Origin of the sequence: Paenibacillus sp. PvP094 (assembly GCF_040546835.1) — a bacterium.
Taxonomy (GTDB): Bacteria; Bacillota; Bacilli; order Paenibacillales; family Paenibacillaceae; genus Paenibacillus; species Paenibacillus illinoisensis.
Map to the genome: position 1 here is coordinate 5,886,786 of NZ_JBEPOM010000001.1, position 115,343 is coordinate 6,002,128.

The window sequence follows — 115,343 nt, forward strand, 5'->3', positions numbered from 1 at the left end:
GCGTCCGGCGTCCAGTCGATGAACAACGGAACGACTTTGGTATGTACCAGATGATCCGGGCAAGCCGCCCCCACCTGTGACAGCTCTGGTGAATTGGCTCCACCGACAAAAGCAAGTACATCGTCCTGATCGTCATAGGACAAGATCATTTTTTTGCTATCCGATACGGAACCGCGAAGCGTTGGCATGATTTTGGCTACAATCTCACGCCGCACTTCAGCAGCAAGCGCTGGATGTTTAACGCCACCAAACAGACTTCCTTCATCCACACGAGCTTCAATGAACGCTTCAGCCTCATTGATAATCTTGATGGTCTGTGCGTAACATTCCTCGGATGTCTCTCCCCAAGTGACGAGTCCGTGCTTCTCCATCAGAACCAGTTCAGCATTCGGATTCGCGAATACGCTTTCAGCAATCATCTTGGATAACGTAAAACCTGGGCGAACATATGGGACCCACACAAACCGATCTCCATAAATCTCTCGCGCCAACTCTTTGCCGTTATCTGCACAACACAGACTGATTATCGCATCCGGATGCGTGTGGTCCACATGTTTGTAAGGAAGAAAGGCATGCAGCAAGGTCTCGATCGAGGCACGCGGGTGCTTGGAATCGATCATGCAATGACCCAAATATTCAACCATCTCTTCATCCGTCATCGATTCTCGTTCAATCAGGGGACGAATGTCTTCCAGAGCCAGGCCTGTAAAATGCTTCGCTTGCATCGAGCCCAGGTCGGAGCCGCTTCCTTTCACGTACATAACTTCTACATCGCGCCCACGAAAATCCTTCACTGTTGTTTTGGTAGATGTATTTCCACCATAAATGTTGCATACACTGCGGTCTGCGCCAATCAGATTGGATCGGTAAACCAGCTGCTCAAGTCCCGTTGTTTGCTCAGATGCCTGTGAAGAATTCCATAAACTCTGTACCATTCATTTCCCTCCGATAATGTTTGTTTTATTCCTAATCAGAGTTTATCATCTTTGTTTTGTTTTGAAAACAAAAGATTTTAAATATAAACGGAAATAATCAAAAGATCGTTATCCTTTAATGCGTTTAATCAAAAGACACCCTGACGTTGCCGTCAGAGTGTCAAGAATGCAGTGAAAAACCAATAGAGTTTCAACATTCAGTTTAAACTTCAACCATCCTTACCGAACAATATCGATTGAAAATAGGTATAGATTTTAAAAGATTCCCGCTTTTTGGGAAGTGTTTTTAATCCCGTAAGTATCATTGACAACCGTATTACCATAGCTCGTCAAGATGCCGTTAGGTCCTGTTGCCAAATCAAGATAGTTTAGTCCAGAGCTATTACCGTACCAAGACCATGCAAGCCATCCTACCCCTTTTTCCTGACCATATTTCATGATTGCATATTCATCGACATCTCCATTGGTGTGATAACCTCCGAATTCCCCAATGATTAACGCCAGCCCCTTGTTCAGCACATTTTCCATATTGGATTTGACGGTGGCCGCATCCTTGCCTGCATACTCATACATGTGAATGGAAAACACCGTATTTTTCTGTGAATCCGCGGCGAATACGCTTTGTCCGTAATCGACGATCGATTGAGGATACTGACCCCAGCCTGCTGCATCTACAATTAAGGTATTTTTAATACCCGCTTCTCTTAATTTTGGAATAGCCTTTTTGTACCCGTCAGCCCAGGCGCTGCCGTTCCATGTTCCGTACCACTCGTTTGCAATATTTACAATAACCCGATCTTCCTTCCCGATCAGTGCTTCCTTGATGCTGATCCAGTAGTTGACCGCTGCATCCAACGAATTGTAGTCATCTTTTCCTGTGGCATCGTGTACCTCAAGGACAGCAATCATCTTGTTTGCGTTTACGACATTAATGATGTTTTTTACGGAATTCAGATCATCTTTGGTGTATTGTGTACCGTTCGACAGAACAATTCGTACCGTATTGGCACCCGTTTTTGCAATCGCAGGGATAGCCGTGTTCAGATCATTTTTGAACCAGGAGTGCCCATGATTGATACCCCTCATGTAAAATGGTTTACCCGTAGAATCGTACAGTTTGCCTCCATTCACGTAAAAACCTGAAGCTGCTGCGGCTTTGGGAGCCGCGCTCCCCAAAATGACAAACATCAGTGCTGCAATGACTGTTAAGATTGTACCCTTTTGCAACTTGGCCATGGCATATAACCTCCTGAGTTTTTTATATTTCAATTAACCCTGCACAAGACAACAGGTTAACTAAAATCAAATTTATCAACTAATAAAGAAAGTTATAAAAATGAATAATTTTAAATATTCCGTTCACAATTTACCTTATCGTTTAAGTTATGAGATTATAATAAAATGAAAACGCTTACCAGTCAACTCATTCTTAACTCTTTATGGAAAAAAAAAGAAACACCCGTCCAATGATGAAGAAGCGGACAGGCATTTCTATTGATCCATTACAGTTATTTACGCCTTGCAAAATCAACAAACCTGAATTTGTCCGGACGGTGCCGGGATTCCGTAAACTGAAAAGGACTCGCATCCTCCAGGTAGACCTGGCTGCGTACAACGACCACATTGTGGAAGCCTTCCAGATCCATCAGTCTTCGATCTTCTTCGGTAGGCTCTTCCACCAAGATCTCTTTCTTTGCAAAAGAAATGGACAATCCAAGCTGATCCTCAATGTACTCATAAATGGAATCATTACATATCTCTTTGTTTAATCCCGGGACAAGACGTTGACTGATATAGTCCTTGTCCAGAATGACACGTTCTCCATCCACATTTCTTACACGCACGATTTTCCACACTTGTTCGCCCATCCCAAAATGAATGGTTTTAAACAAGGCCTGATCTACCTTCAGTTCCTCTAATTCCTCAACATGCGTTCTGGCCCGCTGTCCCATTTTCTTGGCCAGTTCCTTGAAGCTGACCAGTCCCGAAATGGGAAAATCAATCTTGCGGATATCCAGTACAATGGATCCCTTGCCCTGAATTTTCTGAATGTAACCTTCTTCATACAGCATTTTCAGTGCTTTGCGTATCGTCTCTCTGGACGTCTGATAGCTTTCGGACAAATCAAGCTCCGATGGCAGAAGCGAACCTGCCTCGATCTCTCCCGTCCGAATATGAGCTGCGATATCTTCGTAGATTCGGATAAACTTGTTATTCATCATTCATCACCATAGTTCATTACCCTTTTTAATCATATTAGCAACCTATTATAGCATTATTGGCAGGGTTAATGCACTCGGTGGTTCTACCAGCACGGCTGATAAATAAATGTTTACAAGGAGTGACTCAGAAACCACTTATACAGGTCAGGATTGCTGTATGTCTCATCCCAAGCATTATGGTTCCCTTCCGGATAGACGGTCAGCTTCACGTTTGCCTCCATCGCTTCAAGGGCATCCACAATTCCTTGTGATTCCGAGAGAGGAACAACATCATCCTTGGCACCGTGAAATGCCCAGATCGGCACATCACGCAAGGCTTCTGCTCTGGATGGATCGATTCCCCCGCACACAGGGGCTGTGGCAGCAAATACATGGGGATAGTCGATGGGCAGATGCCACGCCCCGTAACCACCCATGCTTAATCCGGTAAGATATACTCTCTTCGGATCTGCAGGATAGTTCTCCAGCACATGTTCAACAATGGCATGCAGAGCTTCCTTTTCCATTGCCCAGAATTCATCCTCCGGACATTGAGGTGATATGACGATAAACGGAAAGCTCTTGTCCTGATCTACAATGTTCGGAAGTCCGTTCGCTTTCACCTTATTCAAGTCACTGCCGCGTTCGCCTGATCCGTGAAGAAACAGAATAACAGGCCACTTCTGATCTGCTGGTTGGTCTTCCGTATCCGGAATGTGCAGCAAATAGTCCAATGTCAACGTTTTGGTTATTTCTTTGACGATTCGATGCCCCGTCTGGGTCATGACTGTCCCCTCACTTCTATTCTCTAATCTTCTTCAACGCTTCGTCCAGAGCTCCAACCACCTTGTCACACCAAACGTCAAATTCAGGATCTTCGGTTTGCAGCTCTGGATGATCCAGCATATAATGTATCGTTTTCCGTATTCCCTGATCCGCTCTCGTTGTTGCTACAAATTCAGGTACAAGCCTCTTGAGTTTGCTATTGTCGAATACGACCGTGTTGGCCTTATCTCCAAGCAAACCGCCGCGAAGGTCCTGATCACTGCATGCAGCCAAAAATTCCGAAGGGACATGAACCGCATTCAGCTTGACACCAAGTACTCCTGCGATAATTTCATAGATTTGGTTCCACGTCACGGACTCGTCTGAGGTAATATGTACAGACTCACCTATGGCATGGATATTCCCCATAAGACCGATAAAACCTTTGGCAAAATCACTATTATGCGTAATCGTCCATAGCGATGTGCCGTCACCGTGAATGATTACGGGTTTGCCTTCACGAATCCGCTTGAGAACCTGCCAGCTTCCTTTGGCTCCATGCACGCCAAGAGGCACAGACAGGTCACCATACGTATGGCTTGGACGTACAATCGTCACCGGAAAACCATGCTCCCGGTACTGCTTCATCAGATAGTCTTCACAAGCGATCTTATTGCGTGAATACTCCCAGTAGGGATTGGATAATGGTGTACCTTCCGTAATGCGATAGTCGGCAAGTGGTGTCTGATAGGCTGATGCCGAGCTTATAAATATGAACTGTTTGGTTTTGTCTTTAAATAAACGATAATCTCTTTCGAGCTGTGACGGGACAAAAGCGATAAAGTCTGCAACGACATCAAATTCAAGATCCGCAATAAGTTCTGCCACCCGTTCTTCATCATTGATGTCGGCCTGCAGCACATTGACTTCCGCGGGCAGATCATCATTACGATTGCCGCGATTGATCAAGTAAAGCTCACAACCCTGACTGGCGAGCTGATGCGTAATTGCAGTACTGATTGTACCCGTTCCTCCAATAAATAGCGCTTTCATTTTAGGCCACCTCCAGATGAAATGTCTCACAAGTCCATGATAGCACGCATGCAAAAGAGGAGCAAAGCCAGCTTGTCACTGACTCTGCTCCTCTCGTTTAAACGACCTTAATTGTTCCGTATATCATGTACATGCCGCAGTGAATTTCATATTCTCCAGGCTGCAAATTTTCATCAACCGTGTAGTAGTTGTCTCCTTTTTGCATGTACAAATCCATTCCCAGATCTTGTGAACCAACCGATTTCACATGGGTGACTGACCGGGTAAGAATAAAATTAATTTTAGTGGGAACTCCTGCTTTAACCTCAATCACCCCAGGCTCGAATCCGTCATTACTCACATTCACATCAATGACTTCGTATCCTTCCAATTCTTCAGACGTCTTCGCTTGTGCTGTTACCGAACTTCCTGCACCGGGAGACATATCCTTGCCCATGAAATAAACGAGAAATGATCCGAGTAATACAATAACAGCAAGGCCAAGCGTAAGCCACGGCCACATTTTCTTGATCGAGCTATTCATATCAGCATGCCTCTTTTCCTGAATTAAAAGTACAGCCTATATCATACCTTAACCTGCTGCAGATGAAAATGGCTCCTATGGGCCATGTCAGATCATACTTAGCAAGTGAGGGCTCTATATCCAACTGAAAACTTCGTTTCATAAGAAAAAGCCTGATTACTCAGGCTTCTCTACTGTTTATATTTATATCCATGATAACTCTAGCGCATCCCCGGATTACTGGGGTTCGTTAAGAGGAATACTGCGGAGCACTTCGACTCCGTTTCAGCCTCAGCTTATACAACTCTGGTAGAGCAACGCCGATCAGAACGATAATAACGCCAAGCCATTGCAGTCCGCTGACATGCTCATGAAGTACGATGGAAGATAACAACACCGCAACCGGAAGCTCTACTGCACCCAGAATGCCTGCCATATCGCCCCCAATATGAGGAACCCCAATGGCAAACAAAACTGGCGGAATGAAAGCACCGAAGAAACCGAGCAGTAATCCGAACACAAGCAGCTGGCTCCAGATCAGTCCGTTAAACAGGAATGTCGGCGGGAACAGAATGCAGAGCAGAACCAATCCGCCGGTAACCATCCACGCGCTGCGAAAGGCAGGATGTGCTGACGGGACAGCTTTGCCGCTAAACAGCACAAACAGTGAATAACTCACTGCCGCCATCAGTCCGAGTGCAATACCCAGACCGTTAAACTCGCTCAGTCCCTGCTCCAGGAAACCTGCAGCAAGGAGTGTACCTCCGAACAGAATAATCAGAGTTAGGAAGGTTACTTTGTCTGGACGTTGGCGTTTACTTACCGCCTGAATCAACACGCTAATCCAGGTAAACTGGAACAAGAGAATAATCGCGAGGGATGCGGGAATGTAACGTAATGACTGATAGTACACCAAACCTGTTATAACTGTTGGCGTTCCGGCAGCCATTAACAGTAGACGCTGCTTCCATGTCAGTCGCGTAAACACACTGGTCGCTGCTGTTTTGCTAGTCTGTGATCTGCGTTTTGTTTTAAATTTCGTATATAGTGCCAGCAACCAGGACAGGATGAACCCCGTGACCAGCTGTGAACCAACTACCTCTCCGAGTTGATATCCTTCACCGTATGCCAGCACAACTATAGTGGACAAGATGCCATAGCTCATCGCTCCAGCGAGAACGGACAAATAGTACTTCATTATGAATAAACCTCCTGATGATCGATAATACGTCCGCATGTCTAATCCATGCCAAGGTCACAGCCTGCCATCCAAACGCAAAAAATCCTAACTTCGAGCAAGGAATAAATGATATTCCTGGCATCGTAGTTAGGAAGTATAGGCTTCCCGTAGAGACCCTCGCCCTGTGTACACTTTTGGCCTGCGAGGTTATACGAAATGAAGTATGCTTTTGTGATGTTACGTATGTGACGACTTTTCATATATTACATGGCAGGTGAGATGGTGTCAACCCCATCATTCCATTGAAGATGAAATTGGACAGCTAGGGGTATCGAACGATATCATCCAGGGCATTATCTCATTCAGGAGTCTCCCAAGCCAGCGTTTGTTCCAAACCCTCCTGTAAACCTTGCAGATCCAAGCCGTCCACGGCAAAGGCTTCCCTGATCAATGCAGGTGCCACAAATTCATCGTATTTGCCTAGATACGGGGCCTCGTCTTCCGCCAGCAGTCCTGAAGCATCCTCAACGGTTCGGCATTCGCTCATAATCTCTGCCAGAAGTGTTCGTGCATCCACTTTACCAGAGACGACAAAATAATAAGGCTCCATGGGCACGACAGAACGCAGTGCAAATCGATCGGACAGATTATGCTTCATCAATCGTTCCAGTGTTCGAAACGATTTGCTTCCCACCCAAGGGAGAACGTACAGGGAATCACCGCCAGCCGGAATAACCACCTGCTTCAGCAATCCGCTTTCCCGTGCCAACCGGCGTGCACGCTCCAAGCGATTCACCGCTTGTGGAGACAGATAAGGATAGATCATTGAATCCGATAGAACCTCACGCATTTTCTGAATGACCAGCGTATGAATGTCACCCCCCGCTCCAAGCCACAGGGTGTCCACTTTGCCTTTGGCCGCCTTTACATATACGGCTTTGTGTTTATGATCCACTTCTTCCACTTTCCACAGCTTTCCTGCAAGTGAAAAGCAATAGCCAGGCGGTGGAACTGTCGTAATCGAACCGATTTCCTCTGAACCATTCAGCACCTTGTGTTCCTCATCATCTTTGAAAACCGCGTAAAATCGATAATTATTCACCGTTTTTTCGCCAGTGAGTCCAATGATTAATGTCTGTTCTTCCGTCCACTGCAGATGATCGGTTTCAATCAAATAATTTAAGAACGTCTGGTACTGATCTGCCCGGATCTGACTGAACGGCGCAAGAGACAGCACGGCATACGCGAGTTCGCGTGGCTCTGCCTCCCCCATGCTTTTTAGCATGCTCATTGTCTGATGGTAGAGAACACCCATTGGCATTTTGCGAGCCTCAAGCGGTTCGACCCATTTGGTCTTCACATACAGTTCTATGACTGCAATGGCACGCAGCAGCGTCCATGGCATGCGAGCTGGAAGCTGCGCTTCTTCATCCTCTTCTTCCGGACAAACAAATAACATTTCCGAAGCCATGTCATCCCGTCTTCCCGACCTTCCCAGACGCTGGACAAAACTCGAAGCGCTGTAAGGGGCACCGAGCTGCACAACCCGTTCCAATTCCCCGAGGTCAATACCCAGTTCCAATGTTACCGTAGCCGCAGCTACTGCCGGACCCACCCCGGTCCGCAGGGCCGCTTCCGTCTCTTCGCGAAGCATGGCTGATATGCTTCCGTGATGTACATGGAATACATCCCTTTCTTCCCGCCGTGCAGCGACTCTTCTCATTTCAAGGATGGTCACTTCGGCATCCGTTCGGCTGTTGGTGAAGATTAGCGCCTTTTTGCGATGTGTACTCTCATAGATGAAATCGTAATAGGCTTTGCGTGCGTTGTGCAGATGTTCGGCCTGCTCCTCATCCCGGGCATCAGGAAAAGAGAAATGCTCCACCCGCAAGCGCAGCTTGCGGCCGCCTGGAGAAGACACTACATCTACCCCTTCCTGCGTTCCAGCTGCCAGCCATGAAGTTGCTGCCTTATAATCACTCAGCGTCGCAGATAATCCAACTCTGCGGGGTTTGCAGCCAGCCATCCGTTCAATCCGGGCCAATTCACTCAATACCTGAATGCCCCGATCTGCTCCCATGAATGCATGGACCTCGTCAATAATAACGTACCGCAAATCATGAAACAGGGCTGGTATGGCATTGGGACGGTTCATGAGCAAACCCTCCAGCGATTCCGGTGTAATCTGGAGCACGCCGGACGGATTACGCACCAAACGTGTTTTTTCCGCTTGAGGCACATCCCCGTGCCAGTGCCACACCGGTATGTTTCCCTCAGATAGCAGATCCTTCAGACGCTCAAATTGATCATTAATCAGTGCCTTAAGTGGTCCGATGTACAGAATGCCCACCGATTTGGAAGGACGTTCATACAGCTCGGTCAGTGCAGGAAAAAAGGCTGCTTCCGTCTTGCCTGAAGCCGTTCCTGCGGCGATCAGCATATGATGCGGAGTATCGAAGCAGATATGACAAGCCTCAATCTGTGCAGGTCGGAGCGAATCCCATCTTTTTTTATAAATAAATTCCTGGACAAAAGGTGCCAGTTTGTAAAAAGGATTGTCCCTCATAATTCAAATTCCGCCAGAAAATCGTCCATCTCATCCGGAGCAGAAGATGCTGCCGTTCCTTTGCCGCCATCCTGTGGCTCGGCTGCCCGCTCCCCAAGCAATTGGGCATAGGTCACTTCCGGATTCTGGTGGAGCGTATGCAGTACATCCATAAAATCTCGCACTACTTCACGGGTTGTTAACAGCTCATCCGCCCCGAGACGGTTCACCGCCGTTTGCATGAAATCAACCAGATCTTCGTCCGTCAAGCTGGCACCGTAACCAAAATGAAGGGCATGAATCTGACGCAGCTTCTGAAACAGGATGAGAATCTCTTCATGAGATAACATCGCAAGCTTTAGAATGGGTCCTGTGTAATTCGCATATTCTCTCGCTGCATAACGACCATCGATCAGTCTGGAACGAAGCGCCTCATAACTAAACAATCCGCGTCTCTCATCCTCTACAAATTGCGGCGTACCGCCAACAAAGATGCCGAGGTGCTCCGCCTTGCCCTGCATTGTATCATTAAACATGGTCAGCAATTTCTCATAATTGCTCTGCCGAGAGATGCTATTTGTGATTTTGTACAGATTCACCGCTTCATCAATAAAGAGCAGCAATCCTTTATAACCTATACGTGCCGTAAACTCCGACCATAATTTGAAATAATCATACCAGTTGTCATCATCGATGATCACGCCGACAGCAAGTTCCTTTTTGGCTTCTGTCTTGGTGGCATACTCCCCTCTGAGCCAGCGAAGCGCAGCCTGTTTGCGATCATCATCTCCCAGCTTGTATCCGTTCCAGTACGAAGCAAGAACTTTGGCAAAATCAAAGCCGTGCACCAGGTTCTGCATTTCGTTCGTGACCGCGTAAATCTGCTTCTCCACCTCGGACGGCAGAGCAGGATCATCAGGTCGCAAGCCCTGGTTCTGCATCGTTTGCTGCTGCAGGGCAGCAATCCACTTTTGCAGGATCGGTTCAAGTGCTCCGCCATCCGGACGTGTGCGCGTGGACAGACGGGTCATCAGTTCTCGGTACGTTGCGAGTCCTTGACCTTTGGTACCTACCAATCTTCGCTCTGGGGACAGGTCTGCGTCTGCTACAACGAACTCCCGGTCCATCGCATAGTTGCGAATCATTTGTAAAAGAAAGCTTTTCCCGCTGCCGTATCTTCCTGTAATTAGTTTAAATGCTGCTCCGCCTTCGGCAATGTTATCCAAATCACGCAATATCGCGTCTACTTCAGGCTTGCGGCCGACGGCAATCTGCTCCAGTCCAATTCGCGGCACAACACCCGCTGTCAATGAATTCACCAGCGCGGTGGTCAGCCGTTTCGGTATTTTTAGTTCTGTCACTGTCCTCTCACCTCTTCACATGTTCAAATACATTCATATATTCAGAAACAATCCGGTCACTCTCGATCAGCAGGTCACCAATCGTTTCCATAGCCAGATCGTTAATTTCATCAAGCAGAAGTGCAGGCATTGTTCCATATTGTTCAGCCACAAGGTTCAGTTCAGTATCGGGGTCCTCGCTGAGCAGAGCATGAATGGCCAGCACATGCTGAGGAGCAAGCTGGTCCGCCAAGTGGGTCCACTCTTCATCCAATTCCCCGGCAATCGCTTCCTCCCACTGCAAATGGACTGGCTTATGGTTCGTTGAGACGGCTTCGAAACGTTCAGCTAACGCCTCGTCAGCCTCTCGTTCGAAAGAGTGATCCTTATTCTGTTCGGTCATGTATTTCACGGTGTCGTTCGCTTCTCCCTCAACGGCAGCCTGATGTTCAAAGGGAGTCGTTTCCTGTACCTTGTCGACATCTTCTTCAATCGTTAAAGCCTTGCGGACATATTCGCTCTCCTGCTGTAATGACGTCAGTTTCTCCGCATCAATTCGAATTATTGGTTTCTCGGCGGCATCTGCTTGTTTAGCGGCATATACCTTGTCCAAATATCGTTCGATCAAACCTGCGAGTTCAGGTTCCAGAGTCTTTCCACGCAATCGGCCTCTGAATCCGAGCAGTTCCCGGCACTTGTTTTCGGTACATCGAAAGACGCGTGTAACCAATTGAACAAAATCCGAATTCTCTCCAACCGGAACATAGGATAAGGGAACCGTTTTCCCATAAAGGGTATCGTCATATACCGCTTTGCGAAACAGAACCCGCTCCGTTGTTCTCGGCTTATCCTGTATGAACTGGTCCGCGATCCCTGCCTGACGTGTTCGCAGCAGATAGGAATCGACGAGCACCATAACCTTGGGAATAACCTCTTCCAGAACTTCCTGGCCACCATCCCTATAAAATTTGCTGAGCGTGATGTCATAGTCATAATATCGCCGCAGCAGATTCAAGGAAACGTCGGAAATTCGATTCTGCAAAATCCGCTGAATCTCCATATCCTGTATCTCAGCAGGAAGATATCCGGTTGAAATGTTCAGAATCTCGGACAATGGCATATCCAGTTGATGAACCAGCTTGTAATCCACGAGCCATTCCTGCATATAAGCGTCCAGCTGTGGATTCCGGGCACGGTATTGTATCCATAACTGTTTCAGTTGATCAAAACCCGCTTGAGGATCTCTCCACCCTACTCCGTTAATCAATTCATACGTATGAACGAATACGTAGGACAGATCTGTATCCGGGAAACGTCCTTGCCTCACTTCCGACCTCCAGTACAAGTACCACTCGCGCTGGGACTCGTTCATGACACCATAAGTCGGCCAGTAGCTCATAAAGGGAACAAACGGAGCAGGATCTCCCTCCATTTTTTCAAGCTGCCGCGCCTCTTCCACGAATCGCTTCTCCGAAGACAATATGCTGCCACCAGCACGGCTTGAATGAAATTGCCTGTAGGGAATGGTTGAACGTTCAGGCACCGGAACAGCCGAAGCTTCTGGCTCTTCGGTCAGATCGATCTCCATAAATTCCAACTGTCTTGAATGGTCTTTCATTAAAACTGTTTCACCCTCCTCCATAAATCATAATACGAACAAGTGTATCCATATGCCTCATTATAGCACTTGTCCTGTGACAATGGCGATGAGAATGCATTTTTCAAAAAAAGAAAGAATGGCGCTCAAACTGTTCTCCAGTTCAAACGCCACCCTATAATTAATCAACAGCCTTGATAAAATGAATCTGTGTCTATTGTGGGATATTATACCATGGTGATCCGATTTTTCCCTTCACTCTTGGATTGAAGCAGAGCCTGCGTTGCCTTTTCAATTAAATAAGACACGGCCAGACTCTCTTCAGGCACCATGACAGCACCGCCCACACTGACGGTAACGACTTCATCCGGGCTTGACGGGTCCCGCTGAATCTGAAGAGCAAGCACATGTTGCCTGATCTCATCTGCAAGCTGGTCAGCCTGTTCGGACGTTGTGCCCTTGAGTTTCAGCATAAACGTTCCTCCGCGCAGGCGGGAGATCAGCGCTTCATTCTGCTCACTAACGACAGCCAGCACTTCTCCAATCCATTGCAGGCAGAGATCACCGCCCTGAAGACCGTAGGTAGCATTATAGGATCGGAAATCATCGATATCAATAATCAGTAATCCCAAGCTGCATTTTTCCTGCAAACACGCATCCCAATCTTCCTGAAGCTGAGATTTAAATATGGATTGAATAGGCATCTCCGTTAATGGATCTGTATTAAGATAGTTTTGCAGCTGATTGGTTGTCTCCGTATAACCTTCCTGCTCGTGGTTGGATACTCCACTGTTCAGGACCACCATGACCGAAGGTTTGCCTGCGTGCGTCACCGAAGCAAGTGTAACTTCCAGGAGCAGGGAAGCTCCTGCAGCTGTTGTGAAATAGGACTGATTTGTGTACAAACGTGTATCATCCAATTTCAACTCCTCCAGATGCTGCTGTAAGACGGTTCTTGCATTATCGGGTACGAATTGGCTGAATTCCATGCCGTTCAGAAGCTTGGAGTTTTCATACCCCAGCAGTTCTGACGCCCTGTTATTGCAGTATATAATCTTGCCATCGGTCAACGTAAAGAAGGCTACAGGTGAGAATTCCATCAGCTGTAAATAGCGTTGTTCATTTTGTCGCAAAATACGTGCATTTTGCAGTGCCTGTTCTTCGGCCTGAACCAGCTGATTTTCCGTTTGACGACGTACAATGCTTTTGAGCAAAGGTAGCACATTCAGCTCTTTTGTTGTCCATGGATAGGAGGTGGATTGTACAACCTCTCGCCATTTTTCAAACGATTTACGCGGAGATAGACGCACACCGTCATCGGTCTTTATAACTGCTTTGGCCGGGTCCCCAGCCCAATCAACAAGCTGGATCACTTCAGGCCGGAACCAGATCATATAATGATGCTCCCCGGGTGAAATTGCAACATAAATTACGCCAGACACTTTCTCCTTGTAGGCTAACGCAGGACCGTACTCCAAACTCAGCTTGGATGTATGATAACTGTAGTCCTCTGATTTACCCGCAAGCCAAGCGGCAAGCTCACGTACTTGTTCACGTGTCGGTGTATCGCCATATAACATTAATTTGTCCTGATAGCAGATGGCAGCCCCGGAAGCACTCATGAGACCAAGTAACGTTTGCTCTTCACTCTGAAGCTCTTCCAAAATTCTGGCAGGACTGGTATTCCCGATAAATATGCTCGAAATCCGGGAAGCAGCTTCCCGCGACCTGATCTCTGCCTGATATTCATCCAGCTGTTGACGCTGGAACAATTCACTGGAGAAAAACGCACCGAGGAAGTTGCATAAGTTTCGGACACGGTGAGGTACATATCTGGCGGAGTTATGATGGCATGTAATGAGGCCCCACAGTTGATTGTCATGAATCAGAGAAATCGTTACTGTCGCCCCAACGCCCATGTTCTGTAAATATTCAATATGCAGTGGCGATACACTGCGCAGGACCGAAAGACTCAGATTGAGCGGTTTACCCGTCAAGGGCTGCAGTGTAGGGATGATCTCTACAGGTTTGTAATTGACATTAACGATGGTACGCAGCCAGTTCCGCAAATATAATTCACGTGCCTGTTTAGGAATATCCGAAGCCGGATAATGATGCCCGAGAAATGGTTCAAGCTGTTCCTCACGCGCTTCGGCAATGACCTTACCATTCCATTGCTCGTCAAATTCGTAAATCATAACCCGGTCATAACCGAGCATTTCCTTCACTTGCTCCGCTGCAATCTGACTGGCCTCAATTCGGCTGTCCGTGCTTTTAATCCGTCCAAAAAAGCGTGAGATCCACTCAAAATCATTACCTTCCATTGGTCTGCTCTCATTAGAAGGCTCCATCTCCAATATGAGCAAACCTTCGCTCTCATGGATCACCGACGTGAACACCTGATCATGTCCAGTGATGTTAATTGTGAGATCCATATATTGCAGATCTGAGGTTACAGAAGCACTGAAGCTGCGTGCAAGGATCTGGTGAAGACTTTCTCTGCCAATCAGATTTTCGAGAGGCAGACCGAGCACTTTATCGGTTTCAAGGCCGAGAAGCTCTTCTGTATTCTGACTGCATTGCACAATGGTAGGGACATTCTGGGTATTCACAGCCAAAAGCACACCATGAGGCTGAATGAAGCCGGGTATATGAATCGGTTCTTTATCGCAATTGTTTAGATCTATCGGATCATTGGTGTACACACCTTGATGAAGCAGCGTACGGTTCAGCAGATTATTATTATCTTTCCTGGACTTCGATTCGGCCATGGCCTGAAAAAAACCCCTCTCATGATATTCCAATATATAAATTTAAAAGGATTCTTTCATTACAAGTACTCGTTAATTACAAGTTTATATATCTCATTTTGTATTTATCCATTGGTCAAGCAGCCTGAAAGTTTCCGAAGCCGTATGAACCATTTCATTTTGATCTTCCTCGCTGTGAGCGAATTGAACCAGCTGCGCCATGAATTCGGCCCATCTTGTTCTGGTTTCCGAACCATAAGCATTGAAATATTCAAGTCCGCGACCCGCTTCAATCGGCAAAAACTGAGAGAGACGTTTGGTTATGATCTGCCCTCCGTTAGTAGACCCTTCAATGACGTACAGATACCCGAACAATCGTGCAGGCGAAGATATATCTGGCAATTCCTCACATCTTGGCAGCCGCTTGATATCGTCATCACTGGAACCTAAATTACGCAGGTCGTTTTCAAGCAAAATGGCTTTCCCCCGGATTCCGTAATCAAGTCCTGTATTCTCCCAAAAAGGCTGCTGCAGAGCATGTTCTTCCAGTGGTTTTAAGAAACCGTAAAATTTCTCTAGATATTCCTTATACTCTTCTAAGCTCACGGTTTGATTCATAATAGCCTTCGCATAGTCGTTCTGTTCCACTTGTCTGTGATAGTGAGCGGTCTCACTCTTTAGACGTTCCATAATGGTACTGGCTGTCATGTAATCACACCTTTCTCTACTTCCTTCATCAAGATTAAAACCAAACGAAAACCGCTTGTTTAGTGCATGTTAAAAAAGATGCCTTAATTAATCCAGATAAAGATTCTATGTAAGTATACTTTTTCTCGCAGAAGAAAACTACTTGTCCCCCGTACCGTTACCTTTGGAACGTTTTATACAGTTGTTAATGTACGTCCTCCCTCATATCTGTAGTCCATTCTCATTGTATTACGACGTGAAAAGACCCCGAATATCGTATTTGCAGGAAGCCACCATTAATTTATTTCCGCTTTTAATATTGGTCAATCTAGCAGTGCAATACACCACACGTTATTTAGCAGCAAGTTACAATGGTTAATGCTGGAATTTCATCAAAATGATACACTGAGGATATATTCTTTCACTGGAGGTATCGTATTCATGGAGGTACGTGTTCAAGAAATTATCGATCATTTGACTGCTCATGTAGAATTGCGGGATGACACGGTGGATCAGTTAATTAGCGGATCGATGGATCAACTCGTCTCGGGCATCGTTGTTGCATTCATGCCCACTCAGCAGGTCATTGAACGTGCGGTTCAACAGGGAGCCAATCTGATCATCGCCCATGAGCCCCCCTTCTATAACCACCATAGTCATACGGATTGGCTAACCGGAGATCCTGTCTATCAGACGAAGCGTAACCTCATTGATGAAGCCGGAATTGCCATTTACCGCTGTCATGATTCCATTCACCAAGTTCAACCCGACGGCATCACCGAAGGTTTAGTCCAAGCATTGGGATGGACATCCTTCCTTGAGCAGAGGAAGCCGGAAGCAGATATTCTTTCCTTTGATACAGGTATGACAGTTCAACAAATTGCAGAATATATCAAACATACACTACAGATTGAATATGTGCGCGTTGCCGGTAACTTGGAGATGACTTGCCAGCGTGCAGCGGTATTGGTTGGTTTTCGCGGTAATGGGAATCTAACCATCCCCCTGCTGCATAACGAACGATTGAACCTGATTATCGCAGGCGAGGGCTTCGAATGGGAAACACCGGAATACATACGTGATGCTGTACAGCAAGGCAGGCAGCAGGCTCTTATCATGATCGGACACGCCGAAAGCGAGTCTTCCGGGATGAAACTCCTTGCTATGAAGCTAGATCAAGCCTATCCTGAATTGCCTGTGACTTTTGTTGGAGAACAGCCTGTATATAACGTGCTTTAACTGATTTTGGCTTGATCGCTGCCCTCTGACGAAGAGGGCTTCTTTTTATTTTTCTTCAAAAAATCCTTAGTTGCTCTCTGACTGATTAAGTTTAGATTGTACGACCTCCACTTCGCTCACATGTGGATTTTTATGCTCCAATGTTGTACGCTGATGGCTATGGTTTTGGAGTTCAGGACATTTGTCCTTGGCGATCGGGGCACTTCTATCATTTAATAGAAGTCGAAGTAACACAGTGATAAGGAGCGTACAGCATGAAAGGAATTATTTTTGCATTACTCGGCGGTGCCTGCATTACGCTGCAAGGTGTGGCCAACACCCGGATTAGTACGGACATGGGTACATGGCAAGCCGCCACCATTACACAGTTTACCGGCTTTATCTTGGCAGCCATCATTCTGATGTTTGTCCGTGATGTCAATCTTCAGGGATTAAAACAAGTCAAACCTCTATATCTCGCCGGAGGAGCTTTCGGTGCGGTTATTATTTTCAGTGAAGTGTCTGCCATTCAACAAATTGGGGTAACCTTCACGATCTCTGCGCTGCTGATTGCACAGCTGTTCCTGACTTTTCTGGTCGACAGCAACGGGTGGTTTGGTGTTGTGAAGCAGAAGATGAAGCTGCCGCAATTTCTAGGCATAGCGCTCATGATTACGGGTGTTATTATTATGAAACTGTAGTTTCTTTTTAGTTTGCACAAGAACAGGTCGGGGGCGAAGTACTTTATGGAAGAAGTCCATGATGAAAATCAATTGTTAAACTACTTGAAGCAGTACCAGCTCGAAACGGTATTTCCCGAGCCCCTGCGTCCATTGATGACCGTATGTCATTTTGAAAAATGTGAATTGATCTGCCGCCAGGGTGAAGCATCCGAATACTTATATGTGCTGGTAGAAGGCAAAATCAAGATTTTTACGACGTCCGCCCAGGACAAAACACTCGTGCTCTGCTTCAAAACCCCACTTGAAGTTGTTGGAGACGTGGAGTATGTCCGGGAAAGCCCTATCATTAATACCGTGCAGGCTGTCACACCTGTCGTCATGCTGCGTATCCACTACCGGCACCTGGCCGAACATGCAGGCGACTATGCCCCTTTGCTTAAATTTTTGCTAAAGATCATTTCTCATAAGTTCTACATCGATTCAAACTTCTCAAGCTTCAACCTGATGTACCCGGTTGAGGTACGGTTAGCCAGCTACCTGCTGTCCATCTCCACCGAGGAGGCAGGTGCCGTCGTACATGAGGGGCTGGATTCATTCAATCTGACGGACATTGCCAATCTGATCGGCACAAGCTACCGGCATCTAAACCGGGTCATTCAGAAGCTGTGTACAGACGGGTTCATTGAACGCAACCAAGGTTTTATCCAGGTCAAGGATCGAGCCGGTTTGCGTCAAATTGCAGGCCACAACATCTATGAATAAGGAGATTACAGCTAATGATTGTTACGGGTATTTTGCTCGCATTACTTGCAGGTTCACTCGTCAGTCTGCAAACCGTTTTTAATAGTAAAGTCAATGAAAAAACCGGGTCATGGTCCACGACAACCATGGTTCTTTTCACAGGATTTCTTGCCTCATTCCTGATTTCAATACTGGTAGAAGGCAAAAACACGTTCAGCTTTCAGCATATGCAGCCATGGTATTGGGTTAGTGGTGCTATCGGGGTAGGCGTCGTATTCTGTCTCGTTCAGGGAATGAAGCTGCTCGGGCCTACCTTTGCCATATCCATTGTCCTGACCTCCCAGCTGAGTTTTGCTCTCTTGTTTGATTCGATGGGTTGGCTTGGGCTGGAGAAGATCCCCTTCTCCTGGAATCAGCTGCTCGGGGTGCTTGTAATCGTGGGAGGAATTGTACTGTTCAAATTTGGCGGCAGTAAAAACAATACAGCGGAGAAACCTCGCCCTGCTCTGCGGTCCGATTCTTAATTACACATGCAAAAAAAGAGTGTCCTGCCATCATCAAGATGGACTGGACACTCTTTTTCTTATAGGTATAAGCATATGCAAGTAGTCTTATACAAACTCTACGTTGTGGTACACTTGCTGAACATCTTCAAGGTCTTCGAGGGCATCAATCAATTTTTCGAATTGAGCCTGTGCATCCTCAGGAAGTTCAATATGGTTTTGCGCCAGCATGGTCAGCTCGGCTACAGTGAACTCGGTGACACCAGCAGCTTTGAATGCTTCCTGTACGGCATGGAATTGGTCTGGCTCCGCGTATACGATCACGGCTTCATCCTCATCCACGATATCCCGCACATCCACGTCTGCTTCGAGCAGGATTTCCAGCACTTCTTCAGCGTTTTTGCCTTCTACGCCGATGACCGCAGTTGGATCAAACATGTAAGCAACCGAACCGCTGACACCCATGTTCCCGCCGTTTTTGTTAAATGCGGAACGAACTTCAGGCGCTGTCCGGTTCACATTGTTGGTAAGTGCATCCACGATGACCATCGCACCATTCGGTCCAAAGCCTTCATAACGCAGCTCTTCATAGTTCTCGTCCCCGCTGCCTTTGGCCTTTTCCATCGCGCGATCGATAATCGCTTTTGGTACATTATACGTTTTCGCACGTTCCAGCACGACTTTCAGCGCGCGGTTTGCCTCCGGGTCTGGTTCACCCTTCTTGGCAGCTACATAAATCTCAACGCCGAACTTGGCATAAACCCGGCTTGTATTTGCATCTTTTGAAGCTTTTTTTTCCTTAATATTATTCCACTTACGACCCATATCGTTTCCGCTCACTTTCAACATGTAATCTGCATTCTACCTAGTTATTATATCTTGTTGAGACTGCTTCAACAAGTTCAGTATGACGAAATAATGGTAATGTTCATAGCAAACGGTCTTCAGATGCAGCCTAAAACGTCATCCTACCTTTCATTAACCTTTTCGCCGAATACCAGTTCAATCAACGACGAATCTAGCACAAAGAGCATTCCCACAGGAATGCTCTTCTAACGAACGCAATTCAATCAGGCATGAAACTGCTGGCCGTCCAGCACTTCAGGCACATAACCGGCACGAATAACAAAATCACCGAAATGTTCCCCTTCATGACGTTCTCTCGCATACTGATGCACCATTGGAGTCAACGTATCCAGAATCTCTGCTTCACCAATATTTTCTTTGTAAAGCTTGTTTAGACGATGACCCGTAAAACTGCCACCCAGATACATATTGTATTTGCCCGGAGCCTTCCCAATAAACGAAATCTCGGCGAGCATTGGACGCGCACACCCGTTAGGGCATCCTGTCATGCGAATGACGATCTCTTCGTCTCTCAGCCCTGCTTCATCCAGAACTGGTTCCAGCTTGTCGATCAGGGACGGCAGGTAGCGCTCGGACTCTGCCATGGCAAGACCACAGGTAGGCAGTGCCACACACGCCATGGAGCTTCGACGCAGTGCAGAATAATGAGCACCATCCGTAAGATTATACTGCTGAATCATCGCTTCGATTTTTTTCTTCTTCTGACTGCTGATGTCCCCGATAATCAGGTTTTGGTTGGCTGTCAGCCGGAAATCGCCATTATGAATCTTGGCAATTTCGCGCAACCCCGTCATAAGCGGATAGCCGTCGATATCTTTTACCCGTCCGTTTTGGATAAACAACGTATAATGCCATCTGCCATTGCTGCCTTTGACCCAGCCGTAACGATCTCCGTTATGATCAAAATGGTAAGCACGTGCTGCTTCCAAGCTCCAGCCCAGGCGGTTCGTCAATTCCTCCACGAACCAGGCGAGCCCGCGGTCATCGATGGTATATTTGAAGCGTGCATGCTTCCGTACTGCACGATCTCCATAGTCCCGCTGAATCGTGACCGTTTTCTCCGCAACATCAATCATTTGCTCCGGTGTGCAGAAGCCGATGACTTTGGACACTTGTGGATACGTCTTCGGATCACCATGCGACATCCCCATTCCGCCGCCTACCGACACGTTGAATCCCTGCAGCTTGCCGTTCTCGACGATGGCGATAAACCCGAGATCCTGGGAAAACACATCAACATCATTCGATGGAGGAACCGCAATCCCAATCTTGAACTTCCGCGGCAGATATACTTTGCCATAGATAGGTTCCACTTCCTCGTCACTCGCTCCGGTATCGATCACTTTCTCCCCATCCAGCCACAACTCATGATATGCCCGAGTACGCGGATCCAGGTGGTTACTCACCTGACAAGCCCACTCATATACTTCTGCGTGCACATCGGACTGATTCGGGTTCGGATTACACATCACGTTCCGGTTCACATCTCCACACGCCGCAAGGGTGCTCAGCAGGGAATCGTTCACTTCACGAATTGTGTTTTTGAGATCCCATTTCAATACACCATGAAGCTGGAAAGACTGACGTGTAGTCAAGCGAATGGTTCCGTTCGCATATTTATGAGCGACTCGGTCCATCATGAGCCATTGCTCAGGAGTTACAATTCCGCCTGAAGCTCGTACACGCAGCATGAACTGGTAAGCAGGCTCAAGCTTCGACTTGTTTCGTTCGTTGCGCAGATCACGGTCATCCTGCATATAGCTCCCGTGATGCTTCATCAGCCGGTTGTCATCCTCCGGAATCGAACCGCTAATGCGGTCTGCCAGCGTTTCAGTGAGACTGCCGCGCAAGTAATCACTTTTGATCTTTATATCTTCCACATCACTATTGGCGCGCTGTGGATTCAGTAAGTTATTATAAGCCATGCTGCTTTCTCCTCTCGTCTCTGCGGGTGCCTTCATCCGGTATTTCCGAATTAATACACGTCCCGCTGATAACGTTTTTCCTGTTGCAACCTAGTCAGATACTCCGAGGCCTGCTCAGAAGTCAAACCGCCCTCTTGTTTGAGAATGGTAGCAAGTGCGCCATGAACATCATGCGCCATTTTCTTCTCATCACCGCACACATAGATAACTGCGCCTTCCTGAAGCCATTGATACAGCTCTTTGCTATTCTCCAGCATCCGATGCTGAACATATACCTTATGCTCCGTATCCCGAGAGAAGGCCACATCCATCTTGGTGAGCACGCCGTCTTTGAGCCAGCGCTGCCATTCCGTTTGATACAGGAAATCCGTGAGGAAATGTTGATCCCCGTAAAACAACCACGTTTTGCCCTGTGCTCCCGTTTCTTCACGCTCACCCAGGAACGATCTGAATGGGGCTACTCCTGTTCCAGGCCCAATCATGATGATTGGGGCATCCGGGTTCTCCGGCAATTTGAAGTTCGGGTTATGCTGAATGTACACGGGCAGGCTGTCTCCTGCCTCAATCCGCTCTGCCAGATGAACTGAACAAACTCCATAACGCTCTCTTCCGCGCACTTCGTAACGCACCGTACGCACCGTAAGATGTACTTCATCCGGGAATGACTTCGAACTGCTGGCGATGGAATATAAACGTGCAGGGATTTTACGAAGAACGGCAACAAACTCTCCCGCCGGTATGCCCTTCAGGTTATAATCCTGTACCAGATCCAGCAGATCGCAGCTGTTCATAACATTGCGGAACTCGGCATCATTTGCGAGCAAATCGGCAAGTCCACTGTCGGGACTTAGTTTTGCAAGCTCCTGGACCACAGGTTTGGTCACAGCGGTAATTTCGAAATAGCGCAGTAACGCTTCATATACCGATACCTGCTCACCGGATTTGTTCACCGTTACACGTTCATCGGCATTCCATCCCATGGCTGCAATCAGCTCATCTACCAGGTCGAGGATGATTTTCCGGGAATACGCCCAGGCTGTCTCCCGGCTCGTAATCGAGATTGGAACCTTCCAGAGACAATTCGATATGACGAGTCTCCCGATCTGATCCCCTGCCGTTCAGATTAAGATTCTCCAGCACTTCTGCCTTGAATGGATTGGTCCGATTGTATTCAGATTCCCCGCCACTCACCGCAGCGACAACAGCTTCGCTGGATAGGGTGCCCGCAGTCGCTGGCGTGCTGCTAAGGGAGGCCAGAACGTCATTCATCCATTCCGCTGCCGCTTCGTCAAAATCAACGTCACAGTCTACACGAGGAACAATTGGAGTACCACCAAGCTCCTGCAGACGCTGGTCGAAATCCTTGCCAGTTTGGCAGAAGAACTCATACGACGTATCTCCCAGCGCCAGCACGGAATATTTTAATCCATCAAGCTTCGGAGCGCGTTTGCTGTTCAGGAACTCATGAAGCGGAATCGCATTATCCGGCGGCTCGCCTTCACCATGAGTACTGACAACAATGAGCAGATTCTCAATTTTTTTCAGTCCGTTCGGTTTGAAATCTCCCATTGATGATAACGTCACCTGAAGACCTTGCTCTTCCAATTTCTTAGCCAGCTTCTTGGATAATCCGCTGGAATTCCCTGTTTGGGATCCGTAGAGTACCGTTACTTCCCGGGAAGCCGGGGGTACACTGACAGCCGATACCGCTTCCGCTTGTACATTTGATGCTGCACCTGTTCCGGCCGCTACTGCTGCGATCCCCTGAATAGCTGTTAAATATCCGCTAAGCCAAGTCTTTTGTGAATCGTTCAATGTAGGAATAAGACGGTTGAGCAGCTCAACCTGTTCCTGATTAAAAGGGCTGTTTGTCACTTGAAGTTCCACCATTTGCCACCTCGCGCATTGCTTCAATTTTAATTCCTACTAAAATGATCAAATTTATTTCTACTCTCTAGAAACTAACACACCGGGTGTTGGGGGTCAATTTCAATCATTTTATAACATTTATCAGTTTCGCTGATAAAGGAACAATATGTACGAACTCACTCCATCTATGGTCATGCAAAAAAGACTTACTAAGACCTTCAATCCAGGTCTTAGTAAGCCTTTTTCTCCTACTTCGTTATATTGTTTCCGTCAGTTAGGCCACACCAATTTGTCCATCATGGCGTACACAAGCGCAGCCGATTCAGCACGGGTCGCTTCGGCAAGCGGCTTGACCTCGTCGTTGTACCCGCTAACGATACCAAGATCCACTAAAATGGCCACACTGTCCCGGGCATATGAACGGATTGCAGAAGCATCGCGGAAGCGAGCAAGGCTATCCGTGGAAGCCGATTCAAGTTCGACCAGCCCTGCTACCTCCAGAGCTCTTACCGTTAGCGTCATCATTTCCTGACGGGTGATGGTGTCTTCAGGCTTAAAGCGCCCATCTCCCGTGCCGCCAGTAATGCCAAGCGAGCGAGCGGCATTAACTGCTTCGTAGTACGAAGCGTCAGAACTTACATCCGAGAACGGAATGCCAGGCGCGCCATTCAAGCCGAGTGCCATAGTCAGCCACTGCACGTATTGACCGCGCGTCATCTCCTGTTTCGGATGTAATTGACGTTCGCTTCCGTTTTCAGTTGCATCCATGACGCCGCGGACAGCCAGTGCCTCCAATGCATTCTTGGCCCATGGCACCTCGGCAATATCTGCGAATTCCTGCTGTACAGATACGGCTGCATAATTTCCTGCTGCCGACGCTGCGGAGAATGCTACCTCCCTCTTCTCTTGATCGTAACGGCTTTGCGGCAACGGGGCTGCCACATGGTTCGCATTCCACGAGAAGGCAACGATTCTATCTCGCTCTGCACCTTGCAGCGTTTGGTAAGGCAGGTGAAGATTCAGCTCATGTGTTTCTGGCCAAGCATCGCCATCCAAAACGAGTTCAAGGCGTACTCCATGCTTCGTTCCAAGTTGATCGGCGACTGTTTTGGGCAGCTCCATGCGGATGAATCGCACCTTAGCCAGTTCGTGGCCTGCCAAGTCTTCTGTTGACAGCGTCGCAGGAAGTTCTAGTGTTCCCAGTTCCGTAACGATATGGAACACACGCGATTCGCCTTGATCCGCCAATGCCGAGGCTGGCAGTGTCAATTCATAAGTGCTTGCCCCTGAGACTGGCTTCTGCCGAAGTTCGACCTGACGGAGACCTTTACCCGTAGAAGGTGCAGCTTGGAAGGCTTCTTGGATTACAGAAGCATCTACTTTCGTCTGCACGACCCCATCCTTATCTGCCACCCCTTGTAACTCAAGAATGGAACGATCCTTTTGTGGTTCAGGTTTTGGCGAAGAATTCCCTGGTGTTGGAGTACCAGACCCCGGTTGTCCTCCGGAATTGCTCGAGCCTCCGTTAGAATTTCCACCTGAACCATCGGAGCCGGATCCGCCCGGGGAAGGCGTATACGCTGGTACGTACACCGTTAAGGGCTGGGTCAAGGCTTTGCTGTTATCCGAGGTTCGAGTTACCTCCAGTTCCAATGTCACCGCAGTTTCCTTGGATGGCGGCACGATTGTTCCATCGATTTGAATGACGGATGGTAACGAGCTTGCAGCGATCTTTACTATAAAGCCTTGCGGTACGACCGGCAGTTTTAACTGCTTGGCACCTGCAGAAGGCTCCTCCAAGGTTGTAATGCGTGCAGCCACATCAGCAGCGGTCTCTTCAGCGGTACGCACTAGATAAGCAGTAGATAAACCACGAATGGTACGCCCCGACGCGTCAAAGGCCTCCACTTTGTAATAGTAATCGGTGCCAAGACGCAGCCCGCTGTCGATGTATTCCCGCAGACTGCCGCTGTAAACGACATTATACTCCCCCTGCTCCTTGTTCGAACGGTAGAGCTTGTAGCTTGCCGCACCCAACTGAGCATCCCAGCGAAGCGTAGTACTCGTTGCATCCGCTATTTCAGCATTCAGCCCAGCCGTGTTGTCCATCGGTGGAACTGCACCCGGCTTGGCGATCACGATCCAGCTAATCAACGGGTCCTGTGATGCCGTATTACGCACCGTCAGTTCAAGCTTATTCTCCGTAACGGCAATACCTGTATGAGCTCTGACATTAGCAGGCGTATACGTCACCGACCCCATGTTATTGCCGTTAATCAGGAAGTTTGCTCTGCGGGACGTATTGGTCCACGGATCGTTAAATCCTGCGTACACATCATAAGTTCCATTCGGCACTTCAAAGGTGTAGGTGAGATCGCTGCCCTTGGGTGAATTGCTCACATTGCCACCGTTCAAATAGCGCACGGTGGAGTAAATATCCCCGCCAGCTGAGCCGGATGGCAGTGCATCAGCACTAACATAACCCCAATTCCGTCCTTCTGCCGGGGCATACTGCTGGTCAGCCGTTCCCGGATTGGCAAGCGAACCTTTCATATATTCACCCATTAGTTTGTAATCAGCCGTTTCGTAGCCGCCACTGTTCACGAAATAGAGCGCGTTCTCCGGAATGACATATACGCGGACCGCCTGTTTCTTGTTGCCGTACTCCGGTGTCGTTACCTGCAGCGTAATCGGTCCCGGTTTGGCAAAATCCCCTGCAGTCATCGCCCGGTTATCCACCGTCCATACTGCTGATGTTGGCACAAGCGAACCTCCATCCCGCACATTAACCGTTGTTGGCAGAGAAGGCACTTTCCCCAGAGGCACGGCCTCAGGCAGCGGATCAGCGATGTCCACTTTGCCCATTGAATTCAGCAGATCTGGTGTCCAGCTGTCATACCATTTTATTGCGATGTCAGATCCAATGCCGAACTCAATCGGTAAGAACACATATTTTGCACCATCATTCGAGAAGTTGCCCCCGTTCCACGTATCCCCCACGTAAATGAATTTCCCTTTTTCCGGGTCAACCGGAATGACCGATGTAGTCTGCGTGCCGAAGGCCTTGCCTGGATCAGGATCGCTCGGCAGCGTACGTATGAATGGATTCGTCATCGTGGACCATGGACCAAAAATGTTGTCCGCCACAGTTACCTTGTTTTCGTTCGGGGACCATCCTGATGCACCGGAGGTCAAAATGTAATATTTGCCTTGATATTTGAACATGGCGGGTGCCTCGCGTTGTCCACCCGGGAATACTCTGACGTAATCAACGCCGTATTCCGCCTGATACGTAGCATCTCGCACTGGATTGCCTTTCTCATCCGTGAGACCTTGCTTATGCCAGCCTGTAACATCACTGTAATCTTCGTTCAGTTTGGAGATATACAGTGTCAGGTTTTCCTCGCTGGAGTAGATGAGATATCCGGTACCATCCTCGTCCTTGAACAAAGTCATGTCACGCGCCATGCCCCGATCGCTTGGGAAGTAATCTTTCTCCCCTTCCGGGGCTCTATCCATCCGATAGCTCTTCTGGTAAACGAACGGTCCTGTAGGCGAATCGCTAATGGCATAACCCGCCTGCGCCTTTCCGTAATTAGCATTATCGTTGTAGGGATCCTTGTCTCCATCCATATGAGCCCACATGACGTACTTTTTCGTTTTGTCGTTATAGATGACCTTCGGTCGTTCAATGATCCGCCCTCTGCGGATATCCGCCCAGATGTCCACCTTGTCTTCACGTCCCGCGTACAATTCGGAAATTAACGGATCCGTTTCGAAATCATCCATGGATTGAATCATCGTGAGTGCCATGCCTTCATCCGTCCAGTTCAGCAGATCTGTCGATGAATACACACGGATGCCAACGGCTGGCCATCCTCCCGTATGATATTCCCCATACCAGTAGTACTTTTCTGTCTGCTCATCGTAGAAAAAGCCAGCCCCATGTGCATCGATAGGCTTGCCATCCAGATCCGGCCATAACTTGCCCGGTGTAAAGCTCGTGCGAATTGTGGCAGCACTCAGCGGTGCAGATGCAGGAGAAGGAACGCCATCCACAGTTGCCTGAAGAATATAATAATATCCTGTGCCCATCGTCAGGCCGCTATCGTTAAACGTGTTAGCACTGCCGCTATAGACCTCCTGATACGTACCGCCTGCACTGGTGGCCCTGGATACGGAATACGTCACTTCGGAACCGGGCAGTGCATTCCACCCCAGGGTAATCGACGTACTGGTTACGTCCGAAACGGTAAATTCAGCGGGGGAATCCATCAAATACGTCGTCACCTCTGCAGCTGTATATTCGGACTCTCCGGCGGCATTGAAAGCCGTTACCCGATAGCTGTAGCCTTGGCCGGATGCAAGACCTTGATCCGTATAATTGAGTTCCTGGCCTTCGTACACCTGCTCATATTGCTCACTGCCCGCCTCAGAACGGACGATACGGTATCCGGTTGCCTTATCCACAGCTGGCCAAGACAATTTCACACTGGATGTATTCAGGGCCAGAGCCTTCAATTCTCCTGGAGCCTGCGGTGCGGTAGCTGCTGTCCGAACCTCAAGCGGTGCCGACCATAACGACTCCGTCATTCCCCCGTATTCGTAGGCGAGCTTGTAATAATAGACCGTATCGGTGATTAAACCATCGTCTACATAACCCAGTGATTCGGTATCCGCCACCAGGGAATATCCCGCTTCAGGCGAGGTGGAACGATACAGGCGATAGCTGGTCGCACCTGCTGTCTCGGTCCATTGCAGCGAGACCGAGGATGACGTCTGCCTATCGGCTGAGAGCACAGCATCGTTTCCTGGCGGCGGCTCGGCGATGATTACGTCATCTGCATGAACGGATTGCCAGCGATTTCGTATGCCGATGCTGCCTGCACTGTATGTCGTATCGATCAGATCGAATACCAAGCGATTTGCTCCGTTTTCGACGATGTACCCGCGAATGGAAGGTCCTGACAGTACTATTTTCAGGGTATACCATGTGTGTTTGGCAAAAGAATAATCCACTGACTTTAAGGTTGTATCCGCTCCATTCACCCGCTTGGAGAAGACGAGTTTATTGGCTGGAACCTGCATTTGAAAATAATAAAAATTGCTCTTATCCTGAAACCGCGGCAGCATTCCCGGATATCCCTGACCATCTCCTGTGTAAAAGCGCATGGACACCGTCATGTCGGACATGATGTCGCCGGTGGAGATGATGCCTTCCCCGGTATCGCTCTGAAAAAGCGTCTGGTTCGATGCGTCTGTAGGATCTGAGCTTACCTCCCATAGACCTGAGCTTACGTTCCATGCGGGTGATTCCGAGAAATCCCCATCAGAAAAATCGTCCTGCAGCAGCGTCCCAGGCATGTTGTAAGCATCAGCATATGTCTTGCCTGGCAGCATCAAAGGTCCGGAAGATAACACGAGCGTAGCAGATAACATGAATATGAGCGGCTTTCTGATTTTATCCAATATCCATTCTCTCCTTTGCCTCGGAAAATGAAAGCATGGTCCTGATCACACGGTGCTGTTATTCGGCATTACCTGTGTATCCAGCGCGCGGTAAGGCGTTTCACCTCCTCCATTTAATGAAATCGGTTTCATTGGAGGGCAAAAAAAAGACCTGTCTCCCCTGCTAAGTGCAATGATCCCAATACGGATTACCGTGTCTTCTTTGCCCTAAGTAGTGAAACAGGTTGCTTATGTCATGTGAATGTAAGTGCTTTCTCGCATTATATTATCGCCTTATTGACGCTGTCAACCGCATCACCACTCGAACATTTTTCGCAGAACCACGCAAAAAAACACGCATCCTGCCTGCTTCCGCAAGCAAAATACGTGTTCTTTATTAGTGGTTCGAGCTTGTTCGCAATTGTGCTCATTTGGCACCATGTAACCGGGGCCAGAACGGATGTATTCTCTGATTGCGACAAGCCTCACCTTTTTATTTCGACAGACATTAATTTAGAATACTTTGGTTGTCCACGATTCGCAGTTCCATGTTTCCGTCACAACATCACGATAGAATTCCGGTTCGTGCGAAATCAACAGAATGCTGCCTTTGTAGGCTTTGAGCGCGCGTTTCAGCTCATCCTTGGCATCCACGTCCAGATGGTTCGTCGGCTCGTCGAGTACAAGCAGGTTGGTTTCGTTGTTGATCAGTTTGCACAGACGCACTTTAGCCTTTTCTCCACCACTCAGTACAGCAACCTTACTCTCAATGTGTTTCGTGGTCAGTCCACATTTCGCAAGTGCAGCACGAACCTCGAATTGTGTATAGGACGGGAACTCCTGCCAGATCTCTTCGATACAGGTATTGTAGTTCGCATCCTTCATTTCCTGCTGGAAGTACCCGATCTCCAGATGCTCCCCGCGCTGAACTGTTCCTTCCAGGGCCGGAATTTCACCCAAAATGCTGCGCATCAGGGTGGTTTTACCGATTCCGTTTGCACCCACGAGTGCAATCTTCTGACCACGCTCCATACGCAGATCCAGCGGTCTGGACAGTGGCTCGTTGTACCCGATCACCAGCCCTTTGGTTTCAAAAATAAGCTTGCCGGATGTTCTGGCATCACGGAAGTTGAACTGTGGCTTCGGCTTCTCCTTGGCGAGTTCAATCACATCCATTTTGTCGAGCTTCTTCTGTCTGGACATCGCCATGTTGCGTGTCGCCACACTGGCCTTATTACGTGCAACAAAATCCTTCAGATCGGCAATTTCCTGCTGCTGACGCTTGTAAGCCGATTCGAGCTGCTGCTTTTTCATTTCATAAACTTCCTGGAAGTGATCATAATCACCCACGTAACGGGTCAGATCCTGATTTTCCATATGATAGATCAAGTTAATGACACTGTTCAGGAATGGAATATCATGCGAGATCAGAATAAATGCATTCTCATACTCTTGCAAATAACGCTTCAGCCATTCGATATGCTGTTCATCCAGATAGTTCGTCGGCTCGTCGAGGAGCAGAATATCCGGCTTTTCAAGCAACAGCTTGGCGAGCAGCACTTTGGTCCGTTGACCACCGCTCAGATCATTAACGTCCTTATCGAGACCGATATCCGTCAGACCCAGACCGCGTGCAGTCTCGTCCACTTTTGCATCAATCATATAAAAGTCCTGGTTGGTCAGGGTATCCTGGATGGTTCCGACATCCTCAAGCAGCTGCTCCAGTTCCTCGGGAGTAACGTCTCCCATCTTGCCATACATCTCGTTCATTTCCTGCTCCATGTCGAACAGGTATTGGAACGCACTACGCAGGATATCACGAATGGATTGTCCCTTGTTCAGCACGGCATGCTGATCGAGATATCCCACGCGCATGCGCTTGGACCACTCGACTTTGCCCTCATCGGGCTGGAGCTTGCCAGTAATAATGTTCATGAAGGTGGATTTACCTTCACCATTGGCCCCAATCAGTCCAATGTGCTCGCCTTTCAACAGGCGGAAAGATACGTCGTTAAAGATAGCACGGTCACCAAAACCGTGACTTAATTTTTCCACATTTAATATGCTCATTCATGACACCTTTTCTATATAGACTTCATTCCTGTATATTATAATCGTTATAACCTGCACAACTCAACGCCATATTTGCCTTATATGCATGAATCGGTTAAAATTTGGCCTTAAACTACTATAGAACGGAGCTCTCTCAAGCGAGCATCAGGTGAACATTATGATTGAAGTAAAACAATCCAAATTGGGTGATGGCGAATTTAATCGAGGGGTTTTTGCCACAGTAGATATTCCCAAAGGCCAATTGATCCATCAGGCCCCGGTTGTCCCTTATCCCAACGAGGACCACGAACATGTCGAAAAAACGATCCTGGAGGATTATGTATTTGAGTACGGTGCCAACCACACCGCCATTTTGCTGGGATACGGCAGCTTGATCAATCATTCGTACGAGCCCAACGCAACCTATGATATCAACTTTGAAAACCATACATTTGACTTCTATGCTTATACAGATATCAAAGCGGGCGAAGAGATCCTGATCAATTACAATGGTGAAGAAGACAACATGGATCCGTTATGGTTCCTGGACGATTATGAAGAACGGATGCGTGAGCTGAACGAAGCTGAGGAACGTAACGAAGAGAATGGTGAGAACAACGAAACGAAGTAATTTGGGTGTAAAAAGTAATCCAGAGACAAGACAGAATAATCGCAGCGTCACATCTCGCGGAAATCCTGCTGAACATTCTGTCTGCTCCCTTCTCCAGAACGTAAACAAGCAAGCCTTCCACACAGGAAGGACTTGCTTGTTTGGCATAGAAAGAACCGTTCAACGTTTGCTTCCGTTCTCAATCCAGTATCGGAGGATCGGTGTGCAAATCCTCGTCAGGTGTCGTTGTTCTCCACTTCGTAAATGCCACCTCAAACCCTGCACGCTTGGGTGAACACAGAAACGGACCCGCCTGCTTGTCCGCCGGATAGGCAAAACGCGCCACCCGAATGGTTCGCCAAGGATGTTCGTCCGTACGCGCCCGAATGACTACCGCTTCGTTGTGGTAAGAAGCTCGAATGGTAACCTTACGTCCACCCCATTCCGGAACGGGAGATAGCGACCAGTCCGAGAAGTGATCCGTTACCACAGCGCCGACATGAACGACCCCATCGTTCACTTCTACTCCAGCCTTGATCCATTGTTCGCGACTGTGCCAGAGCATTAAACCTGCTTGATCATAAAGTTCAGTAAAAGAGCTTAGATCAAACGTTATCTCGACGGCTTCTTTTCCGTCCCACGGCGACAGAAGGGCATGTCCATTTTGGTGACTGAATCCGTAGAACGTGTTCTCCCAAAAATCACTGCCTTCCTGTGCCTCCACGATGAAACGTTCTCCCTCTGTACGGGTTGCAACCGGTTCAGTGGTCCATTTGGCATCTGGTGTACCCAGAAATTGTGCTGCAGACATGTTTTCAACACCCTCCCATAATCAAAACGTCAAATTAATGAGCCCAAATCCGATGCAGCCGTAGGATATGCAAAATTCATGGTGCTTAAATGATCCGCTGTCAGTTCGAACTGAATGGCCATGGCAAACAGGTTAATCAGCTCTTCGGTCTCGCTGCCGAGTACATGGGCTCCCAAGATGCGTCCTGAGTCGTTGTCGATCACCACTTTGGCCATGGCATACTTCTCATTTGTCCGTTTATAAGTATACCATTGCGACATGTCATTTACCTTCACCTCGTAGCCTTCCTCCTGCGCTTGATCCACGCTAAGACCAACAGAGCCAAGAGATGGTACGGTAAACACGATGGACGGCATAACTTTGTAGTTCGGCTCAGCATGATTGCCCTTCAGCAGATTCATGGCGACAGCCCGTGATTCCTGACCAGCCAGAGGCGTTAGAGGAAGCCCCTTCGTTGCAGCAACGTCACCGGCTGCATATACTTTGGGGTTGCTGGTGCTTTGTAAATACTCATTCACGGTAATACCTCTCTCACTATAACTGACCTTCCCCTTTTCCAGTTCCAACCCATCCACGTTAGGGATACGTCCCGCTCCATGCACGACCCTTCCACCATGCCACTGATGATCGGCTCCGTTCCGGGTACCACTGACCACGAAGGTCTCCCCCTGTTTCCGAATGGACTTCACTTCCGCGTTCAGATGAACGTGAATGCCGATCTCTTCCGATTTTCGAACCAGCAAGTCAACAAGCTCCGGATCAAACTGCTCCAGCGGCCGTTCTCCCCGGTGGATAATGTGTACCTCGCTTCCTGCTCTTGCAGCGATGTGGGCAAATTCAAACGCAATGTAACCTCCGCCCACCAAAACCAGTTGATTCGGAAGCTGATCTAGTTCCAGAAAATCATCGCTGTAAAGAAGATGTTCTGAGCCATCTATTGGGAGCGGTGCAGGCTGCGCGCCTGTTGCAATCAGAATATGTTTTCCATGCAGCACTTCATCTCCCACACGAATGTGATCTTCATCTACAAAAGAAGCCTTGCCATGGAAGGTATCCATGCCGGCCTGTTTGAATTTATCCTCGCTGGCTCTCGGAATGCTCTCCGTAAATGTTCGTTTGAAGGCCATAAGTTCCTGCCAGTTTATGGTCGTTCTTCCCTGAACACCCTTCCCCAGCATTCGTTCATTCCAGTCGATCAGTTCAGCTGCTCCCGCTAATACTTTCTTCGGATCGCAGCCTCGCAGCGCGCAAGTTCCGCCAAATTCACGCTCATCAATCACGGCTATTTTCCAACCAGCTTCAGCACAGCGAGTTACAACTGAATTCGCTGCACTTCCGGTTCCTATTGCGATTAAATCGTATACATGTGTCATGAATTGTCCCTCCTGTTCTCTTTCCCATTGAAAATTATAGTAAACCCGCCTTCTGTAAATAGTCGGACGCTACCTGCTCCGGACGGGCTCCATTCACATTGACCTCATAATTCATCTGACGCATCTCATCATCTGTAATGCGTCCCGCCAGCTGATTCAGTATCTCGATCAGCTGCGGATAGGCATCTGCCGTCTCCTTGCGCAGCAGCGGAGCTCCCTGATATGGCGGAAATAGCTCCTGATCATCTTCAAGCACCACGAGATTATACTGCCTGAGCTCACTGTCCGTGGAATAGGCATCAACCAGATTAATATCACCTCGCTGAAGAGCTGCATATCGAAGTTTGGGTTCCATTGTGGCGACATTAGGAAACTGAATGCCATATTTCTTCTGTATCCCCAGATAACCGTCCTCACGGTCCGAGAATTCCAGTGTGAACCCAGCCTTAATCTGCTTCTGGGCAGACTTGAGGTCTGATATGGTTTTCAGGTTATATTGGTCTGAAACCTCCTGAGGGACCGCCAGCGTATATGTGTTGTTGTAATTCATCGGGTTCAAGAGCACCATACCAAATTGGCTAAGCATTCCGTCTCTTGCCTGTTCATAAACCTGCGTGCGATCCGTATTAACAGCCGTTTCCTTCAAGAATTCTGATATTGCTGTACCAGTAAATTCGGGGTAGATATCAATGTCGCCGGATCGTAGAGCATTGAACAAAAACGGTGTTTTCCCCAAACCAGGTTTCAATTCAACCGTAAGATCTGTATGCTCCTCAATCAGCAGCTTGTACATGTTAATGAGAATCTCAGGCTCTGCACTCAGCTTACCCGCAATGACCAGATCCTTCTGTTCACTGCGGGATAGTAACGGAATGGTAATCACAAGTATAGCGATCAAGGCCAGTGTACCAAGTGTACCCACCGTTTTTCGAAAAGACAGCCGTTGGAACTGCCTAAGCAGGACATCGAACAAAATCGCCAGTAATGCTGCCGGTATCGCTCCTAAAATAATAAGTGATGTATCATTACGATCGATCCCGAGCAAAATCAGATCACCAAGACCACCTGCGCCAATTAATGCTGCTAGAGTTGCGGTACCCACGATAAGAACCATTGCCGTACGAATCCCTGCCATAATGACAGGCGTTGCCAGCGGCAGCTCCACTTTGCTCAAACGCTGACGACTATTCATGCCCATCGCATTGGCGGCTTCAATCATGGAAGGGTCCACTTCGGTTATCCCTGTATAAGTATTGCGGAGTATCGGAAGCAGGGCATACACCACTAGTGCAATAATCGCTGGTACTGTACCGATACCGAACAGCGGAATGAGCAACCCAAGAAGAGCAAGTGATGGAATGGTCTGCAAGATAGCCGTAACACCGATAATCGGTTCAGCAACTTTGGGTTTTCGGGTCAGATAAATGCCGAGTGGAATTGCAATGAGAACGGCGAGAAACAGGGCGATAAATGAAATCTGGACATGCTCCAGAAGAGCAGTTAACAGCTGTCCTTTGCGCTCATTAAATACCTCTGAGAATTTACTCATGGGTCTCACCCCGCTCTTGCAGCTGACCAGACCAGTACCTCAGTACATCCGCCCTGCTCACTTGTCCTACAATCTGATGATTCTTCTCAACCAGCAAGGTATCGTATGCATCCAAGACATCTAATAAATCCATCAATGTCATAGAAATCGGTACCGCTGTCTTGGCAGACTTCGGAACATGGCCTGGTGCAATAGGTGTCATAATCGATTCAAGATTGAATTTTGACTGAGTATGAGAAGACAAGTGCACGCTATGATCTTGAATTACATCTGTGCCAGGACTTCCGACAAAATGACGTACAAATTCATCCGCGGGGTTCTGTAACAGCTCTTCAGGTGTTCCCACCTGCAGTACTTGTCCATCCTTCAAAATACATATGCGATCCCCCAGCTTCATGGCTTCTTGTATGTCATGCGTAACAAACACAATCGTTTTCTTCATCTGACGCTGAATCTCCAGAATATCGTCCTGCAATTTCTCCCTGCTCATCGGGTCGAGCGCACTGAACGGTTCATCCATAAGTACAATCTCCGGATCTGCAGCCAGTGCCCGCAGTACGCCAATCCTTTGCTGCTGTCCTCCCGACAGTTCTGCTGGTTTGCGATCACTGTAGATCTCTCCGTTTAAACCCACCATATCAAGCAAGTTATGTACCCGTTCATGAATCTGGGCAGGCTTCCATTTTCTCAATTCAGGAACAACAGCGATATTTTCGGCAATCGTCATGTGCGGAAACAAGGCGATCTGCTGCAGTACATACCCGATATTCCAGCGTAATTCGTGAATGTTAAATTCATCGATTGGCCGCTCCTGGATACGAATCGTTCCATCCGTTCGTTCAATCAGGCGATTTATCATTTTGAGCATCGTCGTTTTGCCGCAGCCGCTAGGCCCAATCATGACCAATAGTTCGCCTTTATTGATTTTGAGGTTAACCTGATGAAGAGCCTGGGTCCCATCAGGGTATTGCTTGGATACATTTTCGAATTCAATCATCCGTACGCGTCTCTCCTTTATTAACCTTTCATTCTCATCTATTTCCCCAAAAGAACACCCCAATAATCATTACCTTTGACGAAGACCTTCTTCATATCGCATGGGACGTGTAGAAATTTATTTGCTTTGATTTTGGGGCAAAGTGGTATAATGAAAGGAGACCTTAATTTTCTATCATTTACATTTCAGGACCATTTTCAATATATAAGGAGTGAGCATTATGCATATTCAAATTACAGATCTGGCTGCAGCGAGATTAACTGAGAGCTTGAATGACCAACCTGGCTACTTCAAAGTGTTCTATGACACTGAAGGCTGTGGCTGTAACGGAATTCTGGTCCTCTTGATTGTAGATGAACCTGCTGCACTGGATGAGCAGATCGAGACCAACCTGGTTCCATTCTATGTTGATCCGAAACAACAATTAAATCTCGAACAGCATATGAAGCTGGATACGGAGGAAAACTATCCTTCTTTCACGTTGAGCAGTGATTCCGGTGTACTTAGCAGCAACGTTCGGGTTAGGGATACGCGAGCTGTAAATGCGGGAAAATCCAGTGCACCTGATGCATGCATGCTGTAAACAAGAACCGTTCATTTTCTTAAACAATCGTTGAACATTAAATATCCAGATAAGCAAAGGCTCTGCACTGAATGCAGAGTCTTTTTTTGTGTTCCTTTTGGCCAAATGAACGAAACTATGAATCTCGCATGATTTGTTTACAACTCGGAAACAATTGGAGAACCTCTGGATATAATCCTCTAGTATACTCGGTATATAGAAAAGCATGTCTGGAATCTATCGGATGCAGCATGCCAGAGATTCATTAACCCGAGGAGGAACATCATGAAATCATCTACACGCAAATCTATCATATCCACTCTACTCATAGGCTCTGTCGTAGCAGGCGCTGCCTTCACTGCCTTTCCCTTTGTACCATCCATGACGCCAGTCGCATCGGCTGCAAGCTCCAGTTTCACTCAATTTTTGCAGGATAACGCGCCAAGCCGCACTGTTAAAACAAGCAGCAGCGGTCTCGCAACCGTAACGAATCTATCCAGCACCGTGGTACTCGTGAACAAAAAAAGAAATCTGCCTTCAACCTATGCACCAAAAGATTTGGTTGTACCGAATATTCCATTCAGCTTCTCCGGCTCCAGTCCGAAGAAACAAATGCGCAAGGTCGCTGCTACCGCGATTGAAAAGCTGTTTGCAGCAGCCAAAAAAGACGGCATTGATATCAAGGCCGTATCGGGTTACCGCTCCTATTCCACACAAAAATCGATTTTCGAACGCAATGCAAGTATCAAAGGTGAAGCCGTGGCCAATAAGACAAGTGCCCGCCCAGGTCAAAGTGAACATCAAACCGGGCTTGCCATGGATATCTCCAGTGCATCCGTCGGCTATGATCTGCAGCAAAGTTTCGGGAACACCAAAGAAGGCAAATGGCTGAAAGCCAATGCCCACAAGTACGGATTTATTATTCGCTACGGCAAGGATCAGGAGAAACTGACCGGTTATTCCTATGAACCTTGGCATGTGCGTTACGTTGGGGTCTATATCGCTGGGGAAATTACAAGTCAGAAACTTACTCTGGAACAATATCTGGAGCGTGCCAAATAACGAAGAGGTTGCTGTATACTGAGGAAAAAATGAATGAACCAGGAGCCGGAGCCCGGAAGGGGGCATTCTGCTCCTGCATTCTGCACGATAACTACATGGTGCTTATGGTTAAGACATCATACGTTTCTGCAGCAACATTTTTATGATCAAAAACTGACCATTCTTTTGACTGCGAGAGGCAGTCGTTTCAAACCTTCGGTTCCCGCCCAGGAACCTGCTCCTGCCAGAAGTGCATTGTGACACAAATAAAATGCAGCATGGTAGGCAAGCGTGCCAACGATGATTTCCATGACCAAAAATCGCTTCAGTGTGGAGGATTGAATGACATATACCTTGAATTCGTGATAGGAGCTCTCCCTCCTGAATCTGGTGATGAACGTCCTCATGTTTCACCTCTACTGTTTTTATTTAAGGTTATGGCCCTTTAGTCTTGTCTTATTCGAAAATAATACTTACCAAAAGTAACCAAGCGTGTTATAGTCAATTTATACTTTATACATAAGCGAGGTAAACCACCATGAGTGCACTGGAAAACTTGGTCAAAAGCCGTAGATCCGCCGTTATTTTTGAAGAAGGTATCGAAATCCCGGATGCCGATTTGCAGCAGATGTTCGCGTTAAACAAATTTGCCCCATCAGCCTTTAACCTTCAGCATACCCACTACCTGGTCTTGACCGACCCGGCCCAAAAAGAAAAAGCATACGAAGCCTCACAGCAATACAAAGTAAAAACAGCCTCGGCTGTCATCGTTGTTCTGGGTGATATCAAGGCTCACCACCACATCCGCACGATTAACGAAGGTTTACTGCATTTGGGTGTTCTCAATCCGTTTGAATATGAACAGGAGTCCCAAAGTGTGTTTGATTTCTACGAAGCCCGTGGAAGTGTGTTTCAGCGTGAAGACGCCATTCGTAATGCCAGCCTGTCGGCGATGCAGCTGATGCTGATTGCACAGGATATGGGATGGGATACGTGTCCAATGATTGGTTTTGACGCCGATGAACTGCAGAGCAGTCTGGATGTTCCCGAACATTACGTTCCTGTCATGATGATTACGATCGGTAAAAAGTCAGAAGCCAAACAACGCCCACGCGGCTATCGCAAACCCATTAACGAGTACGTCAGCTTTAATAAAATGCATGCAGAGTAAAATCATTCAAATAGATTTACCAAAAAAGCCACGGTTCCGTGGCTTTTTTACATTTCATAGATCAGCTGCTCCGACTCTCCTTTTTCGAAAAGAGTTATGCAAATTTTTTTATACCATGTTAACATCCATCAAGTAAGAGAATTCCTTTGGGAAGGGAAGATAGAATATGGAAATGGAAATGTCTATGGAACATCTGGCGGCATGCCGAATCGCTTATGTAAGGCAGGTTGGTCCTTATGGTTCTGCTAACGTCCAAGCAATGGACCAGTTAAAACAGTGGGCAAACGAGAAACGATTACTCACAGAAGCTGCCGTTTTATATGGCATACCTCAGGATAACCCATTAACGACACCACCGCACCACTGCAGATACGATGCCGCAATCGTGCTCCATGAACTTGAACTCCCTGAAGATGACACCATTGAGATTGGAGAGCTCCAGGGCGGGAACTATCTCATCTGCAAGGTTAGACACACGCCAGAAGGTATTCAGCAAGCATGGAATGAAATAATCCCTTATATGCAAAACAACCATTATATCATTGATCACGAACCGGTTCTGGAGCGATATCGATGGGATCTCCTTGAACAGCATGAGTGTGAACTATGTGTGCCTGTGAAACAGGTCTAATCTAATCTGTTGGACAGCACAAAAAAAGTGACTTCATCATTGAAGTCACTTTTTCACTAGTCTACTCTGTAAAAATATTAGAATGCCCAGTTGCCTTTGCGGAATACTGGCTCAATTGTGCCATCCTGCAGTTCGCCGTCAATGTCCAGTTCAGCCGACCCAATCATGAAGTCGACGTGAGTCAAACTCACATTGCACTCATGCTTAAGCAATTCCTCGTTAGACATCGTTGTGCCGTCCTTCATATTAAACGGATATGCGCTGCCTACAGCCAGATGGCAGGATGCATTCTCATCAATACCGGTATTATAGAAAATACGATTCAGGTTCGAGATAGGTGAATCATGCGGCACAAGTGCCACCTCACCCAGATAACGCGCTCCTTCATCCGTAGCAAACAGGTTTTTCAGGTGTTCTTCACCGGAAGCCGCTGTGAACGCCACAACCTGTCCGTCCTTAAACGTAATTCTCATCTGATCTACCAGCTGTCCGTTCAAGTTCAGAGGCATCGTACTGCTGACATAACCATTAACGCCGCTGCGCTTCGGCATGGTGAATACTTCTTCGGTTGGCATATTCGCAACCGTGTACACGCCCGCTTTGTTCTCACTTCCGCCGCCACCCCAGATGTGGTTGTCTACCAGCTCAATTTTCAAGTCCGTTCCTGGTGCGCGGTAGTGCAGGCTCTTATAATTTTTCTGATTCAGCTGATCACTCTTCGTGTTCAGGGTATCCAGATGCTGTCTCCAGTTCTGGATGGCATCACCGCCATCCACACGATTCATTTTGAAGATGGTGTCCCACATCACATTGATGCGCTCTTCCTCAGGAATGTCGGCAAACACCTTATTCGCCCATGCCTTGGTCGGCGCCTTGATCAGGCACCAGCTGATTTCATGGTTCCGCGTATATTTCGAATAACCGCGGCGTGCCTGGGCAGCCGCCTTGGTAGCACGTGAAACCTTGTCGGAATCAATTCCGTTATACAGTTCCGGGTCCGGTACTTTGATCGTTAAGGTAGCGCCGCCAGCCTCTGCAAATCTCTCCATCATGTCACCTTTCCATGCCGGATAGTAATCGAAGCTGTCGTCAGAACCTTGCTGAAAACGACTGCGTGTAATTTGATCATCTTCAAAATCCACCTGTACATACTTGGCCCCGGCTGCATATGCCTTCGCAACGATCAGGCGAGTAAACTCAAGCGTTTCGATAGGAGCTGTAACAAGCAGATCCTGTCCTTTTTGAATGTTCACGCCTACTTTGACCACCAGTTCTGCATATTGTTCCAACGATTGCTCAAACGTTTGCTCGAAATTACTCATAGGTCCATTCACTCCTGGTTCATATAGAATTAATTCATGTTTTACGCGTTTCTCTTTTCTTGCTCACGCAGTTCAATCCGGCGGATTTTGCCGGAGTTCGTCTTCGGCAGATCGGTTACAAATTCAATCTTACGTGGATATTTGTAAGGTGCGGTCCATTCCTTGACGTGATGTTGCAGTTCGCGCATTAGTTCTGGTGAAGCCAGAGACTCATCCCTTAGTACAACAAAGGCTTTGACCACATTCCCCCGAATTTCATCCGGACTGGCAACAACGGCGCACTCCTTCACACTGGCATGTTTCATAAGCGCTTCTTCCACCTCGAACGGTCCAATCGTATAACCCGAACTGATGATAATATCGTCACTGCGGCCTTCAAACCAGAAATACCCTTCTTCGTCTTTGCGCGCGCGGTCTCCGGTTACAAAATAATCCCCCCGCTGACTCGCTTCCTTCCGTCCCTCATCCTGATAGTACGTGCGGAACAAGGCCGGCATATCCTTATGAACCGCGATATCCCCCACTTCACCTGCTGGTTGAGGCTGCCCTTCTTCATTGATAATCTCGATTAGACCCGGCGTAATCGATTGTCCCATGGAGCCGATCCGAACAGGAGCATCCTTCAAACTGCCGATCAGCAATGTACTTTCGGTCTGACCGTAGCCATCACGGATGGTCAGGTTGAAGTGACGCTGGAAGATCTCAATGACTTCCTGATTAAGTGGTTCGCCTGCAGAAACTGCGCTGCGCAGTTTGGACAGGTCATAATGACCAAGATCGTCCGCTTTCGCCATAAGGCGGTACTCGGTCGGGGTGCAGCACAGGACGTTGATGCCATGCTCCTGCATTAGTTCCAGATAACGTTTAGGCTGGAATGACCCGTTATAAACAAGACCTGTTGCCCCTCTTCCGAGAACGGACAGGAACGGGCTCCAGATCCATTTTTGCCATCCCGGCGCGGCCGTGGCCCATACGATATCTGATGGCTGAATATCCAGCCATAACGTGGAAGCGATACGCAGGTGGGCATATCCCCAGCCGTGGCTATGTACAACGCCTTTTGGATTTCCGGTTGTGCCGGAAGTGTAGGCCAGAATGGCGATATCGTCACGGTGTGTCTCTACGGCATTCATCTCATCCGACTGACCTTCCATCAGCTGATGTACGTTAACCCAGCCATCAGCGGGAACGCTGCTGTCGCCAGATGGTGACGCCACGATGCGATGGGCCAGTGCAGGCAGGTCTGCATCCATTTTCTCCACTTCAGCCGTTGTCTCGGACCATACAATGACCGCTCGCGCCTCAGAATGCCGCAGGCGATACTCCAAGTCCTTGGCACGCAGCATTTCGGAAGAAGGAATCACGGCAATCCCGAGTTTCAGACAAGCAATATAAATGACATAAGCAATGATACGGCGTGGTACCATGACCAGTACCCGATCACCTTTTTCCAAGCCCAAATCACGCAAGCCCCCGGTAAGACGGTTGGCCTGCTTAAACAACTCTCCGTACGTAATCTCTTCCAATTCTTTTTGATCGCTGAGCCATCTAAGTGCAATCCGATCTGACGGGTGGTTCTCCATCTCGGATGTCAGGTTATAGGTTTCAGGCGAAATCCACTGTTCAAAATTCAAATGGAGCCTCTCCTTCATATTTCAAATGTATAGCATCTATATATTATACCCTAAATCCTAGGACCAGGTGCTATGATATGAACACCTTTTTGAAAAAAAATAAACACAGGTCAATTATAATGAACTCTCATTACAACTGATTTGTGTTTATTCTCGCGATTTTATTCGTGATTTCTGAACGATTTCCGTTCCATTTATTTTACCAGGCGTAATTTCCAATCCCGTTCAGAATATCTTCAATTTCATTCAATTCTTCGGTTGTCAGGCCAGGTGCCTTCAATGCGGCAACATTCTCTTCGATCTGTGAAACACGGCTTGCGCCAATCAATGCAGAGGTTACACGGTTGTCACGGAGTATCCAATTCAGCGCCAATTGGGAAATGGTTTGTTCTCTGCGCTCAGCAACGGCCTGAAGGGCTTCAAACTTGGCAATCCGTTCGTCTGTATAGGTTTCTGTTCTCATATTGCCTGTCGGGTTCGCTCTTTCTTCCTTGATCTTGTCCACGTATTTGTTCGTCAGTTGACCTCGCCCCAGAGGACAGAATGCAATGGAGCCTACGCCCTGCTCATCCAGTACATCCTGTAATCCGTCTTCGATCCAGCGGTTAAGCATGGAATAGTTCGGTTGGTGGACGAGGCAAGGCGTTCCCAGATTACGCAGAATGGCGACCGCTTCTCTTGTCTGCTCTGCATCATAGTTGGATAGTCCGACATACAGCGCTTTGCCCTGTCTTACGATATGATCCAGCGCAGCCATCGTTTCTTCCAGCGGTGTATTCGGATCCGGACGGTGATGATAGAAAATGTCCACATACTCAAGCCCCATCCGTCCAAGGCTCTGATCCAGGCTGGCAATCAGGTTTTTGCGGGAGCCCCACTCGCCATAGGGACCTTTCCACATGTAATATCCTGCTTTCGTCGAGATAAGAAGTTCATCCCGGTATGGACGCAGATGTTTTTTGAACAAGACGCCAAAGTTTTCCTCAGCAGATCCTGGAGGTGGTCCGTAGTTGTTCGCCAGATCAAAATGGTTAATTCCCAGATCAAATGAACGCAGAATCATCTCTTCCTGAATATCCAGCGTGCGGTTTCCGCCAAAGTTCTGCCACAGGCCAAGCGCAATCTGCGGCAGTCTGATTCCGGATTTGCCGGAACGTGCATACTTCATCTCATCGTAACGCTGTTCATCAGCAGTATAAGGCATATCATTTTCTCTCATTTCTTGTTAAAGTGGGTGAATACCCTTTCATCTTAGTCAGTTTCGGTCCAAAACGATATGGCATATCGCTATAACCATATGGAATAATACTTGTTGTCTATTCATAAGATCACATCTATAATTCATATCCTCTTACTAAAAATATGTTAAAATGCAAGAATGAACTACACTGGAGTGAATGCCTTGATTACATATATGTTCAAAAACAATCCGTTCCAGGATCTGCAGCTCCTTCATTATGGAACCGAACCCTGCACACCGGGTCACCACTTCGGCCCAGCCATGCGGGATCATTACAAAATCCATTATATTTTGGATGGCAAGGGTACTTTTGAAGTCGGAGGCAAAACTTATGAACTGCATAAAGGGCAGGGCTTTCTCATTGTCCCCCATTCCGTCGTTCACTACAAGGCTGATCTGGAAGATCCGTGGGAATACAGCTGGGTTGCTTTTCAAGGAAATGCCTCCCATTCACTATTACAGCAGGCCTGTCTGTCGGAGCAGCATCCGATCTTCGAACTGGAAAATGACGATGAGATGCGTTCCTGTCTGCATCGCATGATTAGCTCCCGAAATACACACAAAGGTTGGGAGATCAGCATGACCGGATGGTTATACCAATTTTTCTCCATTCTGATCGATCATGCAAACGAAGACATCCTTCCACCCGAGCAAGAGTTCTCCAAGGAAACGTATGTCACCCAGGTCATGGACTTTGTTGAGATGAACTATGCTAACCCGATCACGGTGCAATCCATTGCTTCTCATATCGGCTTGCAGCGCAGCTATCTGTGCTCCTTGTTCAAAGACCGGATGGGCACCAGCATTCAATCCTATTTGGTCAACTACCGGATGCGCAAGGCCGCCGAACTGACTCTGGATACCGGGTTGACCATTGGTGATATCTCCCGCTCTGTCGGGTATTCCGATCAGCTTCTTTTCTCCAAAATGTTCAAAAAGGTGATGGGCGAAGCCCCCACCCATTACCGTAAACACAAAACAGCACCTTCCCGGTTAAGCAGTTAACGGGAAGGTGCTGTTATTTTACTTACATAAAGCTCAGACAGATAACCTGTCCATCGCTAATATTCATTCATTTTCCGGAAGAGACCACCTCAGTCACACTTGCTCCTGCATGGATACACCGACGACATGCACTTTAATTTCATTGACCAGAATGCCTGTCATCTGTTCCACGGCCTGCTGTACATTGTGCTGGAGCTCCTTGCATACTTGATGCATCTTAAACCCGTACTGCACATTAATACGCAGCTGGATGGAGGCCTGATCATCTTTTACATCAACGTCAATGCCTTTCTGCAGGCTTTTGCCGCTGATGCTCTTCGCAATGCCTTCGGTCAATCCAACCGACATGGACGAGATGCCGGAGGTTGCCTGTGCTGCAATCCCCACAATCTTGGATACGACATCATTAGAGATGTGAATAGCACCCATCCGGACGGCTTGAGGTTCGATGTATTCGGGTTCGATATATTCTTTAGGGATGATTTCAGACATGGTTCCCACTCCTTCTATGGTTAATGATAAATAAGATATAAAGTGCGAATAAAATTTTTACACGTTAACGGAGAGTGCAGTACCGATCTGGAGAAGCGAAGCGCTCGCCTTTATCACCAGAGTTTCTCCCTTATAGAGGGAATCAAAGAAACTCGGGGATAACAGCGATCGGAAGATGGTACTGCAATCGGAGTGACTGGGTGTAACAGCCCATCCATTTTATATCCTAAAATCAGGCATTCTGCCATTTCTCCTTGAAGAACAGCTGGTAGACCCTGACCAGAATAATTTTGACGATCATGTAGACAGGGATGATGATCAAGATGGCAATGATCCCGCCGAGATCCCCTGCACCCAGCACCAATATAATGGTGGTCAGCGGATGAATGTCGAGCTTTTTGCCAAACACATACGGAGCGACCAGATTGTCCTGAATTTGCTGGGCCACCAGAATAATAATCAGCGACCAGATCGCCACCGATGGCGACTGAATCAGACCGATAATGACAATGGGGATGGACGACACGATAGCGCCGATAAATGGAACAAAGTTCATAATGACCGCAACGACGGTAAGCAGCAGTGCATACGGCAGACCAATGATCAGGAAACCAATATACATCAGTACGCCAAGTGCCAGGTTAACCAGCACTCTTCCGACAATAAAGCCACTCAGCGCCTGATCGATCTCAAGAACAACCTCACGGCTGTCTTTTTGGAACCGTTTTGGTGCGATATGCACAAGTTTACGGCCGAATTTCTCTCCCTGTTTCAGCATGTAGAACAAGATGATCGGGAACGTAAACAGAATGATCGCAAAGCTGGAAATGAGCGAGAACAATCCACTCACATAGTTGGTCACGAAAGTAAACCCTTTATTAATATAGTCCGTAAGCTGAGAAAACGGCGTGGATCCCTCCGGGAACAGTGCCTTGATCGCTCCGTTCTGCTCCAGTTCTCTCAGCTGTACACTGAGTGAGTTAATTAAATTCGGTGCATTATCCACCAGATTGATCAGCTGTTCACGCAAGGACGGCCATAACCCCACAATGAACAGGACAAGCAGTACACCGAAGACCAGATAGATCAGCAATATGCTGAGTGTTCGGTTCAGCTTCTTCCGTTCCATGTAATTCACGAGCGGCCTTAGCAGATAATAAAAGAATACGGACAGCATCATCGGCACTGTGATAACTGTAATCATGGTCACCAGCGGCTGAAAGATAAAGCTGACACGTGATAGCAGGTAGATATTGACGAGCACCAGAGCCAGCGCGATGCTGAACCGGACAAACGAACTTGCTTTAAACAAAATGTTCCCCTCCACATAACCTTTTCTTTTTGGGATTTTCTACAGGTTTTTTCTGCCCTCTTCGTTACCTGTTTAAATGTACATTCAACTTATCAGTTTGGAATTTGAATCGTAAACACGGTAGTCTCCTTGCCTCGCTGGGACAGGATCAGTCGTCCGCCCATCTTCTCTGTATTTCGCCGAGCAATCGCGAGTCCAAGTCCGGTTCCGCCGGTACCGGTCCGTGCTTCATCTCCTCGTACAAATGGATCAAAAATGGTGCTCCACAGTTCCTGGGGAATACCGACCCCCGTATCTGCAACCTCAATGACTACATGCGTACCCAGCGGAATCAATTCCACCCGCAGCTCCGTTCCCTTCGGATTGTAGGATAGCGCATTGGTAATGAGGTTTTGAATAACCCGTGACAGCAATTCAGGATCGTATCTGGCGTATATCTCCTGATCAGGTACCAGCACATGAAGCACAAATTGTTTCTGCTCAATCTCACCATAGGTATCGGCCATGACTTCACGCACGAATTCCCCGATCTCTCTCTTTTGGATCTGCATGTGATAATCGGGAGAGTCCACCTTGAGCAGTTCGAGCATATTCTGTATCATTCGTGCCACCTGAACGGACTTGTTATAGATATATCCCAGATAACGCTGCTGTCGTTCCCTGTTCTCTCCCCGTCCTTCGACAAGAGCCTGAGCGTATCCCTGAATGGAGGTGATTGGTGTTTTCAGATCATGCGACAGATCCACGATCAGCCGCTGTTTGCTCTCTTCCGCATAGCGCTTTTCTGCTGAGGTATTCTCGATGACATCTGCCATATAATTAAACGTCTCGCCGATCTGGACAAATTCCTTCTCTGCCGAGATGGACAAGCGTGTACTGTAATTTCCCTGAATCATCTGGGTAAGACCCAATGACAAAATACTCAGTGGTTTTTTGATTCGGCGTGCGACCCAATAGCTGTATACGAATATCAGGAGCAGAACGAAGCCAACTCCGATCATGATGTAAAATGACAAAGGATGCTTCAGATTGGTAATCAGCAGATTTTCATTCATGCGGATACTCACCAGATCACGCGGTATTTTCAGCAGTACATACTTCGCATCTCTCTCTGCTGCGTAGGGAGAAATGGAATAATAATACGTACTATCGCTCCGATTCTCCAGTCCGGCATACAACTCCGACTCACGGTAATATGTAACTGCATCCTGCTTGACACCGATCTGGCGAATGACCGAACGATCTGCATCCAGAATCTCGATCCATCCTCCGCTATCCATCAGACGCTGTAATTCCTTGCTTGATGAGTCATCCTCAAGCCTCTTGCTCAATTCAGCTGCATAGACATGCGCCTCGACGTTCAGATCAGGATCAACCACCTGATCCGAAATGCGGAAATCCACGACATCCAGCGAAACCATGAGATAGACAATCAAGACGAGCAGCAGCAAAAAGAAGTTGAACAGCAGGAAGTCCAGTGTCAGGGACGTTTGCAAAAGTCGCTTTTCTCTAGCTTTCCGTTGGCGCTTCAATTTTGTATCCGAGTCCCCTTATCGTTTTTAAATATTCAGGTTGTCTGGAGTCGCGTTCGATCTTCTCACGAATGTTGCTGATGTGCACCATAATGGTGCTGTCTTCATGCGCGTAATAGTCCCCCCATACCGCCTCGTATATTTTCTTGCGTGTAAATACCCGGCCAGGCTGCTCCAGCAGCAGATCCACAATTTTGTATTCCGTGGAGGTTAGGGTTACAGGCTTGCCCGATCGAAAAAGCACACATTTGGAGCGATCCAGCATAAGTTCACCAAGAACAAGATTGGTCTCCTGGGGTGCGGCGGATTCATGGGCGTCAAATTGATTCACACGTCTTAACAAAGCTTCTACACGAGCAACAATCTCCAGCGGATTAAACGGCTTTGAAATATAATCATCCGCACCGAGTCCAAGTCCGAGAATCTTGTCATGATCCTGGCTTTTGGCGGATAGAAACAGGACGGGCATATGATGGGTTGCCCTAATTTGCTTGATTAACTGAAGTCCATCCATTACAGGCATCATAATATCCAAAATGACAAGATCGATCGGTACAGAACGAATGCATTCCAGCGCCTCCGCTCCATTCGCGGCAGTCCTGATGTCATAGTCCTTTTCAAGGTACAGTTGAAGCAGTTCCACGATCTCTGGTTCATCATCTGCAATCAATACGGTGTATCTCATGTTATTCCTCTCATTTCCTCATTCCTCAATCATCGGCAGTGTATTCTTTTACATGTATCTTACTACTATATACCACGTCCCTTAAATCCACCTAAATCAAATCTAAAGATAACCTAAATAAAAGCCCTGGCATGTGCCGGGGCTCGTAATTCTATCCATGATCTCCATGCTGCTGAAGCTTCAATGACTACTTCATATGGAGCCAAGGCTCAACCTTTTTATTCAAACTTTCCTTATCATATTGTATATACTGGCCTGCACGGTTGCGAACCGGATCACCTGCGTAGTAACGCTCATAGAGATCATGCCTCGCCCCAAGTGCACTTCCGGTCAGATCCCAAGCCAGCTGAAACAGACGAATTTTCTCTGGCGCTTGCAGTGTCACACCACCAAGATATTTGGCCATCAATGGTCCTACCGTTTCATCCAGATCGAATCTGCCCGACGGGATCTGAATCAGTCCACCTGCTGCAATGGTTTTTAGAATTTCAACTGCTCTCGGGTAATATCGGCTGCCCAGATTACGAGCTGTCTCAATGTATTTAAATGACGGGAGCCAGTTGCCATGCGCATCTGGCTGTGCCTGAGCCTCAGAAGCAACGATCAAGCCCTCAATGGTCTGCATCTGGCTGATCATCTCTCCGAGTTGTTCCTGCACATTCAGGAATGAATCCACACCGATCTCCTGCGCAATGGCTGCCGTGACGGCGGTGATGAATTCCAGCTTGGAGTGCAGCCGAATGATGCTCTGATGGTAGGCCAGACTGGAAGAGGCTGCGTTACAGCGAACCTGCCACACGGCTTCCGGATTGTTGTGCAGCAGTACACGCTCCCATGGAACCAGTACATCATCAAAAAATAATACAGCGTCCATCTCATCATAACGGGCACTGAGAGGATGAGCAGCATCCAACTGTGGAGCGGCAAATGATTCACGGCAGATCAGATGTAACCCCGGACTTCCCAAAGCAACAATCACCATATGTGCCAGTTCCGGCAGATGCCCCGGAATCCGCTGAATCGGATACGCAATAATATCATCTGCATAAGGAGCTGCGGTCGCCACCATCTTGGCACCCCGAACAATAATCCCTTCCGAGTTGGTTTTCACAATCCGCAGCATGGCATCTTCATCTTCCCCAACAGGCAGGGATCGGTTGATCTGCGGGTCACGCTGGACAATCGTCAGGAATGCATCTTTTCGTTTGGCCTCCTGATAGTAGGCTGCTATTTTATCTGCATACATGGGATCATGTCGTGCCATATCTTGACGTGTGGCATACCATCCGACAAGACGCGAGCGGGCATAATCCGACAGTCTGCTCATGACTCCATAGGTTCGATCCGACCAGAGCCGAAATGCTGCCGCTCTACTACTGACATCTTGAGAAGCGTGAGGCACCCGAAAAGCCTTATGCACATAACTCCCCGTGTGTTCATCCCAATATGCCACTGTTTCTCGTGTATCCGGATCATCCACCAAATCGAACAAGTTCTCAATCGTCTGCAGTGTTCCCTGAAAGGCGGGATGTTCGGTTACCCGGACACGCTTGCCATCCAGCCATACGTTTCGCTCATCATTCAATCGGTGTATGTAAGCTTGTCCGCGAGACATCGTGATGCTCATGATACATCCTCCCTCTCAGGCAAAAAGCCTGCTATGGCTACCAATCTCAAAGTACAACTGTCATATGCTGAAGTTATGTATGATAAACGCTGTGATACAGTTTGTATCTAATGAAATAGTACTGTGTCCAGGATAGAAAAGTCAACAAACACCGAACGAAGCGTCCGATGTTTGCCTAAGTCATGCCAGTTTAGATTAATTTCGAGTACATATGGCGTAAATACCGCCAGCGCACAAGCGCAAAGTATAGGATCTGCATGGAGGCAAAAACGAAGAAGATACGCAGACTATATCCCATAACTGAAAAATCGACCAACTGCTGCAGCGCCACAAATGCCACCGAACTATGAATCAAAGCAATGAGTAATGGCAGGAAAAACATAAGCAGCAGCTGCTGAGTTACTATTTTACGAAGTTCCGGACGACTGAGTCCCATCTTGCCAATCATGCGATACTGTGCTTCATCCCTTTCCAGATCCGCGTAGAGTCTAAAATAGGTAAAGCTTGCCGCAAAGGTAAAGAAGACAATACCGATCAGACCGCTCAGGATCAAAATGATCCCATTGGTTTGTTTCGAATTCAGCCAGTCCACAACGAGAGCACTGAACATGAAGTAGCCTTTGGTACGCGGCCGATCCTGAATCGAATTAACCAGTTCAGGGGCGAAGGCCCGCGTGCCCATCCAATCTTCCACCACAAATTGAGTCATTTTATTGGAATAGTAATCTTCACTCAAGTCAAGGAACTCATTGTACGCTCGCTTCATCTTTTCAAACAATTCATCGGAAACGACGTAGATGTCCACTTTGAAATCAACAGGGATAACGATTTCGGTAGCTGGAGGAGACAGCTGAACCTGTTGATGATAATTTTCAACTTCAAGATCGACCTGTGTTGGTGAGAACCCCTGCTCCACTTGTTTACGCAGCTCTTTGCGTGCTGCCAGATTCGATGGCGTCATAAAGGCCCCATTTTCCTTATCCAACGTGCGTTCTTTGTAACCAAGGGCCTTGGCCAGATAGTTGTATTCACTCAATTTGATGATATTGCTGCCAGTGTTATTCTCATACAGCTGGGTGTAGCTGCCTTTTACATAGGGGACCTCATGGTCAACAAGCGTTTCCTCAATCTGTCTGATATCCCCCTCTGCCTCAGGTGTATCCCATGAATTCGTGTAAGTGAATGCATACGGGTTCGTCATCGACGACAACCCTGGATCAGCGATCGCCAGCATGGTGCCAATGCCGGTAAATGCCGAGGCTGAGATGACACTTACCATGAAAAACATGACAGCATTGTCTTTCATGCGATACGTAAGCTCGGATAGAAACAGTACATTGGTTTTACGGAAAAACAAACGCTGATTTCGTTTTAATGCCCGAATGACATACACACTGAGCTGCGTGAACAGCAGGTATGTACCCGCGATAACCATAATGACACTCCCCAGGAGCAGCGGGAATGAGTACGTTACCCACACAAAAGTGAACACCCCTGCATAGCCACCGCCAATCAACAGCACGGATAGAAACGCGAGCAAGCGTGATGCCTTCGGCTCCGGTTTCGGCTTTTCCTCCGATTTCACCAAATCAATCAGCGTTCCCTTGCGGATAAGCAGAGAAGAAGACAGTGCAATGACAGCAAACAGAATAAGGAATGCGACAGCTGTCAGAGCGATTGCTTTTAATGGAAAATAAAATCGAAGACTGTTCTCCACAGCCAGCAGGGAACCGCAGATGAGCAGGATCAGTTTTCCGAAGATCATCCCCAGTCCAATACCCGCTGCAATGGCGGCAATCCCGATACACATGTTCTCCATAAACAGAAGCCGATTCATCTGTTTGCGTGTCATCCCAATGATCAGGAAGATACCGAATTCCTTCTTGCGTGTTTTCAGAAATGAACCGACCGAGTATAGCAAGAACAGGAATGAAAAGATGAAAATAATGATCTCTGCAATCATAAAGCCCTGATTGGCAAGCATAGTAACCGTTTCACTTGATCCCCTCAAACCATCCTTCAGATCCGGGTGAAACAGAAGCAGTGCATATGTGAAAAATATCATGACGGAAAATGTGCTGCTCAGAAAATGAGCCAAATAAATCCGTTTGTTGCGAACCACATTGTTAATGGCGAACTGGCGAAAATTCATGTCCTGACCCTCCCATTAGGGATAACACATTAATAATCTTTTGATAAAAAGCCGCTCGGTTATCGCCATAGTGAATCTCGTTATAGAGTTTGCCGTCCTTGATGAAGACGACCCGGCTGCAGTAGCTCGCTGCAACCGCATCGTGCGTAACCAGCAGCATCGTCGCCTGGTCCTCCTGATTGCGAAGCTCCAGCATTTCCATGACATCACGCGCCGCTTTCGAGTCCAGGTTGCCTGTTGGCTCATCCGCCAATATTAGCTTGGGGGAATGGATTAGTGCTCTGGCAATGGCCGTTCTCTGTGCCTGTCCACCTGAAATCTCATAAGTCCGCTTGTCCAGAATCCCCTCAATGCCCAGCTTGCTTGCTAGCCGATCCACACGAGCGTTCATCTCCCCCAGCGGCGTTCCATCGAGCGTAAGCGGCAGCACAATGTTCTCCTTCACCGTAAGGGTATTGAGCAGATTAAACGACTGAAATACAAATCCCAGCTCTTTGCGCCGGAACAGCGCAAGCTCATCCTGGTTCAGTTCAAACGGATTTTTCCCGGCAATGCGCAGTTCTCCCGATGTCGGATGGTCGATCGTCGAGATCATGTTGAGCAGTGTCGTTTTGCCGCTGCCGGATGGACCCATGATTCCTACAAATTCGCCTTCCTGGATGCTGAGGTCAATCCCCGATAATGCTTCATAGGAGACAATCCCTTTATAGATTTTGCTGATCTGTTTTACCGAGCATATTTCCATATGTACCACTCCTTTTTTTTACGTTGAACATGAGTCAACCATGACCAACTCTTGTCTATTTATTCATTGGTTATTCATTGCACTCTTGATGCCCTGACTTCTGACTTCAGTTTAACCGAAGTTTCGGCTAATCTCCTATGGCTTAACCTTTCACTTGCATGACAAAGTTGTAAGGTTGCTTCTATTAAACAAAAAAGACGTCATTACCCCAGGGTAACAGACGTCGATTCTCTTGAACCATCCTATTGAAAAACAATATAGAAAACCATCTTCTATTCACTAAACACTAAATGTTATCCGGACCGTCGTCCCTTCACCATATACTGATTCCAGATCGATCCGGTGATTCATTCGGGTCAGAACCTCTTTCACGATGTACAGCCCCATCCCCGTTGACTCCTTGAAATGACGACCGTTCTCTCCCGTAAAGAAAGGCTGGAACACCCTGTTCAGATCAGACTTAGGAATACCGGCACCCTGATCTTGAACTTCAAGAATAATGGACCGTTCTGCTTTATATGCGCGCAGGTATATCTTCTGTCCGTTACCAGAGGAGTATTTGATGGCATTGGAGAGCAGTTGGACGATGACAAAACGAATCCATTTGGCGTCCGATTGCACAATTAGCGAAGCATCCATCTGAATCTCCGGATAGACATGATTGCGAATGAAGAAACGCTTCAGCTCATGAATGGCCTCTTCGCCTGCTGCCTTAAGTGTAACCGGTTCAACACTGAAGTCCTGTTCAAATGTGTCCAAACGCGCTACGTACAGCACCGTTTCCAATCCGCGTCTCATCTGATCTGCTTCCTCCCGAATACTCCTGAGACGTGGGTCATCGTCCTCCTGGTCCTGCACGGTCAGTTCAATCACGGATAAAGGTGTCTTCATCTGGTGTACCCACTGATTCATAAATGTGAGATACTCCTGCTGGCGCTGCTCCAGACGGTGGAGATGGGCATGATAATGACCATATTGTGAATCCAGCAGCTTCTCCAGCGCTACCGATAAGGGAACCATCTCTTCGAGCGGGACAAATTCATTAAGCGAATTCATGGGTTGTGTCATTCGGGTATAGAACGCCCTGTGAGACATATAACGGTACGTCAGGTAACCTGCATATAAAAATAACCCCAGCGATACGGCATAGACAGCTGTCAGCACATGGTCGTAACCGTCATACCAAAATACGCCGACGACGGTAAGCAAGATGACGACCACCCAGCAAGTTAAAGCAAGGTGTTCTCTCATAAACAGCTTCATGATGGTGAAGCCGTATTCCAGTTTGCGTTTAACCGATAACCGGAACCCCTCACCGTTTCCAAAGCGTCTGTTATGCCTATTTCGGCCAATCGCTTGCGTACACGAGTTACATTGACACTGAGTGTATTGTCGTCTACAAAGGAGTCATCCCACAGTTTCTCCAGAATCGTCTCCCTGCTCACGAGCTTCGGACTACGACGAAGGAGCGTTTCCAGCAGTATCGTTTCCTTCTTCGTCAGCTGCACTTTGCGATCACCGAGCTGAATCTCCAGTCTTTCCAGGTATACGGTCAATCCTTCCAGCTCGACCTTGCGTTCTTCGTCACGCGCTGCGTAATCTCCATATACACGTCGCAGCTGACTTTTGATTTTGGCCATCACGATTTCATGTTCGAAAGGCTTCGTTATATAATCATCCGCTCCGTTCTCCAGCGCCATCACCTGATCCATCTTGCCACTCCGGGCGGAAATAAACAAAATCGGACATGTAGACATCGTACGAATCTGACGACACCAGTAGAACCCGTCATAGCTGGGCAAGTTGATATCCAGAAGAACAACATGTGGCTGGATCTGCTCAAATTGCTGTAACACCCGCTCAAAATCCTCCACCAGAACGGCTCTGTCCCCGTATCGTTCAATATGGGATTTCAGCAGTCCTGCAATTTTCGGATCATCTTCGACGATCATTATGGTATACATAAATGGGCCGCACCCCTAACCTGTAATAATGAAATGTAGTATATTCTCTCTCATTCCAAAATCATAACACAGGATGGATTACTCGGCATGAACCTGTTTGCGCCATTGTACAATGTCTGCGTTCAATTGCTTGAGGTCACCCGATGGTTGCTGCTCATCAGACAGCTTGTAAGACTGCTTCAGTGCCAGAATACGATACACGCTTTCATCAATTCGAGATTCGGTGATTTCCCCATTCTTCACCGCATTTTTCAAAGTATCAAATATCGTTTTGGCACTTTCATAGCTGTGAGCCACGAGCAAAATATCACTGCCTGCCTGAACGGTCGCGATTGCAGCTTCATTCAGTTTATAATTTTTGGCGATTGCACCCATGCTGAGATCATCTGTAATGACGACGCCGTCGTAATTGAATTTGCCCCGCAGATGTTCACCAATAATGACATCCGATAACGAAGCAGGATGATCAGGATCCAGCTTAGGGAATAAAATGTGAGCCACCATTACAGCCTCCACATGCTCTTTCACCGCGGCCTGAAACGGAATCCACTCCAGCTCGGCCAGCTGCTTCTCTGTTTTGTTCACTACGGGAAGATCCAGATGGGAGTCCACCGACGTATCCCCATGACCGGGAAAATGCTTCACGACCGGAATCACTCCCTCGCTGCGCAGACCTTTCATCTCAGCGACGCCGAGACGAGACACAAGTTCAGCCGAACTGCCAAAGGAACGGTCACCAATCACCGGATTGTTCGGATTGCTGTTGACGTCCAACACCGGAGCAAAATCCACATTAAAGCCTGCAAGTTGGATCTGTCTTGCCAGTAACCTACCCATGCTTTCCGCCAGTTCGGCGTCTTTCCTCGCTCCAACTTTACCATTAGAAGGAATACTCTCCACTTCTTCAGGCATTCGGCTGACTTTGCCGCCCTCCTGATCCACACTCATGAAAATTGGCACCGGATTGGAACGGTTTGCTTCTTTGATGGACTGTACAAACTTCGCTGTTCCCTGCAAAGTCGTCACGTTATTACCATAAAAAATGATGCCTCCTACCTTTTGGTCCGCAATCATTTGTTTAGCCTGGTCATCCAAAGCAGTCCCCTGTACCCCGGCCAAAATCATCTGTCCAATCTTTTCATCCAGCGAGAGCTGGTCCAGCTGCTCCTGAACCGGATCTGCCTCTTCCTGAGGGGAAGCATTATTCTGCTCATTGTTCTCCTCAGGTTCCTCCGCATCGGAATCACCACTGCCTTCCGGTGCAGCTTGTTGTTCCGTAGTAGAGCCTGCAGAGGAATTCGCTGTGGAGCCTGGCTTTTGCGTTTCTCCACATGCGGTAATGAGCATAAGGACTGCAATCATCAGAAATAACATTTGCAACGAGTGTCTTCGTTTACTTTTTATAAAATCGTTATGTACATACAAGGAAAGCAACCTCCTAATTCATGTTGGAATGTGTACCGTAATGTTCAGGCATTACATTAACATAAGCAGCACTTTTTTCAAAATCACCTGCTGTAATTAAAAGAGTGAGATATGAGACTGATTAGCTAAAAAAATGATTGCATTTGAGCGTTGTAGTATGGTTTCTAATGATTTTTTCAACGAAGGGCGTGGGCGTTGTATGGACAATGGGGTACATAAATGCGGGAGAGAAATGGTATTCTGTTGTGAATTTTTCATATGTTGAAATTATTATTATAGCAGGTTGAAAAAGCCGCCTTTCGGCGGCATAAGGTTGCTGTGGATTGCTCATTTTTTGTCTTCCTTGTAGGTGAATATGCAGAAAAATGCTGATAAATAGCTACTATTCACTAATTCAATGTTTTCAACACTTCAGTCGTAAATGGAATGATCTCGGACTGGCGTCCTTCACGCACTTTTGCAGGCCACTCCGGATCGCTTAGCAGTACACGTCCCAGTGCGATCAGTTCAAACTCCTTGTTCTCTAACATCGTATTCAATTGGTCCAAGTGAGCATCGCCAGTTCCCTGATTCTCGGTTGATCGGTCCACGAATTCGGCTTCCAGACCAACGGACCCAACGGATATCGCAGGTTTCCCGCTTAATTTTTGTGTCCACCCGGCAAGGTTTAATTCAGATCCTTCGAATTCCGGCAGCCAGAAGCGACGAGTCGAGCAATGAAAGATATCAACGCCCGCCGCAGCCAGCGCCGCAAGAAATTGCTCCAGCTGTTCCGGGGTATCCACCAGGCGAGCATCATAATTGCCCATTTTCCATTGCGAGAAACGAAGCACGATCGGAAAATCCGGTCCAACCGCCTTGCGGCACGCTTCAATGACCTCGACTGCGAATTGTGTGCGTTTGACCAAGTCACCGCCATACTTGTCTGTACGACGATTGGTATGCTCCCAGAAAAACTGATCAATCAGGTATCCGTGAGCGCCATGCAATTCTATGCCATCGAACCCGATCCGCTTCGCATCTGCAGCTGCTTGTGCGAACGCTTGTACCAGACCTTGGATCTCTTCTTCGGTTAAAGGTTCCCTGTTCTCTTCCCCTGCCATGCTGATGCCAGAGGGGCTTACAGGCTCCGCTTCTGCATGAGGCAGATCACCCGTACGCCTTGCGGTACCCACATGCCACAATTGAGGCATGATTTTACCGCCTGCGTCATGAACGGCTTGAACCACATTCGACCAGCCCTGGAGGGATTCATCACCATGAAATAACGGAATACTCGCACCACTTACAGAGGAAGGATGGTTAATCCCTGTCCCCTCCGTAATAATGAGCCCCACACCGCCAGCTGCTCTGCGTCTGTAATATTCAGCAACTTCCGGCCCGGGTACACCCTCTGGAGAGAAACCGCGAGTCATGGGTGCCATGACGATCCGATTGGACAATGTAAGCTTGTCTGAAGTGAAGGGTGTAAACAACGCTGAAGGTACATTCATTTGTTTATAGCTCCTTTATCTTGTGGAATGTCAGAACCCAATTACCTTTCCATTTTATAGTTTGTGAGTTTTATTTTCAAACTCGCTAATGAAATGATCTATTATGTAACATAAAAAAATAGAGCATCCCCGCAGCAAGTGGCAATAATTACGCTGCTGTACGTGTACGCTCTGTGTTTACGTCTTTTTCATTTTAAATGATAACCAAAAATAGATATGAATCATAGTATATACTCCCTACTCTTTCTAGCGTTCCCCTTAATCCGAATTCACAGGAATGTCATGGCGATGAACTCTGAGTATTTTGCCTGATGAAGGTGAGACGACGTCTGGATCCGTGCCCAAACCGAAATAGAAATCCCCTTCATGCTCTTCAAATGACTTCGCATACGTATCCTGGTTAAACCGGAGGATTTCATGCCAATTGATCAGATCCGTGGTTTGGTATACCCGGTTAATATACAGATTTTTATTTTGGAACGTGTAGGTGAGTACATATACTTTGCCGTCGCGCAAAAGCAAGTCTGTTGGCAATGCTTTGGCATCGGGTAAAATCACGCGCCTAGCCTGATTAATGGCTGTCATGACATTCAAGGATTTGGGAAGCAATTGACCGTCATTGAATACGCCACCAGCGATATAGACTAACTTGTTATCAAAGTTAACATTTTTCCCAATCTTGTTATACGGAATCGTGCCCTGCTGATAGGTCAGTCCCGGCAGGATTTTGTTACCGTAGATTACGACGTCTTTCTTCTCCAGATTCGCATTAATCTCCAGGAAATTGGTCTTGTCATTCCAGATTTTATTGGCAGGATACATCATGCCGGATGCATACAGCTTGCCCCCCAGCTCAAACAGTGTGTATGCCCTTAGCCCGAACGTATTAATGTTTGCAAACTTCTGCCAGCTTACGCCCATATCATGTGAGATCAGAATCGTTGGCTTATCTTCTGTTCCGAGGGCGGCAAACATTTTGCCTTGAAACAGAGCAAGGTCATAAACGTGTACCCCAAGCGGAAGGTTGCGGTATTTTGTCCATACGTCCCCATCCAGCCGATAAAAGTTCCCGAAACTCCATTGCTCTCCGTCAGAATCATTTCCCGGAATATAGAGCTTGTCGTCCAGGACCTTGTAGATATCAATCTGCTCTTCATCCACAACCATTTTGGTTGATGGGACAATTCCCGGATTGCTGTTGCTGACTGCCTGCCTATTAAACGATGAGGTTGCTGTATCAAAATAAATGACCGGGATGGGACCCGAGTTCGGCGCTACCCCCATATTGCTGCTGTTGCCATGACCCAAATAGATCTTGTCTCTGTATAACTGCATATCCCACACATTATTGGCGTAAGGCGTTTTGGCAAAAGGTCGTCCAAGCAGCTCAATCTTGCTTGTCACATCCGCAGAATTGATGGGTATATTGGATACCTTCGCCATGGCCCGTTCAACAGTCGGCTTGCGCTCGGCCTTGTCACTGCTTTTGGGCTTGGCACTCCCTGTAAGCATCCAGCCAACGCTGGCAACGATCGTCAAAATTAGAGCTGCCCATTTCGTGTTGTTATGCATGCCCGCTTCCTCCTTCGTTTTGAAATTGAATGCCTTTTCATATAAACGATACATATTGTATCTTTTTATATTATGTAAAACAGAACAAGCATGCAATACATTCCGCCCTTTTCAACAAAAATAGACAGCTTCATCCGAAGATGAGCTGCCTACGCGGGTACTCCATTTAGTCATAATGACTTCGTTTATTGAATGAGAAGATTTCTGGTTGTGACTACTCGGCTTTGACCAGGATTTTCACCTGATTTTTCTCTTTCAGAAGAGCTTCGAATCCTTGATCCACCACTTCATCCAGCGAAATACGCTTGGTCACCAGCTTGTCTGCCGGGAAGAAGCCTTTATCCATCAGACTAATCACGGCCGGGAAAACATCCCGATAACCGATAATGCCGTTCACTGTACGTTCTTTCATGACGATAGAGTTAGGCAGAATCGGAGCCGCTTGCTCAAAAATGCTGACGATCATCAGCTCTCCGCCAATACGTGTCGAGTCGATCGCCTGCTGCAGCACAGGTGGAACACCTGTCACTTCATAAGCAACGTTCACGCCGCCTTGCGTACGTCTATGAATCTCTTCCACGACATTGTACTGGGTTGGATCAATAACGATAGCGCCGAGCTCTTCGGCTTTCGCTTTGCGTTCTTCAGATAGCTCTACTACATAAATGTCGGAGGCGCCGGAAGCTTTCAATGCTTCAATAACGAGCAAACCGATTGGACCCGCACCAAATACAGCTGCAGTATCGCCTACTTTCAGCTTGCTTTGACGCACGGCATGCAGCGCTACCGCAGAAGGTTCTACCAATGCTCCCTGTTCATAGGAAATGGAGTCAGGGATGGCGTGTACCATATACTCTTCAGCTGTTACGTATTCGGAGAAACCTCCGCCCCCTCCGGCGAGACCGAGGAACCCCATCTGGTCGCACAGATTGTATCTTCCCTGTTTGCAGGCTTCACAATGTCCGCATGCATAGATAGGTTCAACGACAACACGGTCTCCTGCTTGAAAACGGGTAACACCTTCACCCACTTCAACGACTTGTCCAGAGAACTCGTGTCCCATCACTACAGGTGCTTGTTCGCCTGTTAGCGAATGCGGTGCTTGAGCTGGAATGAAAATCGGTCCTGCAGTGTATTCATGCAGGTCACTGCCGCAAATTCCGCACCATTCCACTTTTATTTTAACTTTCCCTTGTGCCGGGCTAGGTTCATCGATATTTTCCAGACGCAAATCTTTAACACCATGCCAACGTAATGCTTTCATCAATTTCATCTCCCAGATCATAGGTTTGAATATAACCGGAAACGTTTCCGTAGTTAAATATGTCATAGTTTAGATAGTCTGTCAAACACATTTTCCCATAAATACGTCGAATTCATGAATTTTTTGCCTTTACATGCAGCATGATAAAACCTGCTGCGATTGCCTCTATCCAAAGGTTTGCAGATTATACGCTCAAGAACGTATGGAATAAGTTAACACCCTGCTTACAGTTATAGGTCATGGAAAGTCTATTGACTTACAAAAAGTGTTATAATCAGAGTATACACATGAATTCAACACGAAATTACTATAGATTCGGAATCGTTTCCGGTGAAGTGAGGTTAGCCAAACGTGAGCAAAGAACAAAAAGTCACCATAAAGGATGTGGCGGAGTTAGCGGGAGTAGGCATTGCTACCGTCTCAAGAGCCATTAATAATTCTGAGGGTATCAGCAGCAAAACCAGAGATAAGGTCATGCAGGCCATTGAAGAGCTCGGTTTTGTTCCCAACACATCCGCTCAGAGTCTTAAAATTCGCCAGACCCACCAAATTGCCCTGGTTGTTCCGGATATACGAAATGCGATCATTCCAGAGATCTCCTGGTCTGTGGAGCAAACAGCTAAACAGCACGGCTATCACGTGGTACAGATTAATACGGCGGGGAATGCCCGCACAGAACTGGAAACCATTCGAAATATTAAAAAGCTGCATGTGGACGGCCTCATATTCATGCCGCTCGCTTATCCCAAAACGCTGCCAGGCTTGATCGATAAGGCTCCCCTTCCCATCTCCATGATTAACTACGGCAAAAGGCTTGAACCCGGCATGAAGGCAGATATCGTCTCTCTATCTCAGCCTGAGGGAAAGCTTGTGATGGAACATCTGATTAAAATTGGACGAACCCGGATTGCCTATGCGGGTGCCCCCAAGGACATCATTGAAGAGCGTTACCGTGCTTATGAACAAGCTCTGCCCCATGTCGATATATCACTTGTCTATTTCGGAGAAGATTTCTCCCTGAACACTGGAGCAAACGCTGCGGATTACTTCCATGGACTGACCCATATGCCAGACGCAGTCTACGCCATCAATGACATGGTAGCTATCGGATTGGTTAACCGATTCAAAGAATTGGGTATACGTGTGCCCGAAGATGTCGCCGTAGTTGGGGTCGATAATAATCAATGGACTACCGTCTCGTCCCCGCAAATCAGCTCGGTTTCCATTATGGGCGAAGAGGTTGCCAGGCTGGCGACAGAATTGCTGCTCAAACGAATCCGCGAGATGAGTACTTCTGACTATGAGCATATCCAGTTTGAACCCAGACTTATCGTACGCGAATCAAGCGTAGCGATGATTCGTCCCTCGTCACCACGTTCCTAATGGCTCATCCTGGATGGATGAAATGATAAATCACAAGCAAAAAAGGTGTCCCCGCAGCCATTAATCACGGCCTGAGGGTCACCTTTTTGTGGTCTGTATCGATTTAATGAAAACTGACGAGAACTGTGGCATGGTTTGTTATTACTTCACGATCAATTGTCTAATCGGGCTCCCTTTTAGAAACATCTCGATGTTCTCTACCGCATGATTATAATAGATTTCATAATTCCCTCGGGTCACATAACCCAAATGCGGTGTTGCCAGCACATTGGGCAAGGTTCGCATGATATGATTAACGGGTAAAGGTTCCTGTTCAAAGACATCAAGTCCCGCCCCGGCGATCAGACCATTTTGCAATGCCTCTACCATAGCCCCCTGATCCACAATTCCCGCACGGGATGTATTGATCAGCAATGCTGTCTTTTTCATCCGCTGGAATTCACCCTGTCCAATCAGATGACGAGTACGTTCACTTAGCACCAGATGAATCGACACGATATCACTTTGCTCCAGCAGCTCTTCCTTTGTTTCGCACCAGATTACGCCTTGTTCTCCGGCTTGTCCAGGTGTCAAATTCTGACTCCAGGCCATGACGTTCATGCCAAAAGCCTTGGCAATCGCGGCCATCCGGGAACCGATCTTGCCCAATCCGAGCAGCCCGAGCGTCTTTCCGTACAAATCCATGCCGACCGTACTCTGCCAGTTGCGATTGGATTTCAGCGCATTATTTTCTGTAACCAGCTGCCTGGATAGTCCCAAGATAAGCGCCCAGGTTAGTTCCGTCGGTGGATTGGAGCTGCCCTCTGTCCCACACACCGTGACTCCATGGCGTTCCGCAGCCTTAAGATCAATCGAGGCATTTCGCATCCCTGTTGTAATCAGCAGCTTCAGCTTGGGAAGCCTGGATATAACCGATTCAGGAAACGGCGTACGCTCACGCATCAGAATGACGATATCCATATCCTGCAGCTCCTGGATGACCTTTTCTTCCGAGCCCATGTAATGATTAAAGGTCTGAACCTCAACCCGATCCTGGACTGAACTCCAATCAGCCAATGACAGGGCGACGTTCTGGTAATCGTCCAATATGGCGCACCGTAATTTCGTTTGCAATATGTACCCCTCCTTCAAAATGCGTTGTATCCTACACCTACCCGTATTGTACCAATTCGACACCGGTCTGCCCAATGTCCTTAGACATAAAAAAAGAGCCGGAAGTCAGTTCCGCCTCTTCAATTCATATTAACATTTTAAAAATTAGCGCCGTGATGATAATCGCAATCGTGATCTTTGACAACCCCCAAACTTTGAATACAAACCGATCTAATTTTCCCTGATCATTGGTAAAGAGGGATGCTTCTATCGAGGCCAGAGCCAATACTCCAAACATGATGAGACTGAATGTTATGATGCCTACTCCACCAAGAGTCGTTATCGATACACCTATGACATAAAAAATAGTAAGATACAATCGCCAATACGTAGTAAGTACCATGGAATTCCTCCTCGGAATTGGATGTTACTATATTTTACGTTTCACTTTACATATCGTCTCATATAATCAATATTTTCCTATTCACTTATGATATTGGGTTTTAACGAGCAACAAAACCTTAAAGCAAAGCATCCAGTTCAATCTCATGACTAACATATAGCTCCATCCTGGATTTTCAATTGATTATACCGTTCTACTAAGACATGATCCATTCCGAGTGCATGCGCAATCACACCCATATCCAGAGGATGGCCCAAATGAAACCATTCCAGTAATGCTTCGGTGGGCTGAATCATATCGATTCCCCTCCAATAATCAATAACGTTGCCTCAATACTTTGCTCTACAAACGAGCGGTCTGGCCCCGATTTCATTAATACAGTAAGTCCAATCATTGAAATAACCAAAGATTTTGCAGCTGCACTCGCATTCAGATCACCGGACAATTCTCCGGACCGCTGCCCCCGTTCGATCGTTTCCCGAAAAATCACTGCCAGATACATCTGATGCTCCCGGGTTAAAACGGCGAATTTCGAATCGTGCGGAGCCAGTTCAACCATCGTATTAATACAAAAACAACCGTGACTCGGCTTGGATACATCCCCCTCCGCCCCAATGTGCTCAAACAGCGCACGAAATGCCTGTTTTACAGACCCTTCCTGCTGAAGCCTCGATCTAATTTGCGCGGCATGCAGAGTGGTATATCTGCGCAGCGCCGTCTCAAATAACTCTTTTTTGTCCCCGAACGCAGCATACAAACTGGGGCGTTGAATACCCATTGCGGAAGTCAGGTCAGTCAATGACGCTGCTTCAAATCCTTTATCCCAAAATATGCGCATGGCTGCATCAAGCACTTTATCGGTATCAAACTCCCGTTGTCTCACCATATTCTTTCTCCTTTTTATGTACCAATCGATATATTATATCGTAGCTTTCATCCCTCATAATGTCAATTATATGCCTTCATTAAATCATTGAATTAATAACAAAAATCCACTTTAAAAATAACACAATTGACATTTGGATGATATATACAGTATGTTAATTCAGAATTATTATGTACTGATCAGTATAAAATTAAATTCAAAAATCCACTCTTGAAAGGTGACTCTCATGAATACTCCGATTCAACAGGTACACCCATCTTCAAAAGCTCATGCTGGCATGTCCCGACTTGTTGCGCTCCTCTTCGCTCTGTGCAGCGGACTTTCCGTAGCCAGCATTTATTATGCTCAGCCCCTTTTGGATGCCATGGCCAGGGATTTCCGGATCTCCCACTCACATATCGGCGTAATCATTACAGTGACCCAAGTCTGTTACGCCCTTGGACTGTTTTTTCTTGTTCCTCTCGGTGATCTGATTAACAGGCGAAAACTGATCATCGTGCAGATGCTCTTCTCCGTCGTGGCTCTGCTTGTCGTTGGCACCACATCATCTAGTTCCATCTTTTTCACAGCAATGGCACTCGTCGGATTACTGGCTGTTAATACTCAAGCACTCGTTGCCTTTGCCGCAGCACTCGCTGCCCCTTCGGAACGCGGACGAATTGTAGGCCTCGTGACTAGCGGAATCGTGATTGGCATATTGCTCGCTCGAACGGTTGCGGGCACCCTGAATGATTGGATCGGCTGGAGATCGGTTTACCTGTTCTCCGCATCGCTAACATTGCTCGGCGTAGTCGCCCTGCTCCTTCTCCTGCCGAAGCATGAGCCTCAGCGAACAAAATTAAATTATGCTCAATTGCTCATTTCGGTAATACAACTCTATCGGGAGCTGCCTATACTTCGAATTCGTGGCGTGCTGGGCATGCTGATTTTTACTGCTTTCAGCATTTTATGGACTGCCATGGTCCTTCCACTCAGCGCACCTCCATTCTCGTTGTCCCATACAGCCATCGGTGCTTTTGGTTTGGCAGGTGCCGCGGGCGCACTGGCTGCTGCCCGCGCTGGCAAACTCGCTGATCGGGGTCTTGGACAGCACACAACTGGATTCTCTCTTCTGCTTCTGCTCCTGTCCTGGCTGCCGATCGGCTTCGTTCATCAATCGTTATGGTTTCTGATCGTTGGCGTCATCGTTCTCGACCTCGCTGTACAAGCAGTCCACGTCACCAACCAGAGCCTAATCTATCAGGTTCGTCCTGAAGCACAGAGCCGTCTTACTGCTGCATACATGATATTTTACTCGGCGGGCAGTGCAACCGGATCTATTGCTTCGACTATGATGTTTGCCTGGGCAGGATGGACGGGCGTATGCTGGCTGGGAGCAGCGGTGAGTGCAGCAGCATTCCTGTTCTGGGCTATTGACCGTTACTTACAACGGAATATGATCCAATCCTCTTGTGTTCCGGCACATAAAGGAAACTGAATTATTGTTCTAACTTAGAACATACAACAATGAACAGCGTTGCAAGCGGACCAAACAAGAGGGAGATCAGAAACCAGTTAAGCCCACTTCTGTTTTTCCCTTGAGCAAGTCCGGCATTAATTAACGCAAGGGTGCCCCAACCAACAAAATATTCGTTTCCCATCAAGATCACTCCTTATCACAAGTAATTTGTCGTCAGACCTGTTGGTTCTTCTGTTCCAGTATAGCTTTCAGCTTCGTATTGCGGCTTTGGATAAAAGCATGCATATAATGCTTCAAGACGAGCCGCTCAGCCAGTCTTCCCAACATACCGAGTGGTGCTTCAAATTTCAGCATGTCCCTCATGCAAGTGGTTTGGTCATCAATCCTGCTGAAATGATGTTCGTGACGCATGCTCTGGAATGCCCCTTTTACCATCTGATCGACAAACACATGCGGACGTTCATATTGCACGATACAGGAAGTCAGTTTCTGCCTTATGCCAAAATGAGTTGCTTGAAACGTCACCGTGTCGCCGGCACCTATTCTGCCGGAGGTCACGCCCGAAACAGCTCGTTCCCGTGTATGTTTCCATACCGTCTGTGTATGAACATCAATATCCCGGGCATAATCAAAACATTTTTCAATTGGAGCACGTATTGTAATTTCGGTTACCACTTCAATCAAGGTTTATCGCTCCTCAGATAAAATGGATTTTGTACCCAGTATACGCTTGCTCTCCCTAGAGAACAATGCACCAAAAGCCGTTACACAAAAACAGGTCCCCTGTCATTATGCAGGAGACCTGTTTGTACTCTAAACTTTTATAACCTTAAATAATCAGTTCTTTAATGGCAATGCTGCGTTCTTTGGACAAGTCACGATACTGCTCGGACTCGACCTTGACCAGAGGATTGAAGATGTCCGAGGTATTATTCATGATGATTACCCCTTTTTCACCATTGCTCAGAAGCACTTGCTTGCCGATAAAGTTCGGGAGAAGGTGCTGCATCAGAGCCTGAACCGGCTTTTCATTCAACTTGCCAAACCCCATCGCATAGATGTCACGCAGATTATTGATTAGGTTCGGATTGCTGCCCCCGTGAATGCCGGATCTCATACCAATGTATACGTCAGCCACAGACACGATCTGCGTATAAGGATGGATTTCACTTTTATCCATTTGCATTGGATACCCCGAGCCATCCTCACGTTCATGGTGCTGAAGCGCTACAAGCGCAGTAGCCTCATCTGTCATGGAACTTTTGATGATATCATGGCCATAAATGGTATGACGCTGCAATTCCAGCTGTTCATCCGTGGTTAATGGTTCCACTTTGTTACGAATCCGATGGGACACTCTGCACTTGCCTATATCATGCAGATAGCCGCCGCGGCTGATCTGATAGCTTTCCTTCTGGGAATACCCCATCCAGCTGGCAATATAGAAGGACAGCAATCCAACCTGAATGGAGTGTGTATAGTTGTTAACATCATCACGTTCCAGCATCATCAGGAGATGTACGACATCCTTTTGCTCGTCCAGTCCATCCACCATTGGCTGCAGTGCATCGTCCACCATGGTAGCATTGAATTTACCCACAGTAAGTGCTTCAAGAAATGCATTTTGGTAGTTATGTACAGTCTGTGTAAATTGGGATTTCATTTCTTCTTCAGGCGGTTCTTCCTTAATGCTCGAACCAGCTGCAATACTCGAACCGGCTGCAAATTTGGCTGCAGCGGCAAAAAACTCAGCTTCTGTTATTTCTTCATCACGTGATTCAATATCTACATAGTCCACACGGTGCTGCATGAGCAAGGAAATATCCTCACTTTTGATTACAGTCCCTTTCCCGAGAATGTGCAACCCCGCATCGCTAAATGTATCCGCAGTCAGACGGTCTCCGTCTTGCAGGTTCATAATATGGATTCTCAATCGGTATTCCCCCTGAACATTCATTATAGTAACAGTACCCGATGGATTGGGTCCCCAAAATACCTATACTTCTTTATATCGATCATTTTCTTGATTTTCTGCATAGTTCAAACGACCTTAATCGCAAAAGGAAATACGAACGTGTAAGACTTTCTTCTCATTCATATTTCTTAAATAATCCCGGTTTTGGCGAATAAGGAACATGGAATGTTACGTTTCGTTGGATTGGAGAAATATAAAGAGCCCAAACTTCAGTTTGGGCCCTTTCCTATAGAGCTAAATTTTGACCGATGCCAGACTTGCTCCACCGACGAATAAACGTTCGATGCTTTTCTCAACCGCAGGATCAGGTATAAGCGGTGGTGCCTGATGCGGCTTCACCCGGGCATCAATAATCATCTGATCGCAGCCCCAGTGCTTATGCGAATAGCTACTGTTTACCCCATACATGTCGTGAGATGGATTGCTGCGCGTAAATGTAGCCCATAAGAAGTTGCTGAGGCTCGCACTCAGGAAAGAGCTGTCATCGCACAGAATGATCAATGGACAGGAATCAAGTCCCCCTTGCTCCTTCAGCATATCCGTAAATTGCTGCATTTCCCGCGCCGTCTCTTCATAACTCGTAAAAGCAGATGTCTGAATCGATACGATCCCCGGCATAATCAGCTGCGCATTCGTATAACCACGAATATTCTTCAAGGTATCCGGCACTTCTGTGCACAGCTCCCGAAGCTTCTCACCATAGGCTGCAAAAACAACCTTACTGCCGGTATTTAACCCGGTTCCTGAGTAATCCAGTGTATCGATGGTTGTATTGGTATGGAAATGGATATCCCGCTGCAAATTCATGCGCTCCAGTATATAGGTCAGGAATTCCACTTCACGGTGGGTATCCAGCGGCTGCTGATCCTCAGCTGTAATAAACAGATACTTGGCCAGACTCAGCTGTCCCGTACCCAGAATACGGTTCGCAATGGTCAACAATTCCGTCGGCTGCTTCACCGTCTGATATGGAGTGTAACGCTCACTTCCGATTGCAAATAACAGAGGGTGCACCCCGGCAGCGTCTACGGCATGTACTTCTTTGACACCCGGAATCTCCTGTTTGATCGCATCGCCCGTAATTTCATGGATTAGATCACCAAATGCCGTATCCTCCTGCGGAGGACGACCGACTACCGTAAATGGCCAGATTGCATTAGGCTTCGCATACACTTTGTGCACTTTCATCAGCGGGAACTCATGCGTCAAACTGTAATAGCCCAGATGATCACCAAACGGTCCTTCCGGTTTTGTTTCACCTGGATAAATATCTCCGGTAATGACAAAATCAGCATCATTGCTAATACAGTATCCATCCTTGTAACTATAACGGAAACGACGCCCAGCGAGCAGACCAGCGAAGGTCAGTTCACTGAGGCCCTCAGGCAAGGGCATCACCGCAGACAGGGTATGAGCTGGAGGACCACCGATAAAGATACTGACTTTGAGCGGCTCTCCCTTTTTGACAGCCTTCGCCTGATGTATACCGATCCCGCGATGAATCTGATAGTGCAGTCCGATTTCCTTGTTCATTGCATAATCATTGCCGCTCAGCTGGACACGGTACATACCCAAATTGGAGTTCATGATCCCCGGTTTATCCGGGTCCTCCGAATAAACCTGCGGCAACGTTACAAAGGCCCCCCCATCCATAGGCCAATGCTTAATCAGCGGCAGATCCGAGATTTGAATTTCCTGAGCCGACACGGGCAGACTGATTGACTTCTGTTTGGGCAGCGCCTGCCACGCTGCAAGACCTGTGCTGATGTGCTGCAAAGGCGTCTTGAGCGCCTTCATCGGATCGTCCCGTACTGCCATGACCCGTTGTACGCCTTCGAGCGTGTTACGGAACATGAATTTGCAGCGCTCGAGTGTGCCAAACAGATTGGATACTGCCTGGAACTTCGAGCCTTTTACATTTTCAAACAACAGCGCCGGGCCTTTCGCCTCGTGCACTTTCATATGTATTGCGGCCATTTCCAGATTCGGGTCTACTTCTTCTTTAATCCGGATCAGATGTCCATGCTGCTCCAGATCGTTGATGCAATCTTCCATATTGCGATATTTCATGGGATGGCTCCATTCTTTTGATATAATATATATTTATGTTCATATATTCACATGGACGCGCAAACAAGAATTTGAACCAACCGCCTGAATCCACGTCCTAATCTACTTCATTCTAAAAGAATCAATCTTCACGTCTCTTCTATTTTATCAAATGATCTGCTAGTAAACAAAAAATATATATTATCCTCACTGACTAAGGTTAAAGATGGGAATCCAGAACATTACACTTCCGTGTATAGCAAGAAGGCCAGCTAAGAACCTCGGTTCCAAGCTGGCCTCCTTATCCCTCATACGTAAGAGAATATTAAATTCCCTCAACAATCCGCTTCGCCCTAACTCTCACCTCACGATAAAGTTCATCCTCATCGATCGTTAAGAGCTTCCTGCCTCTCATCAGAACCTGTCCGTTTACAATCGTTGTGTCTACGTCCGCACCATTTACGCTGTATGCAAGTAGAGACTCCAGCTCGTGTACAGGTTGAAGATGTGGCTTCTGCAGATCGATCAGAATCAGATCTGCCTTGCGTCCTGCCTCCAGCGTACCTACATCCTCCTGAAGCTTAAGCAGACCTGCGCTGCCCCGAGTAGCCATCTGCAGCACTTGCCTTGCCGGCAAGCGAGTCGGATCTCCGTAATCGAGTTTTTGCAGCCATGTTGCGGCTTTGATCTCTTCGAACATATCGACAGTGGTCGCACTACCGGCCCCATCTGTTCCAAGTCCGACTTGGATCTCCTGTGCAATCATGTCCGTGATGGGAGCAATGCCGCAACCCAGCTTCAGATTGCTGACCGGATTGTGGGCTATGCCTCCACGCATGCCTTTTAGCCTGCCGATATCTCTTCGATTGAGGTGTACTCCATGGGCAAGCAGCACATGTGCATTCTCGAACATGCCAGCTTCCTCAAGGTACTGCGTTGGGGTCATACCGTAACGCTCACGAATCTTCGCGACTTCTTCCTTCGTTTCGGCCAGATGGATATGAAGAGGGATATCTTCCTTTTCAGCCAGGGCAATGACTTCCATTAACGGTTCCATGGGACAGGTGTATGGCGAGTGCGGCCCGTACATCGTTGTAATTCTTCCATCCGCCTTGCCTGACCAGCGATGAACGAGATCAATGGCTTCCTGCATCCTACGGCCGCCGTCATTCTCCATGAATACCATTCCGCGCGTGAGAGATGCCCGAATGCCCGTTTTGGTTACGGCTTCAGCGATCTCATTCATGTGGATATACATATCTGCATAGGCGGTGGTACCTGATCGAATCATCTCGGCCATGGACAACAGGGCTCCCCAATAGATGTCTTCCGGCGTCATTTGTGCTTCAGCAGGCAGCATTTTGCGGTCCAGCCAGTCCATTAACCTCAGATCATCCGAGAACCCCCGAAGCAGACTCATCGGTGAATGCTGATGTGCATTAATCAGACCCGGCATGGCAAGCATGTTTTTTCCGTTCATGATGTCATCACCCGGATTGGCGGCAAGGTGATGCGAGATTTCGGCAATCCGGTCTCCTTCAATACGAATATCCCCCAGGAAGGGGGCCTCTCCGTCTTTCATGGATAGAATCATCGCTTGCTGAATCAATATGCCCATTCGTTTCACAGCTCCTCTGGATTCAAGTAAATAGCTCAGATCCAAAGGATAAGCCTTCACGTAACGGAAAGGTCAAGTCATGAATATTTCTGCATCGTGATCTTTCGATAACTTTGGATGAAAGGTTTAGGGTCCATTTTCACCATATAGGGATACACCCCGGTGCTTGTATGGAGGTAGAAAAATCCCCCCTCATTTCCCATTCTTCGAAAGGACATGTCAAATACATCCTTGATATGAAACTCGCGATATTTCGTTACAATTCTGTCTGAGTACAGGATCATGGATCGTTCGTTCGACTTGATCTCTTGCGCGAGACCGGTCACTTCCCTCTGTACTTTATAGTATGGCAGCACTGCAATACAGGTCATGATCCCCCTCCGCTCTTGTCATGATTCTGGTTCCATCATAGCAGATTGGAGAGGTGAGCCAAAATAATCAATTTGAATTACGACCAAATATGCACTTCTGTAGTTTGAATCATTCGATTCCACACACTCCGGGATACTTTATATAGAGGATTAGGGCGTTCTCTATTTATATATTGAAGATTGGATGTGGATGGCTTACCACCCTTCTTCACAGTATATATCGCATTCAATGGTATATCGTATCCCGATTCCAACTTAAGGTTGATCGTGCCGTTTAAGAAATGAAGGAACAAAAAAGAAGCGTAATCCATCTACGGATTACGCTTCTTTTGTTCTATTCGCTTGAGTACACCTAACCAGCTTGCGCTTCTCATAGCGTTTTTTGTTGATAAGTCACACCTAGGATTTTGCGGGTTTGGTTCCTTTGGCTGGTTTGATCTTTTTCTCCTGCAGGATTACCGTTTCCTGAGGATGCTCCACCGGATACAGTTTACGGAACAATAACGTCTGAAGGACAAGGAATGAACCGCCAACCGTCCAATAGAGCGGCATGGCTGCGGGTGCTGTCAGAGAGAAAAAGGCCATCATCAGCGGTGAAATGTACCCCATGATTGCAAACTGCTTCCGCTGTTCAGGTGCCATATTGGCCTGTGAAACTTTTGCCTGAATCAGGTAAATAACCGCAACCACAACAGCAAGCACATAATCGGGTGCCCCGAGTTTGAACCACAAAAAAGAATGTGAAGACAACTCTGGCGTTAGCCGAATCGCCGTGTATATCCCCGAAAGGATCGGCAGCTGAATCAACAGCGGCAAGCAGCCGATATTCAGTGGATTAAAATTATGCTTTTTGTACAGCTCCATCGTCTCTTGGGAGAGCTTCTGACGATCTGCAGCATCATTCTTGCCCTCGTATTTTTTCTTGAGTGCATCCATCTCGGGCTTCATGGCATTCATGATCACACGGGTTCCCTGCTGGGATTTGGCCTGCCGCATCATCAAAGGCAGCAGCGCAAGCCGAATGACCAAAGTAATCACGATAATGGAGACGCCGTAACTGCCACCAAAGATGGATGCAATGTGCTGAATCAGATACGACAGCGGAAATACAATATAGTGATTGAAGAATCCAGGTGTTGATGCGTTAATCTCCGAAACATTGTTACTGCATCCGGCCAAAAGCATGACTGCAAATAAAATGGCAGTCAGCCCATAAATCCGTCCCTTGCCAGATGTAAAAGTGAACCCCTTGCTTGTCTTATGTTCCATATATATCCTCCTCGTTGATTGGGTTTCAATGTGTCCAACGAGGATGTACAATCTGGCTCATCTTCATCCGGTGCTTCTCTACGTCTGATCATCCTGGTTAAATCTTCAGGTCTATGCTGTCCATCCAGCGTCAATGCAGGGAGTCCGGATTCGACGCCGTCTCCGTCTCCGCCTTCCATCCAGTACTCAGTCATTCCACAGTGCAGATGGGCAATGTAGGCATAGCTCACGGTGAAAATAAGCCCTATTGAGAATAAATAAGGCAATAACTCCTGAAGTTCAAACAAGGGATTCACCCCCTTTATAGGTTCATTTTTATATTATAACACTTACATATCCGTTTTGCATAAATTCACGGCTTAAATGCCATCATCGATCGCTATTCCGTTCTCAATTTGGACAATTCCTTCGCAGCCCTATATCTTGCCACATTAAAAGAAGGCCAGGAACTGCTGTTTTCTCTCTCATTTATGTAAGCTTCACGCTCCAATAAATGATCCTTCAGCGCCGGGAATTCCTCTTGCGCAAACTTCCGTAACTGCGGAATCGCATCCGCTGACAAATTCGCCAGATAAGCTGCATCAATGTTCCCTGTCTTATGGTAACGTTCCACGTTCAGCTCGGCGATCCGGTTATCCATACCCACATAATTGACAGCTGTATAAGCTGTAAGTGACAGTACAATGTACCAGCGAAGCAGTGGAATGGAGGTATATCGGATGCGTAAACCAGCTATGAAAAGCAGCAATGCCAGAAAAATCATAAATGCATGTACCAGGAAACGAATATACGTGTACCCGTAAGCCTGTTCGTACAGATGGAGACGCATAAACGCAGAATACAGCATGATGGCTGTGCAGCCTACAAGAATAAGCAGAAGCACCTGATGAATAATCGTAGCTGTTCTCCCACTCGGTCTGGTACATTGGAGTGCAACAATCAAAATGAAAAAGTTAATACTGGTGACCAGCACAAGTTCGGCAAAACCACTGCGGGCATATTCTGCGTAAGACAGGTCAGAGGGAAGATGCCCACTCCCTGCACCAAACAGGTAGGAAAACTGTACAAATACAAACAATACATACACACAGTTCATAACGAACAGCATGGTGCCCACGATGATGGGATCCAGCTTCACTGTTTCCCTGCCGGTACGGATGGCTTGTACATGGGCTTTGGCTTCACCCGTCTTGCTTGATTCGGTTTCTGTATTCTGCTGGCCTGCATGGTCATGATCGGAGACCCCCACTGCTGCAGGTGATAACAAGGCTGCATTTTTCCAATGGGCGTTCTCCCTCTTCTCGGCTTCGTACTCCATAGGTTGAACGAATCCCCATACATAACTAAACAGCAAAATGCCTCCTATGATAATCCAGAGGATTCTCGGAAATCCAGGTGTTAGAGTCAGATGGTTCAACCATTCCGGAAAACCAGACAAATATTGATTGAATACGCCATCTGCGGAAGTCAGCAATGCAACCACCACAATGAGGATCGGGAAGGATGCGGCCAGTCCAATGAAAACTTTGACCAGAACTGCTTTCTGGGACTTCCCCATTCCACGTCCCCCTGCTTTTACCACAATGCCTGCGATGGTCCCCCAGTGGCGAATCGATTGTGGCAGCAAATGATCTAGGGAGGTACCGATGATTCGGAGATCCCACCACTGCTTCCGCTTACGTCCAGCCAAATAAGTCATATGTAAAATAATCAAACCGGGGACAAGCAGAAAATTGAGAACACGCAGCAGTTCATTGTCAAAAAGTAAAAAGGTTAGCGCGAGCATGAGTACGACCGCAGCCATCCATGCGTCAATCAGGGTTAAAGTCCGAATTCGATCCTTCGCAAACACATACATAAATGCATAAAAGAGAAGCACAAAAAGCAGATACGATACGCCCACCTCTCTTTCATAAAACAAATACTGATGAATGACCGCCAGCATCAAGGCAGACAACAGCGTAATCAAAGCACGATTCGGTGAAACCAGTATTTTCTCAATCATGGGAAAAACCTCCATTATCTTTCTAGACTTTATTCTAGATGATAAAATAAGAAGATAAAGAGAAATTATAGGAAATAAAATTTCTTATTTTAGTTCGGTTGCACCACCAGCTCTATTTCCGAGGAGGCTTGAAATCGTGAAACTGCATCAACAGTATTTGCTGCTTCATAACCGCTTTGGTGATATGACCGAGCATGAAGCTACTCTCTCCGAGCTCGCAGAACTGCTCGATTGCACACATCGAAATACGCTTACCATTGTCAAAAAAATGGCGGCCTGCGACTGGATTCGCTGGATCTCTCAGCGTGGCCGAGGTCGCAGGTCAACACTCACGCTGCTCGTATCAGCCGAACAGATCGCAGCAGAATATATGATGCAAGCCCTCAATCGCCGGGAATTGCATCAAGCCGCTGAACAGGTGCGTGCCTTCTCCACCTCGACCATGATGCGGGAGCATTTAAACCACTGGCTGCTCGGTTACTCGGGCCATCATACGGAAGCAGGAGAGCATAACGAGCGAATTGATACGTTGAGGCTGCCACTTCAGCAGCAGCTTCATGCTCTGGATCCTCTGTATATTAATCTACTTGCCGAGTCCTTTGTCACCAGTCATGTGTTTGATGGACTGGTTCAGCGTAATGAGCAAGGAGACATCGTTCCGTGTCTTGCCCACACCTGGGATGTTAGCCCAGATCGGAAAACCTGGCTTTTTCATTTGCGCAAAGGTGTCTTGTTTCACAATGGAGGACGATTGACTGCAGAAGATGTGGTGCATACGTTTGCCAGGTTACACTCTACAGAGCGACGGACATTGTATCGAGATGTGAGCAGACAGATTCTGTCTGTCGAAGCCCTGAACTCGCTCACCGTAGTTTTCCGACTCAAAGCACCGCATGAATTATTTCTGTCCTTTCTAGCCACAAGCCGTGCAGTCATAGTCCCTTCGGACAGTACCATGAAGCCTGGCGATGACAAGTCAGTTGAATCAACGTCCATGCCAAAGCCTGTTGGAACTGGCCCCTTCAAGGTGACGTTATGGGATGAACACCTGTGCAGACTGGAAGCATTCCCGGCCTACTTTCAAGGAAGAGCCCATCTGGACCGGGTGGATATTCTGCAGATTCCTTGGAGCGCCGAGACCGAATGGGGAGAACATGGCGAAGCGGAAACGCCTTTCTTCCACCTTGTTCCGAATCCGGCTGCCGCTAAGGGTGCTGACTGGATACAAATTAGTGCTGGCGTCATGGTGAACAAGCTGCTCACTTGTAACACGCAAAAAACCGGACCGCTCAGCGATCCGGCTCTTCGAACTCATCTATATGAGTGTATTTCTGGCGTGATCCAATCCTCTGAAAAACCCTTGGACAAGGATCAGTCGATTCCCTTACAGCTGGCTACCATTCCACAATATCGGAAAGATGCTGCTGTGATAGCAGCCAAACTTGAACAATGTGGATATGCTTGCAAGATTCATACGGCAACGATGGAACAATTCAAAGGTCCATTGCGGATGGAGTCCGATCTCATTTTATTCTCCCTGATCCGGGACCGGGATGAAGAATTACGCAGAACAGACCTCTATCTAACCCTGTCGGAACATCTGGATAAACCCACACAATGGCGTGTGCAGATGATGCTGCAAACCGTTACGGAGTCACCATTAATGACAGATCGAACTGCAGGCCTTGACCGGATTGAACATTTCTTGCTGGACCACCATCTGATGTTTCATTTATCTGAGAAACCGGTGGAAACCGCCTATCTGCCTTCCGTGCGCGGGCTATCGTTTAATAGTCAGGGCTGGGTCAACTTGCGCCATATCTGGTTTCCATCTGGAAGTACAGTGTTAGAAGATTGAAAGACAAAATTACATTCAGTTAATGTCTGCATGATAATAGATCTGCTCATTGTATTGGTCTCGCCGTTTGTTGGCTTTTGTTGTTCTTCAGTGAAACGGTGTCTTTGCGGCGATACACACCAAGAAGCAATCCCATCATGGCATAATCAAAGATGAGATGGTTGCCGTATCCTATAAAAGGAAAGACCACACTTAAAATCGGAACTCTACCAGTGGTCATTGCCAGCGAATAAATCATCTGCAGTGCAAACATGGACGTAATAATGACGATAATCATTCGACCAAAGTCATCCTGAATGCGAGGGAGCGTATTTACCATACTTGCAACAAACCAGATGATAGCCACCAATAGCCCTATTCCGGCTGCCCAACCAAACACATCGATTAGCAGCACACCTGGGTAATCAAAATAACTCGTTTTAAATCGGTCAAATGCTGTTTCTAGCCCATTTCCCCACCATCCAGCTGATTGAAGGATGCCCGCGATGGAATGGTTGTAGTAGCCATTTCCCATTGAATCATCCTCAAGATTGAACACAACCAAGAATCTTTCCAAACGATGGTAAGAATCCGTTGTAAGCAACAACAATAAACCCATACTTGCAGTTATAACTGTGGCTATAGCTGTATAGAGCCATTTACGCGTGATCCAACCAAATAAAACTAGTGAAATGATCCCGAACATCACAAGGCGTACCCAATCCGATATCTGAAACAACAGTGCCGCCGGTAACGCCACCATCGCTATATAGGATAATATGGATTTGGCATTACAATTGAAACGAAGCTTGTCCAGCAAAATAGCACCTACGGCAAGTGGTAATACCCACATTGCAGCAGTAGTCAGATCTAATACAAATCCATATGCGTTATAGTATCTGTAAATCCCATTGATACTTGAGGATATCATTGAATTGATCATCAACATGGTATTAATGAGGATATATATCCACCAAGCGACTTTTCTCCATTTGCGATAATCGAAGAACTTAAAGAAGGACATAAATAACATTCCTATGATAGTGTAAACCACTTGAATGTTATAAAAGTTCTGAAACCTATCATCCGTGACATTGGTTGAAAAAATCCACATCAAAAACAGGCTAACGATAGCTAAACTGATCAATCCGATTATCAGTCCCCAATGCATCCGATGACGATGCAGCCTATGCATGCTTTTGCCTACTGCTGCGGGATCACCCATTTGCTCTATGGCATACTCGGCTGCTTCTTCCTGAGTTAAGCCCTCCTGTTCCTTATCCAACATCATTTCTCTTATGTGGTTTCCCAATTCATCACGCAGATCGGTATGTACTTCACGAGCTTTGACTTGACTGCACATCTCGTCCAGATAACGTTTAATCTTATCGTGTTGATCCGTCATGTTAAGCCTCCCTCCCCAAGTACACGATCCACAGCACGTCGGAATAAAAGCCACTCGGTTTTTTTGTGCTGCAAAGCCTCCACGCCCTTGTCTCGAATGGAATAGTATTTACGTTTTCGGCCATCTACCTCCATCCAATAGGATTCCACCCAACCTTCAATCTCCATGGCATGGAGGATGGGATATAATGTGCCTTCTTTCAAATTAAATACACCTTCCGATTGACGGTGAAGTTCTTTAATCAATTCATAACCGTAAAGTGGCTGATTGTGCAATAACGTCAAAATTAGAGTTTCTGTACTTCCTTTAATCATTTGTTTGTTTACATTCATATAAATTCTCCTCCTTTCTGTCATTCAAATTATTACATCGGAAACCTATGCATAGTTAATCTAGGTATTATACTACCTTATTCTTCCTTTTCTGTCTATCCATCGTTTCGATCTGCTTTGTGATAAAATAACTCTATTAAGGAGGGTGACTCTCATGAGTAAACTGATTTTCTTTCTCGGCGGTGCCGGCAGCGGCAAAACGACCCTGGCCAAGGCCCTTTCCCGTAAATATAAGGCAGCCTTCTTCGATATGGATATCCTGCTCCGCCCGGCAGCCGAGGCAATCATGACGCTTCAGGGACTGGATCCATCTGACCGGGATTCACCAGAATACAAACGCTTATGTCGTGATCTGGGATATCGCATCACAATGGATGCGGCCCTGGATAACGTTCAATTAGGAATCGATACTGTGGTCGTCGGACCGTTTACCAAAGAAACCGAAACAACGAATTGGATTGAGCAAGAGCTCAGCCGAATCGGACGCTCACTGGAAGATACGGATGTTCGCGTAGCCTACATTTATTTGGCGAACGAACAGTTGTATTACAAACGTATTGTGGCAAGACAATCTCCTCTTGATGAATATAAACTGGCTAACTGGGATACCTTCACCGCTTCCCTTGCCCGCAAGCAAGTGGCCTGGCCGCTGCCTGCTTCTTCCGTCGTTTATATTGATAATTCAGAGGAAGATGTGAATGTGGCTCTGTCCGAAGTTGAGAGACACATGTATAGGTAGTGAAAAGATTATTAATCTATTCCAGCAAGTGAATAGAAGTAGACAAAAAAGGATTGGATCGTTCCCATACGGGTTCGTTTCCAATCTCTCACAATCCCTACTAAGTATTTAAGGCTAATCGTATAAAAATTCTTTCCATTCTTTTATTAAACTTTCCAAATCAACATTGTATGTTTCTTTAACTTTTGTAATATCTGCATAAATCACCATGAATTTCTCTTTTCCATATGTTTGAATTAAATAATGGACGAATGAGGCTGCTTTGTTGTAATCATCCAGATCTTCGTTGTATCCTGGGTATCCTGAATTATATTTAAGAGAATCCAGTGGATTTTCCCATCCTTTCTTAGACGCCATATTAGCCCACACGTGCATGACTGCTATTAAATCTATGGGGTTAGATGGTTGATAAGATTGTCCCGTGTATTTTTCATATTTTTGAATTACATTGTAGAGTAGAGTATTTTCGTTTCTTCTTTCATAAGTGAAATTGAGGTCCTCTTTAGACTTGTTGTATACATACTGCCTGTTCTTAGCCTCAAATTCATACATTAAAGCTTCAGCAAGCCCTTCTGTTAAAGGATAGAAATCCGAAAAAATCCCCATACGAAAAGTTATTGCGTGAACAGTCTCATGTACCGCTCTGTAAGGTGGAACTTCAAAGACCTGATACAAGTCAATTGCGTAATCATCTCCTGATTTATATGTGAGCCCACCATAATTAGGCTTATATGCGTTTATATGTGGATAGATTGTAAACGTCAGCGGATGATCCAATGTGTAGTCCATCCAATTCTCTACATCACGAACACCTTGATTCAAATAGTTTTGATACTCAACTACCTGTTGATGAATCCAGTTTTCTTTTTTATATCTCGCTTTAACTTTATCTGAATGAACTTCAAACCAAATCTCTTCATATGAAAAAATATAACGATAACTTGTATCAATATCACTGTTAGGAGTTTCAATGAATTCACTCCAATATTGTCTTAGTAGATTTAAATCTACATTTTTATCCTTCAAGAATATATCAACAACAGACTGTAACTGTTCCTCTTGATCCAGATATTGAACAAACATATAGGCAATCTGTTGTGCTTCTCCCACAACTTCTTCGTCGAGATAATTGGGGATAAACCAGGCATCCCCGAAATCTGGATATCCCCAAGATTTTGCTTTGTTAATCCTATTATGGATACCTCCTTCTAATACGTCAGAGGACCTACTCACTTCATTATCATTTTGCCAATACAATTCCAGTCCAACACTTAACCAAGCAGGAAGTTTATAGTCACTCAAATAACTAACGACTGCCCCAAGAGACTGTTCCCGATCTTCAGATACAACTACACGAGTCAAACTATTATTAAAAGGGATTTCTCCATCCTTATTCAGATAAATTTGAATTGTTTTCTCCTTGCGAGGAATATCCAGATGATTCTGCATATTTCGGATAATGTATTCCACTTGATTTACAAATGCTTTGTTGTCAGCTTCATTAATGGTGCTAAAGTAATACTGAGCGTTCTCAGTGTTAGTTTTGGACACAAATCCTACTGCTTCGATCGAATCTATACTTTCAAAAGTCAACTCTTTTACATGGTGCGTGGATACAGAATCCCCCCATAACAATACGATTAATATAGAAAATACAAGTAATGTGAGAACCAGAGGGCGTTTTGTTATATCAATCTCTCCTTCCGTGGTCATTGTTATGTTTTTATTTCAATACATCTTTTTTGTCTATCCTATATATAGAATATTATCCCATATTTATTTTATATTTCTATATATCTATCCTATCTGTGATCTAACTCACTTGGTATTAACTAAATCCAAATATGCTAGCCTTCCGTTAAGTCCATTTTGGTATTTTAGACGTTTATATGTTTCCGAAATGATGACCCTTACATAGAATGAACTATCACTAGTCAGGAGGGGTCGCAATGAATAGAAAGAAGCATAGATGTCATCCACCCGTAACGAAATGCTATTACAAAAAGATTACCAAAACTTGTGTTACTAAAATCAAATATGTTCCCACCAAGGTTAAAAAGCACTGTCATGTCACTGTTAAGTACGGTGTAATCAGAAAAGGAACTCATCATTAATGAAAGTCTTAAGCCCTTCTCGATGGAGAAGGGCTTTTTGGATACCAAAAAAAACCGCGGTCATCATTCACCACGGTTTTCTTCCATATATACATTATGTTTTGGATAGTTCGATAAATCCTTCGCCGAACACGTCACGAACATCGTGAATCGTGATAAACGCGATCTCATCCTCAGCACGTACAATCTTCTTCAACATGGGAACTTCCTGTTTGCTAATGACAATATAGAGAATTTCTTTCGGTGTTTTCGTATAGTAACCATGGCCCGACAGAACCGTTACACCGCGATCCATTTTCTCGATGACCTGCTTCGCAATCGCATCCTGCTTCGTCGAGATGATGGTAACCGCCTTTTTCGGATTCAGCCCTTCTATGATAAATTCCATCGTTTTGGTTCCAACAAACAGCATGACAATCGTACACATGAGTCCCTGTGCCCCGATAATGAAGAAAGAGGAGAACGCCACGATCAGATCAAAAAACAGAAGGCCATAGCTGATGTTCCAATCCAGATACTTATTGGCGAGTCTCGCCAAGATGACGGTTCCCGCGGTTGTGCCGCCAACTCTCACAATCAAACCAATCCCGAGACCGGCAAATAATCCGCCAAAAATCGTATTGATCCACAGCTCATGCGAATCAATCGTCCAACTCTCAGTCAGATGCAGGAACAAGGAATTGAATACCACCGCAATAATCGTATACACCGTCGTGGTCTTGTCCAGAAACCGATAACCCACAATTAACAAAATCCCGTTCAGAATCAAGTTCATTAAGCCGGGCGACCATTCGAGCAGATAATACAAAATAATGGTGATCCCCGTAACGCCACCCTCAGCAAGATCATTTGGAATGACGAACAGATTCACCGCCAGGGCAAATAAGAATGCCCCCGCCATAATAAATAAAATATCCGTTAATCGTTTCTTCATCATGTATTCCTTCCATTCCTTCAGAAATTAACCTATCCATCAGGCTCATAAGTTGTCATGTGCACTCACAATGATAGATTCTACCATGTCACCAGCAAAATTTGTATACATAATACAAATTGTTGCACGAAATGTGCAAAGGAATCGGAAAATCGCCTTCTGGTCAGCTCCATCCTGAGCGCCAAATGGACACCAACCATGACAAACGTCATGTGTCATCCTTGATATTCATCATTACAGATGGCTGACGTTTGTGACTTACCGGATGACATCGATTCTTTTACAATGGTAAAAACGCTTCCCTCCAAGACACATCAGGGAAACGCGGGTTATAGCCGTGCTTGGTTATAACGACTGAAGGAGGACTACCATTCATGAACAGAGCAAAAGAAATGGCACTGAAAAAAGAAGTTACCCCTTACGAGAAAAATGATCTACGATTAAGTATCCGACAAATCATAAATACGATTCTTCCACTCTTCTTGTTGTGGGCAGCCGCTTACTACAGCTTATCTGTTTCGTATTGGCTAACCTTCCCGATTGCCTTGGTGGCATCAGGATTTGTACTTCGAACCTTCATTATTTTTCATGACTGCTGTCACGGTTCCTTTTTCAAAAACAAACGTGCCAATGACATTCTCGGTACCATTACAGGTGTATTGACCCTTACTCCCTACCAGCAATGGAAAGCTGAGCATTCCATACACCATGCCACCAGCAGCAATCTCGACAAACGTGGAGTAGGCGATATCTGGGTCATGACGGTTGAAGAATACAAAGCAGCATCCCCTTGGGGACGCTTATGGTATCGCATCTATCGTAACCCGGTAGTTATGTTCGGGATCGGTCCGATCTATGTATTTCTGCTCGCTTACCGTTTTAACCGCAAGGCTGCTCGTCGCAAAGAACGCATCAACACCCATCTGACTACAGCACTAATCGTTGTACTCTATGCATTCATGTGCTGGCTGGTCGGATGGCAGGCCTTTGTTATGGTGCAGGCTCCTGTCTTCTTCTTCTCCGGTTTCTTCGGGATCTGGCTGTTCTACGTTCAGCATCAGTTTGAAGACACCTACTTCGAGCATGAGGATGAATGGAGTTACGTTAAGGCTGCTGTCGAAGGCAGTTCGTATTACAAGCTGCCGAAGCTGCTGCAATGGATCAGCGGTAATATTGGATTTCACCATGTGCATCACCTGAGTCCGCGTGTACCGAACTATTACCTGGAAGAGGCACATAATGCGACACCACCGCTGCAAAAGGCAACGACAATTACCCTTCGTTCCAGTCTGGCAGCCCTTCGCTTCCGCCTGTGGGATGAGGAATCCAAACGATTTATCAGCTTCAGGGAAATCAAATCGATATACCGCAAGCCTTATGCCAAGCCACCTATACGCGTAACCAATCAAGCGGGTCTGACAGAGAAGCCTTAAACTCTGTCGGATTCGTTTTCTTGTATTCAGGCTGAAGTCGTGCTACAGTCAGGCTAAAGTTGGAGTACAAGAATCACGCTCAAGGAGGAGAATTCCATTCAAAAGTGGTCACAGCTCTTTTATAAAAATACAGGTTTAAATCCGTACGTATGGCTTGTCTTTTTCATCCTTCCTTTCTATTATATTTCGCAGTATTCAAAACTGTGGACCTTGGTGACAGGAATCGTGATCATTCTTGTCTTCTTTGTCTGTTATTTGCTTGCGTTCATCACCAAAGGCTGGCAGGTATATATGTGGATCGGTCTGCTGATTGCCATTTCCATAACGATGACGATCGCGTATGATTATGCATATTTCTCCCTGTTTCTAGCTTTTTTCATTGGGAATATTAAAAATAAAGCTGGCTTCATCACCCTGTATACGGTAAATCTGGCGGCTAGCTTTCTGACCATAAATTACGGATTTATCATTCAGAGCTCCAGGCTGCTTAGTCAATTTCCATTTGTATTCATCAGTCTGATGGCATCCATTCTTCTCCCGGTAAGCACATATAACAAAAACAAACGGGAGCAGTTGGAGGGGCAGCTGGAAAATGCCAACAAACGACTGGATGATTTGGTCAAAATGGAAGAACGCCAGCGGATCGCCAGGGATCTGCACGATACACTTGGACAAAAACTCTCCTTGATTGGACTCAAGACCGATCTGGCGAAACGCCTGCTTCGTGTCAATCCCGAGCAGGCTGAGGCGGAGCTAAACGACTTGCGTCAAACGGCAAGCACAGCACTCAAGGAAGTTAGGGAAATGGTTACTACCATGCGCGGAACACAGCTGGTTGATGAATTGTATCGTGCCGAGCAGATCCTGAAGGCTGCTGCGATCGAGTTCAAGCTGGATGGCAACCCCAAGCTGCAGGACACCTCTCAGCTTAATGAAAATGTGATGGGGATGTGTCTGAAAGAGGCCGTTACGAATGTGGTCAAGCATAGCCAGGCAACAATGTGTACCATCAGCCTGAAAGAAACACCTTCCGATAACATATTAACTGTTCATGACAATGGAATTGGAATGGAACACAGTAATAACAAAGAACGCCGCGGTACAGGAATTCTTGGCATGAAGGAACGACTGGAATTTGTTAATGGTTGTCTGGATATTCGCTCGGGAACAAACATAGACGGGACGCAGCTTATTATTCAGGTACCGAAGCTGGTGCGCAAACCAATCAAGGAGGAATAAACATGATCAGAATCGTCATCGCCGAAGACCAACGCATGATGCTGGGTGCCCTCTCCTCCCTGCTTAATCTGGAAGAAGACATGGAAGTGGTTGGCCGGGCAAGCAACGGGCAGGAGGCGCTTGAACTCGTCCAGCAGCATACACCGGATATATGCCTAATGGACATTGAAATGCCTATCAAAAGTGGGCTGGAAGCTGCAGAGGAACTGAAAGGAACGAACTGCAAAGTCATTATCTTAACGACCTTTGCTCGAACAGGGTATTTCGAACGTGCACTAAAAGGCGGAGTTAGGGGTTACTTGTTAAAGGACAGTCCGATCGAGGAATTGGCTGAAGCCATACGCCAGGTTATGAACGGACGCCGGATCTTCGCCCCTGATCTGGTGGACGAGGCCTATGTAGAGGAAAATCCGCTTACGGAGCGAGAGAATGCCGTTCTCGGCCTCATGGCTGATGGCAAGAACACGAAGGAAATTGCCAAACACCTCTTTATTACAACCGGTACCGTCCGCAACTATATATCCATCATTTTGAACAAATTAAATGCAAGCAATCGGATTGAAGCCATCACCCGTTCCAAGGAAAAGGGCTGGTTCAAATGAAAGTACCGCTTCAACCCATTACGACACAAATAATAGCTTGGTCAGGAGCTTCCACTCCCAGCCAAGCTATTTTATTTACGTATATTTATTTGACCGATGCAACCATACCTAATGCGTTATTCGGCACCTGGTTCGTTTGCAGCTGATGGATTTGCTTGCCTTCCTGCCATAAGATCGTAACATTCACCGTTTTCCCGCCACTCGGATATTCCACGTTTACGAAGCCTTTGTCCTTCGGAGCAGGCAGTGTATGTGATTCCAGGTACTCGACCATTTTCTTGGCAATTCCCGGATTGTTCATCTTATCTTCGGAAACCGATCGGATTTGCAGCGTCCATCTGCCTTCCTTCCAGGTTAGATACTGACTCCCTGCGGCACCTTCGGCCATGCCTTTGATTCCATGTCCAAGATCAACTGACATTTCATCGGGAATGTTGTCCAGATCCGTATCCGGGAAAATCCCTGAACTATCTGGGTCCTTATAGGTTTTCACTTCATAGAATGCGAGCACATCTGGTGCGTTAGTGGAAGACGTCAAAGAAGCATCATTGACCGGAATGGACTGATCTACGGAATAGAAATTCACTTTGAAAGCATCTGACGAATTGACAGGAATGGCTGCTGCCAGATGTTTACCTTTATCCAGGGCGAATGAAGTCGGCAGAACAGCATCCTTCATCTTCAACTGGCTGCGAATTTCCTGGATGACATCATTCATGCTGGACTGTCCTTGTGTTCCGGTTTTTTCACCTGCGGATGTGCTGGTACCCTCTGAGCTATCTTCATTATTGACTGAGCCTGCTGCCGTGTTGTTTCCTTCTGATGTGTTCGAAAAATCGGCCCCACCGCTTCCGGATTGAGTTTGCTCTCCTGAAGTCGAAGTAGGCGTATTGCTTGCCTGTGAGGTATTGTTATCCTGCCCTCCACAACCTGCAAGCGCAAGTAACACAGCAGTGGTAACAGGAACGATGACCCAACGTTTTTGCTTTTTCATGATGATAGCCTCCTCGATGTCTTTATTTCCAGTGAACTATGTTTCATTATTACTTCCATAGAGTTTAACTAGATTAACGTTTATCGTTCCAGAAGTTAACTGGCTGTACTTTTTTGGTCAATACTTTGAACTGGTATCCTTCTGCTTTCAATGTTTTTAGCAATTGCGGAAGTACTTTTAACGTCGCTTCCTGATCATGCATGAGTACAACCGGTGTTGTACCGCTCTTCTGAACCGTGTGGATCTGCTTCATTACACTATTGTAGACCTTTTGGTGATCTTTCTTGTATTTCCAATCTTCGGAGTCCACATTCCAATCCCAGAGGTGGAATCCACCCTGAGCAAGCAACACATTACGGTAAGATGATTTGAGATATGGCTTACTGCCATAAGGTGTACGAACAAGACTTGTTTTCACTCCGGCAACTTTGTTCAGCGTCATATTCGCCTGCTGCATTTCCTTCAAGCCGCTATATGCCGATTGATAAAACTTGCTAGGAACGTGTGTGACACCATGAAGTCCCAAGCCATGCCCATCCGCAACAATACGTTTCGTTGCTTTTTGAAATTGCTTCATTTCCGGTCCGAGCATAAAGAATGTCGCTTTGGCATGATACTGATCCAAGATATCCAGCAGTTGTCCTGTATGGGCTGTAGGCCCATCATCAAACGTAAGATATATGATCTTCGCATTCGTTTTTGCTCCAGCAGAGCTTGAAGCACTTGGCTTCGCGGCTGCTGACTGAGGCAGCAAGAGTGGAATCATAAGTAAGATGGCGAGTGCAGCAATAAATGACTTGCGAATATGTAGCATAAATATAAATCTCCCTTGTGTCTCGTATTTCCCCGGGTGTCTTCGAATCTCTCATTGCATCCCTTGGCGATAATCCTAATACTAACAAAAAGGACATGCCTCATTCTCGCTTCAAATGCTACGTTCGAGTTACACTTTTGTCAGATTAACCAAGGAAATAAAACGAAATTGATAGATTTGCAGTGAAAATCATGCCCGTCAGGATAGATCTTTTTTGACATATGTTTCATTAACCTATTTTGAATGATCTGATAGATTCAAGTTAGAAGTTGTTCCTTCTTTGATCCATTAGAACTAAAAAAACACAGCAAAAAAGCCTGCACAATGGTATTATCCCCTTTTAGTAGACATGAGAAAAAAGACATCTGTTAAGATGAATTTAATCATGTAAACGAAGGGGATTTTTTCATGGCTAAAAAAGGACAAACATTCCGACGGTACTCTTTGGATTTGAAATTGGAGGCAGTCCGGCTGGTCAACGAAGAACATATGAGTATACGTGAAGTAGCGACACGTTTAGATATTCAAAATAAATCTCAGGTACAAGTGTGGGCAGCAAAAGCAAAACAGGGAATGAGTCTGGAGCCTGTTACGTCCAAACGGGGACGCCCTAGAACCAAGTTTTCCAGTATGGAAGAAGAGATGGCGTACTTGCGGGCGGAGATTGAATACTTAAAAAAGCAGTATCCAAATCTACACAAGGAGTGACGAGTAAAGCGGCCAGATTTCAAATCATTGAGGACCTACGAGCACGCCATGGTCTGGCTTGGCTCTTGAAGTTAGCTGCGGTTTCCCGCTCGGGTTATTACAAGTGGAGAAAAAGCATAGCAGCGGCAAACGAGCGTAGACACAAGGAACATGAACTAGAATCCCATTTGCTTGCCATCCATCGCGTGCATCCCTACTTTGGTTATCTTCGAATGACCGTAGCTTTACGCCGGGAAGGCCTCCGAGTCAACCATAAAAAGGTGTACCGATTAATGAAACAATTAGGCATCTGTTCGGTCATTCGAAAAAAACGTCGATTCTTTGGAAAACAAGCCTCTGTGGTGAACCCGAATCGGCTGGATCGCCAATTTCGTGCGGATACGCCACGAACGAAGCTGGTTACGGACATTACCTATATTCGAGCTGGAGAACACTTTGTGTATCTTTCTGTTATTCAGGATTTATACAATAACGAAATTGTTGCATGGCATCTTTCTGAACGAAATGACCTTGCTTTGGTTCATGAAACGCTGGATAGACTCCGTGAGCACGTGGATCTGAGTGGCATAATCCTACACTCGGATCAAGGATTTCAATATACGTCGAAGCCCTTTAACCGTAAACTGAACCAGCTCGGCATACTAGGCAGTCATTCCAGGCGTGGAAATTGCTTAGATAATGCTTGCATTGAGTCTTTTTTCTCTCATTTAAAGACCGAGAAAATATACTTGAATAAGGCGGCAAACAAAGCAGAGGTTGAGCAGCAAGTGAGTGAATACATACTGTTTTACAACCAAAACCGGTTTCAGAAAAAACTAAACGACCGTTCCCCGGTAGAATACCGGGAAACGGCCGCAGCTTAAATCTTGTCTTTTTTGTACTGTCTACTTGACAGGGTTATGACCACAAAGGCAGACTTTTCATATGTAGAACGGTATACTCCATGAACATGGAATACGTGTGACTAACTTGCACTCGCTATCACTCTGCAGGAGCGGTGAATGAACGCTTACCGAACTCAGCGTCAAGCATGTAGAAGGCATTGCTGTCTTTTTCAATACGGCGCAGCTTCTGAATGATGCTGTCAAACAACGCTTCTTCCTCTACCTGCTCATCAATGAACCATTTCAGGAAATACATTGTGGCATGCTCGCGCTCATTCAGGGCAAGGTCAGCCAGGTTGTAGAATTTTTTCGTGTTTTGCTGTTCATGTGCATATCCGTGCTCGAACACATCCAGCATAGAAGTATACTCATTTTTCGGTTCCGGCAAAGCCTCCAGCGTCGCGCGTTGTCCGCGATCATTCAGGAACTTGTATATTTTCATGCCATGGAATCGCTCTTCTTCAGCCTGTACAATGAAGAAATTCGCGAAGCCGTCCAGACTTTCACTGGAACAGTATGCTGCCATCGCGAGGTATACATGGGCAGAATAAAATTCAAAGTTCATCTGTTGGTTCAATGCTTGTGTTAGCTCTTTACTCATGTTTGACACACCTCATGCTTTCTCTAGGAATGGTCCTATTCTATCATAATGAACGTTCGACTGACATGGATTATCTACCTAATCGGCCAATGAACGAATTTATGTTCTTCATATGAGATGTGCAACGAATCAGAATAAAAGAAAGCTCTGCCGGAATGGCAGAGCTTTCTTCATTCATTTGGAGAAATGAATTATACCAAGAACGCTTTGGAGATGATAACCAACAGGATGAACAGAACCAGAATGGCACCTACAGAAGTGAAACCTCCGTATCCGTAGCCTCTTGTTTCTCCACCTAATACTTCGCTCATTGACCGTACCTCCTCTGCAACAGGTATGGGATATCTTATGCAGGAAGAACGGGTTTGACCGGGCGAATGCCCTATTATTTAAAATTGCACTTCTTAATAACGGGGAGATTCCACCCGCATGATATCGAGAAAAGGTACTTTTGCCATGAACTCCTCTTCAGAGTGTTCAACATGTACCAGCCGAGTACGGGAATCCAGCTTAACAATAACCCCTTGCACCTGCTCTTCTTTCCCCCATACCGTCAACAGCACTTCCGAACGCTCATGATACGCTTCAACTAATTGATTCCCCAGCTCTTCCAGCTCAAATTCATCCCGGGTAGGTCTTTTTGCAACTTTTGCTTTTGCCAATGTGGAGCCTCCTCTACAGCTAATCCGACGTCCCGATTCCACGGGTTGTTTGCCGAGGGCATATTCAATTAGTATACCATTCATTTGCGTTCGTGTAATGTCATGGAAGTCATTTGGAGCAAATTTCCCAATTCATCACTATAAGTTGATTAACGTTATTCATCGCGGTATTCGATCACAATCGTGTACTCGTTCGACCGGGCTTCACCGCTTCTTCTCTGTCCATTGAGTTCATAGGTATACAGGGCAGTCAGGAAACCATTCAGCGTTCCCGTCTCCTCTGGCGATAGCTGCGCTACATAAGAGATGTTTTTCTCCGCACCCGGGGCCAGTTCTCCCAGATGCAGATACCTTGGCGAAGAGTATTCGGGTATGTTCCATTGAACTTGACCTTCCGCTTGACCGCGCCATTTGGCTCCCGGTGGAAGAACGCCTGTCAATTGTACACGAGCAGACAGAGAGCCTGTATTCTCGACGCGGACCTGAAAAATAACGGATCCTCCCTGCTCGACTAAATTGGGGTTTACTTCAACGTGGACCTTAATCATTGGGCTCTTCAGGTAGACTGTTACTTCGTTGGAAGCGGCCATGCGCTGCACCGTACGTGAATCAGGCAATCGATACGTATACAAGAGACGCGCCTGGTTCACCAGCTCGAATGATTCAGGCATCGCAGTCCCGTGTTCAATAATTTTGGCTTCAAATTGAATGTTAATGACAGACCGTGCTGTCATTGTTCCCAGGCTAACGCCTTTGACCGGATTGGCCCCGGGCCGCTTGACTCCATTCCAGCTAAGACTCCCCTCCAGAAAAGTCATGCCGGCTGGCAATGAATCTGACACCTTGGCATCCACCGCATAATTGCTTTCATTCGATATAGTAATGTCATATCGTATGGTGTCATCGACTGAGGCAACTACAGGATGTACCCTCTTTTGAATCGAAATAAAAGGCTGGATGACTTCAAGTGTGACTTCGTTGGAATAAACGATCTCCTGCTTGCCCGCAGAAGTATACTCCAGCACCGCCTGAGTTGGAATGCTCTCAGCATCTCTTACCGAAACAACCTGTACTCGATATTGAATGGTAACCGTACTTCCGGGCTCAATGTCACCGATCTCTATTCCAGAATCGGGGGTCATCTGGGGGGCGAACATTCCATTGATTACAACACTTGCGGGAATAAACACAAGACCAGGAACCAAAGCGATAGTCACCTTGGCACCTGTAGCTGTCAGAAAACCCGGATTGCTCACAACGACACTGTACAAAACAATATCCCCTGAAAAGGTCGGGATATGGTCCGACTGAAGGGCCACCTCCAGACGGGATGAAGCCAGAGTGACCTCAACCGTATTTGAAATTTCTCGCCCTGTAACCGTCCTGCCTTCCGGTGTTAGAAATTCATAGTTTACCTGCGCCTGATTCAACAGCTTCAGTGACGAAGGCAAACGCACAATGGCAACTTGAAAGTGGTAGCGCACTGTAGCTCCAGGTGCCACCTCCGCAGGAGGCAGCCCATGTTCGGGTGATGCTCCCGGTAACGGAATACCATCGCGAAGTACACTGTTCGGAAGGAGTGACGTATCTTCCGATAGCGGGTCGACTACATAAACGATGGCTGTTCGATTCCCCGTATTCCTGACCTCAATCTGATAAGTTAGTGACTGCCCTAGTGCAGCTACAGTCACATTGCAGCCCTTTCTCACTTCCAGTTTGGGCCCAACCCATGGTGTAACTACGGTGTTGGAATAAGCCACCTGTTCCAGTTCAGTCGTACCCGAGCTGAATCGAACCAGTGACTGATTCTGTAGCCAGTGGGACAACGGACCGGAGGATTGGCTCATATCACCACGACCTCTACTCTGAATGTAACGGTAACCGAAGCACCAGCAGCAATCGATCCGAGCGTGATTCCTGTATTTGGATTACCGGTTGGCCGCGGCACTCCATCCACGGTTACACTTCCGGGTACAAACACCGTTCCTACAGGTACTGGGTCCACCATGACCACATTATTGACCACTTCAATGCCGGCATTCGTAACAACAACCGTGTAAGTAATTACATCACCGACAACAGCATCAATGGCGTTTGTGCTTTTGACAACAGTCACGTTAGGTGCAGATACTGGAATCACAAGGACGTTGGAAGACACCGTACCCGTCAACTGACGACCATCCGGCGGACTAAAGGTATAATCGGCCACAGCCTGGTTGACCAGCTGCTGATTCTGCGGTAATGTGTCCACGGTAACTTGCAGGGTGACGGTCACATTAACAGATCCACCTGGTGGTATGGTACCTACCACGATTCCGGCTTCCGGATTGGCACCTGGCTGTGGAACACCATCAATCAAGACACTGTTCGGAAGAAGCACAGCTCCATCCGGAATATTATCCGTCAATGTCAGATTTGCAGCAAGATTTCCGCTATTATTGATGGAGAACGAATAAACGATGGTGTCTCCGATCGTCGCATTGGATGTGTTTGCTGTCTTGGTCACGGCAATGATTGGTTGATAGATCGGTGTGATTACCGTATTCGAGTAAGAAGCACCCGAGAAGACACCCGATGTGAAGCTTACGGATGATTGACTGCTCACAACGGGTGGTGTAGGGAGCGAATTAACACGGACGGCATAGGATACAGCTACTGAGGCGCCGGGTGCAATTGTGCCGAGAGCAATTCCCAGGGCAGGATTAGCCGAGGCACGCGGCACACCGTCCACCAGAACGCTTCCGGTGACAAATGTTGTGGCAGGATCGATCGGATCACTCAGCACTACATTGTTAATGGGATCAATTCCGTTGTTGGTTACAACCATTTCGTATACGATCGTATCACCGACCACCGCATCTACCGCAGCTGTTGTCTTCGTAACACTTACATCCGGAGCAGACACCTGGATGTTGAGTGAATTGGATGTTAGACTGCCACCCAGCGTTCTTCCGTCTGGCAGCGTATACGTAAAGGTTGCGGAAGCCTGATTCGTTATGGACTGGCTCAAAGGAAGGGTGACAATGACGACCGAGAACATGACCATGGTCGTTGTGGAAACGACGCCCAGCGGAATACCCGAAGCGGGGTCGGCCCCCGGTGCTGATGCCCCATTGATTATAACGCTATTCGGTACAAGCTCAGTCCCGGCTGGGATCGTATCGGTCAACGTAACGGATGCCCCGTAGTTCCCTGCATTGGAGATGGCGATGCTGTACACAACGGTATCCCCTACCGTGGCTATTGTCTGATCCCCCGTCTTGACTGCCGTCAGGATCGGCTGAAACACCGGCGTTGTAACCGTATTGGAAAACGTTGTGGCTGAGAACACGCCTGATGTAAAGCTGACCGTGGACTGATTGTTCAAAACTGCACTTGCCGGGAGAGAAGTAACCCGCACACTAAATACAACGGTCACGGTTGCACCAGGCGCGATGGAACCGATGGTTATTCCGGTGGAAGGGTTGGCACCCGGGCGGAGCACACCATCTACAAATACGCCGGTTGGCGCTAGAACGGTGCTGGCCGGTAATGCATCCGTGAAGACTACATTATTCACCGTCGCAATTCCGTTATTCGTTACAGCGACGCTGTACGTCACTATATCACCGACAGATACCGCCGTTGAAGTCGTTGATTTCACCACATCGACGTCTGGAGCTGAAACCGAAATGGTTAGTACGTTGGACAGCACCGAACCTGTAATGGTCCGTCCGTCAGGCAAGGTGAAGGAAAGAGCCACCGAAGCCTGATTCACCAGCTGCTGTGGAGATGGTAAGGTATCCACGACTACAGAAAAAGTAATGGTTGTTGTTGCACCAGCAGCGACAGTCCCTGCCGAAATGCCTGTGGCTGGATTCGCGGCAGGCAGCGGCTGACCATTCACAATGACACTGTTCGGAACGAGAATGGTTCCCGCAGGGATATTGTCCGTCAAGTTAATTTGGGCACCATAGTTGCCCGTATTGGAAACGGTGACCGTGTAGCTAACCGTATCGCCGACCGTAGCGTTTTGTGTACTTGCTGTCTTTTGTGCCGAGAGAATCGGCTGAAATACCGACGTAACCACTGTATTGGAAAACGTCGTGCTTGAGAATGCCCCTGAAGTAAAACTCACAGTGGACCGATTGCTCAACTGGCCGCTTGGGGGAATCGTATCGACACGGATACTGAAAGTAATCGTTGCGGAGGCTCCTGGAGTAAGTGTACCCAGCGATATCCCCCCTGCCGGATTGGCTGCGGGTTGCGCCACCCCGTTCACCGTCACACTGCCTGTGACAAAGGATGCGCCTGCAGGAATCGGATCCGACAATTGGATATTGTTTACGGGGGCTATACCGCTGTTCGTTACCAGAATGGAGTAAGTAACGGTGTCACCTACAGCAGCCGCAGTCGAAGTTGTACTTTTAACGACAGCTACGTTTGGAGATGAAACCGGAAACGTCAGCGTATTCGAGGTAGCTGTTCCTGTTAAGGTTCGTCCGTCAGGAGGTGTAAAGGTAAAGGAAGATGTCGCAAAGTTGCTGAGCTGCTGCGGAGACGGAAGTGTATCCACGACCACAGCAAACGTAACAACTGCGGTTGCTCCAGCTGCTACAACGCCTACCGGGATGCCTGTTCCAGGCGTCGCTCCAGGCTGCGGCACACCAGATACCACAACACTGTTGGCTACAAAAGAAGTTGCAGCAGGAATGGTATCTGTGACGGTAACATTAGCCTGCAAATTGCCTGTGTTGCTGACAGTCACCGTGTATACGACCGTATCACCTACAGTCGCATTAACTGTATTGGCCGTTTTGACAAGTGCAATCTGCGGTTGAATGACCGGAGTCTCTGTTGTATTGGACGATGATGACCCCGAGAATGAACCGGATGTGAAGCTGACCGTCGACTGATTGTTAATCTGCGAAGGGATCGGCATGGTAATCGTCACCTCAAAAGTTACGGTAACCTCAGCTCCTGGAGCCAAAGTACCGATTGGAATGCCGGCGGTCGGATTGGAGAGCGGGAATGAAGTCCCGTTCACAATGACGCTTCCGGGTACAAATGGGGTATTCGGAGGAAGAGGGTTGACATATACCACATTGTTAACGGCTACGGTTCCATTGTTGCGAATAACAGATGTGTACCTGATGACATCCCCGACTACGCCGTACTCTACATTGTCACTGTTAACAATCGTTACATTGGGAAGAGAGACGGGAATAGCGATGGTGTTTGAAGACGAGAAACCGGCAATTGTTCTTCCACTTGGAAGAGTGTAATTGAATGATGCGACCGCCTGATTAGTCAGCTGTCTTGATTCAGGCAAACTTGTGACCGTTGCTACAAAAGTAACCGTTGCGCTTGAGCCAGCCGCGATCGACCCCAGATTAATTCCTGTTGCCGGACTTACACCAGGTGTGGGCACCCCGTTGATAATGACACTGTTCGTACTAAATACAGCTCCGGCTGGAACGGGATCGGTCAAGGTAACCGTAGCTGCAATATTACCTGTGTTGTTGATTTGGATGCTGTAATTAAACGTATCGCCTACCGTCAGATTCGTTGTGCTTGCCGATTTTACCACTTGGATGACGGGCTGAAATACAGGTGTACTAACCGTGATCGATGTAGAAACCCCATTAAAACTGCCCGACGTAAAAGCTGCACCTGCACGGTTGGTAACCGAACCTGTAGATGGAACAGAAGTCACTCTAGCCTGGTAGGTAACAGTGACGCTGCTTGAGCTGTTCAAGGTACCAACAGCAATGCCCGAAACGGGGCTTGCACTTCCCGCAGCTGTTCCATTAATGGTGACACTGCCTGGTACAAATTCTGAGCCGGACGGTGTATCCGAAATCACGAGATTTTGGACTGCACTTATGCCTGCATTGGTTGCAATGACCGTATAGGTGAGGATGTCGCCTACTGTCGCATCAGGTATATTTACGGTTTTGCTAATGGAAATATTCGGCGCTGATGCAGATATGCGAACGATATTGGACTGGCTGCTGCCTGAGAGATTCCGCCCACTGGGTAGTTGGTACGTATAGGTTGCAGTACCCTGATTCTCCAGTGTGGGCGGAGATGGAAGTGTATTGAGAGTAGCGCGAAACACCACCGTTGCCGTGGCTCCAGGCGAAAGACTGCCCAGCGTTATTCCGGTTAATGGGCTGGTTCCCGGACGCGCAGTACCATTCACCGTTACCGAATTCGGAACAAACGTCAGTCCTGTCGGGATGGTATCGGTTACCGTAACTTGGGCTGCTATGTTTCCGCTGTTTGTCACCACCAGTGTATAAGCAAGCTGATCCCCCAGTGTTGCATTCGTTTGACTCGCCGACTTGTTAATGGCGATGATCGGCTGGTACACAGGGGTTGTAATCGAATTGGAGTTGGAAATGCCCGTAAATGCACCTGAACTATAGGACACAGAAGCCCGATTAAGCAGCGAACCTGATGCAGGCAAGGCTTGAACCGTAAGCTGAAACGTCACCGTCGCGGAACTCCCTGCAGTCAGTGTTCCAATGGAGATACCACTATTCGGGTTAGCCGATGCTACTGCCCCTCCCCTTACAGTCACACTCCCGGGAACAAATGATGTTCCGGCAGGAAGAGAATCCGTAAGAATCACATTGTTAATCGGCTGAATACCGCCGTTCGTGGTCACCACGGTATAGGTGAATGTCTCCCCTACGGCTACATCGCTGACCGAAGCCGATTTAACCGCGGTTACATTGGGCAATGTCACCGGAATCGTCAAGGTGTTTGATGCTATTGTTCCTGTTATGGTCCGTCCGTCAGGCGAGTTGAACGAATATGAAGCGGTAGCCTGATCCACAAGGGTTGGCGGTGTAGGCAAGCTTGTGACAAGCACTTGAAAGGTGACAGTATTCGCGCTGCCTGCAGCAAGGCTGCCCAAATTCACACCAGTCGCCGGATTGGCACCTGCAATAACATTTCCGTTCAGGCGGAAGCTGCCTGCTACATACGAACTGCCACTTGGGATGTTATCTGTCAATGTGACGTTCGCCGCAACATTCCCTCCGTTATTTACCTGAAGCGTGTACGTTACCGTGTCACCCACCGTAGCATTGGTAGTACTCCCCGACTTCACAATGGACAGGTTCGGTGAATATACAGGAAGTGTGGAGTTGTTGGAGGGAATTACTCCTGTTATGGTCGGACCTCCTGCCACACTCTGAAACGTAAAAGCCGCATTGGCCGAATTCACAAGCTGCAGAATGCTTGCATCCTGTCCGATAAGCGCCCGGTAGGTTACAACAATACTGCTGGACAGGTTTAATGAACCCAGCGGAACGCCTGCGGTTATATCCAGTGTTGGACGAGATACACCTGCAACTGTGACGCTCCCTGGAATAAAAGTAAGTCCTGCAGGCAATGAGTCCGATAGCACCACACTGGCGGCACTGGCCGTACCTGCATTGGCAACGGTAACCGTATAGAGAATGCTATCCCCTGCTACCGCACCGGTGGCCGTTGATCCCTTCGATACGGTAATTCTTGGTGCGTTAATATCGACCTGAATGGCATTGCCGTTGACGATGTATGCATCTCCCGATGTTGTTAATGTCAACACGGCTGAAGATTGATTGTTAATCAGTCTGGCTGACACATCCACATTGGTTATGTCCCAGCCTTGTCGTCCGCCAGAAATGTTGGAGCCTGGTGCACCGTTGATCTGGTTCCGGGTTCCGAAGGTTCCTGTCGTGTTAAGTGCTCCGGTGTCTCCGTTGATTTGGGAAGCGAAAAAGTTGGCAGCCAGGTTGTTTGGTCCCGACAAGGCAACCGAAGTCGCCGACGTTGGTCCAAATAACGCCTGGTCTCCGGTCCGGTTTGCATCACCCTCCTGCGCACTGAACAGCGCTCTTCCCCCGAGCGTACCAGAGATCGGAGTCGCAAATCCTGTCAGTGTGGTAACTACCGGTGCGGAAGTCGATTGGACAAGCACGCCACCAGCCCGGAGTGACATGTTACGAAAAGGCAGGGCCGGATTTTGATAAATGACGCCTAGTGTCCAGCCTGCATGGTTGGCCGTGGCATCATTGTTAATAACGATCGTTCCTACGACTGCTCCGGTGATATATGTACCGGCTCCTCCACTTTGGACAAGCGACGTAACATTCGCAGAACGTACATAACCTGAGGCGCCGTTCCCCAGATCGAATTGATTGTATGTTGCCGGGTCAGGAGTAACGCTGGATGTCCCTGCAGGGGTGATAAACGTGACCGGATTGTTGATGGCTGCGCTCAGGTTCACATTACCATTTATATAGCTTCCGCCCCAGATCAACTCTGCGTATAGAACAGTACTCCCTGCAGGAAGGACGAGTATTGCAGCTGAGCTGTTACTCTGATACAAGCTTGTTGTACCTGCTGGATATGTCCCATAAGTCAAAGCCGTATTGGTCGTTGTGAATGCCCCAATACTGTCCTGTGTTCCTGGTACCCCTGCCGTTTCAGAACGACTCAAACCAAGTGTATTGCCTGTAAACGTAATTGCTCCCGTAGCGTTGACGGTTGAACGAACGACAAGAGGAATGGAGATCACCTCCTTCATCAAGGATTGTAATCATACTATGAGAACGGAGCCTTGTATCAGTCTATGAGGTTCATTTCCGGAATTTGTTTGTCCCTGTGAAAAGTTTCTGCTTAGGTTCTACGTTTATGTCACTTTGTTTTCACCCATTTAATTAACATTTGCGTTTTGCACAATCTGTTTTATAATCAACTAATACGAGAGTCATTCTGTCGTACCATTATGATGCAGTCAGCGGTGATATATGAAGAGTTTGTCAACACATAACAGTCATATCCCAACAGAATATGAATTCAAGCATTCCAAATGGATTAAAAAAATGCTCCATGCATACTGGGTTGTCGTAATCACACATTTCGTCGTTCAGATCGGCTGTTTCCTCTTTCTGGACTATGATCGTACTCCTGAGGATTTCATCATTTATGTTTTATTTTGGCCCACAGCCTCAAGTATTGCTTCCATTATGATTGCCAGCTGGGTCGACCGGCGCTTCAGCAGTTATTCCTTTTATGCCATGTCGGCCGCCAGTACTGTCGTTGCCTGGACGATCATTCATGTCAATTATGACATTCGAATTATTCAAGCGATCAGCCTGCTGCCCATCTTTACGTCGGTTTTGTTTTTTAGCAGAAAACGGGTCTGGACCGCATGTTTGATGCAAACAACAGGTTATGTTTTGGTTCTGTTTGATTCAGGCTATCGTTCCTATTTGACTTCCTTTGACATGGTCTCCATCCCAGCCTTTCTCATTGTCGGTACATATGTAGCTCAGGTCATTGTCACAAGTGGTGTTGAGGTATTGGATGATCTCAAGGACAGCATGCTGGCCAAGCAGGAACTGATTGTACGAAATGCCATTATGACCAAGCAGTCCAAAACCGATGGGCTTACCAATCTGTATAACCAGAGCTCATTCAAAGACTATTACGATAAAGCATATGAGTATGCCAAGAGCGGTATGAGCCTTCATTTGGCTCTCATTGATATTGATGATTTCAAATCAATTAATGACACCTATGGACATCGGGTGGGCGATATCATTCTGGAGAAAGTTTCCCATGTCATTCAGGAGAACATCACTTCAAGCGATATTGCAGCCCGTTATGGCGGTGAGGAATTCGCATTGCTTATGTTTGAACAGTCCTTCGATCAGGCTTACGCTCTCGTGGAACAGATTCGTCAGAAAATAGCCCTGATGGGCCATTTGGAACTGGAGGGGAATTCCATCACCGTCAGTGTGGGACTCAAAGGTTTCAATGCCCGGCTAACCAAAGAAAAGCTGTTTGAAGAGGTGGATGCCTGTCTATACGCTGCCAAACGGACGGGTAAAAACAAAACCGTGACTTCCCTTGACCTTGTTGAGGTTTAGTAAATAGTAGAGACATCAAAAAAGTTGTACCGCAAACCGAATTCGGTTGTGCAGTACAACTTTTTTTATATCTAGAATATTCGTCTTACTCGGCCCATTCCCAGCGATGGGCATATTGCTCCAACTTGGGATGAAGCGTACCCGGCTGGCCATCAATAAGCAGACGAAGTTTCGTAATCCAGTCCTTGAACGAGTCGAACGATGCAAACAGATTCGCCATTTCAGAGGTGAGGTACAGAAAATGAGGCGCCGGGTATTCAGAAGTCAGATGACGCAGAGCCGAATCCATTGGTGTGTACTTCTTCCTCTTGCCTTCCAGTCCCTCCACCTTAATGCGGAACTCCGTATGATCTCGCTTCCACTCATGCAAGCGGTCCTCTCTCTTATAATACGGCTGTACCCCATCCTTGCTCATGCGCTTGACCGTGTTCTCATGCAGCGGATAAAGTACCAACTGTGTAAATGCGCGCGTATCTGAAGTGACTGCTGCATGTTGAAGTTGTTCATCGGTCACATGCTCGAATGAATCGTAGAAAATCAGTGTACCTTTCCGGCTTGCTGCAGGCGGTTCGTAACCGTACGGAACCGATGTATAATTTCCAGACATGATATTCCTCCAGTCCGTTATAAATGCTTATTTGTTTTGGGTATCCGGCTCATCCTGATCCTTGTTCAAATCCACATAGAATGTCATTTTATTCTTGCCCGAACGCTTCGATTCATACAAGGCTTCATCAGCCATACGGATAATTTCACTCGGATTGCCGCTGTTTGTCGGATACTCGGCACCACCGATACTACATCCAATGTGGATCCGCTCATATTCAATAATAAATGGTTTATTCAAGCTCAGGATAATCTCATCCGCATATGCTTGCGCCTCTTCTTTTGGATTAGCCCCAATGGAACGAAGTACAATGAGAAATTCATCGCCGCCCAAACGAACCGTAATTCCCTTGTCGTGACTTAGGGCCATCAAACGCTGCGCCACTTTTTGAAGCAGGACGTCTCCGGTTTGGTGTCCAAGGGTATCATTCACACTTTTGAATCCATCCAAATCCAGATAGAGGAAAGTCAAAGTATGATCCGTACTCTCCGTTTCAAGTGATTCCTCCAGATACACTTCGAGCGCTGTCCGGTTCGGCAAACCTGTCAGTTGGTCGTAATGGGCCAAATTCTGCATGAAAACAAGTTCCGAATCTTTATTGGTAAGCGCGGTTAGCATGCCCCTGAGTGAGCGGGACAACACTTCAATTTCCTTAATCCCCTTGTTCTCGGGAATCTGTACCTGATCACCTGCACGAAGTTGGTCTGCCACTTTGGTTAATCGTGTGATTGGCGATGAGATTAGGCGAGAAACCAGCCATCCAATGAGGGCAAACAATACGGTAACGGCAAGCCCAGCCCAAACGTTAAACCATAACATGTCGGATACGGAAGCAAAAGCCGTTGATTTGAGCTGGCGAACGACAACAGTCCAGCCAAGACCCGGATAATCCAGATGACCCTGGCTGTATGCGAGTCCGGTAACATATTCCTTTCCGTCAGCCCACTTCTCTATGGACCAGCTGGTCTTGTTGATCTCCGCTGTTTCCATTCCCGACAACTTCAAAGGTTTTCCAACCCATTCGTCAGGACCAAGCAGCACCGTATGCTCTCTCTTGCTCACAATGAACAATTCAATGTCCTTCTCCCGGTATTTCAAAGGCTCCAGAACGCCTTTCTCCACTTCTTTGGCCCATTCCCAGCTTAAATGCGCAGCCAGTACGCCTGCAACCTCACCATTTTTATATTTCAAAGGAAAGCTGATATCGACAAATTGCAGTGGTTCTCCTGTTGGATTCGGAAGCAGCTTGGCCAGAAGCACTGCATTATGTACGTCTCCGATAAACTTACCCTTGATTCCTTCCTGATACACAGGCCGTTCAGATAAATCTTCACCGCGCAATATACCGTCCGTTGAGGCTAACACTTTTCCTTTCGGATCCATGAATCCAACCCAGGAGAATGAGGGAAAGCTATTTTGTAGCTGATCCAACAGCATCTGGATATCAGCAGGTTCGAAGCGATCTTCAAGTGCAGCCATCTGGCCAAGAAGATCCAGTTCCCCTGAACGCGCCCACATGAAGCGATCCAGCTTGTCTGTTGTTTGAGAAGCCGTGCCGGTCAGTGAATGACCGATCTCGGTTTCAACAGCAACCGCTGATTTTTGACTGAAAATATAACCGATCGTTAATGTCACCAGCAAAGACAATATAGCGAAGGTCACGGTAAGTATGGTTCTGAGTTTGTAAGACATGTTGGCCTCCAATAATCGGTGAAACCATCCTGCTTCTTTAACACGAAACATGCTGTAAAGGGCACACGCGATGTCACCTATTCGTTTTCATCTTTATCGGAAATAATGACTTGTTTTATTATACATGCCTTGTGCATAATACGATTCCATTTGCTCCGTCAAAAATAACCGTGTTTCTTCCATTCAAAGAATAGTCACGATTCTGTATATACATACTTGGGTTATGAATATAGAGAGCAAGCATATCATCCTATGATGAAATGATGATTCAGCATGTTTGTCGAACAGAGAGAACTTCAACTAGAAATTGGGGGTGTAATATTGAGCCTGCTTCATCTTGCTGTGATTTTCCCTTTCGCCATGGGGATTTTACTTACGATGCTGAACCGCTTCTTCCGTAGAATACATATGGGGTGGCCGGTTCTTATTGTTCCGGCGGTGTTGTTCGGTTATTTTGCAAGCCTCATTCCTGCCGTGTCTCAGCGGAATATGGTCTCCGGTTATGTGCCCTGGATTCCGTCTCTGGACATTGGATTTAATCTATATCTGGATGGCTTAAGTCTGCTGTTAACACTACTTATTACCGGGATCGGGGTCCTGGTGGTGTTTTACTCCATTTACTACATGGACAAAAAAGAGGATTTGAACCGTTTCTACCTGTATTTGCTCATGTTTATGGGGGCCATGCTGGGCGTTGTACTGTCCGATAACATGATTGTATTGTACGGATTCTGGGAACTGACAAGTATCACGTCTTTCTTGCTGATCGCGTTTCATTACAAACGCAAAGCTTCCACTTCAGGCGCACAAAAGTCGTTTTTGATTACCGTATTTGGCGGGTTCGCCATGTTAGCGGGATTCATGATGATGTACTTGATGACTGGAACGTTTAGTATCCGTGCAACCATTACGGAATGGGGACAGATTCAGGATAGTGCATTATTTTTGCCTGCACTGGTGCTGATCCTGATCGGGGCATTTACCAAATCCGCGCAGTTTCCCTTCCACATCTGGCTGCCGGATGCGATGGAAGCTCCAACACCCGTCAGTGCATATCTGCATTCGGCCACAATGGTTAAGGCTGGCTTGTACGTTATAGCCCGCTTCACGCCCATCTTTGGGGGAGAGGGAACCTGGTTTTGGCTGGTCACTGGCGTAGGCCTCCTGACCTTATGTTATGGATCATTCCTTGCTGTGAAAAAGAACGACCTGAAAGCCATTCTCGCATATTCCACGATCTCACAGCTTGGATTAATCATGTCCCTGCTTGGCATCGGCTCCGCAGCACTCTACTTCGGTTATGGCGAGTCTTCTGCCGTCTATACAGTTGCAATTACAGCTGCCCTGCTTCATCTTTTCAATCACGCAACCTTCAAGGCAGCACTATTTATGGTCGTCGGTATTGTCGATCATGAAACAGGGACACGCGATATTCGCAAGCTCGGAGGACTGGCTTCCTTTATGCCTGTCACGTTCACTGTAGCGCTAGTGGGCGCACTTGCCATGGCGGGTATTCCGCCTTTCAACGGTTTCTTGAGTAAAGAGCTGTTCTTCCAAGCCATGGTTGAAGTGACACATCTGCGTATCTTCGGACTTGGTTCGTGGAGCATCCTATTGCCTGTACTCGCTTGGCTCGCCAGTGTATTTACTTTAATCTATGCGCTGATCATCGTGTTCAAAACGTTCCTCGGTAACCGCCGCACGGAGCTTCCGGCGGAGAAGCTGCATGAAGCTCCGGTTGGCATGCTGATTCCTCCGGTAATCCTCGGTGTACTTGTCATTACATTCGGACTTTTCCCGGATCTGCTGGCTGGATCGCTTATTGAGCCGGCGATGGCCTCCGTGCTTCCAGCGCTGCTGGACGGAAACGAGCATTTTGATGTTCACTTCTCCTTATGGCACGGAATAACACCGGAATTAATCATGACCATCGGTGTCATCATTCTTGGTATCACGTTGTATAAACTGTTACCTCGCTGGAGAAATGTGTATGAACATTACCCGCAGGGCCTGACCATTAACAATATGTATCATGTCATTCTGGATAATGTGCAGCATTATGCTCGCAAATGGACAGAAGCTTACATGAACGGATCAGTCCGCAATTACCTGGTGTACATCTTCTCGTTCACCGTTGCACTGCTTGTATATGCCTTTTTCCGCTCCGGCGAGAATATTACCTGGAATTTCAAAGGGCATGCTCCCTTCTCATTCTATGAAGCGGTGCTGCTTGTCGCCCTGATTGCTGCTGCAGTCTCCATTCCTTTTGCGAAAAACAGACTCTCTGCGGTCATTATGACTGGTGCTGTCGGGTACCTGGTTACGCTGTTATTTGTATTGTTCCGTGCACCCGATCTGGCATTAACCCAGATGATTGTGGAGACCGTGTCGGTTGCGCTGTTCCTGCTGTGCTTCTACCATCTGCCTGAACTTCAACGCGGACGGTCCAGCCGCAGGTATCTGAGCGTAAACATGATTGTCGCTATTGCGGTGGGCATCGTCATGACCTTCGTAGCCCTTGCCGCAAGCGGAACAGCTTCCCTGGAGAGCATCTCCACTTTCTTCATTCAGGAGAGCTATAACCTTGCAGGCGGCAAAAACGTGGTTAATGTGCTGCTCGTAGACTTCCGCGGCTTTGATACAATTCTGGAAATCATGGTGCTGGGGGTAGCCTCACTATCCATCTATTCCATGATCAATCTGAACCTGGAAGCCAAGGATCTCGGAGCGCGATTGAAGTTCCGTAAAAAAGAAGAAAGCAAAGATGACGATAATCTGGATGACGAAGCGGATAATACGAAAAAATATGGAAACCAGGAACAAAGCTCCTCCACTTGGGATACCGTTCCCTTACAGAGTAACGATGTGCTGCTGCAAACGACAACCAAAGTAGTCGTCTTTATCATTCTGACGTTTGCGCTGCATTTGTTCTTCGCAGGACATCATAATCCGGGCGGCGGTTTCATCGGAGGATTGGTCACGGCTGCTGCACTGGTCTTGATTGCTCTTGCATTCAGTACGGATACGGTACGCAAGGCGCTGCCGATCGATTTTCGTACGTTGACGGCTGTCGGATTGGCCATTGCCCTCTTGACGGGCGCCGGTTCCTTCTTATTCGGGGTTCCCTTCCTCAGCCAGACCTTCGGTTATTTCGAACTTCCTTTGCTGGGAGAGACCGAGCTTGCTACTGCGATGCTGTTCGACCTCGGCGTGTATATCGCTGTCCTTGGCGTCACCATGACCATCATTCTACAGATCGGGGAGGATCGCTGATATGGAAATATTGATGTGCGTTGCCGTTGGCATACTGTTTGCCGTCGCCGTCTTTTTAATCTTGTCACGGAGCCTGCTCCGTATTGTGTTAGGCATGTCCATCCTCACCCATGGGGTGCACCTGCTGCTGATTACGATGTCACGGCTTAAAACGGGTGCTCCTCCTCTACTCGGGGAAAAGGCGGAAAGCTATGTTGATCCGCTGCCACAGGCGCTGATTTTGACTTCCATTGTCATTAATTTCGGGCTAACCGCTTTCTTCTTTGTTCTGTCCTACCGATCTTATCTAAAATTGAGAACGGACGACATGGAAGAAGTAAGGGGGCGTCCATATGAATAATCTTGTGGTTCTACCTTTGCTGCTGCCGCTAATAACAGGTGTTATAACCATTCTGTTTTTCCGTAAAGTCCGTATACAGCGCATAGTCAGTGTCATTGGGACACTATTGACCGCTGCTGCATCAACCGTATTAATTACACAGGTGGCGAGTTCCGGCGTACAGACCCTTAATATGGGCGGTTGGGCCCCGCCATACGGTATCGTTCTTGTTGCTGATATGGTATCTGCCCTGCTCGTTGTGGCTGCTTCCATCATTGCTCTGGCATGTTTGCTGTATGCTTTTCGAAGCATAAACCAAGAGCGGGAAGAACATCATTTTTACGTCTTCTTTCATTTTCTGATTGCAGGCGTGAACGGTTCTTTTCTGACAGGTGACCTGTTCAACCTCTTTGTCTGCTTTGAACTGATGCTGATTTCTTCCTATGCACTTATCGTACTGGGAGGAACGGAAAGACAACTCCGAGAGACGATCAAATATGTCTTGATTAACATCGTGTCATCCGCATTGTTTGTTGCCTCTATTGGCTTCCTCTATTCGATAACAGGCACGCTGAATATGGCGGACTTGTCCAATCGGATTGCCGAAGTGGGTCAGAGTGGTGTAATTACACTGATTGCTGTCCTGTTTCTCATTGTGTTCAGCATCAAGGCCGGCCTATTCCTTTTCTTCTGGCTGTCCGGCTCCTATGCAGCTCCCCCTGCCGTGGTAACGGCTTTGTTCGCCGGATTGCTGACCAAAGTAGGGCTGTATGCGATTGTGCGCACATTCACGCTCATTTTTTATCATGATCCGGATTTCTTCAATGCTCTCATCGGCTGGATGGCTGGCGCAACCATGATTCTCGGGGTTATTGGCGCCATCTCCTATCGTGACGTGAACAAAATTTTGGTCTATAACGTGGTTGCAGGTGTCGGGTTTGTGGCCTTCGGCATGGCCGCTGCAAGTCGTCAGGCTCTGGAAGGGCTGCTCTTCTACATGCTGCATGACATGTTGATCAAAACGCTGCTCTTTTTGCTGGGAGGTGCCTTGATCGCCGTTGCGGGTACATCCAAACTTGAAAACATGGGTGGATTGCTCCATCGTTATCCGCTGCTTGGATGGATGTTCTTCATCAGTGCACTTGCACTGGCCGGTATTCCTCCATTCAGTGGTTTCCCGGGTAAGCTGCTGCTCTTCGAGGGTGGCTTGCAGGCCGGCCTTTACGGTCTTACGGGAATTGCGGTACTCTCCAGCCTGCTGATGCTCTACTCGGTCCTCCGTATTTTCATTCAGGCCTTCTGGGGCGAACCGCCAGCAGGTATCGTTAGACGGCCTTACGCGGTAAACGGACTCTTAATCCCTGCCGGCATCCTGTTCATATTTATTATCGTCATGGGCTTGGGGGCTGAAGGAATGTTTCAGCTAACCTCCCGCGCAGGCGACATTCTACTGCATCCCAATCTTTATATTGATGCAGTATTGAAGGAGTAGATGCTTATGGCCTTTCAGATCATACTGAATCTGATCATTGCCTTTGTATGGATGTTTCTGAACAATGCCTGGAATGGCGTTGGTTTTCTTATTGGTTACCTGCTCGGTCTACTGTTAATCGGAAGTATGCGGCGGTTCTTCCCCCAACGCTTCTATATCGTTCGAGTCTGGGCCATCATGAAGCTGCTCTACCTGCTGTTCAAGGAATTAATACGAGCGAGTATTGAGGTTATACGCCAGATCATCAAGCCCAGGCTTGAAATTCGTCCTGGCATTTTTACCTACCGGACTCAATTGTCTTCCGACTGGGAGGTTACCTTTTTATGCCTCCTCATCTCGCTCACACCGGGATCGTTACCACTTGAGATATCTGGGAATCAACGGAAGCTGTTCATTCATGCACTGGATATCAAGGATGAACAAAAAATGAGGGATGATATCAAAAATACGTTTGAAAAAGCCATTATGGAGGTGACGCGATAATGCTATCCTCAATGTTGTTTATATCCCTGCTTGTACTGTCCTTGGCCATCCTGGGTTGCTTGTACCGTGTGCTGCGCGGTCCTTCCATGGCTGACCGGATTACAGCTCTGGATACCATCGGCATTAACGTCATCGCCATTGTGGCTGTGCTGTCCATGATGCTTCACACGCAGGCCTATCTGGATATCATTCTGCTGATTGGTATTCTTGCTTTTCTCAGTACAGTCGCATTCGCACGATATATTGAACGGGGGGCGGTGTTCAAAAATGAAGGAGATCGTTAATGGAACCGCTGAAATTGCTATCGGTCTGATTGTTCTGTGCGGAGCTTTACTGAGTGCACTTAGCGCCTTTGGACTGATACGATTACCAGATGTTTACCTGCGTGCGCATGCCGCGACTAAAAGTACAACACTCGGTGTGTTTTGCGTACTCATCGGAACATTTTTCTTCTTCTGGTACTTCGATAACTACATTAGTGCACGCGTACTTCTTGGCATTGTGTTTGTCTTTATTACCGCTCCGGTTGCCGGGCATCTGAATGCACGCGCAGCATATCGGACAGACGTTCCACTCTGGGAGCAGAGTGTACAGGATGAACTTGAACCGCTGCTCAAAGGTAAAAAAGTCAACCATGAGGCCAAGGATATGATGGAATGATGAAGGTCCCCTTTTTCCATATTTGAAAAATCATAAACAACCCCGCAGCATACGCACCAGAGGCGTGTAGCTACGGGGTTATTTTTCATGTTCAGTGACGCGTTTTTTTTATAAAAACCTGTCCAGCCAATCATACGCCTTGGCGCCACTGATTTCGTGCCCGCCTGTGAAGAAGTCTGCACCCAGAACATCTTGTGCACCCTCTTGTGCATAGATCTCCTGCAACCTTGCGAACGTTTCCCTTGCCGCAGCCTGTGGAAACACCCGATCCTCACTTCCTGCTTCAATGAATAATGGTCTTGGCACTATCAGTCCGATAATATCCGGCAACTCCGCTTCCCGCAAGATGCCTGGAATGTAATTATCAAGACAGTGGTTCCGGTCCAGAATACTTGCTTGAAAGGTGCTGGCATATCCGCTGATGACCGTGGCCCGGAATCTGGCATCCAGCGCAGCAGTAAAGGCAGCAACAAGCCCTCCACCCGAGATGCCCATGATTCCAATCCTCTCTGCATCAACTTCAGGGCGGGTAGACAAATAATCGAGTACCCTCATCGTCTCGTAGACACGATGTCCGGCCAGTGTCTGTCCGGCCATGAGCAGATGGGCTGCAATCTTCGTGCAGGAGCTAATTCCTGGCGGTTCATCCTTATCCTCATCCAGTCTTCGATCACCGAATCCGAGCAATTCTGGAGCGGCAACCATGAACCCTCGCTGCACCAGGGATACGGCAAAATCCTTATGCAGTCCCGGTGCGGCGGTTCGAGGTGAGCCGTCAGGCTCCATGCCGCTTATCTCCCGGCTCCCATAACCATGGCCATGACAGGCAATCATGGCAGGAACAGGTGTATTTGTGTTACTTAACTCATTAGGAATCAATATGTATATTGGCATTCGCAATCCTGCATAGGTCGTTATTTCCACGCGTTCTCTTACGTAACCATCGCAGGCAATACGCTCCAGCACGACAGCTTGCAGCTCTGCATCCTCAACCGGGAAACCACCAAGTCGTTCACGTATTCCCGAACGCAGCTGTTCACTCCACTGTTCCAGAGGCTGTCCTGCCTGATATGCATAACGTCCGCGCTCAGTCGTTTGTTGTTGCAGATATGATTCAATCGCAGTCATTAATGGTATACCTCCTTGTTCATTCGCTGCATCAATCCATATGAAATAAAACATAATTGATGAACTAAACGGATCAAATCCGTACTATTTTCCAGTACATTATAGTGCAAGCCCATGGCCTATGAATTTAATATTCATGCCGCATTAACCCAAAACCCTGCTATTTTTATGAAAAAAGAGACATCCCCTATCCTGCAAAGCAGACTTCAGGAATCTCCCTTTATCATATGGTGACTACCTTATAGGAACATTTTGCACACTTGGTAATCAGACCATGTTCATCAAGCGTTATGTTTTTTGTCCTGGGAGCCACCAATTCCATTTCCCCATCAGCTTCATTAGTGCTGGCACGAGCAGCAAACGAATGACTGTGACATCAATGAGCACCGCAGCAGTAATGCCAACGCCAAGCTGCTTCACTCCTTCCACATCTCCAAAGGCAAAAGGTATAGTCACAGCAAGCAGAATGGCTGCAGCCGATGTAATCAGTCGACCCGTTGATGCGAGTCCCTGCATGACCGCCTGGTCACTATCTCCTGTCAGACGATACATCTCCTGTATCCGGCTGAGCATAAATACGCCATAGTCCATTGAAATGCCGAAGACAAGTCCAGCGATAAACACCGGAATCATGATGGCAATCGCCGAGGGCTCCATCCCCAGATGCCCCTGATTGAAGACCAGCACCAAGACTCCAAACGAAGCTGTCAGGCTGAGTATATTCATCAGTATTGCTTTGATTGGAATCAGCAGCGAACGAAATGCCATCAGCAGTACAATGTAATTAGATACGATTACGAAAACCAGCACCTTGGGCATCTGTCCCAAAATTTCCTGCATAATCTCAACTTGGGAAGCAGCTTCTCCGCCATAACGAATAGGTATCCCCTGAGCGCCTTGTTGCGCGTCCCGTTCATTCATCATGTTCAACCAGTTTGCAGCTTGTTCTGATCCTGGTGCTCCCTTGATGGTCGCCACCAGACGAATAGCATCCTCAGATACGTATGAGGAGAGAAGCGAATCGTGCAAGATCAGCTCGCTGCTCGCGCCTCCAATCTGCGAGGTTCTGTTCTGTCCTGGCCTGTACTTCTGATCCATTCCCCAGACAGATTCAATCTGAAGAACATTCTCATCCTTTTGCAATTCCCTTACCTTTCGAAGTGCCGTATTCCAGTGTAATGGGGTTAGCCTCTCTCCCGTTCCTCCGATGAGGATGTCAACGGAAGCGATGTCCTTTTGAGCGAAAACCTGCTGCATCCTCTCTGCTGCTTGTCTGGATTCAATGGTTGCGGGCAATGAGGTTGCGTCCGGAATCGCCATCTCCAACTGCCTAACCGGAAGCACGCAGAACAGCAGAATACCTGTACCCAACAAGGTCATCCGTATCGGTCGTTTCATCACTGTGCCAAACCATCGAAGCCATATGGAGGGCTTACGCAGCGGCGTACGATTTGAAAATTGCTTTTTTCGTTTAAAGATCCTCTGGGCATAGAGGGTAAGAATGGCTGGCAGCAAGGTCACATTGATTAACACAGATATCATCAGCACCGTCATGGCACCAAGCGAGACACTCAGAAACATGGGAAGTCTGATCCAGACGAGCGACAACAGACCAAGCAGCACACAAGCGGCAGAAAACAAAACAGCCCTTCCGGCTGTACGCAGTGTCCTCTGGATAATCTCATACGAACCATGCCCATGATCATGCGGAGACAACTGCATCTCATCCCTGAATCTGCTTAGAATGATGAGCGCAAAATCGATGCTTAACGCCATTCCCACCATCGGTATGACATTAATGACGAAATTCGAAAGTTCCACGTAATGCCCCATAAGAGAGGTCAAACCCATGGCTGTGACCACACCGACGATCCCCATAAATACCGCAACAAGAGCTGCATATAAACCTCGAAAAGCAAAACACAGAATAACCAGGGCAATGGGTAAGCCAACGATTTCCGCACGCTCCAGATCCCGAAAGCTCAATTGATTCACATCCTGCTGAACTACGGGCTTGCCGGTTAAACGAATCTTTCCTTGATCACCTGCTGTATTCAGAGAACGAAGCTGCTCGGTGGGAGCATTCATCCGGTGCGCCGGTACATCAAAATCCAGGAGTGCATATGCCGTGCCATCCCGCATCATTGCGCTTCTTCCAGCCTCAAGCGGAGATATTATGGTTGTAATATGAGGCAGCGTGGCTACCTCCTGTAAATGTCTGTTGACCCAATTCCGAAATTCTGCTTGAGAGGTGCCTGTGTGCTTTTCATAAACGACAATAATCGGATCATCCGGAATTCCGAAGTCTTGCTTGAGAATACGTTCAATATGCTGTGCATCTCCATGAATCCGTATCAACCCATGATCCTGAAGAACACCGGGCAGATTCCATGCCCATACGGCGGATACCCCGATAATAAAAACCCAGCTGATCATGATGAACCGTGGATATCGGCCTATGAGGTAAGCAAGGCTGCGATAACCCATATCCAAGCTCCTCTTCTATCAGATTGGCATTTCATTCTTCATTTATGATGGCTAGCAGAGCCTACAATACAATCAAGTAACACACTAGAATAGTACAAGTCTATTCAACCCAGAATGAGTTTATGTTCAGCAAACAAGGAAAGACGGACAAGACCTACACGTTCGCACAGGTTGTCCGTCTTGATTAATCGATTTAGATAACTAACATGAGGATTTTATATGAAAAGCTGAAAAGTAAATGACCAATTGGATGACCTTATACAGGCCGAACTACCGTAAATCGCTCACCAAGTTTAGCGTAATCATTGCCCGCAAGCCGGCTTACGGGTTTAAGGTGATCCATCAAAATGTAGTGATGAACGGGGTCATACACTTTTTCATTAAAGTGATACTGTACGATGCGAACGAGAAGCAGATCCGTTACAGGTTTTCCTTCGTCATTAGACACCGGAATATGCTGATACAGACGACATTCCATGCGAATCAGTGCTTCCTGTATTCCGGGCACCGCCACAACTGAACTTGGTACCGTCGTCAGGCTAGTTCGCTCCAGCTCGCTCTCATGCGGCTCAAGGAGTGCTGCTGTCTCGTTCATTTCGTTAACGATTGATTCGTCGCAGATATGTACGACAAGCTCTTGCCCTGTAATCGCATTGCGGGCGGTATCTTTCATCACTCCATCCTTACGGTTAATGGAAATGGACAACAACGGCGGATCGGAGCTAACGACATTAAAGAAACTGAACGGAGCTGCATTCACGACGCTGCCGTCCTCTGAAATGGTTGTGACAAAAGCAATCGGTCGCGGAACTACCGAACCACTCATCAATTTATAATTATCCCTGCTCGTCAGATCATTTGGATTCAATGTATACATCATAGACCTATCCCCCTTCTTAATCGGGAACGGATGGTTCCCATACGGACACTGTTACTTCGTAAGTATATATCGGGTTATACTAAAAAAACAAAAAACTCCCTGATGCCCATGGACACCAGAGAGTTGTACGATGACTTGCAGCACATATCATGTGCCATTTCATTTATTTAACAATGCTTTTCTGAATATCTTCCAGAATTATAGTGTTTGCTTGCACTCCGCTATACAACCAGCTGCTCGTGCTCTCAAACTCGTATACTTCTCCATTTTTCACAGCAGGAATACTTTGCCACACTGCGTCTTTCAACGCTTCTGCCCCTGTTCCCTTATCACTGTTAACCAGGAAGAGATAGTCAGCATTCATATCTGCGATTCTTTCCAACGAAACCTCGGACCAGTTCCCTGTTGCTTTTGCCGATATTTCCTTCACAACTTCAGGCTGCAGCAGCCCGAGTTCATTGTACATGACTTCACCACTGGAGACATTGTTACTAACAACATAAAACTTGTTATTGAAGAGCCAGAGTGCCGCTGCAGTTTTTGTACCACCTGTTGCGGCAGCAACCTTTTCCTTAATTTCTTTTGCTTTTGCATCATAATCGTCAAGCGCTTTTTGAGCTTCATCTGATTTGTTCAACAGCTCGCCTATTTTCAAAAGAGCCTGACGCCAATCCTTGTTCACATCATCACCGAGTACATAAGTTGGGGCAATTTTATTGTATTGTTCGTACTTCTCCCCTTCTACTGTACTTTCTGAACCCATAATGATCAGGTCCGGCGAGAAGCTGGCAACAGCCTCAAAAGGAAGTTCACTTGCAATTGTAGGGACTCCATTCAGAGTTTCTTGAAGATAATCCTGCACACTGCTGCCATCATGGGCTGACCACTGAGCAGCAGGCTTCACGCCAAGTGTTACCAGATGATCTTCCAGATAAGATGCAATGACACGCTGCGGATTAGCCGGGATCGTTACATCATGACCCTGAGCATCTTTTACTGTGCGTTCTGTTGGAGCTTCTGTCTGTATCTCAGTCTCCGTTGTAGTATTTGTCTCTCCTGCTGCAGTTCCATTATCTGCGGATTTCGTTCCGCATGCAGCCAGCCACAATGACATGACCATAATCGCGATTAGCAGCATGATTCCTTTTTTATTACTCTTCAACACGTGATTATCCCCTTTCATGATGAACATCTCAATATGAGCTGGTATGGCAATTTTAAAAGAGCTCTATACCCTTCCGTATATCAACCCTGTATGTACTTGTCCATTTCCATTGACAATGATAATTGTTATCAACTGAGTTGTCAATCCGGTTTTTCCTTTACCACGTTCGATAGCTCGTGATCCATTCACCTTTGGGCGAACGCCGCCATATGATGTTTTCAGAATACGACGACAGGAAGGATGTTCGTAGATGGATTACATCAATCATACCTATGCAGGTTACGGTGGTGAAGACCGCTCTGTACAGTTTCCTCCATTATTCCCGGGTGGCAGCCAGGGAGGGCAGCCCATCCAAGGAATTCCCGGAG

Annotated in this window: 93 protein-coding genes and 1 pseudogene (2 of these 94 cut by a window edge); 26 read left to right on the plus strand and 68 right to left on the minus strand. The window is 47.2% G+C overall.

All coding sequences use genetic code 11. The annotated features are described in order from the left end of the window. The 12 genes from ABIC22_RS26590 to ABIC22_RS26645 form a co-directional block, all read right to left on the minus strand. A protein-coding gene (locus tag ABIC22_RS26590) for a bifunctional aldolase/short-chain dehydrogenase (protein WP_354485035.1) crosses the window boundary here: on the minus strand, positions 1–935 show its 5' portion. The gene continues 1,135 nt to the left of window position 1, outside the view; the window shows 935 of its 2,070 coding nt (coding positions 1–935); it begins with the start codon at positions 933–935; its stop codon lies off the left edge, out of view. Between the two features lie 255 nt (positions 936–1,190). Further along, positions 1,191–2,171 (minus strand): glycoside hydrolase family 5 protein, encoded by a 981-nt coding sequence (locus ABIC22_RS26595; RefSeq protein ID WP_354485037.1) that lies wholly within the window; start codon positions 2,169–2,171, stop codon positions 1,191–1,193. A 272-nt stretch (positions 2,172–2,443) separates the two neighbouring features. Next, a complete protein-coding gene (treR, locus tag ABIC22_RS26600) occupies positions 2,444–3,154 on the minus strand; it encodes a trehalose operon repressor (protein ID WP_127536022.1) in 711 nt (236 codons plus the stop codon). Between the two features lie 113 nt (positions 3,155–3,267). Further along, the gene (locus ABIC22_RS26605) at positions 3,268–3,921 is read right to left on the minus strand and encodes a carboxylesterase family protein (protein ID WP_354485039.1); all 654 of its coding nucleotides are present in this window, start codon (positions 3,919–3,921) and stop codon (positions 3,268–3,270) included. Positions 3,922–3,937: 16 nt separating this feature from the next. Continuing rightward, positions 3,938–4,954 carry an SDR family oxidoreductase gene (locus ABIC22_RS26610; RefSeq protein ID WP_154893394.1) on the minus strand — a complete coding sequence of 339 codons (1,017 nt, stop codon included), beginning with the start codon at positions 4,952–4,954 and terminating at the stop codon, positions 3,938–3,940. A gap of 97 nt (positions 4,955–5,051) precedes the next feature. Beyond that, on the minus strand, positions 5,052–5,477 hold the full coding sequence (locus tag ABIC22_RS26615; RefSeq protein WP_095358366.1) for a cupredoxin domain-containing protein: 426 nt from the start codon (positions 5,475–5,477) through the stop codon (positions 5,052–5,054). A 229-nt stretch (positions 5,478–5,706) separates the two neighbouring features. Then, positions 5,707–6,654: an EamA family transporter gene (locus ABIC22_RS26620; protein ID WP_127536025.1), complete on the minus strand. Its 948-nt coding sequence runs from the start codon at positions 6,652–6,654 to the stop codon at positions 5,707–5,709. Positions 6,655–6,994: 340 nt separating this feature from the next. After that, positions 6,995–9,202 carry a DEAD/DEAH box helicase gene (locus ABIC22_RS26625; RefSeq protein ID WP_354485042.1) on the minus strand — a complete coding sequence of 736 codons (2,208 nt, stop codon included), beginning with the start codon at positions 9,200–9,202 and terminating at the stop codon, positions 6,995–6,997. Continuing rightward, positions 9,199–10,542: an ATP-binding protein gene (locus ABIC22_RS26630; protein WP_354485044.1), complete on the minus strand. Its 1,344-nt coding sequence runs from the start codon at positions 10,540–10,542 to the stop codon at positions 9,199–9,201. The genes ABIC22_RS26625 and ABIC22_RS26630 overlap by 4 nt, the downstream gene beginning before the upstream one ends. A gap of 7 nt (positions 10,543–10,549) precedes the next feature. Beyond that, positions 10,550–12,139, minus strand: coding sequence for a TerB N-terminal domain-containing protein (locus ABIC22_RS26635; protein ID WP_354485046.1), 1,590 nt, complete (start codon positions 12,137–12,139; stop codon positions 10,550–10,552). 206 nt (positions 12,140–12,345) lie between these two features. Further along, on the minus strand, positions 12,346–14,889 hold the full coding sequence (locus ABIC22_RS26640; RefSeq protein ID WP_354485048.1) for a diguanylate cyclase domain-containing protein: 2,544 nt from the start codon (positions 14,887–14,889) through the stop codon (positions 12,346–12,348). Positions 14,890–14,982: 93 nt separating this feature from the next. Further along, positions 14,983–15,576, minus strand: coding sequence for a biliverdin-producing heme oxygenase (locus tag ABIC22_RS26645; protein ID WP_127536030.1), 594 nt, complete (start codon positions 15,574–15,576; stop codon positions 14,983–14,985). 420 nt (positions 15,577–15,996) lie between these two features. On the opposite strand from ABIC22_RS26645, the gene ABIC22_RS26650 reads away from it, so the two are divergent. The 4 genes from ABIC22_RS26650 to ABIC22_RS26665 all read left to right on the plus strand — a co-directional run bounded on the left by ABIC22_RS26650 (position 15,997) and on the right by ABIC22_RS26665 (position 18,721). Then, the gene (locus ABIC22_RS26650; protein WP_354485051.1) at positions 15,997–16,794 is read left to right on the plus strand and encodes a Nif3-like dinuclear metal center hexameric protein; all 798 of its coding nucleotides are present in this window, start codon (positions 15,997–15,999) and stop codon (positions 16,792–16,794) included. A gap of 254 nt (positions 16,795–17,048) precedes the next feature. Then, complete coding sequence (locus tag ABIC22_RS26655; RefSeq protein WP_110822416.1) at positions 17,049–17,474, plus strand: DMT family transporter; 426 nt, start codon at positions 17,049–17,051, stop codon at positions 17,472–17,474. 45 nt (positions 17,475–17,519) lie between these two features. Beyond that, the gene (locus ABIC22_RS26660) at positions 17,520–18,218 is read left to right on the plus strand and encodes a Crp/Fnr family transcriptional regulator (RefSeq protein ID WP_354485053.1); all 699 of its coding nucleotides are present in this window, start codon (positions 17,520–17,522) and stop codon (positions 18,216–18,218) included. A 17-nt stretch (positions 18,219–18,235) separates the two neighbouring features. Then, positions 18,236–18,721 (plus strand): DMT family transporter, encoded by a 486-nt coding sequence (locus ABIC22_RS26665; protein WP_354486111.1) that lies wholly within the window; start codon positions 18,236–18,238, stop codon positions 18,719–18,721. Between the two features lie 87 nt (positions 18,722–18,808). On the opposite strand, the gene ABIC22_RS26670 is transcribed toward ABIC22_RS26665, so the two are convergent. The 5 genes and pseudogenes from ABIC22_RS26670 to ABIC22_RS26690 all read right to left on the minus strand — a co-directional run bounded on the left by ABIC22_RS26670 (position 18,809) and on the right by ABIC22_RS26690 (position 30,879). Further along, the gene (locus ABIC22_RS26670) at positions 18,809–19,525 is read right to left on the minus strand and encodes a YebC/PmpR family DNA-binding transcriptional regulator (RefSeq protein WP_127536594.1); all 717 of its coding nucleotides are present in this window, start codon (positions 19,523–19,525) and stop codon (positions 18,809–18,811) included. Between the two features lie 245 nt (positions 19,526–19,770). Continuing rightward, on the minus strand, positions 19,771–21,492 hold the full coding sequence (gene cysI / locus ABIC22_RS26675; protein WP_354485055.1) for an assimilatory sulfite reductase (NADPH) hemoprotein subunit: 1,722 nt from the start codon (positions 21,490–21,492) through the stop codon (positions 19,771–19,773). A gap of 50 nt (positions 21,493–21,542) precedes the next feature. After that, positions 21,543–23,379, minus strand: a pseudogene (locus tag ABIC22_RS26680) (assimilatory sulfite reductase (NADPH) flavoprotein subunit). A 252-nt stretch (positions 23,380–23,631) separates the two neighbouring features. Then, positions 23,632–28,830 carry an S-layer homology domain-containing protein gene (locus ABIC22_RS26685; RefSeq protein ID WP_354485057.1) on the minus strand — a complete coding sequence of 1,733 codons (5,199 nt, stop codon included), beginning with the start codon at positions 28,828–28,830 and terminating at the stop codon, positions 23,632–23,634. A gap of 492 nt (positions 28,831–29,322) precedes the next feature. After that, on the minus strand, positions 29,323–30,879 hold the full coding sequence (locus ABIC22_RS26690; RefSeq protein ID WP_095287476.1) for an ABC-F family ATP-binding cassette domain-containing protein: 1,557 nt from the start codon (positions 30,877–30,879) through the stop codon (positions 29,323–29,325). 160 nt (positions 30,880–31,039) lie between these two features. On the opposite strand from ABIC22_RS26690, the gene ABIC22_RS26695 reads away from it, so the two are divergent. Beyond that, on the plus strand, positions 31,040–31,492 hold the full coding sequence (locus tag ABIC22_RS26695) for an SET domain-containing protein (RefSeq protein ID WP_095287477.1): 453 nt from the start codon (positions 31,040–31,042) through the stop codon (positions 31,490–31,492). 178 nt (positions 31,493–31,670) lie between these two features. On the opposite strand, the gene ABIC22_RS26700 is transcribed toward ABIC22_RS26695, so the two are convergent. The 4 genes from ABIC22_RS26700 to ABIC22_RS26715 are packed head-to-tail and all read right to left on the minus strand — an operon-like array spanning position 31,671 to position 36,201. Then, positions 31,671–32,282: a DUF1349 domain-containing protein gene (locus ABIC22_RS26700; protein ID WP_354485060.1), complete on the minus strand. Its 612-nt coding sequence runs from the start codon at positions 32,280–32,282 to the stop codon at positions 31,671–31,673. 29 nt (positions 32,283–32,311) lie between these two features. Next, positions 32,312–33,655, minus strand: coding sequence for a dihydrolipoyl dehydrogenase family protein (locus ABIC22_RS26705; RefSeq protein ID WP_354485062.1), 1,344 nt, complete (start codon positions 33,653–33,655; stop codon positions 32,312–32,314). Between the two features lie 34 nt (positions 33,656–33,689). Further along, on the minus strand, positions 33,690–35,204 hold the full coding sequence (gene opuFB, locus ABIC22_RS26710; protein ID WP_354485064.1) for an osmoprotectant update ABC transporter permease/substrate-binding subunit OpuFB: 1,515 nt from the start codon (positions 35,202–35,204) through the stop codon (positions 33,690–33,692). Next, on the minus strand, positions 35,197–36,201 hold the full coding sequence (locus ABIC22_RS26715; RefSeq protein ID WP_354485066.1) for an ABC transporter ATP-binding protein: 1,005 nt from the start codon (positions 36,199–36,201) through the stop codon (positions 35,197–35,199). The genes opuFB and ABIC22_RS26715 overlap by 8 nt, the downstream gene beginning before the upstream one ends. A 220-nt stretch (positions 36,202–36,421) precedes the next feature. Here ABIC22_RS26715 and ABIC22_RS26720 point away from each other — a divergent pair, with 220 nt between their 5' ends. Further along, the gene (locus ABIC22_RS26720; protein ID WP_154893412.1) at positions 36,422–36,784 is read left to right on the plus strand and encodes an iron-sulfur cluster biosynthesis family protein; all 363 of its coding nucleotides are present in this window, start codon (positions 36,422–36,424) and stop codon (positions 36,782–36,784) included. 264 nt (positions 36,785–37,048) lie between these two features. Beyond that, complete coding sequence (locus ABIC22_RS26725) at positions 37,049–37,825, plus strand: M15 family metallopeptidase (RefSeq protein ID WP_354485068.1); 777 nt, start codon at positions 37,049–37,051, stop codon at positions 37,823–37,825. A gap of 146 nt (positions 37,826–37,971) precedes the next feature. Here ABIC22_RS26725 and ABIC22_RS26730 read toward each other — a convergent pair whose 3' ends face one another. Then, positions 37,972–38,211, minus strand: coding sequence for a hypothetical protein (locus ABIC22_RS26730; RefSeq protein ID WP_127536043.1), 240 nt, complete (start codon positions 38,209–38,211; stop codon positions 37,972–37,974). Between the two features lie 131 nt (positions 38,212–38,342). Here ABIC22_RS26730 and ABIC22_RS26735 point away from each other — a divergent pair, with 131 nt between their 5' ends. Both ABIC22_RS26735 and ABIC22_RS26740 read left to right on the plus strand, forming a co-directional pair. Further along, positions 38,343–38,975 (plus strand): nitroreductase family protein, encoded by a 633-nt coding sequence (locus ABIC22_RS26735; RefSeq protein WP_354485070.1) that lies wholly within the window; start codon positions 38,343–38,345, stop codon positions 38,973–38,975. A 166-nt stretch (positions 38,976–39,141) separates the two neighbouring features. Further along, positions 39,142–39,606, plus strand: a complete 465-nt coding sequence (locus tag ABIC22_RS26740; RefSeq protein ID WP_354485072.1) for an AraC family transcriptional regulator — start codon at positions 39,142–39,144, stop codon at positions 39,604–39,606. A 77-nt stretch (positions 39,607–39,683) separates the two neighbouring features. Here the strand turns inward: ABIC22_RS26740 and ABIC22_RS26745 are convergent, their stop codons facing one another. The 3 genes from ABIC22_RS26745 to ABIC22_RS26755 all read right to left on the minus strand — a co-directional run bounded on the left by ABIC22_RS26745 (position 39,684) and on the right by ABIC22_RS26755 (position 43,766). Then, positions 39,684–40,928: an aminopeptidase gene (locus ABIC22_RS26745; RefSeq protein WP_095358388.1), complete on the minus strand. Its 1,245-nt coding sequence runs from the start codon at positions 40,926–40,928 to the stop codon at positions 39,684–39,686. Positions 40,929–40,969: 41 nt separating this feature from the next. Next, positions 40,970–42,580, minus strand: a complete 1,611-nt coding sequence (gene mbcS, locus ABIC22_RS26750) for an acyl-CoA synthetase MbcS (protein WP_354485074.1) — start codon at positions 42,578–42,580, stop codon at positions 40,970–40,972. A 181-nt stretch (positions 42,581–42,761) separates the two neighbouring features. Beyond that, positions 42,762–43,766, minus strand: a complete 1,005-nt coding sequence (locus ABIC22_RS26755) for an aldo/keto reductase (protein ID WP_354485076.1) — start codon at positions 43,764–43,766, stop codon at positions 42,762–42,764. Between the two features lie 198 nt (positions 43,767–43,964). Between ABIC22_RS26755 and ABIC22_RS26760 the strand changes: the two genes are divergently transcribed. After that, positions 43,965–44,807: an AraC family transcriptional regulator gene (locus ABIC22_RS26760; RefSeq protein ID WP_354485078.1), complete on the plus strand. Its 843-nt coding sequence runs from the start codon at positions 43,965–43,967 to the stop codon at positions 44,805–44,807. A 93-nt stretch (positions 44,808–44,900) separates the two neighbouring features. Here ABIC22_RS26760 and ABIC22_RS26765 read toward each other — a convergent pair whose 3' ends face one another. The 13 genes from ABIC22_RS26765 to ABIC22_RS26825 all read right to left on the minus strand — a co-directional run bounded on the left by ABIC22_RS26765 (position 44,901) and on the right by ABIC22_RS26825 (position 61,070). Next, positions 44,901–45,299, minus strand: a complete 399-nt coding sequence (locus ABIC22_RS26765; protein ID WP_095358391.1) for an Asp23/Gls24 family envelope stress response protein — start codon at positions 45,297–45,299, stop codon at positions 44,901–44,903. A 232-nt stretch (positions 45,300–45,531) separates the two neighbouring features. Further along, positions 45,532–46,611 (minus strand): AI-2E family transporter, encoded by a 1,080-nt coding sequence (locus tag ABIC22_RS26770; protein ID WP_127536049.1) that lies wholly within the window; start codon positions 46,609–46,611, stop codon positions 45,532–45,534. A 92-nt stretch (positions 46,612–46,703) separates the two neighbouring features. After that, positions 46,704–48,143, minus strand: coding sequence for a sensor histidine kinase (locus tag ABIC22_RS26775; RefSeq protein WP_354485081.1), 1,440 nt, complete (start codon positions 48,141–48,143; stop codon positions 46,704–46,706). After that, positions 48,121–48,828 carry a response regulator transcription factor gene (locus ABIC22_RS26780; RefSeq protein ID WP_127536051.1) on the minus strand — a complete coding sequence of 236 codons (708 nt, stop codon included), beginning with the start codon at positions 48,826–48,828 and terminating at the stop codon, positions 48,121–48,123. Before ABIC22_RS26780 ends, ABIC22_RS26775 begins: the two co-directional genes overlap by 23 nt. 187 nt (positions 48,829–49,015) lie before the next feature. Next, a complete protein-coding gene (locus ABIC22_RS26785; protein ID WP_354485083.1) occupies positions 49,016–50,455 on the minus strand; it encodes a 4-hydroxyphenylacetate 3-hydroxylase family protein in 1,440 nt (479 codons plus the stop codon). A gap of 190 nt (positions 50,456–50,645) precedes the next feature. After that, the gene (locus tag ABIC22_RS26790; RefSeq protein WP_354485085.1) at positions 50,646–52,607 is read right to left on the minus strand and encodes an ABC transporter permease; all 1,962 of its coding nucleotides are present in this window, start codon (positions 52,605–52,607) and stop codon (positions 50,646–50,648) included. Beyond that, positions 52,582–53,352: an ABC transporter ATP-binding protein gene (locus ABIC22_RS26795; protein WP_095358397.1), complete on the minus strand. Its 771-nt coding sequence runs from the start codon at positions 53,350–53,352 to the stop codon at positions 52,582–52,584. The genes ABIC22_RS26790 and ABIC22_RS26795 overlap by 26 nt, the downstream gene beginning before the upstream one ends. A 279-nt stretch (positions 53,353–53,631) precedes the next feature. Continuing rightward, positions 53,632–54,615, minus strand: a complete 984-nt coding sequence (locus ABIC22_RS26800; RefSeq protein WP_154893424.1) for an ATP-binding protein — start codon at positions 54,613–54,615, stop codon at positions 53,632–53,634. Next, positions 54,612–55,316 carry a response regulator transcription factor gene (locus ABIC22_RS26805; protein ID WP_127536055.1) on the minus strand — a complete coding sequence of 235 codons (705 nt, stop codon included), beginning with the start codon at positions 55,314–55,316 and terminating at the stop codon, positions 54,612–54,614. Before ABIC22_RS26805 ends, ABIC22_RS26800 begins: the two co-directional genes overlap by 4 nt. 78 nt (positions 55,317–55,394) lie before the next feature. Beyond that, positions 55,395–56,741, minus strand: a complete 1,347-nt coding sequence (nagZ, locus tag ABIC22_RS26810; protein ID WP_354485088.1) for a beta-N-acetylhexosaminidase — start codon at positions 56,739–56,741, stop codon at positions 55,395–55,397. A gap of 389 nt (positions 56,742–57,130) precedes the next feature. After that, positions 57,131–58,234, minus strand: coding sequence for an NADH:flavin oxidoreductase (locus ABIC22_RS26815; RefSeq protein ID WP_354485090.1), 1,104 nt, complete (start codon positions 58,232–58,234; stop codon positions 57,131–57,133). Positions 58,235–58,492: 258 nt separating this feature from the next. Next, entirely contained in the window at positions 58,493–59,806 is a 1,314-nt protein-coding gene (locus ABIC22_RS26820) for a hypothetical protein (protein ID WP_354485092.1), read from the minus strand. A gap of 214 nt (positions 59,807–60,020) precedes the next feature. Then, the gene (locus tag ABIC22_RS26825) at positions 60,021–61,070 is read right to left on the minus strand and encodes a 2,3-butanediol dehydrogenase (protein ID WP_354485094.1); all 1,050 of its coding nucleotides are present in this window, start codon (positions 61,068–61,070) and stop codon (positions 60,021–60,023) included. 351 nt (positions 61,071–61,421) lie between these two features. Here ABIC22_RS26825 and ABIC22_RS26830 point away from each other — a divergent pair, with 351 nt between their 5' ends. Continuing rightward, positions 61,422–62,453, plus strand: a complete 1,032-nt coding sequence (locus ABIC22_RS26830; protein ID WP_154893427.1) for a LacI family DNA-binding transcriptional regulator — start codon at positions 61,422–61,424, stop codon at positions 62,451–62,453. 141 nt (positions 62,454–62,594) lie between these two features. Here ABIC22_RS26830 and ABIC22_RS26835 read toward each other — a convergent pair whose 3' ends face one another. The 4 genes from ABIC22_RS26835 to ABIC22_RS26850 form a co-directional block, all read right to left on the minus strand. Continuing rightward, on the minus strand, positions 62,595–63,566 hold the full coding sequence (locus ABIC22_RS26835) for a D-2-hydroxyacid dehydrogenase family protein (protein WP_127536060.1): 972 nt from the start codon (positions 63,564–63,566) through the stop codon (positions 62,595–62,597). A gap of 124 nt (positions 63,567–63,690) precedes the next feature. Further along, the gene (locus ABIC22_RS26840) at positions 63,691–63,948 is read right to left on the minus strand and encodes a hypothetical protein (protein WP_354485097.1); all 258 of its coding nucleotides are present in this window, start codon (positions 63,946–63,948) and stop codon (positions 63,691–63,693) included. Positions 63,949–64,097: 149 nt separating this feature from the next. Beyond that, complete coding sequence (locus tag ABIC22_RS26845) at positions 64,098–64,244, minus strand: hypothetical protein (RefSeq protein ID WP_354485099.1); 147 nt, start codon at positions 64,242–64,244, stop codon at positions 64,098–64,100. After that, positions 64,241–64,834, minus strand: a complete 594-nt coding sequence (locus ABIC22_RS26850; RefSeq protein ID WP_354485101.1) for a TetR/AcrR family transcriptional regulator — start codon at positions 64,832–64,834, stop codon at positions 64,241–64,243. The genes ABIC22_RS26845 and ABIC22_RS26850 overlap by 4 nt, the downstream gene beginning before the upstream one ends. 226 nt (positions 64,835–65,060) lie before the next feature. Between ABIC22_RS26850 and ABIC22_RS26855 the strand changes: the two genes are divergently transcribed. Then, entirely contained in the window at positions 65,061–66,311 is a 1,251-nt protein-coding gene (locus tag ABIC22_RS26855) for an MFS transporter (protein ID WP_354485103.1), read from the plus strand. A 1-nt stretch (position 66,312) separates the two neighbouring features. Here the strand turns inward: ABIC22_RS26855 and ABIC22_RS26860 are convergent, their stop codons facing one another. The 9 genes from ABIC22_RS26860 to ABIC22_RS26900 form a co-directional block, all read right to left on the minus strand. After that, on the minus strand, positions 66,313–66,474 hold the full coding sequence (locus tag ABIC22_RS26860) for a hypothetical protein (protein ID WP_164764150.1): 162 nt from the start codon (positions 66,472–66,474) through the stop codon (positions 66,313–66,315). 32 nt (positions 66,475–66,506) lie between these two features. Then, positions 66,507–66,968, minus strand: a complete 462-nt coding sequence (locus ABIC22_RS26865; RefSeq protein WP_354486113.1) for an SRPBCC family protein — start codon at positions 66,966–66,968, stop codon at positions 66,507–66,509. Positions 66,969–67,122: 154 nt separating this feature from the next. Next, a complete protein-coding gene (locus ABIC22_RS26870; protein ID WP_354485106.1) occupies positions 67,123–68,226 on the minus strand; it encodes an HD-GYP domain-containing protein in 1,104 nt (367 codons plus the stop codon). Between the two features lie 276 nt (positions 68,227–68,502). Then, positions 68,503–70,338 carry a UbiD family decarboxylase gene (locus ABIC22_RS26875; RefSeq protein ID WP_354485108.1) on the minus strand — a complete coding sequence of 612 codons (1,836 nt, stop codon included), beginning with the start codon at positions 70,336–70,338 and terminating at the stop codon, positions 68,503–68,505. Between the two features lie 304 nt (positions 70,339–70,642). Next, on the minus strand, positions 70,643–71,935 hold the full coding sequence (locus ABIC22_RS26880; RefSeq protein ID WP_354485110.1) for an amidohydrolase: 1,293 nt from the start codon (positions 71,933–71,935) through the stop codon (positions 70,643–70,645). Between the two features lie 77 nt (positions 71,936–72,012). Next, positions 72,013–72,306, minus strand: a complete 294-nt coding sequence (locus tag ABIC22_RS26885; protein ID WP_127536068.1) for a hypothetical protein — start codon at positions 72,304–72,306, stop codon at positions 72,013–72,015. Between the two features lie 399 nt (positions 72,307–72,705). Next, positions 72,706–73,575: a membrane protein insertase YidC gene (gene yidC, locus ABIC22_RS26890; protein ID WP_354485112.1), complete on the minus strand. Its 870-nt coding sequence runs from the start codon at positions 73,573–73,575 to the stop codon at positions 72,706–72,708. Next, on the minus strand, positions 73,512–73,862 hold the full coding sequence (locus tag ABIC22_RS26895) for a hypothetical protein (protein WP_354485114.1): 351 nt from the start codon (positions 73,860–73,862) through the stop codon (positions 73,512–73,514). The genes yidC and ABIC22_RS26895 overlap by 64 nt, the downstream gene beginning before the upstream one ends. Before the next feature lie 92 nt (positions 73,863–73,954). Then, complete coding sequence (locus ABIC22_RS26900; protein WP_354485116.1) at positions 73,955–75,580, minus strand: DUF4153 domain-containing protein; 1,626 nt, start codon at positions 75,578–75,580, stop codon at positions 73,955–73,957. Positions 75,581–75,716: 136 nt separating this feature from the next. Between ABIC22_RS26900 and ABIC22_RS26905 the strand changes: the two genes are divergently transcribed. Further along, positions 75,717–77,438: an ABC transporter substrate-binding protein gene (locus ABIC22_RS26905; RefSeq protein WP_354485118.1), complete on the plus strand. Its 1,722-nt coding sequence runs from the start codon at positions 75,717–75,719 to the stop codon at positions 77,436–77,438. A gap of 46 nt (positions 77,439–77,484) precedes the next feature. Here ABIC22_RS26905 and ABIC22_RS26910 read toward each other — a convergent pair whose 3' ends face one another. Next, complete coding sequence (locus ABIC22_RS26910; protein WP_354485120.1) at positions 77,485–78,822, minus strand: FtsW/RodA/SpoVE family cell cycle protein; 1,338 nt, start codon at positions 78,820–78,822, stop codon at positions 77,485–77,487. Further along, positions 78,819–79,154 carry a PadR family transcriptional regulator gene (locus ABIC22_RS26915; protein ID WP_127536073.1) on the minus strand — a complete coding sequence of 112 codons (336 nt, stop codon included), beginning with the start codon at positions 79,152–79,154 and terminating at the stop codon, positions 78,819–78,821. Before ABIC22_RS26915 ends, ABIC22_RS26910 begins: the two co-directional genes overlap by 4 nt. A gap of 154 nt (positions 79,155–79,308) precedes the next feature. Between ABIC22_RS26915 and ABIC22_RS26920 the strand changes: the two genes are divergently transcribed. Next, complete coding sequence (locus ABIC22_RS26920) at positions 79,309–79,893, plus strand: P-loop nucleotide/nucleoside kinase family protein (protein WP_127536074.1); 585 nt, start codon at positions 79,309–79,311, stop codon at positions 79,891–79,893. A 114-nt stretch (positions 79,894–80,007) separates the two neighbouring features. On the opposite strand, the gene ABIC22_RS26925 is transcribed toward ABIC22_RS26920, so the two are convergent. Both ABIC22_RS26925 and ABIC22_RS26930 read right to left on the minus strand, forming a co-directional pair. Further along, positions 80,008–81,606 (minus strand): hypothetical protein, encoded by a 1,599-nt coding sequence (locus ABIC22_RS26925; protein ID WP_354485122.1) that lies wholly within the window; start codon positions 81,604–81,606, stop codon positions 80,008–80,010. A gap of 495 nt (positions 81,607–82,101) precedes the next feature. After that, a complete protein-coding gene (locus ABIC22_RS26930; RefSeq protein WP_354486115.1) occupies positions 82,102–82,941 on the minus strand; it encodes a YitT family protein in 840 nt (279 codons plus the stop codon). 374 nt (positions 82,942–83,315) lie between these two features. Here ABIC22_RS26930 and desA point away from each other — a divergent pair, with 374 nt between their 5' ends. From desA to ABIC22_RS26945, 3 genes are all read left to right on the plus strand, one after another. Next, positions 83,316–84,374: a Delta(5) desaturase DesA gene (gene desA, locus ABIC22_RS26935; protein WP_354485124.1), complete on the plus strand. Its 1,059-nt coding sequence runs from the start codon at positions 83,316–83,318 to the stop codon at positions 84,372–84,374. 96 nt (positions 84,375–84,470) lie between these two features. Continuing rightward, the gene (locus ABIC22_RS26940; RefSeq protein ID WP_127536078.1) at positions 84,471–85,613 is read left to right on the plus strand and encodes a sensor histidine kinase; all 1,143 of its coding nucleotides are present in this window, start codon (positions 84,471–84,473) and stop codon (positions 85,611–85,613) included. Between the two features lie 2 nt (positions 85,614–85,615). Beyond that, a complete protein-coding gene (locus ABIC22_RS26945; RefSeq protein ID WP_127536079.1) occupies positions 85,616–86,215 on the plus strand; it encodes a response regulator transcription factor in 600 nt (199 codons plus the stop codon). Between the two features lie 85 nt (positions 86,216–86,300). Here ABIC22_RS26945 and ABIC22_RS26950 read toward each other — a convergent pair whose 3' ends face one another. Beyond that, on the minus strand, positions 86,301–87,209 hold the full coding sequence (locus ABIC22_RS26950) for a hypothetical protein (protein ID WP_354485127.1): 909 nt from the start codon (positions 87,207–87,209) through the stop codon (positions 86,301–86,303). Positions 87,210–87,282: 73 nt separating this feature from the next. Next, a complete protein-coding gene (locus ABIC22_RS26955; RefSeq protein ID WP_354485129.1) occupies positions 87,283–88,023 on the minus strand; it encodes a polysaccharide deacetylase family protein in 741 nt (246 codons plus the stop codon). Positions 88,024–88,431: 408 nt separating this feature from the next. Here ABIC22_RS26955 and ABIC22_RS26960 point away from each other — a divergent pair. Beyond that, positions 88,432–89,594 (plus strand): IS3 family transposase gene (locus ABIC22_RS26960; RefSeq protein WP_483312531.1). Its coding sequence is split into 2 segments (ribosomal slippage): positions 88,432–88,696 and positions 88,696–89,594, totalling 1,164 coding nucleotides; the frame shifts between segments, so codons are not numbered across the junction. A gap of 118 nt (positions 89,595–89,712) precedes the next feature. Here the strand turns inward: ABIC22_RS26960 and ABIC22_RS26965 are convergent. The 5 genes from ABIC22_RS26965 to ABIC22_RS26985 all read right to left on the minus strand — a co-directional run bounded on the left by ABIC22_RS26965 (position 89,713) and on the right by ABIC22_RS26985 (position 99,441). Continuing rightward, entirely contained in the window at positions 89,713–90,216 is a 504-nt protein-coding gene (locus ABIC22_RS26965) for a ferritin (protein WP_095287527.1), read from the minus strand. 191 nt (positions 90,217–90,407) lie between these two features. Then, positions 90,408–90,527: a hypothetical protein gene (locus tag ABIC22_RS26970; RefSeq protein WP_017688846.1), complete on the minus strand. Its 120-nt coding sequence runs from the start codon at positions 90,525–90,527 to the stop codon at positions 90,408–90,410. 93 nt (positions 90,528–90,620) lie between these two features. Beyond that, positions 90,621–90,878 carry a YolD-like family protein gene (locus ABIC22_RS26975; RefSeq protein WP_354485131.1) on the minus strand — a complete coding sequence of 86 codons (258 nt, stop codon included), beginning with the start codon at positions 90,876–90,878 and terminating at the stop codon, positions 90,621–90,623. Positions 90,879–91,033: 155 nt separating this feature from the next. Continuing rightward, positions 91,034–92,725 (minus strand): COG1361 family protein, encoded by a 1,692-nt coding sequence (locus ABIC22_RS26980; RefSeq protein WP_354485133.1) that lies wholly within the window; start codon positions 92,723–92,725, stop codon positions 91,034–91,036. After that, entirely contained in the window at positions 92,722–99,441 is a 6,720-nt protein-coding gene (locus tag ABIC22_RS26985; RefSeq protein WP_354486117.1) for a DUF7507 domain-containing protein, read from the minus strand. The genes ABIC22_RS26980 and ABIC22_RS26985 overlap by 4 nt, the downstream gene beginning before the upstream one ends. 223 nt (positions 99,442–99,664) lie before the next feature. Here ABIC22_RS26985 and ABIC22_RS26990 point away from each other — a divergent pair, with 223 nt between their 5' ends. Next, positions 99,665–100,789 (plus strand): GGDEF domain-containing protein, encoded by a 1,125-nt coding sequence (locus ABIC22_RS26990; protein ID WP_354485135.1) that lies wholly within the window; start codon positions 99,665–99,667, stop codon positions 100,787–100,789. Between the two features lie 85 nt (positions 100,790–100,874). Here ABIC22_RS26990 and ABIC22_RS26995 read toward each other — a convergent pair whose 3' ends face one another. Continuing rightward, on the minus strand, positions 100,875–101,396 hold the full coding sequence (locus ABIC22_RS26995) for a hypothetical protein (protein WP_127536084.1): 522 nt from the start codon (positions 101,394–101,396) through the stop codon (positions 100,875–100,877). A gap of 27 nt (positions 101,397–101,423) precedes the next feature. Further along, complete coding sequence (locus ABIC22_RS27000) at positions 101,424–103,088, minus strand: diguanylate cyclase domain-containing protein (RefSeq protein WP_354485137.1); 1,665 nt, start codon at positions 103,086–103,088, stop codon at positions 101,424–101,426. A 321-nt stretch (positions 103,089–103,409) separates the two neighbouring features. On the opposite strand from ABIC22_RS27000, the gene ABIC22_RS27005 reads away from it, so the two are divergent. Genes ABIC22_RS27005 through mnhG form a run of 6 tightly spaced genes read left to right on the plus strand, consistent with a single transcriptional unit; the run spans position 103,410 to position 109,315 of the window. Further along, the gene (locus tag ABIC22_RS27005; protein WP_354485139.1) at positions 103,410–106,361 is read left to right on the plus strand and encodes a Na+/H+ antiporter subunit A; all 2,952 of its coding nucleotides are present in this window, start codon (positions 103,410–103,412) and stop codon (positions 106,359–106,361) included. A 1-nt stretch (position 106,362) separates the two neighbouring features. Then, on the plus strand, positions 106,363–106,701 hold the full coding sequence (locus tag ABIC22_RS27010) for a Na(+)/H(+) antiporter subunit C (protein WP_095287534.1): 339 nt from the start codon (positions 106,363–106,365) through the stop codon (positions 106,699–106,701). Beyond that, positions 106,694–108,172, plus strand: coding sequence for a Na+/H+ antiporter subunit D (locus tag ABIC22_RS27015; RefSeq protein ID WP_127536087.1), 1,479 nt, complete (start codon positions 106,694–106,696; stop codon positions 108,170–108,172). Before ABIC22_RS27010 ends, ABIC22_RS27015 begins: the two co-directional genes overlap by 8 nt. Positions 108,173–108,178: 6 nt before the next feature. Next, positions 108,179–108,655, plus strand: coding sequence for a Na+/H+ antiporter subunit E (locus tag ABIC22_RS27020; RefSeq protein ID WP_095287536.1), 477 nt, complete (start codon positions 108,179–108,181; stop codon positions 108,653–108,655). Beyond that, entirely contained in the window at positions 108,655–108,939 is a 285-nt protein-coding gene (locus ABIC22_RS27025) for a Na(+)/H(+) antiporter subunit F1 (RefSeq protein ID WP_095287537.1), read from the plus strand. The genes ABIC22_RS27020 and ABIC22_RS27025 overlap by 1 nt, the downstream gene beginning before the upstream one ends. Next, on the plus strand, positions 108,923–109,315 hold the full coding sequence (gene mnhG, locus ABIC22_RS27030; protein WP_110822468.1) for a monovalent cation/H(+) antiporter subunit G: 393 nt from the start codon (positions 108,923–108,925) through the stop codon (positions 109,313–109,315). The genes ABIC22_RS27025 and mnhG overlap by 17 nt, the downstream gene beginning before the upstream one ends. A gap of 108 nt (positions 109,316–109,423) precedes the next feature. Here mnhG and ABIC22_RS27035 read toward each other — a convergent pair whose 3' ends face one another. The 4 genes from ABIC22_RS27035 to ABIC22_RS27050 all read right to left on the minus strand — a co-directional run bounded on the left by ABIC22_RS27035 (position 109,424) and on the right by ABIC22_RS27050 (position 114,975). Beyond that, positions 109,424–110,443 (minus strand): alpha/beta hydrolase family protein, encoded by a 1,020-nt coding sequence (locus tag ABIC22_RS27035; protein WP_354485143.1) that lies wholly within the window; start codon positions 110,441–110,443, stop codon positions 109,424–109,426. Positions 110,444–110,731: 288 nt separating this feature from the next. Then, positions 110,732–112,930: an MMPL family transporter gene (locus tag ABIC22_RS27040; RefSeq protein ID WP_354485144.1), complete on the minus strand. Its 2,199-nt coding sequence runs from the start codon at positions 112,928–112,930 to the stop codon at positions 110,732–110,734. Positions 112,931–113,186: 256 nt separating this feature from the next. Beyond that, on the minus strand, positions 113,187–113,807 hold the full coding sequence (locus ABIC22_RS27045; RefSeq protein WP_354486119.1) for a flavin reductase family protein: 621 nt from the start codon (positions 113,805–113,807) through the stop codon (positions 113,187–113,189). 166 nt (positions 113,808–113,973) lie between these two features. Continuing rightward, positions 113,974–114,975 carry an iron-hydroxamate ABC transporter substrate-binding protein gene (locus ABIC22_RS27050; protein ID WP_354485146.1) on the minus strand — a complete coding sequence of 334 codons (1,002 nt, stop codon included), beginning with the start codon at positions 114,973–114,975 and terminating at the stop codon, positions 113,974–113,976. A gap of 250 nt (positions 114,976–115,225) precedes the next feature. Between ABIC22_RS27050 and ABIC22_RS27055 the strand changes: the two genes are divergently transcribed. After that, on the plus strand, positions 115,226–115,343 hold the 5' end (the start) of the coding sequence (locus ABIC22_RS27055) for a hypothetical protein (RefSeq protein ID WP_354485148.1). The gene runs 479 nt beyond the window's last position; 118 of the gene's 597 nt are visible here — the first part of the coding sequence; its start codon is at positions 115,226–115,228; the stop codon falls past the right edge of the window.

Coding starts and splice junctions, on each gene's coding strand:
- ABIC22_RS26965 (WP_095287527.1), bottom strand. CDS start 90,216: ATGAGTAAAGAGCTAACACAAGCATTGAACCAACAGATGAACTTTGAA.
- ABIC22_RS26635 (WP_354485046.1), bottom strand. CDS start 12,139: ATGAAAGACCATTCAAGACAGTTGGAATTTATGGAGATCGATCTGACC.
- ABIC22_RS26730 (WP_127536043.1), bottom strand. CDS start 38,211: ATGAGGACGTTCATCACCAGATTCAGGAGGGAGAGCTCCTATCACGAA.
- ABIC22_RS26620 (WP_127536025.1), bottom strand. CDS start 6,654: ATGAAGTACTATTTGTCCGTTCTCGCTGGAGCGATGAGCTATGGCATC.
- ABIC22_RS26840 (WP_354485097.1), bottom strand. CDS start 63,948: ATGGTACTTACTACGTATTGGCGATTGTATCTTACTATTTTTTATGTC.
- ABIC22_RS26915 (WP_127536073.1), bottom strand. CDS start 79,154: ATGAATGTAAACAAACAAATGATTAAAGGAAGTACAGAAACTCTAATT.
- ABIC22_RS26615 (WP_095358366.1), bottom strand. CDS start 5,477: ATGAATAGCTCGATCAAGAAAATGTGGCCGTGGCTTACGCTTGGCCTT.
- treR (WP_127536022.1), bottom strand. CDS start 3,154: ATGAATAACAAGTTTATCCGAATCTACGAAGATATCGCAGCTCATATT.
- desA (WP_354485124.1), top strand. CDS start 83,316: ATGAACAGAGCAAAAGAAATGGCACTGAAAAAAGAAGTTACCCCTTAC.
- ABIC22_RS27025 (WP_095287537.1), top strand. CDS start 108,655: ATGCTATCCTCAATGTTGTTTATATCCCTGCTTGTACTGTCCTTGGCC.
- ABIC22_RS26945 (WP_127536079.1), top strand. CDS start 85,616: ATGATCAGAATCGTCATCGCCGAAGACCAACGCATGATGCTGGGTGCC.
- ABIC22_RS26990 (WP_354485135.1), top strand. CDS start 99,665: ATGAAGAGTTTGTCAACACATAACAGTCATATCCCAACAGAATATGAA.
- ABIC22_RS27015 (WP_127536087.1), top strand. CDS start 106,694: ATGAATAATCTTGTGGTTCTACCTTTGCTGCTGCCGCTAATAACAGGT.
- cysI (WP_354485055.1), bottom strand. CDS start 21,492: ATGGCTTATAATAACTTACTGAATCCACAGCGCGCCAATAGTGATGTG.
- ABIC22_RS26820 (WP_354485092.1), bottom strand. CDS start 59,806: ATGCATAACAACACGAAATGGGCAGCTCTAATTTTGACGATCGTTGCC.
- ABIC22_RS26755 (WP_354485076.1), bottom strand. CDS start 43,766: ATGCCTTATACTGCTGATGAACAGCGTTACGATGAGATGAAGTATGCA.
- ABIC22_RS26920 (WP_127536074.1), top strand. CDS start 79,309: ATGAGTAAACTGATTTTCTTTCTCGGCGGTGCCGGCAGCGGCAAAACG.
- ABIC22_RS26950 (WP_354485127.1), bottom strand. CDS start 87,209: ATGAAAAAGCAAAAACGTTGGGTCATCGTTCCTGTTACCACTGCTGTG.
- ABIC22_RS26645 (WP_127536030.1), bottom strand. CDS start 15,576: ATGACAGCCAGTACCATTATGGAACGTCTAAAGAGTGAGACCGCTCAC.
- ABIC22_RS26805 (WP_127536055.1), bottom strand. CDS start 55,316: ATGTATACCATAATGATCGTCGAAGATGATCCGAAAATTGCAGGACTG.
- ABIC22_RS26995 (WP_127536084.1), bottom strand. CDS start 101,396: ATGTCTGGAAATTATACATCGGTTCCGTACGGTTACGAACCGCCTGCA.
- ABIC22_RS26860 (WP_164764150.1), bottom strand. CDS start 66,474: ATGGGAAACGAATATTTTGTTGGTTGGGGCACCCTTGCGTTAATTAAT.
- ABIC22_RS26875 (WP_354485108.1), bottom strand. CDS start 70,338: ATGAAATATCGCAATATGGAAGATTGCATCAACGATCTGGAGCAGCAT.
- ABIC22_RS26800 (WP_154893424.1), bottom strand. CDS start 54,615: ATGAAGCTGTTTATGAGAGAACACCTTGCTTTAACTTGCTGGGTGGTC.
- ABIC22_RS26610 (WP_154893394.1), bottom strand. CDS start 4,954: ATGAAAGCGCTATTTATTGGAGGAACGGGTACAATCAGTACTGCAATT.
- ABIC22_RS26785 (WP_354485083.1), bottom strand. CDS start 50,455: ATGAGCATCACGATGTCTCGCGGACAAGCTTACATACACCGATTGAAT.
- ABIC22_RS26815 (WP_354485090.1), bottom strand. CDS start 58,234: ATGAATGTACCTTCAGCGTTGTTTACACCCTTCACTTCAGACAAGCTT.
- ABIC22_RS26845 (WP_354485099.1), bottom strand. CDS start 64,244: ATGATTCAGCCCACCGAAGCATTACTGGAATGGTTTCATTTGGGCCAT.
- ABIC22_RS26925 (WP_354485122.1), bottom strand. CDS start 81,606: ATGACCACGGAAGGAGAGATTGATATAACAAAACGCCCTCTGGTTCTC.
- ABIC22_RS26825 (WP_354485094.1), bottom strand. CDS start 61,070: ATGAAAGCATTACGTTGGCATGGTGTTAAAGATTTGCGTCTGGAAAAT.
- ABIC22_RS26745 (WP_095358388.1), bottom strand. CDS start 40,928: ATGAGTAATTTCGAGCAAACGTTTGAGCAATCGTTGGAACAATATGCA.
- ABIC22_RS26735 (WP_354485070.1), top strand. CDS start 38,343: ATGAGTGCACTGGAAAACTTGGTCAAAAGCCGTAGATCCGCCGTTATT.
- ABIC22_RS26930 (WP_354486115.1), bottom strand. CDS start 82,941: ATGAAGAAACGATTAACGGATATTTTATTTATTATGGCGGGGGCATTC.
- yidC (WP_354485112.1), bottom strand. CDS start 73,575: ATGGAACATAAGACAAGCAAGGGGTTCACTTTTACATCTGGCAAGGGA.
- mbcS (WP_354485074.1), bottom strand. CDS start 42,580: ATGAAGGAGAGGCTCCATTTGAATTTTGAACAGTGGATTTCGCCTGAA.
- ABIC22_RS26740 (WP_354485072.1), top strand. CDS start 39,142: ATGGAAATGGAAATGTCTATGGAACATCTGGCGGCATGCCGAATCGCT.
- ABIC22_RS26725 (WP_354485068.1), top strand. CDS start 37,049: ATGAAATCATCTACACGCAAATCTATCATATCCACTCTACTCATAGGC.
- ABIC22_RS26595 (WP_354485037.1), bottom strand. CDS start 2,171: ATGGCCAAGTTGCAAAAGGGTACAATCTTAACAGTCATTGCAGCACTG.
- mnhG (WP_110822468.1), top strand. CDS start 108,923: ATGAAGGAGATCGTTAATGGAACCGCTGAAATTGCTATCGGTCTGATT.
- ABIC22_RS26625 (WP_354485042.1), bottom strand. CDS start 9,202: ATGAGGGACAATCCTTTTTACAAACTGGCACCTTTTGTCCAGGAATTT.
- ABIC22_RS27045 (WP_354486119.1), bottom strand. CDS start 113,807: ATGTATACATTGAATCCAAATGATCTGACGAGCAGGGATAATTATAAA.
- ABIC22_RS26880 (WP_354485110.1), bottom strand. CDS start 71,935: ATGGGCATATTGATTCAGCAAGCGATGATTCTATCCATGAAAGACGGA.
- ABIC22_RS26780 (WP_127536051.1), bottom strand. CDS start 48,828: ATGAGATACACCGTATTGATTGCAGATGATGAACCAGAGATCGTGGAA.
- ABIC22_RS26795 (WP_095358397.1), bottom strand. CDS start 53,352: ATGGAAATATGCTCGGTAAAACAGATCAGCAAAATCTATAAAGGGATT.
- ABIC22_RS27040 (WP_354485144.1), bottom strand. CDS start 112,930: ATGGGTTATCGCAGCCTTGCTTACCTCATAGGCCGATATCCACGGTTC.
- ABIC22_RS26650 (WP_354485051.1), top strand. CDS start 15,997: ATGGAGGTACGTGTTCAAGAAATTATCGATCATTTGACTGCTCATGTA.
- ABIC22_RS26790 (WP_354485085.1), bottom strand. CDS start 52,607: ATGAATTTTCGCCAGTTCGCCATTAACAATGTGGTTCGCAACAAACGG.
- ABIC22_RS26640 (WP_354485048.1), bottom strand. CDS start 14,889: ATGGCCGAATCGAAGTCCAGGAAAGATAATAATAATCTGCTGAACCGT.
- ABIC22_RS26720 (WP_154893412.1), top strand. CDS start 36,422: ATGCATATTCAAATTACAGATCTGGCTGCAGCGAGATTAACTGAGAGC.
- ABIC22_RS26695 (WP_095287477.1), top strand. CDS start 31,040: ATGATTGAAGTAAAACAATCCAAATTGGGTGATGGCGAATTTAATCGA.
- ABIC22_RS26910 (WP_354485120.1), bottom strand. CDS start 78,822: ATGACGGATCAACACGATAAGATTAAACGTTATCTGGACGAGATGTGC.
- opuFB (WP_354485064.1), bottom strand. CDS start 35,204: ATGAGTAAATTCTCAGAGGTATTTAATGAGCGCAAAGGACAGCTGTTA.
- ABIC22_RS26900 (WP_354485116.1), bottom strand. CDS start 75,580: ATGATTGAGAAAATACTGGTTTCACCGAATCGTGCTTTGATTACGCTG.
- ABIC22_RS26985 (WP_354486117.1), bottom strand. CDS start 99,441: ATGAAGGAGGTGATCTCCATTCCTCTTGTCGTTCGTTCAACCGTCAAC.
- ABIC22_RS26700 (WP_354485060.1), bottom strand. CDS start 32,282: ATGTCTGCAGCACAATTTCTGGGTACACCAGATGCCAAATGGACCACT.
- ABIC22_RS26955 (WP_354485129.1), bottom strand. CDS start 88,023: ATGCTACATATTCGCAAGTCATTTATTGCTGCACTCGCCATCTTACTT.
- ABIC22_RS26660 (WP_354485053.1), top strand. CDS start 17,520: ATGGAAGAAGTCCATGATGAAAATCAATTGTTAAACTACTTGAAGCAG.
- ABIC22_RS27035 (WP_354485143.1), bottom strand. CDS start 110,443: ATGACTGCGATTGAATCATATCTGCAACAACAAACGACTGAGCGCGGA.
- ABIC22_RS26850 (WP_354485101.1), bottom strand. CDS start 64,834: ATGGTGAGACAACGGGAGTTTGATACCGATAAAGTGCTTGATGCAGCC.
- ABIC22_RS26970 (WP_017688846.1), bottom strand. CDS start 90,527: ATGAGCGAAGTATTAGGTGGAGAAACAAGAGGCTACGGATACGGAGGT.
- ABIC22_RS26765 (WP_095358391.1), bottom strand. CDS start 45,299: ATGTCTGAAATCATCCCTAAAGAATATATCGAACCCGAATACATCGAA.
- ABIC22_RS26705 (WP_354485062.1), bottom strand. CDS start 33,655: ATGACACATGTATACGATTTAATCGCAATAGGAACCGGAAGTGCAGCG.
- ABIC22_RS26715 (WP_354485066.1), bottom strand. CDS start 36,201: ATGATTGAATTCGAAAATGTATCCAAGCAATACCCTGATGGGACCCAG.
- ABIC22_RS26655 (WP_110822416.1), top strand. CDS start 17,049: ATGAAAGGAATTATTTTTGCATTACTCGGCGGTGCCTGCATTACGCTG.
- ABIC22_RS26980 (WP_354485133.1), bottom strand. CDS start 92,725: ATGAGCCAATCCTCCGGTCCGTTGTCCCACTGGCTACAGAATCAGTCA.
- ABIC22_RS27010 (WP_095287534.1), top strand. CDS start 106,363: ATGGAAATATTGATGTGCGTTGCCGTTGGCATACTGTTTGCCGTCGCC.
- ABIC22_RS26605 (WP_354485039.1), bottom strand. CDS start 3,921: ATGACCCAGACGGGGCATCGAATCGTCAAAGAAATAACCAAAACGTTG.
- ABIC22_RS26670 (WP_127536594.1), bottom strand. CDS start 19,525: ATGGGTCGTAAGTGGAATAATATTAAGGAAAAAAAAGCTTCAAAAGAT.
- ABIC22_RS26855 (WP_354485103.1), top strand. CDS start 65,061: ATGAATACTCCGATTCAACAGGTACACCCATCTTCAAAAGCTCATGCT.
- ABIC22_RS26690 (WP_095287476.1), bottom strand. CDS start 30,879: ATGAGCATATTAAATGTGGAAAAATTAAGTCACGGTTTTGGTGACCGT.
- ABIC22_RS26885 (WP_127536068.1), bottom strand. CDS start 72,306: ATGACCTGTATTGCAGTGCTGCCATACTATAAAGTACAGAGGGAAGTG.
- ABIC22_RS27020 (WP_095287536.1), top strand. CDS start 108,179: ATGGCCTTTCAGATCATACTGAATCTGATCATTGCCTTTGTATGGATG.
- ABIC22_RS27000 (WP_354485137.1), bottom strand. CDS start 103,088: ATGTCTTACAAACTCAGAACCATACTTACCGTGACCTTCGCTATATTG.